Here is a 115343-nt window from a genome sequence, read left to right on the forward strand (position 1 = left end):
GTCGTGGTTGCCTTGCCCCTTGTGTGGGGTTGGGTGCTGCGGCCCACTTTTGTGCCCACGAGTAAACAACATTAACTAGCGTTTTAATGCGACATTTTTTGTTCGTTTGCTCATTCCTATGTGGCACGCTTCGTCGTCGCCGTTTTAATTGCTCGACTCAGTCGGCTGTATCTTGGAATTCATGCGAGTGGGAATCGTGACTGGAGCATCTCGGGGCATAGGCGCCGTCTTTGCCGATAAACTTGGGCAGCTACGTCCAGACCTAGATGAAATTTGGTGTGTTTCTCGTAGCTACAACGATGATTCTTCCGGTGAGGACGCTGAGTTCTCGCAGAGGCAAGGTCCTCGTCTTCGATATCTTTGTCTAGATCAGTCCGATGATGATTTTGGCGATAAACTCCGGAATCATGTTGACCGCCATCACGCGACGATAGTTTATTTAATCCTCAATGCCGCGTATGCGAATTATGGCGATGTTAAAACCCAGGATTTTTCGCAGGCTGATCAAATGATACAGACGAATATTCGCGGTACGGTCGCAGCGGTTTACTCGCTAAACGATTTATTCGAAAAGAACGGCCACATCATTTTCGTTTCATCGATCTCAGCTGTAGCACCAACTCCAGGGCTGGCGGTGTACACAGCATCGAAAGCGTTTATTCGGCACTGGGGTATCTGCCTTAGAGAGGAATTGAAACCTAATGGTGTAACTGTAACTATTTGCTACCCGGGAAAGGTTAAGACCAAGGCGCTACGGGACGTCGTGAAGCAGGCGAAGTCGGTGAAGTTGCGTCTCATGCCGGAGCAGAATCTCAATTATCTAGTGGAGCGCACGTTACGTGGAGCGGAGAGGGGTCGGGCGGAGGTAGCGCCCGGCCTATATGGCCTAGTGATGGCCCTATCCAAAACTGTGCCGAAACGTGTGGTGGCTCGATTCGCGCGGTTAGTTTGAGGCCGTCTAGATTCGCGGAATCAAACTTTCGTTTAACCCCCTGGGTTTAGTCTGTTTAGAAGCCAGTGTTATCTGAGTAGGCTACGAAGTATGCGTAAGTTATTCACAGCTGCTTCGGTGTATCTCGGTCTTGGTCTGTTTTCTGGCGTTTTCTATCGTGAATTTACCCGTGCGATGGATTTTGGGGATAAAACGCAGCTCAATACGCTGCACACGCATTTCCTTGTTCTTGGCATGATTTTCTTCTTGGTTGCGCTGGCATTGGATGGGCAATTCAATATTTCAGCTGTCAAGGGCTTTGATCGCTGGTTCATCGTTCAGAATGTCGGCATTGTTTGGACGATTGGCATGATGGTGGCTAACGGTATCGTGCACGTTGTTTCAGGCCCGGAGGCCTGGGGTGCGATGTACTCGGGAATTGCAGGGCTCGGCCACATTATCCTGACGGTCGGCTTTGTGTGGTTCTTTATGCTTCTCAATAAGGCGCTGAAGAATCGAGAACGCGAGGTTCGCAAGGCCAACGCGGCCGTATAAATTGCCAGCGGAAATGCGTGAGCCGGATAGCTGATTCAGCGTAGGCGATAAGGCGAAATAGAAACCCCGTGCAGAAACAATATCTGCACGGGGCGCTTTCATATAACGGCGACTACTCGTCTGCGATAGCGGCCAGGGGCGGTGTCTTCGCGGCCTTCTGACCAGGGCCGAGAGCAGCAATAATGCCCACAAGCGCAGACCCAAGCAGCATGAGAACAATCTGCAGCCACGGTACCGCGATAGTATTCAGGCCCTCATCCTTCAGCACGGTCAGCAGTGACCAACCGAGGAACAAGCCGAGGACAATACCTACAACCGCGCCGAAAATGGAGATTTCCACAGATTCCAGGCGAATCATCCGGCGAATCCCCGAGCGCTGCAGGCCGACGGCCCGAAGCATGCCAATCTCCTGGCGGCGCTCGACAACTGAGAGTGCGACAGTATTGATAATTCCCAGAATCGAAATGATGACCGCCAGTGCCAGCAGCGCGTACACGATTCCCAGCATGACATCGATAGAGGCATTCGCGAGGCCCGCAAACTCCTTAGCAGTCATCACCTGTACTACGAGGTAGTCCGCAACTGCGTCGCTAAGCTTTTGCTTCATTTCATCCATGGAGCCGCTGTCTGACGCGATGGAATCAGAAACATCGACGTAGGTCTGGAACGGCAACAGGTGGCTGCTTTTGACATATTTATGGGCGGCTTCGTCGGAGACAATAATCGACTGGCCGGGATCATTCGTGTCAGCAAAAATGCCGGTGACGGGGAGCCGTGTTATGCCGCCTTTGGAAACCACTGCGAGTTCAGTGCCAACGTTCCAACTATTCTTTTTCGCTGTTGATTCGCTGATGACAATTCCCGCATCCGACTCGGCCAGATCCAGGGAGCCCTGGATGGCGCGAGTGCCGTACCATTTGCCGACGTTGGAGTTGAAAACCGACGCATTACTAGATTCCGGTCCGACTTCAGTTTGTTCGCCGTCGGAAGCTATCATCGTGGCGGCTTCCTCAGGCGGGATCACCAGCAGCGCACCAATCGACAAAGTTGCGGTGTCGTCGACACCATCGATATCCTTCACTGCGTCCTCGACCCCAAGCGGCAGGGCCGAATGCGCGGTCAGAGGTGGCGAGAGTACGAAGTCAGCCGTCAGATTGGTCTCTGACCACTCATTGACCGCCTCCTTCATGGATACGCCGAACATGCCGATCACAGTCACCAGCGCAAGCCCGAGCGTCAGTGCAAACGATGTGGTTCCCGTTCTGCGCGGATTGCGGTGGGAGTTCGTCGCCGCAAGCTTGCCGACGGTTCCAAAAGGCGCACCTACGACGCGCCCCAGTCCTCCGATCAGAGGCATGGACAGCGCGGGGCCGACAAGCCAGACGGAGGCTACGGCCATCACTGCACCGACACCAACGAAGACGGCACGAATCTTGGTTTCTGCGTCGTTCCACTGCAATGCCCAGGCAATGATTGCGATCGCGGCGGACGCCAGCACAGTACCGGTCCACGTCCTAGCACTGAGGCTATTGCTGGTTGTTTGATCCCCAGAGCGCATGGCTTCTACAGGAGGGACCGCGCCAGCGCGGGCGGCCGGCGTCCAGGCGGCGATCATGGTGATGGCCACGCCGACAAGGAGAGGAACGATGACTGCCACCGGTTCGAATGTCAGGCCATCGCCGGGCATGGAGATACTCATGGCATCGAGAAGCATGAATAGCCCCTGGCTCAGCCCAAATCCCGTGATGACACCTAGTGCGGAACCGATGAGGCCAACAATGAATGCCTCCAAGAGGACGGACGCAGTGAGCTGTCGTCGTGAAGCACCGAGGGCGCGGAGGAGAGCGAATTCCTTCATGCGCTGAGTGACCAGCATGGTGAAAGTATTGGAGATGATGAAGATCCCGACCAGCAGCCCGATGAGCCCGAAAGCGATGAGGAAGTAGTTGACAAAGCTTAAGGCAGAGGAGACACGTTCGGAGGCCTCGTCGGCGAGCTTAGAGCCTGCCTCTACCTTGAGCTCGGGGAATGCTTCTGCGACATCACGGGTAAGCGTGGCAGCGTCAGTGGTGGAATCGGCGGCGAGGGTGAACATGTCCATATGGCTGTCCGCGCCGTAGAGCTCTCGCCACTGATTCTGGGTGAAAAAGACCGCGAGGTAGCCGGTTTCGTCGATGGAGGTATCGGCGATGCCGACGACCTTCACCGTCGCCCGCTCGAGACGGGTGGCCACCTTGATTTCAGCGCCGACGTGGAGGTTGCCGAGTTCGGCGGTAGTGGAGTTGACGACCACCTCACCTGGTGTTTCCGGCGCGTGCCCCTCGGTAACCGTGACCTTGTTGCCCACCGCTTCGGCCGCTGGATAGTAGGGAAGACCCATCGATGGCGAACCATTGGTTTGAATCGGCTTGCCGTCGGCTCCTGTGGCCGTAATGCTGTTGTTGGGATCGCCAATGTTGAGGGCTCGGACCCCGGGGAAGCTTTCGATTTTCTGCGCGGTTTCTTCGGTGAGAGCACCGGGATTGTCAGCTGGGGCCGTCACCACCACGTCGACACCGTCATAAGCGGTACTCATTGCGCCCTTAAAGGCCTTGTCCAGCGATGATGTGAACACAAATGCGCCGGTGATGAAGGCCGTGCCCAGCACGACCGAAATAATTGTGAGCACGAGGCGCAACTTGTGCGAGGTGATGTTGCGCCAGGCGACGCGGCTCAGCGTGGAAGACGATGATGCCATGGGGGGGAGATGACCTGCCTTCCTAAAGATTCTCAATATCTGCCATGCGCGCCAAGATATCGGCGGGCGTGGGATTGCGAAGCTCGTCAACCACGCGGCCATCCGCGAGGAACACAACACGGTCTGCGTAGGACGCGGCGGTGGCATCATGCGTCACAATGACGACGGTTTGGCCGATGTCATCAACCGCATCGCGGAGAATCGTCAATACCTCACGAGATGAGTTCGAGTCCAAGTTGCCCGTCGGCTCATCGCCAAAGATGATCTCCGGCCGGCTGACAATGGCACGCGCACAGGCGACACGCTGCTGCTGGCCACCAGACAGTTCCGAGGGGCGGTGCGTAAGCCGTTCTTTAAGCCCGAGGCGCGTGGTGATTTCCTCGAACCACTGCTTGTCCACCTTCCGACCAGCGATATTGATAGGCAGGGTGATGTTCTCTGCCGCCGTCAACGTCGGCACCAGGTTGAAGGACTGGAACACAAAGCCCAGGCGATCACGCCGCAGCGCCGTGATTTCCTTGTCCGACAGCTTCGACAGATCCGTCGTGCCGATGTACGCGCTTCCCGACGTCGCGGAGTCCAAACCGGCCATGCAGTGCATCAATGTCGACTTACCGGACCCGGACGGGCCCATAATCGCGGTGAACTCACCAGCGGCAAAAGAGATATCGACATGGTCCAGTGCAGTAACAGCGGCATTGCCGACACCGTACTTCTTGGTGAGCCTCTCAGCGTAGGCCGCCGCTGGTGGGGCGGAATGTTCCAAAGAAGATTCAGCGGATGATTTAGCGGATTGTTGTGCATGCTTGGCAGACATGGGGGAGGGGGTTCTCTTCTAATTAGATTTGATCAACGGCGAATTAATATCCGGCAGCGAAAGCGGATTGAAAACGCTGCGGCGGGAATGGAACGTTCGTTGTTCACCAGTCACGGGGTCAGCGAAACTCATTTCTACACAGACCAGGTGCAGGGGCTCCGAGGTATTCTCGGCCTCCAGCGGCAGAATCTCCGGGTAGTACTGGTCGCCCAGGATGGGAAAGCCCAGCTCACTCAAGTGCAGCCGCAGCTGATGAGTGCGTCCGGTGATGGGTTTCAATTGCCACAGCGCAACGCGACCACTGTCGGCAGCGAGGCCGTCGGCGTCCGAAGGCACGTCGACAAGCGAAATGTGCTCGATGATGGTGTGGGCGTTTGGCTCGCCCTCGAGAGTATAAGCCTGCATTTGGCCAGCAATCTTGTGCTGTCGCGTGCGCAACTCTAGCGGGGGCTCGGGCAGGGCTTCGCTGGTCGCGCCAGCGATGGGTGTGGGCGATGTCAGCGCGTGATAGCGCTTAGTGACTTCCCCAGATGCGAAAAGCCTCTGGTAGGCGCCACGAACTTCGCGCCGGGCGGTAAAGATGAGCAACCCCGACGTCAGTCTGTCGAGGCGATGCGCGGGAACCAACTCCGGATTTCCCAGCTCCCGCCGCAGGCGTACGACAGCGGTTTCCGTGATGTGTCGGCCGCGTGGCATCGTTGCCAAAAACGACGGCTTGTCGACGACCACAAGGTTGTCATCTTGAAAGACAATCGGCATCGGCCCCGCGATTGTGCGCTCCGGTGCCGGGGTGCGGTAAAACCACATTTCCGCGCCGGGCTTCACCATGTCATCCGGACTGTACGGCACTGAGTTGGCGCGAACGACGAGCCCATCTGCAAAGCGTTTAGTCACGGCCGCTTCATCATCGTCCGGGTGGCGGTGGGTTTGACCTGCGATAGCGCCTGTGAGCAGATCCCACGCACGGGTGGGGGCATCGCCACGACGCCCGGGAGCGGCGATGCGGGATGGGTTGAGCCCATTGCGAATGGGCAGTGGCATGCGACGCATACGGCTGACTTTAACAGGTGCCCCGGATTCATCTGGCGGGCAAGCGGAGCTGCTGTGGCAGAGCGGTGTTGGTATCGCCCCTAATGGCGTAGGTGGACAACATTCTGCCCTGTCGGTCGCAACATAATGGGGGTAGGGTGGAGGTGAAAGTAATAAAAAGGTTGGCTCGGAAGAGTTGACTAAATAGCAAAGCTTGTCCATTAAAATGGCGTCCAAGCAGGTGCGATAGGTGTAGCTGCGTTGCGGTCGGGCCGCGGAGAGCCAATTTTTATGGATCGCATAATAAGGAGGCAATCAATGCCAAGGCAGAACATCATTGTGTGCGCGGTCGATGGCTCGGAGGCATCCAAGACCGCCGTCAAGTGGGCCGCTAACACCGCAGTGAAGCGCGGTGAGCCGCTCCGTCTGGTCAGCAGCTACTCCATGCCGCAGTTCCTCTACGCAGAGGGCATGGTTCCGCCGCAGGAGCTTTACGACGATCTTGAGGCCGAGACCCTGGAGAAGATTAACGAGGCCAAGAAGATTGCCCTCGACTTCGCACCGTCGGTAGATGTCAGCCACCAGATTGAAGAGGGCAGCCCGATTGACATGCTGCTCGACCTGTCTGAGCAGGCAACCATGGTGGTTATGGGCTCTCGCGGCCTGGGCGGGCTCTCTGGCATGGTCATGGGTTCGGTTTCCGCCGCTGTTGTTTCCCACGCATCGTGCCCGGTTGTTGTTGTCCGCGAGGACAACCTGGTCACCGATGAGACCAAGTACGGCCCTGTCGTTGTCGGCGTCGATGGCTCCGACATTTCCGAGAAGGCAACCGAGTACGCATTCCGTGAGGCCGATGCTCGTGGTGCCGAACTGATTGCGGTTCACACCTGGATGGACATGCAGGTACAGGCTTCCTTGGCTGGCCTTTCTGCAGCTCAGAGCCAGTGGCAGGTTGTGGAAGAGGAGCAGAAGGCTCTGCTCGGCCACCGTCTGGAGAAGTACGCTAAGAAGTACCCGGAAGTGGCCATCAAGAAGGTTGTTACCCGCGACCGACCGGTTCGTGCTCTGGCTGATGCCTCGGAAGGCTCGCAGCTGCTGGTCGTCGGCAGCCACGGCCGCGGAGGTTTCAAGGGCATGCTGCTCGGCTCCACTTCGCGTGCACTCCTGCAGGCGGCTGCTTGCCCGATGATGGTCGTCCGCCCGGAGACTGACGCCTAAAGCGCCCTTCGAGGGGGCTGAGAAAAGACGCCGGCGGCGGTCGTCGAGGCGCTTTTAGCGCCGAGTGCAGAAACCGTTACCGAATATTTATAAGTAGAACCTAGCCGGTTTCCGACAGGCGTCGGGGGCCGGCTTTGGCTTATCCAAATGAGGGCTCTCGTCTGCATAAACCCCGTTTTCATGCAGAAAGTACAGATTTTATAAGAGTTTTCCTGTGGTTATCCGACTGTTATCTCGCTAGTTTCCCAGTGGCCGAAATGGCCTGATAGTGCTTGCAGTGTATGCAAGATTTCTCGGAAAGACTTATAGTTGAGTCAGAACGATTTCGGGAAAGGAATATCTATCATGAACGAGATTCTTCTTGCTGCCTCCTTTAGTCCCACGATGGGCTTCATCAGCTGGATTATCATCGGTGGTCTTGCCGGCTGGATCGGCTCTAAGATCATGAACACCGATGAACAGATGGGCGTCGTCCTGAATATCGTCGTTGGTATCGTCGGTGGTTTCTTGGGCGGTTGGCTGCTCACCCTGTTCGGCGTTGATGTCGCCGGTGGCGGAAAGTTCTTCAGCTTCCTCACCTGTCTGCTCGGCGCCGTGATCCTGTTGTGGATTGTCGGCCTGGTTCAAAAGCGCAAGTAAGCCAAGCAAAACAGCGCGACTATGCACGAAGCGTCGTAACGCTGCTATCTACTGGATAGTGAGCTAGAGCGCGGGGCATCTCATCAACATTGAGATGCCCTTTTTTGTTGTGCGGTTGTCGTGACGTTGGCGTTCTGCGATTGTCGTGACATCTGTTGGGGGCAGCAATCATCGCACGCTAAAGTAGGACTAGAGGCTGAAAGACTGACTAGTTTGTTCTTTTACAAAATCACAGTCGCAGATACGCCTACAATGGAATATCACAGACTATGAACGCCCTGTTCAGTGCTCTGAAAGCAATGGCGCTAACGCCGGTATTTGCGAGTAAGCAGCTGTTAGAACGAGGCGTGACTTTGGAAGGACGAGAGGTACTGCCGTGGCAGAAGCGACAACGGGCAAGGGCGCAAAAGGCGGCCGCGCTTCCTCTCGCCGTCGTAACCGCCCCAGTCCGCGGGAGCGCCTCCTGGCATCAGCGACAACTCTGTTTACAACGGAGGGCATCCGAGTCGTCGGCATTGACCGCATCCTGCGGGAAGCTGATGTGGCCAAAGCTAGCCTGTACTCGTTGTTTGGATCCAAGGACAAGCTAGTCATCGCATATCTGCAAGACCTTGACGCCAAATGGCGGGAGGCTTGGGAGCAGCGAGTGGCCTCTTTGGATACCCCGGCGGAGAAGATTCTCGCTTTCTTTGATCAGTGTATTGCGGAGCAGCCGGCAATCGACTTCCGTGGTTCACACTTCCAGAATGCGGCTAGTGAATATCCGCGGCCGGAAACGGAGTCGGAGCAGGACATCCGTCAGGCCGCAGCCGATCACCGTTCCTGGGTTTGGCAACAGCTACACACGCTGCTGACTGAAAATGAATCTAGTATGCCGTCCGCTCACGCAAATATGCTGTTGCTCTACCTCGACGGCGGCCTCGCGGGTGCCAAGATGTCCAAAGACCTGAACCCGCTGCAGATGGCGCGCGACCTGGCCCGTGACCTGGTTACGTAAATACTTAATTCTCGTTTTTAAACGCGCCCTAGTTCTCGCCTTTTACTCACGGGCTAATCTCGGAAGCGTTTCCAGTCCGACTCCTTTGCGCCGGTGGCTTTCTTAACCATATTCTTCGTATTCTGGCCGAGTAGCATTCCCAGGTTCTTTGCAATCAGAATTGGCTTCGGCCGCTTCTGTGCTTTTTGAGCCTTCTCGGCTTGTCGTTTCATGTCGTCCCGCACTTTAGCCAGGCCGGGAAGCGGCGGAACTATACCCGAGGAAATCTTCATATCCTGCGTCAGGGACGGCAAATTATCCTGAGCACCAGGCCGCATCTGGGTCACCATGTAGCGAACCTTCGCAATTTTCAAAGCCTGGGCATATTCTTCGTCCTGCTTCGCTTTACGACGGTCCCGCGATTCCTTCTCAATAGCGGCATATTCACTCTTATGCTGCTTTATCTTCCACGGAGCGAATGCGGATTTGATATAAAAGCGACGCTTGGCCTGCTTTAACTTCTTCTTTTCCTCTCGCTCCGATTCGTATTCACCCTTTTGGTGGTTTTGAAGAGTTCGGAAATCGTCCGTGAGCGGGTAGGTCTTTTCCACATAGCGAGTGAGAATAATATTTTGGGTCAGTGTCCAGAAGTTATTGGTGACCCAGTAGACAATTAGAGCCACAGGTGTTGGGCCAAAGAACCCCGCGAAGAGGATCATCAGCGGTGCGTAGATAAGCATTACGCGCATGAACTTGCTGAGGAATACACTGACGCTATTGGAATAGTCGAGAGTGCGCTGCAACCGGCGGTAGGAAATGACCAAGTTAAAACCGGTGAAAAAGGCCGCTGCCACGATGCCGATAATGCAGAAAGTTAACAGCGAATCATGATTGCCCCCGAGGATTTGCAGTTGCTCCGGGTCCATGCGCAGATATGCGGGTAGAGGCTGTCCCAAGAATGTCGCGCTCAGAAAGTCGGAGATCTCATCCTTAGAGATGAATCCGACATTATGAGACGCAGGCAGCCCAGGCCCCTCAGACGCCCGCAGCATGTGCCTCAGCATGCGAACAAGGCCCATAATCACGGGAATCTGGACGAAGAGGGGCGCCAGCATTACGGAGGTCTTAATCCCCTCTGCTTTGCGCATTTCCTTGCTGGCAAAGTTTACGTATTGTGGCGAGTTCGGCTCGATGCTCCTGCGGTAGCGCTCCTTGAGCATAAAAAGCTGCGGCCGTAGGTTGGCTGTCTTGCGCGCCGAGATAAATTGCTGGAACGCGAGAAACGCTAAAGCGCCACGCACCGTAAACACCAGCAGGAAGAGAGAAAGCGTCCAGGACAGAGAAGACGGCAGGTGAAACACTGAGGCCAGTAAAAGGTGCCACGCCTTAAGGACAAACGAGACCAGCCAAACGAATGGTTCCAAAATGACCACGGGCCGACTCCTCCATGTCAAGGATAAGAAAAGTAAGACAACCGGATGAGGCCGGTGTGCCAATTCCAGCCGCTATCCTAGCGACTCGAATTACCTGCCCCAACTTTAAAACAGGGCCCCGCTGTGGCGGGACCCTGTTTTAAAGATAGTAAAGCTGGGTGAAACCCAGTGGAAGGCAAACGGACCTGGGTGAGAACTAGTTAGCGCTCTCGTACTTTTCAATAATGTGCTTTGGCAGCGCACCACGGTCTGCAACATCCATGCCATTCTCTCGTGCCCACTGGCGAATCTTGCGATTGCGATCACGGGCCTCAGCGGCATTGGGATTAGCGGAAGAGCGCTTACGCGGAGCTACAACCGTGCTGTGATCAATGGAAGCTTTCGCAATATACGGTTCTAATACCTGCTCGAACTTCTCTGCATTTTCCTGAGAGAGGTCGAGAATGTAGTTCTTACCGCGGAAAGAGAAACGAACGACTTGGTGGTCTGCGGAATCAAGTGGAGTCCCATCGAGGTCGTCGATGTACTGAATTAGTTCGCGGCGTGCCATAGAATCCCTGCCTAAGCTTGGTGCTGAACTTGTAATAATGAAGAAGGCTTACGGTGAAACTTCAATACGGTGAAATTTCAAATTAATATCAAGCCCTATTTTCTTTCCCCCACAGTATAAGTGCAAAGAAATTTAATGTCTATTGACGATAATTTAGCTTGATTGTGCAACTTATATTGAATACATGGTTTGTTAATAATTCGATTAATTGTGCACAAGAACTTGGGGTAATAAAAAGACGGCCCTGCATGTTGTGCAGGGCCGTCGTGAACAGCAACTACGTCACTGAGGGCGCAATGCGGGGTGCGCACTCGGTAGTCGTCGTAAAGCGAAAGGACGAGAAGGCGCTTAAGCCTGGGTCATGCCCTGACCCGGCTTGCCGCGGTAGGTAGCGGCGACGAAAAGCGGCTGGTCCGGTTCTTCCTTGACCTCGACAAGGCGGTACTCAGAGGTAACGTCCTCGCGGCCGAAGTAGACGGCAGTGTAGCCGTGGCGGTCGAACTCGAGGTAGTTGACGTACGGGTTCGCAGCCTTGAGTCCAGCGGTAGCAGCCAAGGAAATCGGGTTGTCCTGAGGCAGCTTCACAATGTCATCGATATTCGGGGCGCTGACGGAAGTACAGACAATCTCAATAGCGGCAATGCCGGCACTCGGGTACTCGCCCGGAACCTTCGGTACGTTGCAGTTCCAAGAGGAGTGAATATCGCCGGTGAGGAAGACAACGTTGTCGTAGCCTTCCTTGCCCATAATGTCGATCAGCTTACGACGCTCAGCAGCGTAGCCATCCCACTGATCCAAGTTGTACGGCATGCCGTCCTGAGGCAAGCTCAGCAGCTCGGTGACAGCGCGGGTGGCCTCCGGATCCAGCGGCGGCACCAGCACCGGAGTGAACATGACGGAGTTGCCCACGACACGCCACTTTGCGCTCGAGGAACGCCACTGGCCGAGCAGGTAATTGAACTGCTCAGAGCCGAGCATGGAGCGGTTCTCATCATCGGTCTCGCCAGCGCGGATGAACTTCAGCTGCTGGTCGCGGTAGGTGCGCAGGTCCAGCATGGTCAGGTCGGCGAGATCGCCGAAACGGAAGCTGCGGTAGAGCTTTCCGCCCTGGGAGAACGGGACCGCGCGAACCGGCAGCCACTCCAGGTAAGCCTGGATAGCGGCGTCGCGGCGGGCAATGTAGTCGCCTTCGGTCTCCGGGTCGTGATTCTCAGCGCCACTGTGCCAATCATCGTTGGCGACCTCGTGGTCGTCCCAGGTCACAATCCACGGCTTTGCGCGGTGAGCTTCCTGCAGGTCCGCATCGGTACGGTAGGTGGCGTAGCGCAGGCGGTAGTCAGCGAGAGAAATGATCTCGTGAGCCGGCTTGTGGTCACGAACCGGGCCCTTGCCGGAGTAGCCACCGGCCTCGTACTCGTAGATGTAGTCACCGACACACATAATGATGTCGATGCGGTCATTTTCCGCCATGTCGCGGTAAGCGGAGAAGAAGCCACTTTCCCAGTTAGCGCAGGAAGTCAGCGCGATGCCCAGGTGATCTGGCGAGGAGTTCACCGGCGGCGCAGTGCGAGTCTGGCCAATCGGGGAAACCTGGCCCGCGTGATCACCAGCGGTGACGGTAAAGCGGTAGAAGTAGTAGGAATCAGCGGAGAGACCCTTGACATCGATCTTGACAGTGTTGTCAGCATCCGGGTCGGTGTTCAGGGCACCAGAGGCAACGATGTTGCCGAAGCCCTCATCAGAAGCGACTTCCCACTTCAGTGCAACAGGACGGCCCTGGTTTGCACCTGCGGTATCGCCTGGGTGTGAGGTCACACGAGTCCAGATAAGAACCGAGTCCGGCAGTGGGTCGCCAGAGGCCACGCCGTGTTGGAATACCTGAAAACCACCGGAACCGCCAGCATTAGCTGGGGACTGTGACTCAGGATTGGCCCCCGCACTGGTAGCGGTTGCCAGGCCGATGGCTCCGGCAGCAGCACCGGTAGCGCCGGCACGCAGTACGGCACGACGAGTAGGGGTGAATGGCTTTTGGGCTGTTGCGTCGCTGTACGAGACCGCACCGTTCAGATTCGAGGCTGCAGTCTGAGATTTATCTGAAGATGGCATAGCCCTCATTACAGTAGTTCTCAGTCCGTAGCGCCATTGGTGGGAAAAAATAGCCCGATACGGGGGTAATAAGAGCAAAAGCGCGACTGTTGCTGTTCAACAACAGTCGCGCTCAATTCGATGAATCTCGGCGAGTGGCCTCAACCTGAAGCGGCCGGGTTTACGCGCCCAGCTCCGAAATAATCTGGCGGTCCAGCGAATCCAGCTCCGCGGTAATGGAGTGGTGCGCGCGACGACGCTGCTCCGGGGTCATCTTCTCGGCAGTATTAATAGCATCAGTCATGACATCCAGACGCGAGTTGGCGTCCTTGATAAAACCATCGATGCCCTTGGCGCCCGACTTACGCAGCTCCGTCAGCGAACCGCGAGTAGCCTCAATGCGGGCCAGCAGCGGTGCACCGTGCCCCTGGTAACGAGCGGCATCATTAGCGGAAACACCGAACTTCTGCGCGGCCGACGAGTGTTCACGGCGCTGAATGGCAGTGATAGCGCGGTAGGCCAGCGGAACCAGCACCGGTACCAGCAGGCGCGCGCCACCGATCCACGACTTTGCCTTGTCCTTGTTGAAGCCCTGGCTGCGCTGCTGTGCCAGGATCTTCTCGGCCATCTTGGTCTGGTGACGCTGCTTGGCAGCCAGCGCCTTCTTCTCGTCCTTGGCACTTGCCTTGCGGATCTTCTCCGCGCGCTTCAGAGCACGGTTTTCCAGCTTGAGTTCCTTCTTACCGAGCTTTTCCTCAGAACGAACGCGGCCAGCGGCCTCCTTCAGCTCCAGCTTGTGCTGGTGCTTCTGGTCGCGCTTAGCGGCCTTGACCTCAGCCTTGTGTGCCTTGCGATTAAGTCGAGCTGCGTGGCGAGCCTCTTCCTTAGCCTTCGCCTTGGCAGCCTTCACCTGCTTGGCGGTTTCGCGCCGACGCTCACGGATGTCACCCAAGAAGCTCATTTTTTCCTTCGCCTAGTTGCTCGCAGATAGTCCCTCCGGAAAAGCGGGGCGGAAAACCCTTAAACCCCACCGCGCCGGAGTGCGCTTGCCAGATGCAGTGGCTGCATCACGATTCTTGCTATCCAAGCTTAACGTGAAACTTCCTACCGAGTGGCGATACGCTAATTCTCATTGTGACTGATTCATCCGTTTCGCGCCCGCTTCTCCACGCGAGCGACCTCATCGGCTGCCGCTACCGGCTGAGCCTCGACCTGCGCGAGGGGCGGCTAGTCGAACCTGCTTCTCACCACGAGCACCGCTTGCCGACGTCCATCGCGTCCATCCCCGGCCTGTACACAGTGGCCTCGGGGCCGGACGCTCACCTGGATACCCTTGAGACCATCGCCCGTGGAGAAAGCGTCATCGCCGGTGGCGTGCTCATGCATGAGCGCCCGATTCCCGGCGGGGTGTACTCGGGAATCGACGAGATTTGCCACCCTGATCTGTTGGTCAAGGTCGATGATTCACCGCAGACGACCTCACCGACGTACATGCCGGTCCTGGTTGTCACACGGCACCTGCTCTCTGCGCGCAAACAGGGCCGGCGGCGTAAGCCGTCGTCAAGCAATGCGGCGCGTGCGGCGGCGATGCAGGTGCGACTGCTGGGCGTTGACCGGCTCGGGCGTGATGGCGTGATGGGTCGGACCCTGCGTCAGGCGATGGTTGTCACGGATGAGTGGAAGCTACGGCATTACGGACCCGATGCTGTGAAGCTGGGGCAGGCGGCGGCGATGCTGCACCGGCTGGGCGTGTCCTGTGGTCTGGTGGGGGCGATTAGTGCCACCGGAATGAACCTGGATACACGGCATATCGTCATTGCTGATGAGGGCTCGCGCGTCGCCTCGTACCGGATGGCGTTGCGGGACGCGCGTGATGCCGTCGCTGCCACTCAGGGGCGACCGTCACGGTTTACGCCGGGCACCTGGCCGCTGGCGCCGCGGCGCATCCGGGAGTGCCGAACCTGCCATCACCACGACCGTTGCTTCGATGAGCTGACCGCAAGTGACGACATTTCCCTCCTTCTACCTGGGGATAAATCCATGCGGTTGCGCAGTGTGGGCATCGACACGGTCACGGCATTGGCGCAGGCGAGTACCAACACTCCGCACGTCAGCAAGGAGCAGGTGTGGATGGCGAGGGCGAGGCTTGCCGACGTCGACGCGCTCCGGGTAGCCGCCAAGACATCGGCCCCGCGTGGCGATGTCGAGATGGACATCGATATGGAGGCGTATCCCAACGATGGCGCCTACCTGTGGGGAACATGGGTGCCCGGGGAGGACTACCGTGGCTTCATCACCTGGGAGCCACCGGGGCCAGAGGGGCTCGGCGGCACGGCGGAGGCCAGGAACTTTGCGATTTTCTGGGATTACCTGATGCGACGTCGAAATGCGGCGCATGAACAAGGCAAGACCTTCCGCGCCTATTGCTGGGCGGCAGAGGGCGAGAACTATTGGCTACGTCAGAGCGCTACCCGGTTCGGCGGCCAGGAATTTGTGGTGCCCGCAGATTCGGCGGATTTGGCCACGGGCGATGTGGCTGGTTCCGGTTCCGAGGCAGCTGGCCCGACAAAGATTGTGCGGGTGCCGACCCGCGAAGAAGTGGACAAGTTCATTGCCTCGGAGGACTGGGTGGACATGCTGAAGGTTGCCCGTCGCCAGATCCTCTCCACCGTCGGCATGGGGCTGAAAGTCGTGGCCCCGTGGTCGGGCTTCCACTGGCGCGACGCCGATGTTGACGGCGAGGCATCGCTGGATCTGTATCGCATTGCGACGGCCACTGACCTCGACTTTGTCGCGGAACAGTCCTTTGAAAAGCTCACGCAAGCCGAGGCTCGCGCTATGCTACTGCGCTACAACGGCGATGACTGCCGGTCGGTAGCCCACGTCCGCGACTGGCTGGATTCACAGCGCGCGGCCGAGGACCTGCCGCATGGGGATGACCTGCCGGTTCCGTAGCGCGCTAACCACGCGTCCACGTGCCGCGCCGGGCGAACTTAGGGGAGACCTTCTTCATCGCAGCATTGCGAATGATGGCCGTGTTCTTGCGGGCTAACAGCAGCAACTGCTGTGTGCGCTCGGCACGGAATGTTGAGCGAGGGGAGCGGTGCACATCGCGGAAAAGCCGCTTCGTCGCCGCCAGCTGATCCGGCGAACGCGTCGCCAGCTGTGCCAACTTCTCCTTGGCCAGTTCAAGCGCAGCGTCCTCCGTGTCCACGGCCCACGTCGCCAGACCAATCTCAGTTGCTTCCTTGCCGTTAAGTTCTTCGCCAGACATAGTCAGCCAACGTGCAGTATCGGCGTTGACCTCGTCGAGAATGGTTCGCATACCGGACATATCCGGAATCAGCCCCCACTTCGCTTCGAGGATTGACCACTTGGCATCGCTCGTCGTAATGCGGAAATCAGCACCTAGCGCAATCTGTAGACCACCGCCGTAACAGTGCCCATGCACCGCCGCAATGACCGGCACCGGCAGGCGTCGCCAGTCCCAGCAGGCGCGCTGGAACAGGTTCGTGCCGTGGATATCGGGGACGAATGAGCGCAGAATGCGCGAGGGCTTCTTAAATGCCGACGCGAAATCGAGCCCAGCGCAAAACGATTTGCCCTCGCCACGTAGAATCACGCCGCGCAGATCACGGTCGGTTGCCAGTTTCCGGGCGACGGCGGACAGCTCGGTCAGCATCTCAAGTGTTAGACCGTTGAGTTTGTCTCCGCGGTCCAAACTGACGACAGCGATTTTCGCCGCCTCTGAATCAGCTACGGCGAGGTGTTCATAGGTGACGTTGACATTGTTGCTGGTGCTCATGGGCACTAACGCTAAACGACGGCTACGTGTGCCGCCCGGGAAATACCAAAAGTGGTCTCAAACAAGACACAAAAAACCGACCCGCTGAGGGTAAGCCCCGTCAGCGAGCCGGTAAGCCATCTTTAGCGCGCGGCAGGGACGCGTAAAAAGCCGCGCGCTGTTAGCTGAAATTACTTGGCAGCTGCGAACAGCTCTGCAGCGTAATCCCAGTTGAAGACGTTCCAGACAGCCTTGACGTAGTCAGCCTTGACGTTCTTGTACTGCAGGTAGAAAGCGTGCTCCCACATATCCAGCAGCAGAACCGGCTTCAGGTTGATGGACAGGTTGCCCTGCTGATCCGTCATCTGCTCAATAACCAGGCGCTCTGCAATGGTGTCGTAACCCAGAACAGCCCAGCCGGAGCCCTGCAGGCCCAGAGCAGCAGCGTTGAAGTGAGCCTGGAACTTCTCGAAAGAGCCGAAGTCGCGCTCGATAGCCTCAGCCAGCTCACCGGTCGGCTGGCCGCCACCGTTCGGGGACAGCAGCTTCCAGAACAGGGAGTGGTTGGTGTGGCCACCCAGGTTAAAGGCCAGGTCCTTGGACAGGCCGGTAACAGCTGCGAAGTCGCCGGACTCGCGAGCAGCAGCGAGCTTCTCCAGAGCAGCGTTGGCGCCGTTGACGTAATTAGCGTGGTGCTTGCTGTGGTGCAGCTCCATAATCTCGCCGGAGATGTGCGGCTCCAGAGCGTCGTAAGCGTAATCCAGCTCAGGAAGTTCGTACTTAGTCATTAGGAAAATTCCTCCTCAACACGTTTTTAGGTTGTGCCGTCGATGGTACTCAAGATGAGTGGATGCGCAACCATTTAAGCAATACAATTAATGCGAAATTCATAAAAAATGCTGTTCAGGGATATCTGTCACAAGTTTATGAACGCGGCGGCTGAGTGCGGCGAATCCACTTACTCACGCGCTTGAAGCGCATTCCGGCTGCGCCACCCAGGTCGTCGTCAAGCGGAATGTCGAGGATGGAAGCCCACGTTGGCAACATTTCTTCCTCGTACCGGTGGCCGTGACCACCGGGGACGGTGACGGAGGCGAGGCCGTCGATAAGCACCTGCCAGAAGGTGACGAACGGATGCCAGCGCATGGAGGGGAGAACATCGCGGCCGACGCGCTCTGCAAGCCAGTCGGGGCGGCGCCAGGCCAGTGGGTAATCCCACCAAACGATGGGGTCAGAGGCATGCTGCAGGAATGCGACGCGCGGGAATTCCCACGGCCCGAACTTGGTGCCATAGAAGGAGTGGTACAGCTCGTCGGGGCGCGTAGCGAAGCGGATGTTTCGCCCCTCGTCGATGACTGGAGCGATTTCCGGAGACCCCTTTGTCCGACGGTGCGTCAGCTCTTTCCACATCGCGGAGAACTGTGGTGCGCCCGTCCAGACAGCACCGTCGACGCGTGCGAGCATGTCAGCGGAATTCTCGAATGCGCCGAGACCGCCAAACCCGCCGAGGGATTCACCGGCGACGTAGACCTTTGGCCGGTCGTTCTCCGGCATCTTGTCGACTTCCTGCAACACCCGATGGATAAGGGTGTGGCCAGCCGCGATTGGGGTTTCGTGGTCCGTTAGCCATGCCACTGGGGAGGGGAGGTCAGAGTACTGCAGAGCGACAGTGGCGCAGTTGCCAAGGGTCAAGAACTCTGCAGCCTGCGCCGACCACGGTGGCACCCAACCGGTGCCGGTGGTGGTGAAGACAACCAGATGATCGCGCCGAAACGCGCCGGTGCGGTGCATCTCGCGGATGATGAGCTCCGCCTGTTCCCGCAGAGAACGACCTGGCACCTTGCCCGCATAAATGCGGATGGGTTCCTGCAGTTCGGAGAGCGGCTTGCCAGTGACCACCGCCAAATCTCGGGCACGGGGGCCTTCGGCGACGAAGACGCGCCCCTCGGCGCCGAGTGCGTACCACGGCTCCAAAGACCATGGACTCCCGGAACGTTCCGGCTCCCAGGGCTGCATGCGGCCTGGAACTACCAGGGTATTCAGGTATCGGGACTTCTTGGCGATGGACTCCAAAGTCCGACGGATAAGCAGTCGATCAATGCTGGCGGCCACGGCACCACCGACGATGGCACCGCTGAGAACCGGGGCGAGACCGCGCGGCAGCCAGGGGCGGAGGTTGTCCCGCAGTAAGTCATAGCCGCGATTGGCCAGCGCGGAGAGCCCCCGAGTGGTCAGGTAGAGACCACTGGCAATCATTGTGGAGGCGAACTGGCTGCGTGCGGATTCCTGCTCATCCTTGCCCACCAGGCGGCCAATTTCGCGCTGCTGGGAAATGGAGCGCAGCCACAGCGCCGCGGTGGTGGCCGTGGTGGCAACATGCCAGGTCACGGCCAGTGCGCGCTCGTGTCGAGGTGCCGGCGCAAAGCGGCTGAGCGGAGTGCTGGCCAGACGCCGCATCGTCGTGTTGTAGCCATAGCCGATAGCCACCCCGGTGACATGGCCCGCCAGCTGTGCCAGGAAGGTCACAGTAACGGTGGCGATCCGAGTACGCGGCATCAGCGAGGGGCTAAAGGCAGCCCATGACGCAATTTCTGCACCAATTAGACCGGGGTTGGAGGGAATGCCCGCTCGCAGTGCGCTGCGGATAGTGCCAGGGCCGGTACCTAGGAGACGTTCGCGAAAGACTTTGGTCGCCATCAGACTGCCGGTGCCGACTGCGCCCAGCGCTTTGGCCATGCCAGCTGTGCCAGCGACTCCTGTAATTCCCGTTCGCGCTGCTCGTGCAGCTCGCACTGTCCTGGTGGTTTCGATTGGCTGAGCTACAGGTGTGTTGCCCGTAGACGCAATCGAGGGCGCAATCGAAGTAAATGCGCGACGCAGGAATCCCATAACTCCCATCATGGCAAAATTTTTTCCACGGGGTTTATTCATCTCGCGCCAGTTTTCCGCACAAAGCGTAGCCTGTGGGGTGTCGCAACGTTTTCCGAATCGGTTGAGAAGGATCCGAGGGCTATGAAGCTATCCACAGGAAATAAGGTCGTGCTGATCGGCGCTGGCGACGTCGGCGTGGCATATGCGTACTCACTGGTCAACCAAGGCACTGTCGACCATTTGGCAATCATTGACATCGACGAAAAGAAGACGATGGGCAACGTCATGGACTTAAACCATGGCGTCGTGTGGGCGTCGTCGCGCACCAAAGTCACTCAGGGCACGTACGCCGACTGTGACGATGCCGCGCTGGTAGTCATCTGTGCAGGCGCAGCACAAAAGCCCGGCGAGACTCGCCTACAGCTGGTGGACAAGAACATGAAAATTATGAAGTCCATCGTCGATTCCGTCATGGCCAGCGGTTTTGATGGGCTCCTACTGATCGCCTCCAACCCCGTCGACGTACTCACATACGCCGCGTGGAAGTACTCCGGGCTGCCACACAACCGTGTCTTCGGCTCCGGCACCATCCTGGACACCGCACGTTTCCGTTACATGCTGGGTGAATACTACGATGTTTCCCCGATGAGCGTGCACGCATACATCATTGGTGAACACGGCGACTCCGAGCTGCCGGTGTTGTCCAGCGCCAACGTTGCAGGCGTCAGTCTGTCCAAGCGCCTCGCCGCCGACCCCGCGCTTCACGACGAGCTGGAGGACATCTTCATCCGAACCCGTGATGCCGCCTACGAGATTATCGATGCCAAGGGCTCCACTTCCTACGGAATCGGTATGGGGCTGGCCCGCATTACGCGCGCCATTTTCCAGAACCAAGAGGTAGCTCTGCCGGTCTCCGCATACTTGCAAGGTGAATACGGTCATGAGGACGTGTTCATCGGAACACCAGCCATTGTGAACCGTCGAGGAATTCGCCGCGTTATCGAGCTTGAGCTGGACGAATACGAAAAGAAGCAGCTGGACAAGTCCATTCAGACGCTCCGAGATGTGCAGGATCCATTCTGGAAGTAACTGCTGGTAGCGAGAGTAGATGTCTTCTCGACATGCGCTTTCGGCCGTCTCATTTGAGAATGAGAATGCCCACCTTCTATTGGCCCGCGTGGCCGACTCTGGCCAACGCTTCGTCTTCAACACAGGAGTGCCTTCTCTATGGCAGCGCAGAGCCCTCAAGACACAGCAACTGACAACACTGAAAGCGGCGCGGCCGTACCGCGTCTGGATGACCTCATCAGCAAGGTCACTGATCTGATCACAGAGTTGGACGACGTCTCGGTGGAGGCTTCTGCACTGCTCGCAGAGGTGCCGGAAGAGCGCCGTCGGCACGCGGAAAACCTGCTGCACTACGCACACCTGCGCACAATTGACATCCGTGAGCTGCAAAACAGCTTGCACGACCTCGGCGTGACCAGTCTGACCACGGTGGAGACTTTCACCCGGGGGCGCCTTGAGCTCGCTCTCAACGCGCTGTTGGCGCTGGCGGGGCGCACCTCAGACATCGATGTCGCCCGCATTATTGCCGACGATGAGCGCGCGGATATTGCCCTGGATAACAACGCCACCGAGCTGTTCGGTCAGGAGCGCGCGGATGTCACTTCGCACATTATGGTGACCCTGCCCGCCGAGGCCGCCGACGATGCAGAGTTGGTGGAGAGCTTCGCTGCCGCTGGCATGGATCTCGCTCGCATCAACTGCGCCCACGACGGACCTGAGCAGTGGAGCCGCATGATTGACAACGTCAATGCTGCAGCTGAGAAGGCCGGTCGCCGCATCTTCGTGTCCATGGATCTGGCTGGTCCGAAGCTGCGCACGGGCGATATCGAACCGGGGCCGCGTGTGGGGCGCGCCCGTGTTGTGCGTGACGACGCTGGCACGGTCATCTCCAAGTCCAAGATTTGGCTGACTCCGCGACTGGATGAGCACCCCAAGCCAGCTCCGAGCGATTTGCCGGGGCGTCCCGCACTGCCGTTGGAAGCAGATCAGGGGTGGTTGGAACAGCTGCAGCTTGACGATGTCATTACGCTGCATGACTCCCGCTCGGCGAAGCGTCACTTCACTGTTGTGCGCATCGACACCGACTCCGAGGGCGAGGTCGAGGCTGTCCTCGCCGAGGGCGAAAAGAACGCCTGGATTGCCGAGGGAACACACCTGCGCAGCAACTACGAGGTCACGCGCGCTGGTGGCGTGCCACCGACCGTGCAAAAGCTGCGCTTCCACACCGGTGATGAGTTTATTCTCACCAGCCGCGAGGAAATCACCACCATTCCACGCACTGACGATGAAATTCCACGCGTCTCCTGTTCGCTGCCGTCTGCCGTGGCGGCTCTGAAGCCGGGCAATCCGGTGCTTTTCGACGACGGTGCGCTCGGCGCTGAGGTGGTTGAGGTCTCCGAGACGTCGTCAAGCGAAGATAGTCACGTCGATGCCCGGCTGCGTGTCCTGCGTACGAAGCCGAATGGTCAGCCGCTGGCGGCGCATAAGGGCATCAATCTGCCGAACACCGACCTGCCACTCAATTCGCTTACCGACGAAGACATTGAGCACCTGCGCTTTGTGGTGGAGCATGCGGATATTGCTGCGGTGAGCTTTATTCGCACGCAGGGGGATGCTGAGTACGTTTACAAGGTGCTCGATGAGATTGCGGCGGAACATGAGGCTGCGGGCCGCGAGGACCTGGCGTCGAAGGCTCGGAACCTGGGTGTTGTGCTGAAGATTGAGACTATTCCGGCATTCCAGAATCTGCCGGGAATCATCATCGCCAGCATGAAGCGCGCCAAGTCCGGTCTGATGATTGCTCGTGGTGACCTGGCTGTGGAGCTGGGCTTCGACCGTATGGGTGAGGTCCCAGGCCAGATTCTGACGCTGGCGCAGGCAGCCGGTGTGCCGACCATTCTGGGTACTCAGGTGCTGGAGAACATGGCCAAGGCCGGCCTGCCGTCCCGCGCGGAGATTACCGATGCGGCCTTCGCCCTGCGTGCCGAGTGCGTGATGCTGAACAAGGGGCCGCACATTACCGAGGCCATCGCGATTTTGAACAACCTGGCCCGGAAGATGGGACGTTCGCAGCGTAAGAGCCGCATCATGCTGCGGAAGATTCGCAGCTGGTCGGACTAGTGGCTGGGGTAGGGGCCGGGCTAGTTTAGGTAGGTTAGGGGGAGCGCACTTAAAAACACCGTGGGAGAAAAGACTGCGGAAGAAGCCGGCCGCGCGTACGAGAGGAGCCCTGCGGAAAATGTCTAATGAACAGGCAGAAAACGCGGGGTGGGCTGTGCCGCCGCAGTCTCCAAAACAGCAGCCACAGCAGTCCCCACCTCAGGTGGTGCTGCCACCGCAGCAGAGCTGGCAGCCGACTGTCTCGGATTCGGCCATCACAGGTGCGACGCCGCGCTGGAAGGCCGATGAGATTGTTCGCAAGCGTGCGGACAGTGTCTTTCGATGGGCAATGAGCGGCGCTGGCGTATTCGCCGCATTTACCGTATTCATCTGGATGAGCATTCTGAGTCCAGGTCAGGATCTGGTGGTTTCCCTCCTCGGCGAACTGGGAGCATGGGCTTTCGGTCTCTGCGGAATGGTTTCCCTCATTGGGCTGGGTTTTTCGGTCTACAAGACCCTCCAGGTGCTGCGTGACCGCGCAACGTATGCCCGCCCACTGCTGTCGCGCACGGCAACGGATGTGCGCACGATGCACATGTGGCCAGTGCGCAACATCACGGGGCCCGTGGTCGCGTTGGCTGAAACAGGAGTCACTGCCGTAATGGGGCCAGGTCGCTTTATCTGGTATCTGGCCTGCGTTTTGTGGCCCCTTGCAACGGGTTGGTTTATCGCTGCCGACGTGTCCAGGACGTACTTCCAGGCCGGAATCATCACTGTTTTAGCTTGTGTGACAACTGCCCTTACGGCGCGGCTACTCCGCTACGTGTTGGCTCCCGAGGAAGTGCATCGCAACATTCCCGTTGGGGCAGGTCGCGAGCGCACCCAGCCCGGTTTTTGGTCCAAGGGCTTCATCCCCAGCGAAGCTACCGATGAACAGGGGGAGGCGGGCGCGTTGGCCGTCGACAAGCAGCTTTTCGAAGGAACGGCGAGCGAATTCGTCGACGATTTTTATAAGTAGCCCAGGCAGTCGCGAATTACGGACTGCGAATAGGTATTCTGTGGCCTTGTGGGAAAGAAATCTCGTAAGAAGAATAATCAGGCCCCGGAGGGCATGAGCCGCCGTCAGGCGAAGCTGGCAGCCCGCGCTGCTGAGCGTGCAGCGTTGCTGGGCAATCCGCGTCCGTTCAAGGACTTCGACGAAGAGGCTGACATCGTGGCTGTCCGCGAGTTCGCACCGGCTGTGGTCATTCCGGTCACGGTCGCTGACGCTGAGCGTGACATCAAGGTCTGCACCGTGCTGCCGGGTGGCGTAGCCGCACTGACGCGTGCCGCTGACCAGGGCAATGAGGCTTTCGTCGCGCTGCAGACGCAGGCTCGCACCAATGACGGCGCTGCGGATCTCTCCCGTGCGCTGGCGTGGGCTCGCGACGCAGAGTCGGGTCAGCAGCTCTCCGCCGCTACTGACGGCGAGGCTGCACCGCTTACCGACGTCCTGACCGCCGTGGATCTCGACAACATGGAGGTCCACCAGGACTTCGAGTGGTGGATTCCCAAGGGCATTGAACGCACCCCGATGATCGAGCAGAACCTGGCCGTGGCTAACGACGCGATTCTCCCGTCATACCGCCTGGACGCGAAGGTCGCTGGTGCTGTCTGGTGGATTGATCCGGGCGAGCGCGCTCACATCCGCTGGGTGCGCCGTGAAGATGAGAAGCCGCTGCTGGATGCCTTGGCACGCGTGCACGCTGCGGACAACCTCTCGCTGGGAGAGGGCACGAAGTTCGCCGGTGTCTTCCGTACCGATGGCGTGCTGGTGCCGGTCTGGGACCTGGATAACACCAAGCCGCACGACCACTGGATTGCTGCCGTGGAAGAGGCCGACAAGCGTATCGCTGAGGCGCTGGCCAGCGAAGAGCCGCTGACCGCCGAGGAGCGTAAGTCCCGTGAGACCATCGTGTCCCGTCAGGTGACCATTCGGAACTAGGTACCTAGACAGCCTGGCGGAACTGGTTTAAGAACTAACGCGTGTGGCTCAGCGAAAAACTGAGCCACACGCGTTAGTTGCCTCTAAGTTATCTGAAGCAGTTTTAGCTACTCTCTTGGCTATCTCAGCTCCGCAAAAAGTGTTGGCGCTTCGATTTCGTCCCAGAGCAGCACATTGCCCGCATAACCGGTATCCATGGCGCCTGAGGTGGGCACGGTAAGAGAATCGGAACCGAAGAGCATGCGCAACATCAGCCAGGTCAGATGCCAGACGTGGTCACCATCGCCGACGAGCACGGCCTTAGTGCCAGCATTGGCCAGGCGAATCCAGCGGTAGGGGTTGAGCCATACCGCAGGTGACTTCAGCCGTCCCATCAGCGCACTCATGAATTCACGCTGCCGCTCTACGCGGTCCAAGTCTCCCTGGGCGGTAGCACGCGTGCGCACGTAACCCAGGGCACTCGCGCCATCGAATTTCTGGCAACCGGCCTGAATATTCAGGCCTGCCAGCGGGTCGTCGATGGCTTCTTCAGGGCACATTTCGATGCCACCGACAGCGTCGACGACACCGGCGAAACCGCCAAAGCCAATTTCGGCGTAGTGGTCGATGTGAATTCCAGTGTTTTTCTCTACGGTGTCGATGAGCAACTGGGGGCCACCAAATGCGAATGCCGCATTGATCTTGTTTTTGTCATTGCCCGGGATATCCACGAAGGAGTCACGCGGGATACTGACCAACTTCGGCTTACCGAACACCGGAATGTGGGCAATCATGATGGTGTCTGTGCGCTGGCCGAAATCACCACTGCCCGTCGATAGCTTGGCGGCATCTTCCTCTGACAAGCCCGTACGAGAGTCCGAACCGACGAGCAACCAGTTGGAGGACATCGTATTGGCAGGGCGATTTGCCAGACCGGAGAACGCATCGACCCTGGTCAGGCGGATGTCGACAAGTGCCATTGTGACGACAAGGAAGATGACGAGAAGCAGGATGATGGATTTAAAGCGCAAGCGTGGCAGTCGCAAGCGTGGCATGCGGAACCCAGACCTGACGCCGGCGCCGCCACGACTGCCACGGCGTCCACCACGGCCAGAACTCGCTGCTTGTGGGGCACTGTAGTAGTCCTGTGACGAGCCGTGCGAGGAAGATTGGAAATCCGCATCCGGGTTATATCCGGGCGGGGGAAACCGCGGATCGCTGCCAGCGCGTCCGCTACCGGCCCGGTTCACCGGTGGACGGGACTCAATGCGCGTTTCGTTCAGTGGCGCCTGCCGACGTTCCGGTTGCGGCCTAGACCTGCGCGGAGGCATAGGCGCTGGGCGGGCTGCCCCTGCCCTAGATGGGCGGTCGGAACGGGGCGGGATGGGGCGTCGTGAAGCGCCACGCGAATCGGCCTCACGGGGGCCGGCATGCTTCGGCGACGCCTCGTCCACACGGCGGTAGATGGGGCGGCCATAGCGATCTTTAAGCGGCCTACCGTATCGGTCGCGGGCAATGCGCGAGTCGTCGAAGTTGCCTTCCATACCAATAAATAATAGGCAACGACAGTGGACTAAGAGAACCGAGACAGCAATACAAGTCTTGGTAGCGCTGGCGTTACCCTGCATGCGACGTGCTGAAAGGGGTTGGGAACGAAGAAGAATATGCTGGAAATATGTCCGCAATGAACCAGAACAACGAACGTGCACTCAACGAGTCGGATGTTTATGTCAAGAGCCGACATGGTGTTCCTAGGGACTTCTTCGCCTGTGAGGCGGCGGGGTTGGGTTGGCTGCGCGAGGGCGAACCTGACGGCGGTGCGCGCGTAGTGGATGTGCTGGGCGTGAGCGGGCATGCGCTGAAATTGCGTCGAATTGAGTCGACGGCGCCGAATCCACAGGCAGCGTACGAGTTCGGAAAATCGTTGGCCATTACCCACAATCTGGGCGCTGCTGGCTGGGGTGCCGGCCCCGATGGGTGGGAGGGGCACGGCTACTTCGGTCCACTGGATCAGCCCCTGCAGATGGACCTGACTCCACGGGAGAGCTTCGGTGAATACTGGGCGAAAGGGCGTCTGCTGCCCACACTGGGAAAGTTGGAAAGCTCCTACAATAACCGTCAGCTAGATATCTTTGACCAGCTCATTGACCGGCTCTTGGCTGGAGGTTTCGACAACGAGCCAGACGCTGCGCGTGTCCACGGTGACCTGTGGTGGGGAAACCTCATGTGGGATGCAGACGGCGCGATCTTGATTGACCCCGCAGCGCACGGCGGAGCCCGCGAGGAAGACCTGGCACTGCTGGCGCTATTCGGGGCAACGCACTTTGACGAGATCTTGCGAGGCTACGAATCCGTACATCCCCTGCCGGATTTCGCCGAGAGCTGCGAACTCCATCAGCTCTACGCCGTGCTTATGCACGCGGTGCTATTTGGTGGCGGATACGCCGGACAGGCAGCGGCAATGGCGGCGAAGTACGTGCGCTAGTTGGCGTTAGCAGCCTCCAGCACGCTAGCCATCTCCAGTAGCTCTGCCTCGCCGCAGCGCACCGCACCGATATTGACGCTGGTGGCGGGGAGCTTCGCATTGGGCGTGCTGCCGCTAGTTCCCGGCACAGCAATTGGCACGGACACGCTTGCCCACCCAGTCAGATTCCACAGCGACAACCACGGTGTCCACCGGGTTTGCTCGTCAAAGTCCTCCCACGGCGCCAACGCAGAGAAATGCCCAATACGCGGCGGATCAAACGCCAGCGTTGGCGTAATCACCGCATCGACTTCCCAACGTGACCGAATCGCGCCGGGCAGAGCCATCCGCTGCTGATGTGTCGCCGTCGCCTCCGCTGCGGAAATCTCCTGGCCACAGGCTCGAATCCACTGCACAATCTCGGAGTAGTCCGCGCGCGGCAATTTCGTGGCCATTCGCGTGATGGTCCGTCGAAAAATCTCGAACACGTCCGGACCTGCCGGATCATAGGGGCTGGGCACTTCCACCACGTCGTACCCGGCGTCGGCAAGACGGTCAGCCGCCGCCCACGCACCGTTTGCCCAGCGCTTATCGACGTCCACCTCAGCATGAAAAGGGCTGACAGTGACACCGATGCGAAGGGGGCGCTGGGAACGTCGGAAAACATGCGGGGTTGAGGAAAGTGGCACCCCGGCCAGCAGTGCTGCGTCATCGACTGTGCGAGTGAGGAAGGCGGGCGTGGAGAGATTTCCACCCGCAATATCATGTGCTGGCTTCAACCCAACGAGGCCACAGCAGGCGGCAGGCACGCGGATGGAACCGCCGCCGTCAGAGCCCAAAGCTGCGGGAACGACACCAGTCGCGACAGCCACCGCGCTGCCGCCCGAGGAACCACCGGGAGTGCGTGGCGTGGTATCCGGCTGATTGGACAGCTGATTGGGCGCGGCGAAGTAGGGGTTTTCCGGAGCCGTGTAGCCAATCGGCTCGGTGTAGGCCGTCATCCCGACCTCGGAGGTATGCGTCGTCGCCGTGAGGACCGCGCCGCGAGCCAGCAGTTTCGCCACGGGTTCCGAGGTTTCGGTGGCGGTGAAAGCCAAGTTGGTCGAGCCCATCGTGCATTCGACACCAGCGATGGTGAATAGGTCCTTGATTGCCACTGGCAGACCCAGGAGGTCACGCGGGAGACCGTGGCTAGCGCGCCGGGCGGGTTCGGATCCGGCAGTGAGGCTGCGCGCGCGGTCGACAGCGTGCTCGGCCAAGGACGTGGCAATACCGAAACGGGCGGGATAGGTCGCGGCGTCGTCGGCAAGCGTGGCGAATTCCGAAACGATTTCCGATACCGAGATTGCGCCACTGCGCACGGCTTCAGTGAGGGCGCGGGCGGGCATCTCGGAAGAAGAGGTCATGCAATAAGTGTAGAAGCCCTCTAATCTGAGCTTATGACGACGGTTACTTATTTGGGTCCTGCGGGCACATTCACCGAGCAGGCGCTGTGGGACATGGCGCGTGCCGGCGAGATTGATCCGGCAGGGGAATCCGCGGTCAATGCGGTGCCGGTGGATAGCCCCGCGGCTGCGCTTGGAGCCGTGCGACGAGGGGAAGCGGACTTTGCCTGCGTGGCTATCGAAAGCAGCGTGGACGGTCCCGTCACACCAACTTTTGATGCCCTCGCCGCTGGGCCAGAGCTGCAGGTTTTTCGCGAAACCGAGGTCGGGGTGGTGTTCTCTATCCTGGTCCGTCCCGGTACGACGGCGGAACAGGTGCGTACTTTTACGACACATCCCGTAGCGTATCCGCAGGTCAAACAGTGGGTGGACGCCAACCTTCCGGGCGTGGAAGTTCACCAGGCCAGCTCCAATGCGGCGGCGGCCCACCAGGTCGCCGAGGGCACGCACGACGCTTGCGCTGCCCCTGCCCGCGCGGGTGAACTGCTCGGACTTGATGCGCTGGCCACTGAAGTCGCCGACGTGCGCGGCGCCCGCACTCGTTTCCTGCTGGTGGGGCGCCCCGGCGTGCCGACGCCACGCACCGGCGCCGACCGCACCTCGGTCTCCTTCACGCTGCGGAACCAGCCCGGCACACTAATGCGTGCCATGAATGAGTTCGCAGTGCGACAGGTCAACCTCACCCGCATCGAGTCACGGCCGACACGCGAGCTCTTCGGCCTCTACCGCTTCTACATCGACTGCAACGGCCACGTTGATGATGCACAGGTTGCCGCGGCTCTCGCAGCACTGCACGAATACGCCGAAGACCTGCGCTATCTGGGATCTTGGCCGGTCGCTGAGGGCGGTCGCCGCAGCATTATGACGCCGCCACCGGACATTTCCCAGTCAATTGAGTGGGTCGACGCGCTTAAGGAAGGACGAAGGTAAAACATGACACCCGCCGCGCCCGAAAATCCAGTTGGACAGCTGCCTTTCCTCGATGACCGTCCAGACCGCCCTGAATCTGTCATGCCGGTTGATTCCCAGCGCATCATTTTCATCCGCCACGGGCAGACCACCGGCAACATCAACCGCCGTCTGGATACCGCATTGCCGGGCGCACCGCTCACCGACCTCGGTGTGAGGCAGGCGCGCAGTCTGGGACGTCTTTTGCTTCCCGACGTGCACAGAATCGGTGACATCGTCACATCCCATGCCCTGCGTGCCCGCCAGACTGGTGCAGGCGCGGTCGCGAGTTTGCACCACCTGGGAGAGACGTCTGTTCGCATCCGCCATGAGGGTGGCCTCCACGAGATTCAGGCCGGTGACCTGGAGGGGCGCAATGATCGCGATGCGCACATGGAGTACATGCGCGCCTTCTACCAGTGGCTCAATGGGGAGCTGGAGCACCGACTTCCCGGCGGTGAATCCGGTGCTGACGTGCTGAATCGCTACCTGCCGACGCTACAGCAGCTGCTGGAGCAGACAGGAGCGACAGGTGGTGAATCCAAGGAGTCCAAGGAGGACGGCAGCAAGGATGTCGTCATTGTCAGCCACGGCGCGGCTATTCGTCTGATTGGGCAGTATCTGACCGGGGCGGATCCGGAATACGCACTGCGACACCGCATTGCCAATACCGAGCGAATCGAGCTGGTTCCGAGCGCAGCGACCGTCGGCAAGCGTGCCGGCATTGAACCGGGCACGTGGGATGTGCGTCGCTGGGGCGACAGCGAGTTGCCTTAGACAGGCAGCTGGGCGGCGACTGTCACCGCTGGCCGTTATTGCTGGCCTTCCTGAATCTCGCGGCGCTTCTGAGCTGCCAGGCGTAGGCGTTCCGTGCGACGCTTGGATTCCTCTTCGTTGATTTCGTTGAGGAGCTCTTCTTCGTCATTGTTGATGTTCAAGGCGGCGCGTCCAATGAGGGCAACGGCCGCAGCGGCGACGAAGCCGAACCACGCGTTGTCGATATCGGTGAATAGCATCAGAACGATAGAGACACATACGATGATGCCTGCAGCAGAGTCAACAATGTTGAGCTGGCGGCCCTTTTTCATCAGAGTCTGCAGCTCTTGGTCGACACTTTGGTGCTGCGGTTTAGCCGGGGTGCCCTGTGAACTCTCGGGAGGTGACTCAGCGGGCAGGTCTGCGAAGAGTGTTTGTAGTTGGGAGCGGGTTTTAGCGACTGCGGCAGCTTCAGTGCGCTTGGAAAACTCATTGATATCCAAGTAGCCGTCAGCGAAATGATTGCCGAGACGCTCCATGGCAGCGTTGCGCTCCCTATCGCCGACCCTGATTTCTGGCTTCTCGCTCGAGTTGTCGCTCATGATTATTAAGGTTACAAGGAAGAAAGCTGCCGTGAAGAAGCCGAGAGGAACGAGACCTCGCAGGGCGGGACACACTTATCCGTAGCCGAGACGGTCCAGATCCTCCTCCTCGAGGCCGAAATAATGCCCGATTTCATGCAGGAGAGTGACCCGAATCTGCTCCACCAGCTCCTCTTCGGTGTGGCTGATGCGGCAGAGCATGTCGCGATACAAGCTGATTTGGTCAGGCGGACCCCAGTGGTTGTTAGAACGCTCGGTCAGAGGTATGCCCTCGTAGAGGCCCAGCAGTGTGGGTTCGTCGAGGTTATACGGGTGGACCTGGATGATGACCTGATCGAGCTGGTCGAGAAACTGCGTGGGGATGCGGTCGATGGCCTCATCGACAAGTGCATCGAACCGCTCCGGGCTAACGTCAACCATTTATGGTGCTGCCTCGCAATGTCCTCTTGTTTTACTGGCCGATTGTTCTACTGTTCGGCGGGAGCGACTGCGTTATCCGCAGCGCCTGCTCCTGCGCCAGGACCGTCGGCACCGACCTCACCGACGTCACCTGTGCCAGCGCCAGCGCCAGCGTCACCCTGCTCCTCCCGCAGCGGATTGCGCGGTGGCGGAGCTACGGGCGGCTGGCCGTCGATAGTGAAGGACTCGTTAGCGTGGCCGTTGAGAGTGGAGAACCCGCCCTGGCCATTGTCCTTAATCAACCAGCAGTTCACACTGCGCGAGCCGGCATTGAGCGACTCCTGCGACAGTGATGTCCAAAATGGCAGCAGCGTGGAGTTATACAGCGGGTCGTCACCGCCGAGGTAATTCTGCGCGAGAGTCACACACTGTTCCGCGAGCACATCATTTTGCTCCTGGTCAGTGGGGACGTTGTCACCGAAATGGTCGCGGAGATTGACAACTCCCGTCGACTCCATCAGGTGATCTTCCACGCACGGCACCTGGCGGATGGCGCCGTTTTCGTCCAATGTCACGCAGCGGCCGCCCTCGAACACGCGGGACTGGTCCTGCCCGGCCGCAGGACCGGACATGTGCGCCGTGTTGCCGTCTTCATCGACGACCTGGATACCGCACAGGAAGGTTCGATCACCCTTTTCCCACTGGCTAGGCGAAGGAATGATTGGCGCCGTGATAAATCGACCGTCCGGATCGTACTGGCCGCCCAGGTATTCAGTCACGGTGTTGCGACACACGCCATTTTGCAGAGCCACCAAATTGTCCGCTGTCGGGTAGTTGGCAGTTTTTGCGTATTGCCCCGGATGTTCCTCGTAGTCGGCGAGGTTCAGTTTCTTGGCGACCTCATAAGCGTGTGGCTGCTCACAGGGCACGACGCGGAAGTCAGAAACATTCAAATCTTCTGCCAGATTCCAGTCCAGACAGTTGCCCGCGGTTGCGCTGGTGAACGCCGTCGTCTCCTTGTCAACGATGGTCGTCGTTGTCGACGATGACGCGCTTGCCGACGAGCCCTTGCCCCCAAGTGGCCCACTCGGTGGCTCGATGACTCCCGCTTGCAGCGCGAATGCCATTCCCGCGGCGCCGACCAGCATTGCCGTCGACAAAGCGCGCATTCCCCAGCTTCCACGCGAGTTACGGGAAGCGTTGGCATCGTTGCTGGCTGCGGAGGATGCACCAGCGCTGGCATCTGCGCCAGTACCTGCACCGGAGTCAGTGTCTGTGGCGGCAGCGTGCTCGCGATTCTGGTTCATATTGTCATCAGCCATAGTGACCCCATTGTGCACCGCCAATGAGCCTGTGGACAAGGTAACGCTAAAAGCGACAACGCTGCCATGAGCGTTGATGCCGTTGCAGGGAGCTCAGTCATCGACGCTCTGCCCGAGTTTGCGGTCCAAATTTGCTCAAGAGCTTCAAGCACTACAATAGTCCGGTATTTGTTCGCTACCCGAGGACACGAGTCTTGACCTGGACTGCACTACTCAGCCTGCTGGGCGTCCACATTATTGGTATGGCCTCACCAGGGCCTGACGTCTTCTTAATCCTGCGCCTTGCCACCAAATCCCGAAAGCACGCCATCGCAGCGGTTGCGGGTATCAGTACTGGCGCCACTATCTGGATGACCCTCACAGTTTTTGGGTTCGCAGCTGTCATCACCGCCAATCCTTTGCTGATGGGCGTAATCCAGCTCGTTGGTGGCTGTTATCTCATTTACATGGGTATCAGTATGGCCAAGGCAGGCATCAATACCCTCCGCGAACTGCGCGCCGGTGCCGCACCAGCCTTGGGAAGTGAGGCGCTCCGGTCACCGAAGGCGACGTTCCGCCAGGGTTTTTTCACAAACATGTCGAACCCGAAGATTGTTCTCTTCCTCGCGGCAGTGCTTTCACAGTTCATTCCCGCAGGCGCATCCGTGGGGACGCTTGTGCTTTGTACGTTGGTGCTAATCGTCTCCCAAATCGCTTTCTTCCTATTTATCGCAATCGTGGTGTCGACGGATGCCGTCGTCAAGCGAATGGTGCTGGCAGGGCCGTGGATTGACACTGTCGCCGGCGTGATCTTCCTCGTCCTCGGCGCGCTGCTGGTCGCCTCAGGAGCGGAAGCGGCACTCTAGCAAGCCTTGTGCCTGCTTGCCGACGTAAACCAGGTACTCTAGGGGACGTGATTGATCTCAAATTTCTCCGCGAAAACCCTGAAGTAGCCCGCGAGTCCCAGCGCACCCGTGGTGAGGACCCGGCATTGGTCGATCAGCTGCTGGAAGCTGACGCTAAGCGCCGTGAGGTTATTGCCTCCACCGACGCGCTGCGTTCAGAGCAGAAGGGCTTCGGCAAGAAGATTGGTCAGGCGTCGAAGGAAGAGCGCCCGGCCATGCTGGAGAAGGCCAAGGAGCTTTCCGACGCCGTGAAGGCAGCCGAAGCGGAGCAGAAGGAAGCCGAGGCTGAGGTCGAGCGCCTGCAGTACCTGATTGGCAACATCGTTACGGGTGCGCCCGCCGGCGGCGAAGATGACTTTGTCGTGCTGGAGGAAATCGGTGAGATTCCACAGTTCGACTTTGAGCCCAAAGATCACCTGGACCTCGGTGAGTCGCTGGGTCTTATTGATATGGAGCGTGGCGTCAAGGTCTCCGGTTCCCGCTTCTACTTCCTGACCGGTTACGGTGCCATGCTGCAGTTGGCCATGATGAACCTGGCTGCTCAGAAGGCAACTCAGAATGGCTTCCAGCTGATGGTGCCGCCGGTGCTGGTTCGTCCGGAGACCATGTCGGGTACTGGCTTCCTCGGTGCGCACTCCGATGAGATCTACTACCTGCAGGAAGATGACCTCTACCTGGTCGGTACCTCGGAAGTCGCGCTGGCCGGCTACCACTCCAACGAGATTATTGACCTGTCGGAGGGGCCGCGTCGCTACGCTGGTTGGTCTTCCTGTTTCCGTCGTGAAGCGGGCTCTTACGGCAAGGACACCCGCGGTATCCTGCGTGTGCACCAGTTCGACAAGCTGGAGATGTTCTCCTACTGTCCGCCGGAGCAGGCGGAGGCAGAGCACCAGAAGCTGCTGAACATGGAGCGCGAGATGCTGGCCGCGGTCGATGTTCCGTACCGCATCATCGATGTTGCTGGTGGCGACCTGGGTGCATCCGCTTCCCGCAAGTTCGATACCGAGGCGTGGGTGCCGACGCAGAACACTTACCGCGAGTTGACCTCGACTTCGAACTGCACGACTTTCCAGGCTCGTCGTTTGAAGACCCGCTACCGCGATGCCGATGGCAAGTCACAGTACTGCGCCACCCTAAATGGCACGCTGGCCACGACGCGTTGGCTGGTCGCCATTCTGGAAAACCACCAGCAGGCCGATGGTTCTGTGGTGATTCCGGAGGCGCTGCGTCCGTTCATGATGGGCAAGGAAGTTCTCGAGCCGGTTAAGCGAGCCGGTTAAGCAGGTGCGGCCCCGCCCCAGTTCATCCGCGACTTCACGACACCTATGTCACCTCATGCCACCTCCACAGCTGGCACGAGGTGACATAGGTGTCGTGAAGTGGCTTTTTTCAGGCGTGACTTGTTTAGCTGCGCTAAAAAATTAATTGGGGGATTGAGAAGGTAAAAACACCAGGAAGGTTGAGAGTAGAAACACAACCGAAAACACAACTGAACCAGGGGGATAGCCTCACTCGAGGTGGTAGAGGTTGTGTACAACATTCGGGATTACAGCAATTTTGCTGATGTGTCTTTCACCTGCTGATGTATCCTGCACCGTGATTTAAGCTGCTCCAGCTTTCTTCCACGCAGCCTTCAGCCCAGCTCGGAGGGGCAGGACGAGGCAGGCAGACGAAGCCGCGACCGATGCCACGGCAACACCAGCTTGGACTAATGCCGGATTGGTCTTGGAGTTTTCTTCCGTGAGGACTCCGATCAGCTGAGATGGTGCAATTGTGCTTGCGAGCGCGCCTAGGGACGCAACACGCAGAGTATCTTCGCGGTCATCTGCCTTGAGCAGCGAAGCAGCTGAAAATCCAGCTCCGACCGTAGAAACCACGAAGGGAAGAAGCAGAGTTTCCTTCGGTGCTGTCTTCTGAACTGCCTCGCCGTTTAGCTTCCATTTCGTGTGGACTTCTGCAGGCAACTGCTTCCAGGACATAGCCAGTGCGACGCCGTGCGCAACCGTCACGGCCGCGGGGAGAAGAGCGGTCGCCTGCAGTGCGCGAGCTGGAATTTCAGAGATAACCTCACCGTCAATATCGTCCGGTCGGACAATTCCCAGCTTGGTGGCTACTGCAGCCCAATTGATAGACCAGCCAAAACCCAACAGGTGAGGTTGGAGGATTCGTGGGTCGTCCATGTTCCACAGGGAAGCGCGACCGCTTTTGGTAAATACCCGAAGCGGTTTGGAGAGGTACCTGCGAAAGGTGCTTGGTTCACCAACTTGTTCGGCTACGCAATTTGCGTAGTCGGTTGCCGTTCCCAGCTCTTCGGTCAGGTCCGCGTGGACGTCGTTAAGCTCTTGCAGAAGACTCTCCTGCTCGGCGATGATCGCCTTGCGTTGTGCGTGCGATATGCCGATTTCGCGCAGTTTGCGGTCAATGGCAGTGAGGTAGGTGTTCATTGGGGCTCCTCGGAAAATAGTGCGGTCATGTCGGCGGATAGGTCGATGAAGTCCTGATGCAGTTGCGTGAGTGTTTGCTTTCCTTTGGCTGTCAGTGAGTAGTACTTGCGCGGCGGCCCTTTGGGGGATTCCTCCCAGCGATTGCTAATCAAGCCGTTGGTGGTCAGCCGCGAGAGTAGGGGGTAGACGGTTCCCGCGGGCGCGCTGAGGTGGGGGTAGGCGTTGAGCTTTGCGACGAGTGCCGCGCCATAGAGCTCTTCGCGAGAAATCAGCTTGAGAATGGCGAGCTCAAGTACCCCTTTCTTCAGTTGTGTCTGTGGACGTTTGGGCATAGCGTTGTGCTTTCTTTCCGGCGGTAGAAGGAAGTTGTTTGAGCATAATGCTTTTCATACCTAGTACCTTGTAATGCCAACTATACTCCCGGTAGTTTGTATTGCCAAGTACTGAACGCCTATACAGCTGGCAGAGAACAGGGCAAAGAAAATGGGGGCAATTGTCAGAAGACAATCGCCCCCATTCCACCGGGTTAGCTCTATGAAGAACTCGTAACTGTTAGGAAGCAGCTCGGTTCCTATTTAGCGTTCAATTAGATGCGCGCATCAAGCCAGGCAATAGCCGTCGCAATGGCCTCATGCTGTGCCGGCTCATTGAAGGTCTCGTGGAACTGGCCTTCGAACTCGATCAGCTGCTTGTCGGTGGACGAGATACCGTTGTACCAGTCACGCGAGAAGAACGGCGGCACAATCTCATCCTGGCCACCCATCATGACCAGGGTCGGCTCAACGAAGTCGACGGAGTTGGTGCCGTTGTAGGTAGCGGCAAACGCCATCTGCTGTCCCATGCCGAGCGAAAGCTTGGAGTTGTTGTACGGATCAGTGCCGTATTCATCACGCACTGCCTGGGAAGAAGAGGTTTTCGCACCCAGCGGGTTGCCAACCTGAATCAGGTCAGTGCCCGGCAGCGATGGGACGCGCATCTCGGCACGGTTCGGTACTTCCTTGAGCATGCGCGTGTTGAAAGTAGTCATGTCCTGGAACGGCAGACGCTGGTAAATCGTCGGCTGTGCTTCGCGCTGGACATCGGTCATGGCTTCTGGGGTGATGGTTTCGCCCTTGTCTGTGCCGCCGTAGGGGTTGAACAGAGCGCCACCGCCGTTGGCGACGATGCCGTCGACACTGCCCGGGTACTTGATGCCGTGGAAGTCCACAGCAAGACCGCCCATGGAGTGGCCGAGCAGGAAGGTCTTCGTGCTCGGGTTCTCCGCCTTGGCCTTCTCTACAAGCATGTGCAGGTCATCGACAAGCGAGTGGAAATCATCGATGTGGCCACGAGCAACTGGAGTGCCTTCAACCTGACCCGTGTGGCCGTGACCGCGGTGATCGAGGCGGTAGACGTTGTAGCCGGCGTTCAGAAGCTTGCCGGTTACCCACTCGTAGCGACCCAGGTGCTCTGCAGCGCCATGCACGACGACGACAGTGGCCTTGGCGTTCGGAATGGTGTTGGACTTCCAGTAAATCTGGGTGCCCTTGCCATCCTGTGAGGTCATGTAGCCGTCGGTGACCGTCACGTGGCGTCCGTCAACTGTAGTGGTCGGCGCCGGGGTAGTTGGCAGTTCGACCATTGCAGTGGACTGCGGGTCAGGGGTTGGCTCCAGCGGGTTCTTGATGAAGTCCGTTGGGGCTGCTGATGCTGCCGGGGTGGCCAGTGCCAAAGTCAGGGCGGTGGTCACACTCGCAGTGAAAATCGATGCGCGACGCATGATTGCTCTTTTCTATTTTCAATCGAGGAGTGGATGGTAGTGATAATAATTTTATTATAACAAACAAGCCCTGAATTTATAATAAAAATGGCTCGGAAAACCGAATCGGTTTTCCGAGCCATTTTTAGGCTCTTACGAGGGCTTATTCAGGCTTCGGTGCCTCCTCAGCATCGGTATCCTCGACCCAGCCGTAGGTGCGTTCAACGGCACGGTTCCACTGGTGGAACAGGCGATCGCGCTCTTCGGCCTCCATCTTCGGACGCCACTTCTTGTCAATCGTGATGTGGGCCTTGACCTCATCCAAGCTCGACCAGAAGCCAACGCCCAGACCTGCACCATATGCAGCGCCGAGAGCAGTGGTTTCAATGTTGTTCGGGCGCGTGACAGTGACATCTAGGATGTCGGACTGGAACTGCATGAGGAACTCGTTCATGGTCATGCCGCCATCAACGCTCAGCGTCGTGATGTCCGTGCCGGATTCTGCGACCATGGCATCGAGAACCTCACGGGTCTGGTACGCAGCAGCCTCCAGCACAGCGCGGGAGATGTGGTTGCGGTTAACGAAGCGAGTCAGGCCGACGATGACGCCACGGGCGTCCGGCTGCCAACGAGGAGCGAAGAGACCGGAGAATGCCGGCACGATGTACACGCCACCGTTGTCCTTGACACTCTTTGCTTTGTTCTCGATGGAAGCGGCATTTGGAATCATTTGCAGCTCGTCACGCAGCCACTGAACAAGTGCGCCGCCCATGGAGACAGAGCCTTCGAGAGCGTAGACCGGCTTCTCACCCTCGACCTGGTAGCAGACGGTGGAGATGAGGCCGTGCTCGGACCACTTCGGGTTCTCGCCGGTATTCATCAGCATGAACAGGCCAGTGCCGTAGGTGTTCTTGGTGTCGCCCTCGCCGAAGCAGCCCTGGCCGAACATGGCGGCCTGCTGGTCGCCGAGAATACCTGTAATGGGCAGGCCGGACAGCGCATCGCGGGCGCGAACGCGGCCGAAGTCGCCTACCGACGGGCGGATGTCCGGCAGCATCGACATTGGAATGCCAATCTCACGGCAAATGTCCTCATCCCACTCGAGGGTCTTGAGGTCCATCAGGAGAGTACGGGATGCGTTAGTGACGTCCGTTGCGTGAACTGCAGATTCGCCGTTGTCGCCCTCTGCGCCGCCGGTGAGATTCCACAGCAGCCAGGTGTCGATAGTGCCGAAGAGTAGGTCGCCAGCCTCAGCCTTTTCGCGAGCGCCCTCGACGTTGTCGAGAATCCAGCGTACCTTTGGTCCAGCCGGGTAGGAGTTGATACGCAGGCCCGTGGTCTCACGCCAGCGGTCCGCGCCTTCATCCCCCATGAGCTCCTTACAGATGGTGTTCGTGCGGGTGTCCTGCCAGACGATGGCGTTGTAGACCGGTTCACCAGTGTTCTTGTCCCAGACGACAGTGGTTTCGCGCTGGTTGGTGATACCGATTGCCTCAATGTCCTGGGAGGAGATGTCGCCATCAGCGAGAGCTTCACTGACTACGCGACGGGTGTTGGTCCAAATTTCCTGGGCATCGTGCTCGACCCAGCCCTCTTCCGGGAAGATCTGCTTGTGCTCCATCTGGGCGACAGTGACGATCTCTGCGTCATGGTTGAAGATGATGCAGCGGGTGGAAGTAGTTCCCTGGTCAATGGCGAGGACATATTTGCTGTGCATCATGGGGGATACTCCTAGCGAAATTGTGTGTAAATGTGAGTTTTCGGACTTGCGCTATTTTATTGTGCGATTACTCTCATATTCCCGTTATCCGATGGCAAAGGCAAGAGCGCCTGCAGCCACGGCTGCCAGCATCGGTGCGACAATCGGAACCCATGCATAGGCCCAGTTCGCATCGCCCTTGCCCTTAATCGGGAGCACGAAAGCGTAGGCCAAACGCGGGCCGAGGTCACGAACAGGGTTGATGGCGTATCCGGTCGGGGAACCAAGGGAAAGACCAATCGACACAATGATGAACGAGACACCGAAGTAGGTCAGCGGGCCAAGTTCGCCGCCGGCTGGGCCGAACAGGATGAATGCGAGCAGAACGAAGGTCGCGATGAACTCGGTGACGGCATTCCAAAAGTTATTTGGGTGAACCGGCGCGGTGAAGAAGTTGCCGCCAGTTTCGGCATTCGCATTGGTTGGGTTGCCGTTTTCGTCGACACCATTGGCGTCGAACAGCTGCTTAAAAGCGGCCCATGCCAGGATTGCACCTACGAATGCGCCCAACAGCTGACCTGCAACATAGTACGGAACCAGGTCCCATCCCAGGCTGCCCTTGATGGCCAGGGCAACGGTTACCGCAGGGTTCAAGTGCCCACCGGATACGTCGGCAATAGATGCACCAGCGAAAACAGCCATACCCCAGCCGAAGGCAATGCCCAACCAGCCTGCATTTGCAGCGCGGGTTGTCCGGAGGTTGATAGAAGCACAGACTCCGTTACCGAGGAGGATTAGAATGGCGGTTCCGAAAAACTCCCAGAGGAATGCCTGGGATCCTGTGATTGTCTCCATGAGATGTAGAAACTCTCTGTGAGTCGTGACCGGGCGAGGTCACGATGAATCTTGCAACGTAAATTCTTTGGGTATAAGAAATGCCGGCGAGAACTGATTCTTTTCGCCGGCACTTTTATTTCGAGCCCATTAGCCCCTTGAAGTGCGAAGCCGTTTTCCCAAGAGGGAAAGCTATTTCGTTGTGGCTACAGCGTTGGTGGCCATCTAAGAACTAGCTCGTACGGCCACCGGGGGGGAGGGGAGGGGGCAAACTAGCGGTCGAGGCTGACATCGACGTCCGCGCGAGTCTCCACTGCATGAGCAGCAATCTCGTTAGCGGCCTTGTCAGTCAGCTCACGTTCAGCTGCCAGAGTTGCTTCGACACGCTCGATGAAGACCTTAATCTCCTTCTCCATCGTGTCCTTGTCCCAACCCAGAGCTGGGGCAACCAGTTCAGCGGTGGCCCGGGCGCTGTCGACACCGCGGTGTGCGTACTCCATGGAGACACGCAGGCGGCGCTCCAGGATGTCGTCGAGGTGCATTGCGCCTTCGTGAGTCACGGCGTAGAGAACCTCAGCGCGCATGTACTGCTCAGCAGCCTCCAGCGGCTCGAGCAGGGACTTGTCCTCGGCTGTCGGAGCCAGAACCTCGTAGATGAGGGAGCCGTAACGGTTGAGCAGGTGCTCGACCTGCTTCTCGGTGATACCGAACTGCTTGGCCAGGGCTGGCTTCTGGTTGTTCAGTGCGTGGTAGCCGTCAGCGCCGAGCAGCGGGACATCTGCAGTGACGGACTCCGGTACCTTGCGGGGGACGTCCTGGACTGCAGCGTCGATGGTGTCAGCACCGATGACGCGGTAGGTGGTGTACTTACCGCCTGCGACGGAAACCATGCCCGGGGCAACGTGGGCAACAGCGTGGTTGCGGGAGAGGTTGGTGGTGGAGTCAGAGTCGCCTTCCACCAGTGGCCGCAGACCCGAGTAGACACCGACGATGTCGTCGTAAGTAATTGGACGGCGAACCTTGGCGTTGACGTGATCGAGGATGTAGTCGATGTCAGCGCGGGTAGCTGCCGGGTTGGCCAAATTCATGGTCCAGTCGGTGTCGGTGGTACCGATAATCCAGTATTCACCCCACGGGATAACGAACAGGACGGACTTCTCGGTCACGAAGGTCATTGCCACCGAGCCCTCAAGAGCGGACTTCGGAATAACAATGTGGACACCCTTGGAGGTGTGGACGCGGAACTTGCCCGTGACGCCAGCCAGCTTCTCAATCTCATCGGACCAAATACCGGTGGCATTGACGAAAACGCTGCCGCGGATGGTGGTGGTGGCGCCGGTGTCGGTGTCAAGGAGCTTCGCGCCGACGATGCGCTCGCCTTCCTTCACGAAGTCGACAACCTGAGTGGAGGTGCGGACATCAGCGCCGAAGTGAGCAGCGGTGCGCAGGACAGTCATGGTGTGACGGGCATCGTCAACCAGGGTGTCGTAGTAGCGAACGCCGCCAACCACGGCATCTTCCTTCAGGCCCGGAGCCTGCTTCAGGGTTCCCTTGCGGGAGTAGTGCTTCTGCATTGGAACCTGCTTGGCGCCACCCATGACGTCGTAAAGGAAGAAGCCCGATGCCATGAACGGGCGCTCCCACACGCGGTGGGTCAGCGGGAAGACGAAGCGCAGTGGCTTAACCAGGTGCGGTGCCAGGTGCGACATGGACAGTTCGCGCTCGCGCAGGGATTCAGCTACCAGGCGGAAGTCCAACATCTGCAGGTAGCGCAGACCGCCGTGGAACATCTTGGAGGAGCGGCTGGAGGTACCGCCTGCGAAGTCACGAGTTTCAATGACCGCAGTCTTCAAACCACGGGTTGCGGCATCGAGTGCAGCGCCAGCGCCTACAGAACCGCCGCCGATAATGACGACGTCGTATTGCTCGGTACCGAATTTCTCCCAGGTCTTTTCATGCTGTTCCTTATTTAGAACTGCAGATGGGGCGAGAGATGAAGAGGACGACATTTTCCAATCCTTCCCGGTGGGGGCGTTGATTTTTCGTCGAAGAGAATTTCTCGGCTCACGGCTCAGGGTACCAAAAATCGGCTTACTTGTAAGCGGTAACTTACGGTTACGTAGATATAAACAATGGGTCAAAAAGCCAAGAAAACCCGCCCCAAAATGTTGTCTGGTTTTCCGCAGGTAGATAGGTATGTTAATAGAGGTTTACTACTTTTGGAATGAATGCCCACCAGCGGAGCGCACCCCATAACGGGGGTGGTAAAAGCGACTATGGGGTGTACCGGGACTGTATGACAGGTGCGCAGTACGCGCAAGGGGGATGTACCTGGTTTTTACACATAGATCTGGGCCTGTAACGACATTTATTCATGGGTCTCAGATACCAGTACATATCGCCCCGCTAAGGGGTGCGAAAGATTGTAGAGTAAAGGCCATGTTCAAGGATCCTGTGTACTTAACGATTATCGGATTGGCGCGCACCGTCTTCTTTGCCCAAGGTTTGAAGTTCACCGTTAAGGGCTGGGAAAACGTGCCGAAAGACTCTGGCGCCGTTCTCGTTACTAACCACACCGGATACATGGACTTCACCTATGTCGGTCTTCCATTCCGCAAGCATCGTCGTTTTGTCCGTTTTATGGCGAAGAAGGAAGTTTTCGACCATTCGATTGCAGGCCCAATCATGCGTGCTTGTAAGCACATTCCGGTCGACCGCACCGACGGCTCCAAGTCTTTCGAAGAGGCCTGCGCAAAGCTGGAAAACGACGAGTTGGTAGGCATCTTCCCGGAGTCGACTATCTCGCGCAGCTTTGAAGTCAAGAATCTGAAGTCGGGTGCGGTGCGTATGGCGCAGCGCACCGGCAAGCCCATCATCCCAGTGCTGATTGTGGGATCCCAGCGCGTGTGGACGAAGGGGCACCCCAAGCATCTCGGTCGCAGTAATACTCCGATTCATATTACGGTTTTGCCGCCGTGGACCCCGGAGGGCGATCCGGCAGAGGCCACCGAAAAGCTACACGAAATCATGGATCAGGGTGTCCGTCAGCTCTGGGACGAGTACGCAGCTGAAGAAGGTCCGCTGCCGAAGGGCGCCTACTGGGTACCGGCTCGCCTTGGCGGCGGCGCACCGACTTTCGAAGAGGCCCAGGCAGAGGACCTGAAAGTCGAAGAAGAGCGTCAGCGTATCCGTCATTTGCGCGGTGACCTGGCCGCATTCAAGGAAAAGCTAGCCGAGTCGGCACGTGAATTTGGCGATAGTGCGCGTGAGTTCGGCGATCAGACCAGGCAGCAGTTCCTCGATGCCTCGCAAACGATGAGCGCGGAGTCTGCTCGCCGAAGGGAACAGACGACCGCCTTGTTGGCGCAGTTCCGTCAGTCTGTGGAACAGATGGCTGATGATGTTGTCGCCGGTGCTAAGGAGAGCAAGGAGTCCGTGCGTACGGCCACGGATTCGATGCGCGTGACCTTCCGCGAAGCGTACGTGCAACTAGAGAAGGCCTCCGCCTCCGGTGTCGAACAGACGCAGCAGACCGTTTACCGTCTTATCGGCCAGTCGATGATGATCCGCGACAAGCTTCCACAGCGCTTGAACAGGCTCATCACCGCTCAGCCGGAGACGTTCATCTTCGATTACCCCGCATCGCTTGCCGACGACGCGGGCAATATCAGCGAAGAAAACATGAAGGCCTTGCAGCAGCTCGGCGATGCCGGAGCCACAATCGTTGTTCTGCACGAACCGGGAGATAAGCCGAATCTATCGGCTTTGGAGTCGGTTGACCTGCAGGTCGTGGAACTCCCGGAGGGCGCCAGCAAACTGGACGTCACAAATGCGGTGGTTAGCACGCTGCGCAAGCAGGCTCGCAAGGAAGAAACCGCGATTCTTTTTGCCGGTCGCTCGAACTTTGAGGAAGCCACACAGCGTGTCGGCATGCCGGTAGTTATGGCCGATGCGGACTGGTCCCTGCTGAAGAACGCGGATTGGGTAATCGACACGGTCGAGCATGGGGGAGTAGCCGCAACGCTGCAGTTGTTGCACGACCGGTTCTGCGATGACGGTGAAGATGACAACAGTGAGGACGGCAAGTAGTTCGAAGTGACCGAGAGACTACATCCACTACTCGTAGCTTCGGATATTGACGGGACGTTCATCGACTCGCGGGAGCGGGTAACTCCCCGCCTGCGACAGGCCGTCACGCGAATGCTACGCCGCGGAACCCCGTTGGTGCTGGCCACGGGAAGGCCGGCTCGGTGGTTGCAACCAGTGCTCGAGCAGCTGCCGGTTCAGCCGTTGTGCGTGTGTGCCAATGGCGCCGTGATTTACGACTCCGGCCGTGATGAAGTGGTTGCCGCCAACACACTGAAGCCGGAGACGCTGCGATACGTCGTCAAGCATGCGCGCGAAGCGGCGCGATCCATCGGTGGAATCGGCATTGCGGCAGAGCGCGCTGGGACGTCGGCGAATGATGCCATCGATGAGCTTTTTGTGGTGGCGCCGTCCTATGACCATGCGTGGGAATCGGATGAGCACGGTGAGCTTGCTGAAGAGGCCGTGTTGTCAGAACCCGCGACGAAACTCTTGCTGCGAAACTCAGATGTGAACAGTGCCCAGCTATATGAGCTGGTCACTCCCGCAATTGACGCGAGCTTGGCGCACGTGACCTACTCCATGCCGGACGGGCTGTTGGAGGTGTCCGCGCCGGGCGTGACTAAGCGCGCCGGGCTGGAATACGTGTCTGAACTGGTCGGAGCGACCGCGAAAGATGTGGTCTGCTTCGGTGACATGCCGAACGATATCGAGATGCTGTCGTGGGCGGGCACGGGTGTGGCCATGGGCAATGCGGCTGACAACGTCAAGGAGATTGCAGACGAAATCACCGCCACCAATGATGATGACGGTGTTGCTCGTGTGCTGGAGCGCTGGTTCTAGCTAGCCTCGAGGGTTTCCTCGCGCCAGCTAGCTCACCCAGAGCTCGACAGCGTTTACTTCAGCTCGGTCTTGACTTCGCCGGTGGTGCGGTCGAAGGTGATTGAACCGTTCTGGAACTCAGCGCGCTCGATGTTTCCATCGACCACCTGGGTCTTCGTCGGAGCGCCCAGCTTGCCGACCTCGAAGCCCTGGCGGGCCCACTCATCAGCAATCTTGCCCCAGATAGCGTGAGCGCCGGTGGTGTCGGAGTCGGTGATTACGCCGTTAGAGAACTTCACGTAGCGCAGGGCATCGGCCTGGCCAGCATTGTTCGCCACGGTAGAACCGCTCTGGATACCGGACATTGCGTAACCGAGAACGGAGCCCATTTCCTCGGAAACTTGGCGCCATTCGGCAGCCAGGTCGTTCTGCTCATTGATAGTGATGATCTGGTCAATCAGGACCGGCAGGTCAGCAATCGATGGGCCGTTTTCGATGGAGCGTCCAACGGCACCCAGAATCGCATCGGCGGTCTGTCCGAGCCCCGGTGCGCCGAGCATGCCCAGCGCCGAGGCCAGCATCGAACGTGCGCCCGAGACTGTCTCCAGAGCCTGTGCCTTCTGCTGCTCGTCGGATGCGCTCGGCGAGGAGGAGTTGCTCTGCTCGCTTGCCGACGGTGCGGAGGAGTCAGCCGTAGCAGTGTCACTGGTGTTCGTGGCGTCGGTTGGCTCCGAGGTATCCGAAGTGCCCGAGGTGGTCGAGTCGGAGCTCGACGTTGTCGACGAAGTGGTGCTCGATGCGCTCGAGGACTTCTCGGAGGACGAGGTCGTGGACGTACCCGTCGATGCCGAGGTGGTCGAAGTGGTCGAGGTCGACGTGCTCGACTCGGTCGATTCGCTCGACTGCGAGTCTGTGTCCTCGGCGGTCTTATCGTCCTTTTCATCCTGCGGAACGAGGAGATCAATCAAGCCGTCAGGGCCCTCATTATCAATCTTTCCGCTGGTGAGAGAGTTGTACTTCTTCTCGGCAATCGAGCGGATCTTGCTCATCTGGGCGTAGCCAGCATCACCTGGGCAGGTGGTGTTACCAACGTCGCGGTGCGCGAAGATTGTCGGCAGAGTGACCTGCTGGCCGTATCCATACTTGGCGTAGCTGGTGCCACCCGAGGTCATCTGGATCTGGCCGGTCGGCTTAATGCCGGCGACCTTCAGGCGCCAACCAATCATATTGCCCACCGAGTTCAGTGCAGCCTCACTGGGAGCAACCGAAGAGTAGTTACCCATCATGGAGATTCCGAAAGTACCGGTGTTGAAGCCACCTGCGTGTGCGCCCTGGACATTCTTATCCAGCCCACCGTAGCGGCCCTCGTAGATGTTGCCGTACTTGTCGACAAGGGCGTTGTATCCGATGTCGCACCAGCCCAGAGTCTGTGCGTGGTACTGGTAAATGCCGCGGACGATACCAGCGGACTGGCTCTCGGTGTAGTTGTTTGAACCAGCGGTGTGGTGCACGGTGGCACCGACAAGCTTGCTGTCGTAGTCCGCGCCCTTACAGCGGTTATTCTCGTTGGCGCCCCAGCCGGCACGGGTAATGACCTTCGGCATGCCCGTGACATTCTTGGCATCCACAATTGGGTCGATGCCGGATGCAGCAGCCTGGCCGTCGATTAGCACTGCGTCGACCTGGTCGATCGGCAGTTCATCGGCGACCGGCTCGATGTCCGTCCACTTCACTGGGAGGTTCGGCGAGTCCAGATTTGCAGCGTCGTTAGCGTTCGGAGCAGTCGGGTCATCGAGTGCGTCCCCAGGAGCTGCATCCGGAGTCTGCTGGTAGTCGGAAGCGGCCTCGGCGACATCCTTGGCCGCATCCGTAGCGGAATCCTTTGCATCCTCCACGGCCTTCTTGGCGCCCTCGGCATTAATCTCGTCGAGGTTGAGCTTGGACAAATCCAGCTTCTCAGCGCCCTTGATGTCCTTCAGATCCACGCCGGAACCCGGACCGAAGATGTTAAGTCCGTGGGTGGAAACCTGAACGCGCTTGGTTGGCTCGATGTAGATGAGCTCCGTTCCGTTCAGGCCGTTGCCATTGCCTTCAGCGGGGTAGTCCGGGTCAACGCTGAACCAGTCGGACCAGGAGCCGTCTGCTCGCTCGGCGCGGACGAAGCTGGCGATATCAGGGTCACCGGCCCACGTCAGCGCAAACTGGGAAAACTCAGTATCGGAGGTAATTTCCTTGACGACACCGCGGTTGGGATGAGCCTCGTCGGCAAGCGACTGCGTTGCGATTGCCGCGTCTTCGACGAGGACAGAGGCGCTGTCTGCAAGCGACTTGCTCTGGACAACCGCGTCGATGGGGCCGGCGCCGTTTTCCTCGATGAGGTCATAAGCGGCACCTGCGCCGATAACGGCAACGGGTGTCAGGGCAAGGGTCGCCACGGCAGCGAGTACCAAGGATTGCTTGGCACCTGCGCGGCGATTGATGCGGCGGCGACTAAACACGGTAATAACTCCTGGGTGATTGCGAAGATCTGGTGCTACACCACAAATGTGATGTGGTTATGCCTGTTGTGGATAAGCGGGGAACTTAGTTCTGAGGTGCGAACCAGGCCTGCGTAGCTTCGGCAGGGTGCGCTGGCAGGGAATCAGTTAGAAACTCACCGAGAACCTCGCCTGGCGTGGGCGTTTCCACGTTTCCGAGGGAACCGCCGTTGTCGCCCGACTCGCCGGTGCCCGGAATCGGCGGAATGCTGGCGGCCTCTCCGTCCTGGTTGTTCGGATCCGTCGAGCGGCCGGCGATATCCGCTCCACCGGCACCATCAAACTTGGCTTTGGCTGCAGCGCGGATGGCATCCATCTGCTGGTAGCCGAAGGTGCCCGGGCAGGAGGTGTAGCCGGTGTCGCGGTGACCGAAGATGGCCGGGAGGTTCACGGTCTGGCCGGAGCTGTAGCGTGCCTTCGAGTAGCCGGCGCTGGTCAGTGCGGCGGTGGACATCGGATCGACGCCACCGACCTTCATGCGCCAGCCGACCATCTCGCCGAGTGCGGTGACGGCCGCATCCGGAATCTCCAGCTGGTCGTGGTTGCCCATCACCGAGATACCGAAGGTGCCGTTGTTGAAGCCACCTGCGTGTGCGCCCTCGATGTTCTTGTCCAGGCCGCCGTAGCGGCCCTCGTAGATGTTGCCGTACTTATCGACCAGCGCGTTGTAGCCAATATCGCCCCAGCCCAGCGTATTTGCGTGGTAGGCATAAATGCCACGGACAATGGCTGGTCCCTGGGACTCTGAGTAGTTATTGGAACCCGCGGTGTGGTGGATGCACGCGCCCTTGAAAGTGCTGTAGGAGCTCGAACCGCTGCGGATGGACTCATCTGCGCCCCACGCTGCACGGCTGATTACATTTGGCGCGCCGGCAATCGACGACTCGTACGCAACTGGCTGAATAACCTCGCCGACCTGCTCTACGCCGTCGATGAAAACTGCCTGGACAGCGTTGAGGGACAATGCGGCCGTAGCGCTGACGAGGTCCTGCAGGGAATCGCCGATAGTGGCGGGGTCAAGGTTGTCGATACCAATGATGTTGCGGGGATCCAGGCCTTCGAGGAGGTTCAGGCCGACAGTCGACACCTGCACGCGACGGGTGGGCTCAACGAACAGCAGCTCGGTGCCGGACTGCCCGGAGTTATTCATCGGACCGTGTGAATCAGCGTGGAACCACGGGCCAAAGCTGCCGTCTTCGCGCTCGGCGCGAACGTAGAGCTGCAGATTGTCATCGCCCGGCCAGGTCAGGGCGAACTGGGAGAACGGTTCGTCGCGGGTGATGTCCTTCACGAATCCGCGAAGCGGGTGCAGGGCATCGGTAATGGCATGCGTGCCGACGGCTGCGTCGTCAATCATCATCGTGACAGCGTCAACCAGCGGCGATGTTGAGATCTTGGCCGCGATGGGGCCTACGCCTGGGCTTTCAACCAGGGTAGGGGCCTGGCGAATGCCCCATGTTGCTAGTGGAGCTGCGGCAGTAGTAGCTGCCAGTCCATAGAGGAAGGTGCGACGGCCCATCGACGGGGCATTGATGCGACGGCGAGTTGGCACGGTAAAAGCTCCAAAAAAATGGGGTACAGGGTTATCGACCCGAGGCCTACCCCGGGGTCGAAGGGAAGGAAAGTTGCAAAGCAACAGAAAATTCTGAGGAGGATGTTACCAGTGTGACTAAAAAAATCTAGTGAGACATCTGTGTTTCCTCGTTAATTTTGGGAAAATTATCAAATAATGTGACCAAACGAACGTTGGGCTGGGCTCACGTGGACGTCGTAAAGCCCGCGTGTACACCCGCAAACCGGATGGAAATGCAATAGGTTTTAAGGCGTGAGTAGCGAAAAGAACACCACTGCCAATGAATTTGCTCCGAAGTCCCTACAGGACATCAAGGACAACACCTACGACCTCATCGTGGTCGGTTCGGGTTTCTTCGGTTTGACCGTTGCTGAGCGGACCGCCACTGAGCTGGGTAAGCGCGTGCTCGTTGTCGAACGCCGCAACCACATCGGCGGCAACGCCTACTCGGAGGCAGAGCCGGAGACTGGCATCGAGGTGCACAAGTACGGTGCGCACCTGTTCCATACCTCTAATAAGAGGGTGTGGGACTACGTCAACCAGTTCACTGACTTCACCGACTACCAGCACCGCGTGTTCGCTATGTACAAGGGCACCGCATACCAGTTCCCGATGGGGCTGGGGCTGATCAACCAGTTCTTCGGCAAGTACTACAGCCCGGACGAGGCTCGTCAGCTGATTAAGGACCAGACCGATGGCCTGGATCCACGTGACGCGAAGAACCTTGAGGAAAAGGCAATCTCCCTGATTGGTCGCCCGCTGTACGAGGCATTTGTCAAGCACTACACCGCCAAGCAGTGGCAGACCGACCCGAAGAACCTGCCGGCCGGCAACATCACCCGCCTGCCAGTTCGCTACACCTTTAATAACCGCTACTTCAACGACACCTACGAAGGTCTGCCTGTCGACGGCTACACCGCCTGGCTGGAAAACATGGTGACCTCCGACAAGATTGACGTCGTTGTTGACGCCGACTGGTTTGAGGTGCGCGACGAACTGCGCGCTGTCTCCCCGGACGCCCCGGTCGTCTACACCGGCCCGCTGGACCGCTACTTCGACTACGCAGAGGGCAAGCTGGGTTGGCGCACGCTGGACTTCGAGATGGAGGTTGTTAACACCGGCGATTTCCAGGGCACTCCAGTGATGAACTACAACGACGCGGATGTGCCGTACACCCGTATCCACGAGTTCCGCCACTTCCACCCGGAGCGCGATTACGTCAAGGACAAGACAGTAATTGTTAAGGAATACTCCCGCTTCGCCGACGATGGCGACGAGGTGTACTACCCGATCAACACTCCGGAAGACCGCGAGATGCTGGAGGCCTACCGCAAGCTCGCTGCAGCAGAAGCGCAGGAGAACAAGGTTCTCTTCGGTGGTCGTCTGGGCACCTACCAGTACCTGGACATGCACATGGCAATCGGTTCTGCACTGTCGATGTTCGACAACAAGATTGCGCCGTTCTTCAACGACGGCGAAGCAATCGAGCAGGAGCGCGGGCACTAATTTGCCGCTTCCGGCTCCCGCGCTAGTATTGCGCGAGTGTCGCGTGAGAAAAGCCAAACCGAAGTTCCCCACCAGGGGCCATTGCTGCAGCGTGTGAACAAGTTTCTCACCCTGCCGGTGGCGCCTGTCATTCTGGTTCTTATCGGTTCTCTTGGTACCCAGGCTGCAGCCGTGCTGGTCACTGGCATGCTTTCCACGGTCGGCGCGCCGGGCATATCAGGCCTGCGCATGACCGCCGCCGCCATCATTATGGTGGTTCTGTTCCGGCCAAAACTGTCCGGAATGACCCGCGCCCGCGCCATCAACATCGTGGTCTACGGCATCGCCATGGGCATGATGAGCATGATGGTGTACGCAGCCATCGCGCGCCTCCCGCAGGGCGTCGCCGTCACCATCGACTTCCTCGGCCCCTGCGTCGTGTCTTTCCTGGGGCTGAAAATGTGGCGCTCCCGCCTGTGGGCCATCGTCGCTTTCATCGGCGTTGCCCTGATCGCCCAGCCCTCCAATGACCTTGACATTATCGGCATTGGTTACGCCGCAATCGGCGCAATCTTCTTCGGCGCTTACACGCTCTTCTCCGCCCGAATGGGCAGCACCGAGGGCGGCGGCATGCCCGACCTGGCGCTGTCAGTGGTCGTCGCAGCAATCGTGCTCGCGCCATTTTCTGTTTCCGCTGCACCGCTTGTCGACGGTTCGATGTGGGCCACAATCGTTATTTCCGGGTTTATTGGCGCTGTTATTCCCTACGTGATGGACACCATCGCTGCGGGGATTGTCTCAGCGGCGGTCGTCGGCACGCTCTTTGCACTGGACCCGGTCATCGGTGCAATCCTGGGCTGGGCGTTTTCCGGTGACCGAGTGACCTGGTCTATGGCGCTGGGCATCGTGCTGATCGCGGCGGCTGGCGCGATTATTACCTGGCGCGGGGCGCGGGAGTCGCGCGAGCTTGCGCAGTAGAAACGCGAATACCGGAACCCGCCGAAAGGTGGGGTTTCGACGTGTTCTGCTGGAAAACGACAGTGAATGCGGGTAAGTTTGTCGAAGACTTACTGTTTCTTAAGGTAATTCCCTGAAGAGGAAACACGCCTGATAGCTCCCACCGGCCGTGGGGAATCGCACATTGTGAGGAGAATGCACACGTGAAAATCACCTCTACTTTCCGTGGTTGGCGCCGAAAGGTTGCAGTCGTTGCGTCCGCAGTAGCTGTGGCTGCGTCTGCATTGACCATGGCGCCGGCAGCGAGCGCGGCGGGTGACCGAGGCTCGCTGCGCCCGGGTTGTGAGTGGGATTCGTACCGGTACTTCACCCAGAAGTGCCAGGTTTATTCGCCGGCCATGGATCGTAATATTCCGGTTCAGATTGTGGCCTCGGCCAATGGCGGTAACAAGGCTCTCTACCTGCTAGATGGCCTGCGTAGCCCGGCTGATGCCTCAGACTGGGTGGAGCACGGTAACGCCCCACGTACTTTTGAGGGATCCAACGTCAACCTGGTTATTCCAGGTGGTGGCGGCGGTAGCTTCTACACCGACTGGAAGCGTCCGTCGGTTAGTGTGCACGGTCCGTTTGTAAACATGTGGGAGACTTTCCTGACTCAGGAACTGCCGGTTTACCTTGAGCGTGAGTTCGGCATTTCTCGCACTGGTAACTCCATTGCAGGTCTGTCCATGGGCGCATCTGCTGCACTGTCGCTGGCATACAACCACCGAGACCAGTTCGGTCAGGCTCTTGCCTTCTCCGGTTACCTGCACACCACTGCGCCGGGTATGACCACTGCAATTGAGGCTGCTCAGTTGTCGGCTGGCTACAGCTCCTTCGACATGTGGGGTGCGCCTATGTCAGCGGAGCGTGTCCGCAATGATCCGTACCTGAACGTCGAGAAGATGAAGGGGCTGGATCTGGTTATTACCTCGGCAAATGGTGTTCCGGATGAGGTTCGTGACCCGAAGAACCTCTACCGTGTTGTTCCGAAGGCCGGTGGCGTTGCGCTGGAGTCGCTGTCCCGCTTGTCAACCCGCGAGTTTGAGTTGCGTGCTCGTACCTCCGGTTTGGATGCCACCTTTGAATACGAGCCGACCGGTATCCACGATTGGCCGACCTGGGATCGCAACCTCCAGAACTCCAAAGCCCGCATCGAAGGTTTCCTCGGAGCTTAAAACTAGAACCTGAACGAAAAGTCCCTATGCGCAGCAGATAGTCCGCAGCGCGTAGGGGCTTTTACATTCTGGCCTGTCGCTAGCGTGGCAACAAGAGGCAATCCGCCACGGGCACTAGGATGCTATGAGATAGAAACGTCGGTAACTTATCGGCGGCTACACCCCCGGTAGACCTTTCGGAAAGTGGTTGATACGTCTCATGGCATCACAGCCTGAACAAAAGCGGACACATACCCCGACAACGTCGTCAAGCCTTGCCGTTGAACGCCTGCAGCGGATTCTGCTGCCAAAATTGGGTGAGCCGCGTGATGTCCGCTCGCTCTACTTGGTTGAGCCGGAGACTAATGCCGGTCGTGTGCAAGCGCATTCGCGCACGTCAGCCACCATTCCGGCGGGTGATGAAGTTAGTTTTGAAACCTATTTCAATGCGTTTCCGGCCAGCTACTGGCGCCGGTGGACGAATCTGGACAATGTTGTCCTGCGCCTGGAGCTGTCCGGTACCGCGCGCGTGGACATCTACCGTTCGAAGATTGACGGTGCGCGTATCGCCGTGACCGGCGAAGTTGTCGGTGACCTGGGCGCTGCTGCTGAAGGCGCAGAAGCCAAGGTGGACGGCAAGGATGTGCATGTTTGCGAAATCCCAGTACCGCTGACGCAATTTGAAGACGGCGGCTGGATTTGGTTCGACCTCACCTGTGAGACGGACGTGGTAATCCACTCCGCAGGTTGGTACTCCGATATTGAGGCGCCGAGCCAGACGTACCCGGACGGCACGGAGCACCCGGCGCCGGAGGGGCGCGTCACTATCGGTATCCCGACGTTCAATCGCCCGACCGATGCAGTTGCTGCTCTTGAGGCGCTGTCCTCGGATCCTGAAGTCGATGCCATTATCGACGCTGTTTTGATGCCTGACCAGGGCACCAAGCATCCGGCAGACGAGCCGGGCTTCGATGCTGTCGCCGAGCACTTCGGTGACCGCCTGCGTATCTTCCCGCAGGGAAATCTCGGTGGTTCTGGCGGGTACTCCCGCATTATGTACGAGGCCCTGGGGGGTCCGGATTCGGATTCGAAGCGTGCGACCGATAGCCCGTTCATCCTCTACATGGATGACGACATCGCCATCGAACCGGATTCTATTCTGCGCGCGGTCGCTGTTGGCCGGTTCGCGAAGTCCCCGATGCTGGTTGGCGGTCAGATGCTGAACCTGCAGGAGCGCAGCCACTTGCACTCGATGGGTGAAGTCATCGGCCGCCATGACTTCATGTGGACCTCCGCGCCACACGTCCACTATGACCACGACTTTTATGCGCACCCGCTGCGCGATCGCGGGGAGCACGGCACTAACGCAACCGGTGAGGTTGTTGATTCGAAGGACCTTCACCGTCGCATCGATGTTGAGTTCAACGGCTGGTGGATGTGCCTGATTCCGCGCGTCGCTGCTGAGACAATCGGTCAGCCGCTGCCTCTGTTTATTAAGTGGGACGATGCCGAATACGGCCTGCGCGCAGGCAGGGCAGGCTTCCCGACGGCCACGTGGCCGGGCGTTGCAATTTGGCATATGGCCTGGTCGGATAAGGACGATGCGATTGATTGGCAGGCGTACTTCCACCTGCGCAACCGCTTGATTGTCGCGGCTCTTCAGCACGAGGGCGATGCTGCCGGCATCGTGCGTTCCATGCGCAAGGCCACGTTCAAGCACCTCCTGTGCCTGGAGTACTCCACTGTTGCCATCCAAAACGAAGCCATGAAGGACTTCCTGGCAGGTCCGGAGCATCTGTTCGACATTCTCGAATCTTCGCTGCCGCGCATCAATGCCCTGCGCAAGAGCTTCCCCGACGCGGTCGTGCTGCCGAGTGCAGGTGATCTGCCAAAGCCCTCCGGTATTCCGGGGGTTCCGACAAAGGATGTCGGTGGTCGTCTGGGCAAGCTGAAGAAGGTCGGTTGGCTGGCCAAGGGGCTGCTGCACAGCGTGCGCCCGGAAAACTCCGAGCACCACGAGGTGCCGCAGGCGAACCTGGCGCCGCTAGAGGCTCGTTGGTTCTCCCTGTCTCGCTTGGACGGTGCCACAGTTACTACCGCTGACGGCCGTGGCGTGGTGTATCGCCAGCGTGACCGCGACAAGGCTAAGGCTCTGCTGGAAGAATCCTGGGAGCTGCAAAAGCAGGTTGGGGAACGGTTTGAGCAAATGCAGGCACGCTACCGCGCAGCCTATGACGATCTGACCAGTAGGAAGGCCTGGGCGAATGTCTTCGAAAATTAAAGGCGATCCGTTCGGCGAGTCCGACGTTCTCGTTAATATTCAGCACACGCTTAACGACGTTCCGGGGGTGCTGCCCACCGCGCGTGCCATGAGCTATTTCGGTGAGCACGCCCTCGGATGGATGGGGCTCGCTGCTCTCGGGGCGGCGGTGGATAAGGAGCGACGCATTGGCTGGGCAAAGGTCGGTGTGGCCGCTTTTACCTCGCATGCGGCATCAGTGGTGCTTAAGCGCATTGTCCGTCGCCCGCGTCCCCATGATCGTCGTATAGCAATCGGCGTTGGTACGCCAAGCAAGCTGAGTTTCCCGTCCTCGCACGCGACGTCGACGACGGCGGCGCTGGTGGGGATTGCAAAGTTGGGTTACCCGGCAGCACCGGCCGTGGGCGTGCCGGCGATTATGCTCTCCCGCCTGGTGCTGGGAGTTCATTACCCAACCGATGTCGCTCTCGGAGCAGCGCTGGGTACAGCCACTGCTCTTGCGGTGGACAAGATAGGTGATAAGGTCATCGAGCCGAAAAAGGCGCAGCATAACCAGGGTGGACAGCCCTCCATTGCGGAAAGGAATGCACAGTGACACAGGCGGAGAACGACAACTTGGCCAATGTGTCGGCCAACCAGCTGCGAGCTTCTCAATCAAGGATTGGGTCCGAGCCGCACACTTCCGGTATCGATGAGCCTGCGCACCCGCAGGGGCATCCGCCGAAGAATTTGCTGGACGGCATGATCAAGGCGCTTCGCCCGAAGCAGTGGGTGAAGAATGTCCTGGTCATTGCGGCTCCACTGGCAGCCGGCAACGAGATCATGGACTCGGGACGTTCAATCGGTACGCTGACCGTCGACATCCTGGTGGCGTTTGTGGCCTTCTGTTTGGCCGCATCGTCGATTTACTTGATTAATGATGCCCGCGATGTCGAAGCTGACCGCGCGCACCCAACCAAGCGCTTCCGCCCAATTGCCGCTGGCGTACTGCCGGTGAGCATGGCGTACATTATGGCGGTCGCACTGATTATTGGTTCGATTGCGGTGTCCTGGTTCGCCTCTGAGGGGCCAGGGCTAGCAATTGTTGTGGCTGTATACATTGCGCTGCAGCTCGGTTACTGCTTTGGCCTGAAGCATCAGCCGGTGATTGATATTGCGCTGGTGTCCTCGGGTTTCATGCTGCGTGCAATGGCCGGCGGTGTTGCTGCCAACATCAACCTGTCCCAGTGGTTCTTGCTGGTTGCGGCCTTTGGTTCGCTGTTCATGGCAGCCGGTAAGCGTTACGCTGAGCTGCTGTTGGCGGAGCGCACAGGTAAGAAGATTCGTAAGTCGTTGCAGGGTTACACCGCGACTTACCTGCGCTTTGTGTGGACCCTCGCTGCGACCGCCGTGGTGCTGAGCTACGCGCTGTGGGGCTTTGAGATGGGCCGCGCGCCGGGCACTTCATCGACTTCGGCTATTTGGTACGAGATCTCGATGGTTCCATTCACTGTGGCCATCCTGCGCTTCGCCGCCGACGTTGACCGTGGTGATGCGGGAAGCCCGGATGAGATTGCGCTCAAGGACCGACCGCTGCAGGCACTGGCCGTCCTGTGGCTGCTGTCCATTGCCATCGCTGTCTACGCTGTCCCGACTCTGGGGTAGTTCCCAGTTCTTATCCCTTTAAGCGAACTGCGATTTCCGTCGGGTTCTCGTCGGGTTCTAGTCGGGTTCGGTTGGTAGCTGAAAGCCCATGCACCGAGGGGTGCATGGGCTTTTTTGTGCCTAGCTAATACTTACGTTGTGTTTGGGGTTCTTGTAGGCGTGTTTTAGGTTTCTCAGTCAGTCCTACGGATTAGTCGGGGCGGAATTACAATTTTGTAATTCCATGCTGGTAAACATTGTTTCTCCTTGTGGTGGATAGTTTTGAGGGGAAATGTGAGAAATATTACGGAATGATTACGATTTAAACTTGGATGTAGGGAAACGATTGAGTATCGTTACATACTCGAGATTCTTTTGTGGGGTCTCCAGTTGTCGCGTCACAACTGGAAGCAGAAAAGCGAAAGCTCGCGTAAGCGACTGCCTCCGAAAAGTCTGGCGCGGAGGTAAGTCCGAAAGTAAAGAGGAGAACGATGAGCTTTACTGCAGTGAGTCGTAACTTCACGGTGAAGGTCGTAGCTGCCCTTGTGGCTGTTGCAATGGTGTTTGGTGGCATCATGCTCGCATCCGCGAAGGATGCGAGTGCTGATCCAAACCGTGATCGACTGCGTCCAGGCTGTGAGTGGGATCCATACAACTGGTGGGTTCAGTACTGCCAGGTCTTCTCGCCGGCTATGAACCGCAATATTCCGGTTCAGATTAAGGCGGCTACTGGTGGCGGCGATGCGTCCCTGTACATGCTCGACGGTCTGTGGGGCTTTAATAAGGGCGCGTCCGGTTGGATTTGGTCGGGTCACATTGCTCAGACCTTCGCCAATGACAACATCACTCTGGTTGCGCCGGCTGCTGGCGATGGCTCCTTCTACACCGACTGGAATACCCCGGCTGTGACTGCTGAGGGTCCGAAGATCCAGAAGTGGGAGACCTTCCTGACTCAGGAGCTGCCGGTCTATCTGCAGCGTGAGTTTGGTGTCAACCCGAACCGCAACGCAATCGCTGGTTTGTCCATGGGTGCGGCTGCGGCGGTTTCTTTGGCAGCCCGCCACCGTGACCAGTTCAAGCATGTTACTTCGCTGTCCGGTTACTACCAGATGTCGAACGAGGTAGTTGCTACGGGTACCACTGCAATGGTGGCTAGCACTGGTGTAGTGAATCCGACTGGCATGTGGGGTCTTCCGGTTCCGGCTTCGGCGGAACGCCAGGCCCATGACCCTTCGATGCTGCTCGACCAGCTCAAGGGGCTGCCGATGTATGTTTCCTCCGCCCAGGGTGTTCAGAGCCTGTGGAGTGATCCGGAGGTTTTGAACCGTCCGGTGCCGCAGCTCCCTGACACCGTCTGGCGTGCCGTGATGGAGTCCGTATCCCGCGCTTCGACGCAGCGCTTTGAGCAGGATGCTCGCGCTGCCGGCCTCAATGCGCAGTTTGTCTACAGCCCGAACGGTATCCACTCGTGGGAGCTGTGGGGCCGTGATGCCGCGCTTGCTCGCCCGCACATTCTTCGGGCGCTGGGCCTTTAGGTCGATAGTTATTTCAGGGCGCTCTGGCGCGCTGACCTAGCGCTGGTGCTGGATGGCTTCTTAAAGGGGCTAGCTTCTTAAGACGTCTCAATTTTGAAGAAAGACCAATCCTTTTGTTGGGATTGGTCTTTTTTCTGTGTCGAGTCCGGGTTTGGATGCTGAGCGGAAGGTGTGGGTAACGGCCTACAGAGGGGCGCAAAGAGTTGCGCTGTCAAAGCTTGAATTCAGTTCCTTTTGCGTGTGTCTCCACGGTTTTTACCCGTAAGAGGGTAAACATGAGAGTCGAACCTTAAAGTAAAGGGTGAAGCTATTCAGGTAGCTATACCGTTTGTTTCGCAGAACGTGTGTGAGATTCTTCGTGCAGCGGCACGCCGGAGGAGGGGAACCTTCGGATACGTTGCTGGTCACCACGTAATTCTGCGAAGCCGAACGGTAAACGCATAGCTCTAGCGCCGCGTGATGCTATCTGCAGGTGCCTAACCGGCGCCGGTGCAACACTCAACGTCTCAAATAATTTCAACCAGCGACTTTGTAAAGGGAAGCCCTCTTATGCGCGTAACCGCTAGATTCCTCCGTGGTGGCCTCGGCAACAGCCGGAAGTCATCGCGGGCGTTGACCGCACTTTTGGCACTACCGTTGACTCTCGCTCTCGGTGCCCCTGCTGCAGTGGCGGCTCCCGAGCCAGCTCAGCCAGGTCTGCCTAGCTACGAGGAACTTCAGGCCGTTCAGGGGCAGTTGGCTCAATCTGAAGACCTGGGAGACCTTGCTAAGGCCGCTGAAGCAGCGCAAGCTGCTGGTGCGCAGCTACCTGGCCTGGGTATGCCGAAGCCGATGCCAGGGCCGGAGCGTACGCCATTTAAAGTCGATACTCCCGCAGTGGCGAACCTGCCCAGCGGAGTCAGCGTAGACAAGGTCGAGTGGTACACAGATCACCACGTCATTGCGCACATTCGCTCGGCTGCCATGCCGGAGAAGCCAATTCAGGTTGAGATTTTGCTGCCGCGCGATTGGTACCGCGACAAGGAGCGCACATTCCCGAGCGTCTATCACCTTGACGGTATGGCATCGTTTGATGACTACTCCGGTTGGATTCGCGCTACCAATATCGAGCGCTTCTACGAGGACAAGAATGTCCTGGTGGTTATGCCCGCCGGCGGTACATCGTCCTTCTACTCTGACTGGGATCAGCCGGATAACGGTCAGAACTACAAGTGGGAGAGCTTCATTACTAAGGAGCTCGTGCCGGTTATCACCAACGGCTTCCGCGGCAACGATGAACGCGGCATTATCGGTATCTCCATGGGAGCTACCGGTGCTTACAACGTTGCAGCACACTCTCCGGAGCTGTGGAAGTTTGCCGGTAGCCTCTCTGGTTACCTGGATATGACTTCGCCGGGCATGCCGCAGGCAATCTCTCTGGCGATGAAGAACACCGGTGGCTATGACGCGACGAAGATGTGGGGCCCGCTCGGTTCGCAGCGTTGGAAGGACAATGATCCGAAGCTGAACATCGACAAGCTCAAGGGCATGTCGCTGTACATCTCGGCGGGTAACGGCAACACCGGTGAGTGGGACGTGCCGTCGCAGATCGATCCGACGAAGCCGGACAATCCGACCGGTTACGCATTGGAAGTGCTTTCCCGCATGACCAGTGAGACCTTCATCCGAAATGCTCGCGAAAAGGGCGTCGAGCCGGTTGTGAACTTCCGGAGCTCGGGTACTCACACCTGGCCGTACTGGCAATTCGAGGTCAGTCAGGCCTGGCCAACGCTGGCCGATGCACTGCAGTTGCCGGAGTCCGATCGTGGCGCTGTCTGCCGCGTAGGTGGCGAGATTGAGAAGGCCGTTGCATCTCTGCCGGGAATTGGCACCTGCCTGTCGGATGAGTATGGTGTCGCCAAGAATGGCGTGGCTCAGGACTTTACCGGCGGTACCGCCTACTGGCACCCGGATTCCGGGGCACATGTGGTCTGGGGGCGCATCGGTTCGCGTTACAACGAGCTCGGTGGTCCGTCCTCGCCGCTCGGCTACCCAGTGACCAACGAACTGGCTACGCCGGATGGCTCGGGACGCTTCGTTCACTTCGAAAAGGGTTCGATTTACTGGACTCCGGAAGGCGGAGCCCACGAAGTCACCGGCGACATTATGAACGTCTGGGGCAAGGCCGGCTTCGAGACCGGTCCGCTGGGCTACCCAGTCGCCAACCACCGCGATATTCCGGGCGGTGTCGCCCAGGACTTCCAGGGTGGCACCATCGTCAAGATCGGCGGCGAAGAACCTCGCATCGTGCGTGGTGAAATCGGCCGTGTCTACAAGGAGCTCGGTGGCGCTGAGTCCGATCTGGGTCTGCCTGTCGACGGCGACGAGGTCAAGCTCGCCCGCGGCGCTTTCCAGCGCTTCGAACACGGTGCCATTTACTGGACTCCGGAAACTGGTGCACAGCCGGTGCGCTCCAACGACATCACTGACCACTGGGGCAGCACTGGCTACGAAAATGGCCCGTTCGGCTACCCGGTCGGCCCACTGCAGCCAGTCAAGGCCGGCGGTCTTGAGCAGCAGTTCGAGGGTGGCTGGATTCGTCAGCTCAACGGCAAGATTGTCGAAGAGCGCAATAAGCCAGAAGCGCCGGCCCCAGCCGCCGACAACGGTGATGACAAGTAAGCCAACCAAAGCAGGGCACTGAATAAGGGATAGACAAATGTCCATGAACAAGTCCTTCCGGACACTGGCTACAACCACAGCTGTTGCGCTGCTGACCTTCGGAGTGGCCGCCTGTGGCAGTTCCACAGTGGAATCTTCGGAGGTCACCTCGTCGACGACTACGAAGACCTCCACGACGTCGTCAAGCACGAAGACTTCTGCGCCGAAGTCGAGCGAAAAGTCTGCGCCGGAGATCACAGATCCCCAAGCTAAGCGCGTGGACGAAGCGCCCGATGGGCAGATGAAGCTCAGCGAGGCGGACGATTCATACCTCGGAGCGCTGGAAAAAGCGGGAATCGATGTTGATGGGGTGGAGGATCAGCTCATCGGCACAGGTCGCGCGGCATGCGCGGACGCACCGGAGGAGGAGCGTGAAGTCATCGCGCTGGCGATTGCCGGGCAGCTGGTCGCCCAGGGGCGCTCACAGGAAAGCGCCGAAGAAGTGGCGAAGACTATTGCAAGCTCCGCTAAAAAGGCGTATTGCTAGCACTCATGCGTAAAGTGCTGACAATTCTGGCGGTCATTGTGCTGGTGGCCGCTATTGGCTTCGGCGTAGTGCAATGGCTTAACGACGACCAAGGCGGTCAAACCCCACCGACCCCCGGTGACGATGGCGGGGTTCTGGCCGAACAACCCGAGTGGTGCCCGGCGGTAGAAGTTATCGCCGTGCCCGGAACTGCGGAATCGCGTGCTGACGATGATCCGATGGCCCCGACCGCGAACCCGCATTCGCTGCTGCTTGGCCTGACGAACTCGATCTCAGGGTCCTACTCGGAGGGTGATGTCAAGGTCTGGACTACGCCGTACCCGGCACAGATCAAGACGCATCAGCTGCCCGACCAACTCACTTACGATGATTCGCAGGCAGTCGGGCGCGATGTCACCGCTAAGGAAATGGCTGACTTGCACGGGCAGTGTTCACTGACGGACTTCGTCCTGATGGGCTTCTCCCAGGGTGCGGCTATTGCAGGTGACTTGGCCTCTGACATCGGCAATGGTCGCGGTGTCGTTCCGGCCGAGCGCATCGCGGGCGTGGCTCTGTTGGGCGACCCGCGGCGTGACCCCAATCAGGGCGTGAACCAGGGCGTTCCGCTGGCTGGTGTGGGTGTCGAGCTGTCGTTGCAGCCGCTTGGCGGCATTGTGCAGGCTGTGGTTCCGGGCGCAACGATGCGCGGTCCACGAGACGGCTTTGGGCCTCTTAATGACAAGGTCCAGAATGTCTGCGTGCCATCGGATTCCTTCTGTGATGTTCCTCCGGCAGTGGCTGATGCGATTGCGCGAGCGCAGGAGATGATTGCCGGCGCAGGAGCGCATGCGACCTACGCCACGAATGACGTAGCAATCCCGGGTACGACTCCGCTGGCCTGGACTGAGGGCTGGACTCGCGAACTGATTGAACAATCGCTGGCGCGACGGTAGAGGCAGCTCAAAAATGTGCGAGACGAGCCCGACCTCGACGGGTACTTGCTGTTAGAATCTTGCTCAAGAACTGGTGTTTAACGTTTCAAAACAACAGGTTCGCTAAAGTTTCGAAAGAAATTGACAAAAATTGCAGGAAGCAGTCTGACAGAACCGGTTATTATCGCCCAAGGAACTGCTGTTCATGACCGGATAATCTAGTCGAAAAGGTAGGGTGCAATGACGAATCCGATAAACCCATATGGAGATTTCGACGAAGACGGTATGCCGAGGTCCCGGGGAAAGTTCGCCGACAGCTCGGGTGCTTACAGCTCCGGTATGCCGTACTCGGATCCATACCCACAGCAGCAGCCGAACATGGGGCAGGGCTATCAGGACCCGAGCCAGCACAATTTCCACAACGGGTACTCGAACCCGTATCAGAGTGGTTACCCAAACCAGCAGGCGCCGGCGTATTCCGCTGGCTTCGGTGGCCCGAACCCGCACCAGGGCTACGGGGGCGCAGGTGCTCCTGTCTCGGATAAGTCCAAGATTGCAGCGGCTCTGCTTGCCTTCTTCCTGGGTACCCTCGGTGTTCACAACTTCTACCTGGGGCACAACTCGCGTGGTGCTATTCAACTAGCACTGACGGTATTCGGCTGGATTACGGCTATCCTTCTGGTCGGATTCTTCCTAATCATCGGCGTCAGCATTTGGGCATTTATCGAGTTCATTTTGATTCTCGTCGGTAGTGGCTCCTACGCCTATGACGCTAATGGGCGCCGCCTGCAATCGTAGGAGCCTCGTCCGAAGCCGCTAGTTCCTGAACCCGTGCACCGGGGCGGGGATGTAGCCGCCACGGGCAATGAACTCGGCATTGCCCTTGGCATTGACATCAATGACCGGCGCGTAGCCGAGCAGGCCACCGAAGTTCACCTCATCGCCCGGCTTGGTACCCGGCACCGGAATGAGGCGGGCTGCGGTGGTCTTGTGGTTCATCACACCGATGGCGGCCTCGTCGGCAATCATGCCGGAAATCGTGGTCGCAGGCGTGTCGCCGGGAATCGCGATCATGTCGAAGCCCACCGAGCAAATAGAGGTCATCGCCTCCAGCTTGTCCATGCTGATCGACCCCGCGCGCACAGCATCAATCATGCCCTTGTCCTCAGAGACCGGAATGAACGACCCGGACAGTCCACCGACGCGTGAACACGCCATCAGGCCGCCTTTCTTGACGGCGTCGTTAAGCAGTGCCAGCGCGGCAGTGGTGCCGTGCGTGCCGACCTGCTCCAACCCCATGTGCTCGAGAATATGAGCGACGGAGTCGCCCATCTCGGCGGTCGGCGCGAGCGAGAGATCCACGATGCCAAAAGGCACGCCCAGGCGCTCCGACGCCATCGTGCCGACCAGCTGACCCGTGCGTGTGATCTTGAACGCTGCCTTCTTGATCTCCTCGGCGACTTCGTTAAAGCTGGCGCCATGCAGATCGCCGAGCGCGCGATCGACCACGCCCGGCCCCGAAACGCCGACAGACACGACGCAATCTGGCTCCCCGACACCGTGGAACGCGCCGGCCATGAAGGGGTTGTCGCCCACCGCATTGGCGAAAACCACCAGTTTTGCGCAGGCAATCGAGCTGCGGTCGGCGGTCTGCGCCGCAGCTTCCTTCACCACTTCGCCCATGCGTCGCACTGCATCCATGTTGATGCCCGCGCGTGACGACGCTACGTTGACCGAACTGCACACCAATTCGGTCTCGCTAAGAGCGTGGGGAATGGAGTCGATGAGCCACTTCTCGCTGGTGGTCGCGCCCTTTTCGACGAGCGCCGAGTAGCCGCCGAGGAAGTTCACGCCAGAATCGCGGGCGGCCCGGTCGAGCGCCTTGGCAACCACTGTGGGATCGCCTTCGCAACCGGCCGTGATGAGGGAAACTGGTGTGACGGAGATGCGCTTATTGACGATCGGAATGCCCAGCTCCGCCTCGATACCCTCGCAGACCTCCACGAGGCGAGCGGCCTGCCTGGTTACGCGGTCATACACCGCCTGTGCGGTGGCTTCCATTTCAGAGCGAGAGCACTCGAGCAGGGAAATGCCCATGGTGACCGTCCGGATATCCAGACGGTACTTCTCGATCATGTCAATAGTGTCGAGGAACTTAGATTGCGCGAAGTTGAAATCCATCCTGGTCGCGCCCTTTAAATCTCGTTGACGGCGTTGAACAGCGCCTCAGACTGGATTCGAATGACAAGCCCCTCCCGCTTGCCGACGGAATCCATGTAACCCTGCAGCGTGCTGATAGGGGTGGCCTTCTCGTTGAACTCCACCCGCAGGATCATGGTGAACCATTTATCCATGAGGGTCTGGGAAACATCGACGATGTTGACGTCCTGCTCCGCCAGAGCAGTGGTGACGGCGGCGATGATGCCGGTGTGATCCTCGCCGGTGACGGTAATGATGGCAAACATGGCCTCAATTTTAGCCGGTGGGGAGGTGGGGAAAATCTGTGGATGGCGGTTGTGCTGGTGGCGAGTTTGTGGCGAAGCATGTTCAGGGCCGCCCAAAAACACTTCACGACACCTATGTCACCTCGTGTCATCTGTGGAGGCGGCATGAGGTGACATAGGTGTCGTGAAGTGAGGAGGAGGGGAGGGGCGTGAGCGTGGGCTGTGCCAGAGCGGGGGCAAGCCTTACGGAGCCAGCCCTATCGGACGTCGACGAACTCCTTGACAATCCACTTGCGCAGGGCGAGCAGAATCAAGCCCAAGACAACCGAGGCGATACCCAGGGTGATGAAGAAGGTGTTCTCAGCAGCGGCATCCTCATAGTTGTAGAAGCCGGCCAGGGTGCCTGCCAGTGAAGTACCCATAGCGACTGCCATCAGCCAGACGGCCATCATGCGCGACGGGAATGCTGCCGGAGCGACCTTGGTAGCAAGGGCGTTGCCGACTGGGCTCAGCATGAGCTCACCCATGGTGAACAGGAAGAGAATCCAGATAATCGCATACAGCGGAGTGGAGTTCTCACCGCCACCGGAGAATGGGATGAAGAAGAACAGCGAGATACCGATGATGATGTTGGCGACACCGAACTTCACTGGGGTGGACCACTGGCGGTCACCAAGCTTGGACCAGGCGGCTGCAAAGACCATCGAGAAGGCGATGATGAAGATCGGGTTGATCGAGTTAATCCAGGCCGGGGACATTTCCCAACCGAAGATCTCGCGGTCGAGGCGGATGTCCGAGTAGATGGCCAGCACCGTGAACTGCTGCTGGAAGATACCGAAGAACAGCACGCCTGAGACGAACATCGGGATGAAGCCGACCAGACGAGTCTTCTCCGATTTCGTCGTAAGTGGCGAGGAGTACATCTGCCACCACAGCACCACAGCGGCAATCAGTGCAATCACTGTGACCACAGTGGAAAGAGTAGTGACCGGAACAATTCCGGTGGAAACCAGCGTAACCGAGACAACAGTGATGACCACTGCGATACCAATCCATACCGGGTACTGCTTCTTCGGCAGCGGGTTCGGAATCTCATGGCCAGCCTCGGCGATGGTGGACTTGCGCATCAGGATGTACTGAACCAGGCCGGCAGCCATACCGATAGCGGCAAGGCCGAAGCCCCAGTGGAAGCCCTTCATGCCCCAAATCCAGCCGGTGAGCAGTGGGCCGAACAGGGCGCCGATATTGACGCCCATGTAAAAGATGGAGAAGCCGGCATCACGACGCGGGTCGTCCTTGGCGTAGAGCTGACCCAGCACGACCTGTGCGTTGGTCTTCACGCCGCCGGAGCCAATCGCGATGGAGACAAGGCCAATAGCCAGGCCAATCACGCCGGGGATGAATGCCAAGGAGATGTGGCCAATCATGACCAGGATGGCGGAGTAGAACAGTGTCCGCTCCGAGCCAAGGATACGGTCGGCAACCAGAGAGGCAACGAGTGCGGCCATGTAGACAAGACCGCCGTAAGCACCGACGATGGAGGTAGCAGCACCCTTGTCCAGGCCGAGACCGCCCTGAGTGGTCTCGTAGTACATGTAGAAAGCCAGGATGGCCTGCATGCCGTAGAAGCTGAAGCGCTCCCACATTTCGATGCCGAAGAGATTGGCGAGACCCCACGGTTGGCCCATGAAGGTGCGGTCTTCGCTGGACCCTGCGGGGTTATGAGTTCGTTGGGTCTCAGCAGTTGGTTGATTGCCGAGAGCCTCGTCTGAAGATTTGTCCATTCTTCAATTATCGAGGCGGAGTGCAAAAATTAAAAACCAGATTTAGTCAGTGAACTAAATCGAAGGGTTAGGAACGGGGCCAAAGGCTTAGTCCAGAGACTTACGAGCAACCGCATTCGACGCTGCTCGCCAACCCAGCAGCAGCAAGGCGCTCATGACTGAGGCAACCAGAATGAAGGACCAGTGCGGGACTGCCGAATTGCGGGTGGCCCACACAGCTAGGCCGACGACGACAGTGCCGAGCCACACAATTGCGCCTGAACTCACTGCACGCGGGTTCGGCTCGTTCTTAATCAGCGCGGTGCCCAGGAGGACACCGAATGCGAACGGCCACCAGGTATCGAGGATATTGATGAAGGTAAAAGAATCCTCGGGAGTGTTGTGAGCCAGGCGCGCTAACACGGCGAAAATAAAGATGGCGAGGATGTCAATCAAGAACGTCGATACGCGTGTGTTCATGCTTCTTAGTCTAGCGACCCCTCAGATTGGTGGGGGACCAGCGACCAGCGGCGAGGAAGCCATTAGCGGTCAGCGACTGGCTGATGCTCGGGCTGATCCTTGTGGTCGAAGCCGAGGGCGTAGATAATCCAGCCCACAATTGCCACCAGGACGAAGGAAACGATGCGGTAGACCAGCACCGCTGCAAAGGCCTCGGCGCCGGTGGTGCCGCCTGCGATGAGAGCCGCGGTCAAAGCGGCCTCGACAGTGCCGATGCCGCCCGGTGTGGCCTGGATGAAACCAGCGAGCTTGCCGGTTACGAAGGCCAGCAGCACCTTCGTAGCGGAGATGTCATCGACACCAACGGCACGGATGGCGGCGTAGAGACAGACAATTTCCGCGACCCAGTTGATAAAGGACCAGGTGAAGGAAAGAGCCAAAGTTTGCACGGGCAACTTCACGCTGGTCAGCTGTTTGACGGACTCTTCAAGTCGGTCGACATCGGTGTCCGCGGGCTTCTTTCGAATCTTGTTAAAGACACGCAGACACCACGCGCCTGTCTTGTTGAGAAAAGCCGGGTTCTGCGAAATCCGCCACAGCAAAATGGTGGCTAGTAAAACCGCAATTGCCATAGCGATGAGCACCGCGGTCGTGCCACCCTGTCCGACGAAGAAGAGGCTGCCAAGCCCCAGAAATGCCAGACCTAAAAACGACAACGCGCCCGAAAAAAGCACGAACCAGCTGACAAGGACCGCGGATGCGCCCCACTGCATCATGCGCTTAATCTGTAGCGCCGTGGAGAATGCAGCACCACCGGGAACGGTGACCGCCCACGCGTTGGATGCGAGGGTTAGCGCATTGGTGCTACGGCGAGTGGCTGCTTTTACGCCTCCAGCTCGCAACAGCAGACGCATCACTTCCGCCATCGCGTAGAGCGAAAAAGCCACGGAAAAAATAGCGATGAACAGCCACTTAGCGTCGACATCCGCAAGGATTTGGAGCCCCTGGACGACGCTGTCCCAGTTTCTTACCGTCAGGACGACACCGGCAATCACGAGGGCCACGAGGATTATCGATCGTAGCCAGCTCGAATTGCCGGTTTTGAGGACTTTTTTAAGTCGTGACATAAATAAGAAGCCTGTTCGTCTTCCTGTTCGTCTCCCTAGACGTCGCCGCAGTGGTCTCCCTAGTCGTCGTTCTTGCCGTCGCGCTCCTTGAGCAACGAAGTGAGCGGACGGAACGGCTGCAGCCACGCACCGCCATCAGGCAGGCGGTCGAGATCGATACGCGGTAGCGGCTCGCGGAAGACGCCCTTGATTTCCTCCAGGTCAACGAAGCGAATCGCATCGGAGGCCAGCGCCCAGGAAGCGTGCTCGTGAAAACCGATGACGGTTACCCGAATCCCCTCGGATGCGAGCTTTTCCAGCAGCTCCTGGAAATTCTGGCCATCGGCGGACGCAACGACGACACTGCGCAACACGCCCTCGTCGTAACGCCGTTGGATGTGCGCAATCATGTCCGGGTCAACGTCGGTGTCCTCTTCGATCTTCGGCTTTGCGAAGACCGCGAAACCGACATTGCGCAGAGCCTCGACCCAGGGGCGGACAATCTCCGCTGAGCCCGGGTTGACGTTGGTGAACACCGTGGCCTCGGGGAGGACATCGGAACCGATTTTGTGGGATACGCGCTCGGCTTCGTCGATAAGCCATTTGCCCACGGCGTCGAAGCGCGGGCGGTGCGCGGCGGTCGGGCGGGAGCCCAAAATGGCGCCGAGACCCATGTCCAAGTTCGGCGCGTCCCACACGAGCAGCGCGGTGGGGTGCGTCTCGGTGGTGTTGTAGCTGGCAGAGGTGTTCTGGGTAGTGCTCATGTTCCTATGCCTCTTTCTTGCGCCAGATGAACTCGTGGATGTCGTGGTCGAGGTTCAGGCCGCGGGCTTCGAACTTGGTCGTCGGTCGGTCGAGAAGCATGGGGGATTCCGGCCATGGCCAGGCGATGGGCTCGAGCGTCGGCTCGACCTCGCGGAGTTCCTCAATCCATTCCGCGTAGTCCGCGTGGTCGGTGGCAGCGTGGAAAATGCCGCCGGGCTTCAGACGCGAAGAAATCAGGCGCAACGTGCCGGACTGCACAATGCGGCGCTTGTGATGGCGTGCCTTCGGCCACGGGTCCGGGAAGAACAGGCGCACGCCGGCCAGCGACTCCGGCTCGATCATGCGCTGCAAAACCTCGACGCCGTCGCCGCGGACCATGCGGATGTTCGACACCTCATTGCGCACGGTGGCAGAGAGCAGTTTCGCCAGGCCAGGGCGGTAAAGTTCAACTGCGATGATGTTGTGGTCCGGTTCTTGCGGAGCCATAGCCACGGTGGATGTGCCGGTGCCGCAGCCAATCTCGACGATGGTCGGGCCCTTGCGGCCGAACCATTCCTCCACGTCAATGACTTCGTCGGAGAGGACCTTGCCGTAAGTGTCCCAGTTGTCTTCCCAGATTTTTTCCTGGTTGGGGGTCAAAGTGCCGCGGCGGAAGGACAGATTGCCGATGCGCGGGTAGTCAAGACCGTCGTCGAATTGGGTCTTTTCCGGACGACCTGCAGGCAATTCGCCCTTCTTCGGCTGGCGCTCATGCGGCTGTTCCGCCTGCTCGTCTCCGCGAGTTGGCAATGGTTCAGATTCCTGCGAAACCGCAGGCTGTTCGATATTTTCAGAAAAATCAGAAGTAGTCACGTTCCCTATTGTCCACGACATTGGCCAACTATCCAATCATTGCCCCTAGGATTTTTGTTGTTGTCCTGGCGGTTTCACTTCGGTTGACGATGCCGCGTCGTCCCGAACTGGCGGCATGGCGGGACAAGTTGTTTTGTCGACTTGCCGAATCCGCGGTCCGCTGTAGGCTGAACGCGAAGCCGCGCTTATTCGTTGGTTGAAGCCGTGCTTGGGGTCTGCCTAGCGCAGTGTTTCAGGGCGCGGATTCTGGCCTACGGGCCGTATGGGGGTTACGCAGGTTTTTAACTAAACTGCGCAGGGGATTTATGGGAGGGGACTAGGCCGAATGGACCTTATTTCCGCAAGTGACGTCACGGAAACAACACAGCCGTCAACAGGATCTACATCGTCGTTGCGCGCCGCTGTGGTGGACTGGCTGTCAGCACGGCAGGTCGCGCACTCGGACACCACACACACGAGCGGTGCGGAGGTGTGCGTCGCCAAGGCGCTTGAGCGTGAGAAACGGCCATCGATAATCTGCGCGCGATTGCGCAGGGGCGTGCGCGAAACCGCTGTGCGCGAGGCATTTTCGCAATGTCACGCGGAGCTGGCCGACAAGCTGTCCGTCCCTGTCGCGCTGGTCATCGAGCAACAACCGATTCGCCATTCGCTTGCCGACGAGTATTGCGACATCACCACAAACGAGACAGCTGAACACACCTTTTTGTTCAGCTCCGCGTTGCGGAAGATTGCTGAACGCCACGGGGCGAAAGGCGGATCACGCAATGATGACGGGCTACTCGCAGTGCAGTTGACTGAGATTGCGGCGGCCTTTCCCGCGGCTAGAGACAGCCTGGAGGAGCTGTTATGGCAGCACCGGACGTAGTTGAGCCACTCCCGGTCTCGGCCGAGGGGCCGGAGCAGCCACCGCTTCTTGTCACCAAAGCCGGGGACGCAGCGGACCGCGCGGACTTCTCGCAGATTGTTGATACTGCGACTCCGCCACGTCGCCTGGAGTTTGTGGATAAACGCAGCGCCGTCGTGCTCTATGTTGCAGACAGCGAGGTGCAGCCCACGCGGGAGTGCGTCAGCACGGTTGCAGCCATTAGCCAAGCCACCGGCCGTGTTGCAGTTGGCCTGATTGGCAATGGTGAGTATGCCGAGGCCTGGCGTCAGGAAATCGACAGCACAATCCCAATGGGAGCGCTGGACGAGAGGATGGCCAGAACCCTGGTTCTGCTGGCAGAAGGCCCGCCCAGAAACCCGGGGGAAACACTGAGTGCGCGCCGGGCTCGAAATGTGCGAGCTCAGCTGACACAGGAGCGATCGCGCGGAGCCGGGGCGGCGGCGCGATTGCAGCGGAAGATGCAGTTGGCAGCTGAGAGTGCGGTGCGGGATGCACTCCAGGAAGTGGCTGACGGCCCCGCAGGTGATCAGGCGGATCTTCAGGGGCGTGCCGAGGTCGCAGCGACGCGGCTGCAACAGCGGTGTGGCGACGAATTGGGCCTTCGTGTGGAAATCTCAGTGCCCGCTCCAGCAAGCCCAGCTCACCCCAGTTATGCCATGGACGCTCTGGTGGCGGTGGCATCGCTTGGCGTGGCGGTCGGCGCAGTGCGGATCGTCCACGGATTGCTGATGTGGATTGGGGTGCCGACGCCTGCGGCGCAGCTGGTCGCACTTGCAATAGGCCTCGGTGTTGCGGTGGCGGCGGTGGGTGCAACGATTCGTCGTAACGCACGCCAACGCACCGCGCAGTGGCGGGCAAATTATCTTGCCCATCTGCGGCGAAAATGGACACAGTCCGTGGAGATGACGGTGCGCGAAGCCATTGGTGCGCGGGGTCCGGGATGGCGAATAGAGCAGCTGGCGGAGTACACCGGAACGCCTGCACGATAGCTGTGACAGCGAAGAGAAATAGGGGGATATCACGATGGATGAGTTTTCTTTACTGCAGTACTTTTCCGATCAACCCGCGTCCGATGGCGGGGTGGAGGCGCGTTCGCCCGCTACGCCGTGTGGTTTGGAGGCAGCGACACCGATTGATGGGCAGTCGGTGGACGTTGGTGGCGCCGGGCTGGTTGTGGAGGTCGATGGGCAGCTCTACGACCTCGGCGACGACGAGGGGTCAATTACGCTTGCCGACGATTCCGGGTTGTCAATCTATTCAGATCTGGACGGTGACGGCACGGTGGATCACGTTACGACGGTCCGTTTTGACGGCACTTGGGAGTCTTGGAGCAGTGATGATGTGAGGGCTGCTGACGCGATGGGCGAAGCAGCAGTGAAACCGGCATCAGCCGCGGGGAAGTGGGATGCGTACTCATGGGAGCAATCCGCTCGGGGCAGCTGGGACTAACGACTTTGGAACCACGGTGCGCGGGGGTACCCGTGTCTCGGTTGCTTACAAATGGGGGTAACTGCACCCGAAGGGTTAATGGTTGTAAATTTATGTGGTGAGGCTGGCCTTATTCACTGGTTATGGCCGTAAATGAACAGGTCGCAAGAATGGGGCGGGGAAAATTATTTGTTGTAAAGCTGTGATGTAACGGCTTACAAATGCGGGAACAAGCCGATTGTCGATGTGGGGCCCGGCAACTTTCGGTATCCCCCGGTAGCCTTAAATTAAGACGCGAATCAATGAGTCAGGAGAACTGATGTCCGCACCTTCTATTCCTGGTCTCGAGGGCCAGGCCCCGACCGAGAACGCCGAACTGCTGCGCTGGATTGCTGAGGTCGTAGAACTGACCCAGCCAGACAAGGTTGTCTTTGCTGATGGCTCGGAAGAAGAGTGGAACCGCCTTACCCAGGACCTGGTTGATAAGGGAACTCTTATCAAGCTGAATGAGGAAAAGCGCCCGAACTCTTTCCTTGCCCGCTCTAACCCGAAGGACGTTGCTCGTGTGGAGTCCCGCACGTTCATCGCTTCTGAAAAGGAAGAGGACGCTGGCCCGACCAACAACTGGGCGGATCCGGTCGAGCTGAAGAAGGAAATGACCGAGCACTACCGCGGTTCCATGAAGGGCCGCACCATGTTCGTCGTTCCGTTCTGCATGGGTCCGATCACCGACCCGGAGCCGAAGCTGGGTGTTCAGCTGACCGACTCGGAGTACGTGGTTCTCTCTATGCGAATCATGACCCGCATGGGTCAGGATGCCCTGGACAAGATTGGCCCGGACGGAGACTTCGTCCACGCTCTGCACTCCGTTGGCGCTCCGCTGGAGGAGGGCCAGGAGGACGTTGCATGGCCGTGCAACGATGAGAAGTACATCACCCAGTTCCCGGAGACCAAGGAGATTTGGTCCTACGGTTCCGGCTACGGCGGAAACGCCATCCTGGCCAAGAAGTGCTACGCACTGCGTATCGCTTCGGTCATGGCCAAGGAAGAGAGCTGGATGGCTGAGCACATGCTCATCCTGAAGCTCACTAATCCGGAGGGCAAGGCCTACCACATCGCCGCTGCATTCCCGTCTGCATGTGGTAAGACCAACCTGGCTATGCTGACTCCGACCATCGAGGGCTGGAAGGCCGAGGTCGTCGGCGACGACATTGCATGGCTGAAGTTCGGTGAGGACGGTCGCCTGTACGCTGTTAACCCGGAGAACGGCTTCTTCGGTGTTGCACCGGGCACCAACTACTCCTCCAACCCGAACGCCATGAAGACCATGGAGGCCGGTAACACCCTGTTCACCAACGTCGCGCTGACCGACGATGGTGACGTCTGGTGGGAAGGCATGGAAGGCAAGCCGGAGCACCTCATTGACTGGAAGGGCAATGACTGGACTCCGGATTCCGACGAGCTGTCCTCGCACCCGAACTCCCGTTACTGCACCCCGATTTCGCAGTGCCCGGTCGCCGCACCGGAGTACGACGATCCGCAGGGTGTCCCGATCGACGCCATCCTGTTCGGTGGTCGCCGCCCGGACACTGTGCCGCTGGTGACCCAGGCACTGTCCTGGAACCACGCAACCTTCATCGGTGCAACCCTGGCTTCCGGCCAGACCGCTGCTTCCGCTGAGGCCAAGGTCGGTTCCCTGCGCCATGACCCGATGGCAATGCTGCCGTTCATTGGCTACAACGTCGGTGACTACCTGCAGCACTGGATTGACATGGGTGTCAAGGGCGGCGACAAGATGCCAGAGGTCTTCCTGGTCAACTGGTTCCGCCGCGGCGAAGACGGCCGCTTCCTGTGGCCGGGCTTCGGTGACAACTCTCGCGTTCTCAAGTGGATCATCGACCGCATTGAGGGCCGTGTTGGCGCCAAGGAGACCGTTGTTGGTCACACCGCTAAGGCAGAGGACCTGGACCTGACTGGCCTGGACATCGACTTTGAAGATGTCAAGGAAGCCCTGAAGGCACCGGCTGCTAAGTGGCAGGGTGACCTGCCGGACAACGAGGAGTGGCTGAAGTTCCTCGGCGACCGCGTTCCGCAGGAAGTCTGGGACGAGTTCGAGGCTCTGAAGGCTCGTATCGAGAAGAGCCTGCAGGACTAAGATCTTGCTAGCTAGCCTTGCTAAAAGCTAGAACATAGAACCACCCCCTTGTTGCCCGAAGTGGCTGGCAAGGGGGTGGTTTGTGCAGTACAACGATGAAGGGTGACACGCAATGCAATTAACGCTTTTCTCTGATTTGAGCCTGCGTGTCATCACTTTGATGGCGATGGGGGAGCCGGGACGGAAGTACACCGCTGCTGAGGTGGCGGAGTCTCTCAATGCGTCTCGCGCGCATGTTTCCAAGGTCGTCTCACGACTTGTGGAGCTCGGCTTCTTGGAGGCGGTCAAGGGGCGCAATGGTGGCATCTATCTGCGCGAGTCGGCTACGGAAAAATCCGTCGGCAAGCTGCTGCGCACTCTGGAAAACAACGAGGTCGTCGATTGTGTCGGCACTGACTGCCCATTACTGCCGACGTGCCTGTTGCGTGGCAAGTTAGCGGCTGCGCAGGAGGCGTTCTTCGCCGCACTGGATCCGGTGTTGATTGCTGATCTCATTCCGCCCAAATCGGCTAATGGTGTGGATGTCAATCGCCCCGAGGGAGACGGTCCGCAGGGGAGTACCCAGCTCAATATTCGTCCGGTTTAGGTGCAGAGCTGAAGGTCTGACCGCGGGTTGAAAAAGCTAAAAATGGTGCTGTCGAAGTTTTCTGGTGAAGTTTTCGACATTGCCATTTGTGCAGTTCAAGACGGGTAAAACTCAACCACAAAGAGTAGTTATGGACCCCATTGGGCAATAATACGCAAACAGAATGCGCAATATGGTGTTATTGTGAAGTCATGCCAAACCTGAATGTTAACAAGAACGGCCTGACTCCAGAGCAGGCTGAAATCGTCACTCAAACCCTGCCCGTCGTCGGTGCCAACATCGAGAAAATCACGCCGAACTTCTACAACCGGATGTTCGCTGCTCACCCGGAGCTCATTGCCGATACCTTCAACCGCGGCAACCAGAAGCAAGGTGCTCAGCAGAAGGCGCTGGCGGCATCCGTCGCTACCTTCGCAGCTACCCTGGTCGACCCAGATGCTCCCGCCCCGGAAGAACTGCTTTCCCGCATCGGCCACAAGCACATCTCCGTTGGCATCAAGCCGGAGCAGTACCCAATCGTACACAAGCACCTCTTCGATGCCATCGAGGAAATCCTCACCCCAGAGGTCTTTCAGGGGGCTGTCCGCGACGCATGGGATGCCGTCTACCTGGAGATGCAGCGCGTTCTCATCAACTTCGAGAAGGGGCTCTATGACGACCTCGGTGTCGAAGCAGGAGATGTCTTCCGCGCCGCTCATGTCGTCTCCCGTGAAGAGCGCGGTGATGACGTCGCAGTGTTCTCCGTCAAGCTTGACGACGAAACCCCCGTTTCCTACCTCCCGGGACAGTACATCTCTGTGCGTCAGACCATGCCGGACGGCGCCGGCCAGCTACGGCAATACTCTCTGGTCGGCGGCGAGGAAGGTGTTCTGACCTTCGCGGTTCGTCGTGTCGATGCCTCTGAGGACCTGCCGGCTGGCGAAGTTTCCACACAGCTGTGGGAAAAGGTGCAGCCGGGCGATGCCATCGAGATCTCTCTGCCGGCAGGTGACCTGGTGTTGGACACCAAATCAAACGACCCGGTGGTGCTTATTTCCGCAGGTATTGGTGCCACTCCCATGATCGGCATGTTGGATGCCCTGGTGGCTGGCGACTCTAAGCGAGATGTTGTCGTCCTCCACGCGGACCGTGCAGAAACCGCAGATGCCCTGCGCGCAGAGCGTGACAATGCTGTCGCCGCTCTGACCAATGCTCGCCAGCAGGTGTGGTACGAGCCGGATTTGATGAATCTGGCGGATGCGGAGCTGCCGGAGGGCGCTCAGTTCTACCTCTGTGGTGGCAACGGCTTCCTGCAGGCCATTCGCCAGCAGCTCGCCGATCGCGGTGTTGCTCGCGATAACGTTCACTTCGAGCTGTTCAGCCCGAACGATTGGCTGCTAGACGCTTAACGCCACAACCGCGCCGTCGCCATAAAAGTCGTCGTCACAAATAAAGCCAAATGACCAGCCGCGATATATGTCCGGGGCTGGTCATTTTGCAGTTTGTAGCATCGGCGGCTTCGTATTACTCGGCCAAGCCGGAAAGCTCCGCAACAACATCCGCCGCATATTGATTCGTGCACTGCGCAAACGCAATACCTGCCCACAAATTGAGATACTCGGGATCGACGGCCTTATTCGCCGCGCCGCGAAGCGGTGTGGTCAAGTAGTGCAGTTGCGGGTAAAGCTCCGGCGCGACCCTAGAAAACTCCCGGGTAAACGTGTTCTCGATGGCACGCGCTGGCTTGCCGGAAAAAGCATGAGTCAAAACGGTGTCACGCCCCACCAAATCACGCAGTGCCCGTCGGTGCGTCTCCTTCGTACCCGCCTCCGCGGTGGTGAGGAACCGTGTGCCAGCTTGCACAGCCACCGCGCCGGCTTCCACAAGCTTGACGACGTCCTCTCGGTTACCCACCCCACCAGCGGCGATGATGGGAACATTGGTAACTGCACATGCTTCGGTGACTGCTTGGGCGAGCTCTTCCACAGAGGCCCCAATGCTGTCGGACGAATCCTTCCCCTTCACAAATGCGCGGTGCCCACCCGCAGCTAGTCCCTGCAGGACAATGCGATCAGCGCCAGCCTTCGCCGCCGCCTGTACACCCTCAATTGAGGTCGCATTCAAAATCACTTTGCGGCCTGATTCCTTTACCCGAGCAATGACCTCGTTATCTGGGTAGCCAAAGGTAAAGGAGACGAACTTCAGGGCATCGGGATTGGGCAGAAAGTCATCAGCGAGAATTGCCTCGACTTTCGCCGAGAAGTAGTCATCTGACCAGGTCGGAGTGTCAGGCAAGTCGATGTCGAAGTGGGCAGCGGCCGGCGCCAGACGATTACGAAAAGCGGTCCACTGAGCAAGTTCCTCCTCTGAGGTTCCGATACCGGCGTCAGCAGTGTTGGGGCAGAAGAGGTTGATGCCGAAACCTTTGCCGTCGTCAAGCAGTGCGCACGTCTTCCGTGCTTGTTCAGTGAGCTTTTCGACAGTGAGATATCCGGCGGCAAGGGTGCCAACCCCGCCAGCATTGGAAACGGCAGCGACGAGTTCGGGCGTGGATGGGCCACCGGCCATCGGCGCCAAAATGATTGATGAGCGTCGGAGGTTTTCGAGTGTCTGCGAGGTTGTACTGCTCATAGGGGCGAGAGTAACACTAAGGCCGGATTCCCCCGCGTGGGAGAACCCGGCCAATGCCGACGAACGACGTTGCGCAATAGACGCCGCGCTACCGCCTCAAGAACTCAAGAACTACTTGGTGCTCTCCGGCGGATCCAGCGGCATACCCTGGCCAGCGCGGTAGAACGGAATGTCCTGCGGTGCCAGCGGGGTCTTGCCGGCGATGAGGTCAGCGGCCTTTTCGGCAATCATCATAGTCGGTGCGTAGATATTGCCGTTGGTGATGCCCGGCATGACCGAAGCGTCAACCACGTAGAGGCCCTCGGTGCCGTGGACCTGCATGGTCTCCGGATCGACCACGGCCATCTCGTCGGAGGCCGGGCCCATCTTGCAGGTGCAGGATGGGTGCAGTGCGGTCTCGGCATCCTTGCGGACCCACTCGAGGATTTCCTCGTCGGTCTGCACATCTGCACCCGGGGAAATCTCGCCGTCGGTGTACTCCTTCATTGCCGGAGTGTCCAGCAGCTTACGGGAGACCTTCACAGCCTCGACCCATTCACGGCGGTCCTGATCAGTGGACAGGTAGTTGAACAGGATCGACGGCTTGACCTTGATGTCCGAGGAGGTGATGTGGACATGGCCACGGGCATCCGAGTACATCGGACCAACGTGGAACTGGAAACCGTGCGGGCTATCGATCTTCGTGCCGTCGTAACGCATGGCCAGCGGCAGGAAGTGGAACATCAGGTTCGGGTAGGGCTCGTTGTCGTTGGAGCGCGCGAAACCGCCACCCTCGAAGTGCGACGTTGCCACCGGGCCCTTGTGGGTGAGCATCCACCACAGACCGATGAACGGCCAACGCCACTTCTCCAGGTACGGCTGTGAAGACACCGGCTGGGTGGCGTTGTACTGAATGTAGACCTCCAGGTGGTCCTGCAGGTTTTCGCCGACACCAGGCAGGTGCTTGACGACGTTCACTCCGGCGGCATTCAGAATCTTCTCATCGCCAACGCCGGAGACCTCGAGCAGCTGCGGAGAGTTGAAAGCGCCACCGCAGAGGATGACCTTGTCTGCTCGCACCTGGTGTGTACGACCCTTCCAGGTGTACTCGATGCCGACGGCCTTGGTTCCCTCGAAGAGGATGCGGGTGGCTTCTGCGCGGGTGCGAAGCTCCAGGTTTGGACGCTGCAGGGCTGGGTGCAGGTATGCGCGGGCAGCGGAGAGGCGACGGCCCTTGTCGATGTTCGCGTCGAAGGGACCGAAGCCCTCCTGGCGGTAGCCGTTGACGTCCGGCGTGTAGTTGTAGCCGGCCTGCTGAACAGACCTGAAGAAGGCCTTGAACAGCGGAGAATCGGCCGGACCGCGCTTCATGCGCAGCGGCCCGTCGTGGCCACGGCGCGGGTCGTCCTTGTCGGAGCCGAGCGCATTTTCCATGCGCTTGAAGTAAGGCAGAACGTGGTTCCAGCCCCAGTTCTCCAGCCCCTTGGTGTCGCCCCACTTGTCGTAGTCCATGGGGTTACCGCGCTGGTAGATCTGGCCGTTGATGGAGGAGGAACCGCCGACGACCTTGCCGCGGGCGTGGTAGATACGGCGACCGTTCATCTCCGGTTCCGGCTCGGATTCGTACTTCCAGTCGTAGTACTTGTTACCGATTGGGAAGGAGAACGCCGAAGGCATGTGAATGTAGAGGTCCCAGAGGGAGTCCATGCGGCCGGCCTCGAGTACGAGCACCTGCTGAGTGTGGTCTGCGGACAGCCGGTTAGCCAGCACAGAGCCGGCAGAGCCCGCGCCAACGATGACGACGTCGCGGTGTTCGACTGTGGTGTTGCCATTCTTTTTACCGAAGTTGAAGACAGCCGGGAAAGCTCCCATGTTCTGGTGTACCTCCGTAGGTTGTTTGCCGATGTAAATCGGAATGGGTTTCAAGGACTGCGATAAGCCTCGAGTCGTATTTAAAGTCTGGCCCTATATATTGGTATTAGAATAAATGGCCGGAGGCGTATCTCAAGTCCCCTTCACCTATATAGAATGACACACAATTGTCATTCAGTTCCAGTTAGAACGATTTTAAATACTTTGAAAACTAGGTATATTTGCAGGTGGGGAGGGTAATGCTGGGAGAGAAAAATCCTTTGTGGCCGCCTTTTACGGTTTGAAGGATTATGCAAACTAGGTATGCTGAATTAGTTCCCGAATCTGAAGGATTTTCCTATGTCTGATACTCCGCCAACAGAGAATGAGGCGGAGGGGAAGTCATTATCGCCACAAGAACTGCAGCGATCAATGCCTGCCCCTTCGCAACAATCGCAAACGAGTGCAACTTCTGAACCTGAGGTCAACTGGCCCGTATTTATTATTTCAGGCGTTGGCATTCTCGCCATTGCCCTGTGGGCTATTTTTGCCCCGGACAACGCGGCGGACACCCTCGCTGGCATTGTCGCCTGGGTATCAAAGAACTTCGGCTGGTTCTATATCGTGACCGCGACGGTGGCAGTGCTCTTCATGCTCTACATCGCCATCTCGCGAACGGGGCAGATTAAGCTCGGCCCCGATCACGCCAAACCTCAGTTCGGCCTGTTTTCTTGGGCCTCTATGCTCTTTGCCGCAGGTATCGGCATTGACTTGCTCTTCTTCTCGGTAGCAGAGCCGGTGGCACAGTACTATGGCCCGCCGACCGGAGATGCGGAGACCATCGAAGCCGCGCGTCAGGCAGTCGTCTTTACGCTCTTCCACTACGGCGTGACCGGTTGGGCGCTCTACGCGCTGATGGGCATGGCCTTCGGCTACTTTGCTTACCGCTTGAACATGCCACTGACCATTCGCTCGGCGCTCTACCCAATCATTGGCAAGCGCATCCACGGCCCCGCTGGTGAAGCGGTCGAAATCGCAGCGATGCTCGGTACCGTTTTCGGTGTCGCAACTTCGCTGGGTATCGGCGTCGTCCAGCTGAATTACGGTCTGCGCGTGCTGTTCGGGGTGGAGGAGAGTACGTCCTGGCAGATTGCTCTAATCGTGGTGGCTGTAGCGGTGGCTATCGCCTCCGCAGTTTCCGGTGTTGACAAGGGAATTCGTCGTCTCTCGGAGCTCAACGTTGGCCTGGCCATCTGCTTGATGCTCTACATCCTGGTCACTGGCCGCACCGCGTTCCTGTTTGACGCCCTGGTGATGAACGTCGGTGAGTACGTCTCCAAGTTCCCGTCCATGACTATGGATACCTACGCCTTCTCGGGCGCACAGGAATGGCTGAACGCCTGGACTCTGTTCTTCTGGGCTTGGTGGGTGGCCTGGGCTCCATTCGTCGGTTTGTTCCTGGCTCGCATTTCCCGTGGCCGTAGTCTGCGTCAGTTTGTCGTCGGCACGCTGACCATTCCATTCCTCTTCGTTCTGATGTGGGTATCGGTGTTCGGTAACTCGGCTCTGGACCTGGTTATCGGTGGCGATTCGGAGTTTGGGCAGACTGCATTGGATTACCCGGAGCGCGCCTTCTACCTTCTGCTAGAGCAGTACCCGGCACCGATGTTGGTGGCGGCAGTCGCCTCCCTGATCGGTCTGCTGCTCTACATCACCTCGGCTGACTCGGCAGCACTGGTGATGAGTAACTTCACTTCGAAGATCACCGACACACAGCAGGACGGTAAGAAGTGGACCCGTATTTTCTGGGCTGTCGTGGTCGGTGTGCTGACCATCGCGATGCTCTACGTCGGCGGTATTCCGACACTGCAGTCCGCGACGATTGTGATGGGCCTGCCGTTCGCCTTTGTCATCTATCTGGTGATGTATGGCCTCTTTAAGTCGCTGCGACTGGAGCTGCTGCAACAGGATTCGACACGTCGAGCCCTCCATGGGGCGATGTCGGGCCGCGCCGTAGATGGCGAACAGGGCGACTGGCGTAAGCGACTTGCCCGCTCCATGTCCTTCCCGGGCAAGAAGCCAGTCATGCGCTACCTCGACCGAGTGGTACAGCCCGCGCTTGAACAGGTGGCAGAAGCTATCAGGGATCGTGGCGGCGAAGTGACGCTGCACCGTGAACCAGCAGAAGAAGTTGGCATCGACCAGATTGACCTGCAGGTCGGTTTCGGCGAGGAGATGAGCTTCCGCTACCAGGTCTATCCGGTTGAACACTTGACGCCGTCTTTCGCTGGCCTGGTACACCTGGACAGTGATGCTGATATTTACTACTACCGTCTCGAGGTCTTCACGCTTACCGGCTCGCTCGGCTACGACGTCTATGGCTACACCCAAGAGCAGCTGATTTCCGACGTCCTCGACCTCTACGAACGGCACTTGGAGTTCCTGCATATGCAGTCTGATCTCCCGGGCACCTCAGATCTGTCCGATAATGCCGAACCTGTCCGCGAATGGTCTGATGACTACGCCAAGGAGGATTCCTAAATGACCTTTAAGCCTTCCACTACTGATAAGGCTCTCGCACCCGAGACCGCCAAATCTCACGAAGGGGCCGCCACGCTGTTTATCAACGGCACCTGGTCCGCTGCAGCCGCTGGCAACACTCGCACCATCGAGTGCCCGGCCGACGGCTCTTTCATCGCCGAGGTCGCAGAAGCAGACGCAACCGACACCGAGCGTGCCATCGCCGCCGCCGACGCTGCTTTCCGACGTACCGGAGAAGGTTCCTGGGCATCCTGGAGCACAGCTGAGCGCAGCAAGTTGGTACTCGATATCGGTGCTGCCATCAGGCAGCGCAAGGACGAATTTGCCTGGGCAGAGGCTATGGATACCGGCAAGCGCCTGCCTGAGGCGGCAGCCGATATGGATGACATCATCGCCTGCTTTGAGTACTTCGGGAAGCTCGCGGGCAATGATGCCGGTCGTCTCGTGGATGCGGATGACCCGTCCGTCGTCGCGCGTATTGTGCGTGAGCCCGTCGGTGTCTGTGGTCTGATTACGCCGTGGAACTACCCACTGCTGCAGACCGCATGGAAGGTCGCACCGGCGCTGGCCACGGGCAATACCTTTGTGCTCAAGCCGGCGGAGCTGACTCCGCACACAGCAATTCTGCTCATGCACGTCATCGATGATCTGGGTGTTCCGGCGGGCGTTGCCAACCTCATTACCGGAGCCGGTGCCGAAGCGGGCGCACCGCTGTCCTCGCATCCGAAGGTGGACATGGTCTCCTTCACTGGCGGTCTTGTCACTGGCAAGATTATTGCTGGTGAAGCGGCTAAGTCTGTGAAGAAGGTCGCGCTTGAGCTCGGCGGCAAGAACCCGAACATCATCTTCGCCGACGCCGATTACGAAGCCGCTTTGGACAATGCCCTCAATGCTGCGTTCCTGCACTCCGGTCAGGTGTGCTCGGCGGGCGCTCGCTTGATTGTGGAGGAGTCCATCGCCGAGAAGTTTGTCGACGATCTGGTCGAGCGCGCCGGACACATCCAGCTCGGCGGTCCGCTCGACGAGAAGGCCGAGACCGGTGCGCTGATTTCGAAGCAGCACCTGGATAAGGTCGCGGCATACGTCGATCGAGCTCGTGAGCAGGGCGCACGCGTGCGCGTAGGCGGCGAGATTGCCACGGGCACCACCGCCGATGGTTCCGCCTCGCTTGCCGACGGCTACTTCTACCTCCCAACCGTGATTGACCAGGTCACCCGCGAAATGGACTGCGTTCACGACGAAGCCTTTGGACCGGTGGTGACGGTGGAGACCTTCACCACGGTTGACGAGGCCATCGAGATCGGCAACGACACCGAATACGGCCTGGCCGGTGCGGTGTGGTCATCCAACCGCGAGGTGTCTGAGCGCGTTTCCCGCGAGCTGCGTCACGGTACCGTCTGGATCAACGACTTTGGCCCCTACCTGCCACAGGCCGAGTGGGGTGGCTTTGGTCAGTCCGGTATTGGCCGTGAGCTGGGCCCGACCGGCCTGGAGGAGTACACCGAAGCCAAGCTGGTCTACGAGAACACAGCACCGGCGGTTACCGGTTGGTTCGAGGATCGTCGTTAAATAACTCGGCACAAGCCCGAGCAATAATACGGGAAAACGACCCATCGGCCGTTATACTCACCGATTGAAAAAATCGACTCTGCGCACAACTGCGATAAAGGTTTGCAGTTGTGCGCGTTGTGTTTTCTAAAGGACATCTGCCGTGAACGCTACTACCCGCTCCGACAATGCCAGTTCTAGTACCGCCAGTGGGCCAGATACTGCCTGCGCCGATACTGCCAGCACCGCCGCGACCTTCACCCGCTTCACCTGGCGCCAGCATGTCATCGCCTGGGCTGTGCATGCCTTCACGCTGACCGGTTTGGTGTGGGCAACGCTGGCTGCGGTCGCACTGCTGGAGGGCAGCCCACATTGGATGTGGCTCTGGCTGGGCATTGCCCTCGTCGTCGATGGTGTCGACGGCAATATGGCGCGTAAGCATCACATCAAGGAAGTCGTCCCGTGGTTTAACGGCGCAGTGGTGGACAACATCGTCGACTATCTCACCTGGACCGCCATACCCGCGGCTTTCATGGTTATGTATCTGCCACTGGGGCCACGGCCGTTGGCGATTGCCCTGATTATTTTGGTCCTGGTGTCGTCGATGTTCTGCTATGCCAACGAAGCCGCCAAGTCCGGCGACTACTACTTCGTTGGTTTCCCTGCCGCGTGGAACATCGTGGCAGTCTTGCTGTGGGTATGGAACGCGCCCATGGCGGTGTGCATCGCTGCCATTTTTATCTTCAGCGCAATGACGCTGGTGCCGCTGCACTACACGCATCCATTCCGCGTGGAACGCGGCCGGATTGCCAACATTGCCGCAACGTTCATCTGGATTGTCTCGACCGGCATGCTTATCGCAAGTGAGACGATGGCAGCGTCGTTAAGCAAGGCGTCTATCCACGGGCTTGTGGCTGTCAACGTTGCCGCCGGTGCCTGGCTGATTATTGGCGGCGTGCGGCGCTCGCTTAGCGGTCGCTAGCGGCAGTTGGTGGGTGGTTGGCGCAGGATTGCGGAGATGGCGCGGTCGCGCAGCCAGCGGACGTATTCGACGGCGCAGGCTGCGACAATTAACGCGATGACAAAGATGGTGACCCACATCGGATAATCGCGCCCATTGGCCCAGAAGTAGACGTAAGGCGAGACGAAAGTCACTAGGGTGATCAGGAGCCCCAGCATTCTTCGGCCGAATGAGCGGCCGGTGATCATCTCGACAATTCCCCAGGTGTAGGGGATAGCGGTAATGATGTCGATGCTCCACAGCACCCAGACATTGCCGTGGAATCCGGGGACGAAAACCACAGGTAGCGCGCGGAGCGAAGAGTAGACCATCACCACCAGGTAGGCCAACACTTTCGGGTTGTAGAGCAGGCGCCACACGGGGTTGCGCTCGATGAGTTTGGTCCCGACTTTGCGTAGTGCATGCAGATCCTTTTGCTGCATGACCAGCGTATTTGTTCCCTCCAGCAGGTAAGCGAGCAGTTTTTGCTGCTCGAGACTGCCGTGTGCCCAGGCCTGCACCAGCTCGCTTGGCGAGATAGCGATGGGCACCAGTGGTTCTCCGCGCTGTTTCAGCGCAGTGGGAAGCTCGAGGGTACTGCCATCGAGCTTATCGACGGCCAGTTCCGGGCCCACCACATGAACGATGTCGCCGCCGAGGATGTTTTGTACCTTCTTCACATCACTTTCGGGCAGCGAGCTGAACCAGAGTAGCTGCCGGGAGGAAATCGCCATTCGCAAGGCGGTGCCCAGAGCTTCTGCCGCGTCATCGATGGCGTAAAAGTCCTGCGTGTTGGTGTGGGCGAGTGAACGCAAGCTGTCGATTGTCACGACATTTTTGGCATTGAGCTCGTTGAGGCGGGCCACGCCGGAAATATCGATGACCGCCTGAGGGTCAAGGGCGAAAGCATGGGTAAAAGGAAGGTCGAGTATCGAGCGCATCGCAAGGAGCCGCTGGTGTCGCTGGTGTCCAACCAGGGCTGAATTCTGTGCGCTCATAGTGTTTTAGCTTGCCACAACTTGCGCTTCTCACCAGCAACTATACGGTTCGGTCTGTCTATTGGCAGGTGTTCTACCCTGTGAAAACTTCATTAAGTTGGACTTTTTTCGCTGTGTAGAGTAGCTTCTAATCCACTAATAGACAGGTCTGTTCATTATGGCTTTGATGGCGGACTGGCTCATAAATTTAGGAGAAACACTCTCATGCTCATTTCAGGACTAGCGCTGGGTGCCGTGCTCGGCTTTGTTATGCAGCGAGGACGCTTCTGCGTCACCGGCTTCTTGCGCGACATCTTCACTCAGCGCAGCTGGCGCGGCTTTGTCGCCCTGCTGATTGTTATTTCCGTCCACGCCATCGGCCTGGCCGCACTGACCAGCGCCGGCGTGATTACTCCCGAATACAACGAGCTGGCACCGCTGGCCGTTATTGTCGGTGGCGTTATCTTCGGACTGGGTATCGTCCTGGCCGGTGGCTGCGCCTCGGGTACCTGGTACCGCTCCGGTGAGGGCCTGATCGGCTCCTGGATCGCACTGGTCTTTTACGCCCTATCCGCTGCTGCCATGAAGACTGGCTTCCTCAACGGCCTGCAGGATTCCCTGAAGGACCGCACCGTCGGCCTGACCAGCATCCACGCCTCTCTGGGCATTAGCATCTGGCCACTGGTCATCGCGCTGAGCGCCGTCACGGCATACTTCGCTGTCCGCTTCCTGCGCGAAGAATTCTCCGGCCCGCGCCCGGCCACTCTGGCGCCGCGCAAGACCGGCCTGGCACACATCCTGGCCGAAAAGCCCTGGCATGTTTACGCCACCGCTGTTGCCGTTGGTGTGCTCGGCGTTATCGCATGGCCGCTGTCCGCTGCCACCGGCCGCAACGACGGCCTCGGCATCACGACTCCGTCCTCCAACCTTGCCAACTACGTTGTCACTGGTGACACTGAGCGTTTCGACTGGGGCGTCCTCCTCGTCCTCGGCATCCTCGTTGGCTCCTTCATCGCGGCTAAGGCCTCCGGTGAATTCCGCCTCCGCGTCCCGGACGCAACCCAGGGCGCACGCTCGGTCGTCGGCGGCATCTGCATGGGCGTCGGCGCTGCGTGGGCCGGCGGCTGCACCGTCGGTAACGGCATGGTCCAGACCTCGCTGTTCAGCTACCAGGGTTGGCTCGCACTGGCGTCCATCGCCGCAGGTGTCGCTATCGCCGCAAAGCTCTGGCTGAAGCCGTCCGCACCTTCGCTTAACGACGTCCCGAGCACCCCTTCCACCACCAACGACACAGCGGTATCGGCAACTGCTCCGGTCACTTCGACTGCTACTTCGCCTGTGTCCCTGCCGGGTAGCGAAGGTGCCGGTGCCGCTGGCACCGAGGCCTCCCCGCTGGCGGGTGCCTTTACTGTCGCGCCGGTAGCGTTGCTCGACCGGAGCGTCGTCAAGCAGGAAGACGGCAAGCTCACGCCACTGGGCGATGGGCGTTACGAGCTCGACACCGTCGGCGCGGTGTGCCCATTCCCGCTGATCGAGGCCAAGGACGCGATCAACAAGATTGAGGTCGGCGAGGAGCTGGTGATCCCATTCGACTGCACCCAGGCCACGGATGCGATTCCGCGCTGGGCTGCGAAGGATGGCCACGAGGTCACCAACTTTGAGCAGACCGGTGAAGCTGGCTGGACGATTTCCGTCCGCCGCGGGAAGTAAGGCATGGTGACGGCGGGGGAGCGTTGTTAGGGTGAGGGCATAGATTGATTGACATCAACAACAAAGGAGCTCAACCATGGCAAAGAATATTCGACCACTAGATGCTCTCGTAGCCGCGGGTGCCGCCAGCGTCCTTGTGCTGGCCGGTTGCTCCTCCGATGATTCGGCTAGTACTGAGGCAAGCAGCACTGTTAGCGAAACCAGCTCTTCCGTGTCGGCCACCAGCTCTGAGGGGCATGACGACATGGATGATATGGACGATGCCGATGAGCATGGCGGTCATGGTGACCAGGGTGATGACGCGATGGCCGGCCATGACCATCCGGCCGATGGTGGTCCGGCTCCAGAGGGAATGATTGCGGCGGACAACGCGAAGTTCCCGGTCGGCAGTGAAGTGCAGGTTCTCGCCGATCACATGCCGGGCATGAAGGGTGCAGAAGGCAAGGTTGTTGGTGTTTTCACCACCACAACCTACTCCGTTTCCTACACCCCGACCGATGGCAGTGAGCCGGTGAAGGACCACCGCTGGGTCGTTCATGAGGAGCTGGAGAACCCAGGCGAAGCACCGCTTGCCGACGGCTCCGAGATCACCATCAACGCCGAGCATATGGCGGGCATGAAGGGGGCCAAGGGCACTGTTGACTACTCCACCCAGGAGCCGGTGTACATGGTCGATATTGACGATGATGGCATGACCATGAAGAACCACAAGTGGGTTACTGAAAGCGAGCTTGCTCCGGAGGACTAGCAGGCTGTCTGGACGGTCTTTCCGGATAGCTTTCTCTCTTCTCTCGCTCAATCCGCTCCGACTCAAAATCGCCCAGCCACTTCACGACACCTATGTCACCTCATGCCACCTCCACAGCTGGTACGAGGTGACGCCTGTGTCGTGAAGTGGCCCAGAAGGGGGGCGGAGCGAAGTGCCCTGGGGAAACAGGCCACCGCCCAGCTACAGATCCAAATCCAACGACGCACCAGGGATGGCGTCCAGCAGCCGCTGGGTGTATTCCTTCTCCGGGTGATCGAAGAGATCGTCGGTCGGACGGTGTTCAACCATCTTGCCGTGCTCCATCACGATGACCTCATCAGCCACCTGCCGCACCACAGCGAGGTCGTGCGTAATAAACAGGTAGGCCAAATCCATCTCTTCCTGCAGCTCGGCGAGTAGTTCGAGCACCTGAGCCTGCACCACCACGTCGAGTGCTGACACCGCCTCGTCACAGACCACAACCTCAGGGTTCAGGGCCAGTGCACGCGCAATCGCCACACGCTGACGCTGACCACCCGACAGCTCACCGGGGAAGCGGCGCCCCATTTCCGCGGGAAGAGCGACGCGGTCGAGAAGCTCGAATACGCGCTGCTCACGCTCCTTCTTGGTGCCAATCTTGTGAATCCGCAGCGGCTCCTCGATGGAGGAATGCACCGTGCGCATCGGGTCCAGCGTCGCATACGGGTTCTGGAAAATCGGCTGAATGCGACGCCGCAGCTCCAGCTCCTCTTTACGATTCCGGCCCTGGACGCGTTTGCCGTCGAAAAGCACTTCGCCTTCGGTCGGATCGAGCAGCCCCAGCGCCATGTTGGCGACAGTGGACTTGCCCGAACCGGATTCGCCCACGATTCCGATGGTGCGACCGCGACGCAGCGTAAAGCTGATGTCATCGACGGCGCGGAAGGAATCCTTGCGCCACGGACGGTCGCCGCGGATGGCGAAGTCGCGCACCAAGTTCTTCGCGACCAGAATCTCCTTCTGGTCCGCATCCGATGTCGTCGGCGCCGCCACCACGCGATCACCGCGCCGGGCAGCCAGCGATGGAGCCGCCGCGATTAGCTGCTTGGTGTATGGATGCTGCGGGCGGGTGAGAACTTGCAGGGCAGGGCCGGTCTCCACGACACGTCCTGCTTGCATAACGACGAGTCGGTCAGCGCGCTCGGCAGCCAAACCGAGGTCATGGGTAATAAGCACCACGGACGTGCCGAGTTCGCTAGTGAGCTTGTCGAGGTGGTCGAGGATCTTCTTCGCCACGGTCACGTCGAGAGCGGAAGTGGGCTCATCGGCAATCAGCAGCTTTGGGTGCGCGGCCAAGCCCATCGCGATAAGCGCGCGCTGGCGCATACCACCGGAGAACTCGTGCGGGTACTGGTCGATACGCTTTTTAGCGTTCGGCAGGCCAGCCTGTTCCAGCAGCTCAATCGCCTTTTTGTGGGCCTCGGAGCCAGTGGCGATGTTGTTGGCGCGCAGCGCCTCCTTAATCTGGGAACCGACGGTCCACACTGGATTGAGATTGGTCATCGGATCCTGGGGGACCAGGCCGATGCCGTTGCCGCGGATGCTAACAAACTCGCGGTCGGTCAGGTGTGTGATGTCACGGCCATCGAAGGTGATGGTGCCACCGGTGACTTCACCATCACCGGGCAGCAGCCCCAGCGCGGCGTGGACAGTGGTGGACTTACCCGAGCCGGACTCGCCGACAATGGCGACCGTCTCACCGGGGAAAACCTCAAGGTCGACGTCATGCACGACATCGGTCAACGATTTACTGCGGCGGCCGGACGCTGTGGTCGTCGGAAAGCCAATGCAGACATCCTTCAAGGTGAGAATGGGCGCTGCGGAAGTATTGGTGTCGGTGCTCATCGACGACGCTCCTTCGGGTCGAGAGAATCCTTCAAAGCGTCACCCATGAGGATGAAGCCGAGAACGGTAATCGCCAGGGCGAGTGCTGGCCAGAACAGGTTGGACGGGGCCTGGCGGAGCACCTGCTGTGCGACAGAGATGTCGTTGCCCCAGGAAACGGTGGTCGTCGGCAGGCCAATGCCCAGGTAGGACAGCGTGGCCTCGGCGACGATGTAAATACCCAGCGAGGTCGTGGCCATGACGATGACAGGGGCGAGGCAGTTCGGCAGCACATGGCGGAAGAGAATGCCAGTGCTGGACAGACCGAGCGCCTTGGAGGCGGTGACGTATTCCTCGTTCTTCACCGAGATCACCGAGGAACGCACCACGCGCGCCATCTGCGGCCAGCCGAAAGCAGCGAGCACGAAGACCACGGACCAGATGGTGCGTTCGGTAAACAGCTGCATCAGCACGATGCCGGCGAGAATCAGGGGGATGGCAAAGAACATGTCCGTGATGCGGGAGAGCACCGCGTCGACCCAACCGCCGAGATAGCCAGCGATGGCACCGAGGATGATGCCCACCACGGTCACGGCCAGGGTGACGCCGATGCCGACGATGACCGAGGCGCGGGCACCGTAGATGACACGGGCGTAGACGTCGTAGCCCTGCTGAGTGAAGCCCATCGGGTGGCCGTCGCGGGCCGGGGCCAGCGAGTCACGCAGGTTTGCCGCCGTCGGATCCACAGAGGTGAACAGTGACGGGAACGCGGCCACTGCGATGGAGAGCAAAATAATGAATGCGGAAACCCAGAACAGTGGGCGGTAACGCAGGTTCTGCCAGGCCGAACCCCAGAGCCCCAGTGGTGGGGTATCCGGCAACTGCTTGTGGTCGGGGTTCGTCGCCGGGTTTGGTGCCTGTGCGGCGTTGGCCTGGGTGGTGCCGGACTGTGCGGTGCCGGTATGCGCGGCGTTGGACTGCTTTTCTGGCTGAGTCGAATCTAACTGCGTCGAATCTGGCTTAGGCATAACGAATCCTCGGATCCAGGACTGCGTAGAGCAAGTCGATGAGCAAGTTGGCGAACATGTAAATAACCACCAGGATGGTCACGATGCTGACCACGGTGGGAGCTTCACCAATCTGGACGGCGTGGAAGATCAGGCCACCGATACCTGGCACGTTGAAGATGCCCTCGGTGACAATTGCGCCGCCCATCAGAGCCGCGAGATCAGCGCCGATGAAGGTCACAACGGGAATTAGCGAGTTGCGCAAGATGTGGCGACGGGTGACTTCAGAGGTTGGCAAGCCCTTGGCGCGGGCAGTGCGTACGAAGTCAGCATGGCGTGCCGACGAGACCTCGGAGCGCGTCAGTCGCAGAACATAAGCAACCGAGACGAGACCCAGCACGAATGCCGGAAGTAGTAGGGAGGTAAAGGAGGCATCGCTACCAACGGTGGGGGAGACGATCTCCCAGCGCACACCGAAGAGGTAGCGGGCCACGAAGCCGAGCACGAAGGTCGGAGTTGCGATAACCAGCAGGGACATCACCAGAACGGTGGAGTCGAAGAAGCCGCCCTTGCGCATACCGGCAATAACGCCGAGGCCAATACCGAAAATGGCCTCAATGGCAACGGCCATCAGCGCCAGGCGAATCGTAATAGGGAAAGCCAGCGCGATTTCCTCGCCGACCGAGCGGCCGGAGAAGGTCTCGCCCATATCCAGGGTGAACAGGCCCTTGAGGTACTCCCAGTACTGGACGAGGAAAGGCTCATCCAGGTGGTAGTGGGCGCGTAGCGCTGCAACCTGCTCCGGTGGCAGCTGCTTATCGCCAGCCAGTGCGGCAATGGGGTCGCCTGGCATGGCGAAGACCATTGCATAAATCAGCAGTGTGGCACCGAAGAATACCGGCACCATCTGCAGGAGTCTCTTTCCGATATACCAACCCATGGTGCTAGTCCTTCTCAATCATTGGGTAGTCCAAGATGCCGTCCCACATCACTACGGCATTGCGCAGCTTCGGGTTCCACGCCACCGAAGCATTGGGGTACCACAGCGGAATCGCTGGCAGGTCCTCCATCAGCACAGACTGAGCCTTGACATAAATCGGCTTGGCATCTTCTGCGCTCTTTGCCGAGGCAGCCTCCTGAATCAGCTTGTCGAACTCCGGATTGGAGTAGTGGTAGTCATTCGAGGAGCCACCAGTGACGAACTGCGGAAGCATGTAGTTGGCCACAGATGGGTAGTCAGCTGCCCAACCAGTGCGGTAGCCGCTGGTGATGGTCTCGTTGGAGATTTCATCGCGCAGCTGCTTGAACGTCGGGTAGGCCTTGCCGTGGGAATCGATGCCGAGGGTCTCGCCAATCATGTTGGTCACCGCTTCGACCCACTGCTGGTGTCCGCCGTCGGCGTTGTAGGCAATGTCGAACGAGCCGGTAAACGGCGCAATTTTGTTGGCTTCGGCCCACAGTTGACGGGCCTTCTTCGGGTTGTATTCCAGGACCTCTTGGCCAGGTACGTTCGGATCAAGGTCGCCGAGCGTCAACGAGCTGAACTCGCGCGCCGGGGTGCGGGTGTCGAAGAAAATCTTCTCAGTGATTAGTTTCCGGTCAATCGCCATAGAAATCGCTTGACGACGAAGCTTGCCCTCTTCACCCGAAAAACCTGGCAGATTTCGCGGAATTGCGAAGTACTGCGAAGACGAGGTCGGGACATTTGCGCTGGAGTCGGGGAAGTCGGTTTGGAAGCTGGCGAGAGCCGTTGGTGGAATTGTGCGTGGCAGCGTGTCCAGGCGGCCGGCCTGGAGGTCTGCATATGCGGTGTCCACGTCCGAGTAGAAGCGGTATACCAGGCCGTTGTTACGGGCCTTGTGCTCACCGGCGAAGTCATCATTGCGAACCACAGTTAGCTGGTTGTTGTGCAGCCAAGCGCGGCCTTCGGCCATCTTGTACGGTCCATTGCCGATTGGGTGTTCACCGAAAGCCTTCTTGTCTTCGAACGCGGCCTTCGGCAGCGGCATAAACGCGACATAGCCGAGGCTGAGCGGGAAGGAAGAATCTGGGTTGGTCAGATCCACGGTGAACCTCAGGTCATCGACCTTTTTCAGGCCGGAGAGTGTTTTCTCCGTGGCCTTTTCTCCCGAAACAGCATCAAAACCCTGCACGTTGGCGAAGAAGGACTGCTGCTTCTGCAGGTTCGGGCCGTAGGCAGCGTAATTCCAGGCATCGATGTAGCTCTGCGCGGTGACTGGTTCGCCGTTGTGGAAGGTCCAGCCCGGTTTTAGCGTGATGTCGAAATGGGTCGAGTCCTCGTTGGGCTTAATTTCTGCCGCATGGTCCAGGATCATCGAGCCGTCGGTGTCGTAGCGCACCAGACCTGAGTAGAGCATGCGGAGGATATCGCCACCACCGGTTTCATTGGTGTCAGTGGTGTACAGCGGCGACTGTGGTTCGGAGTTCTGGACCACAATGAACCCCGCGCCGACCTGTTGCTGGTCAGTGCTGCAGGCAGCGAGCGCGCTTCCTGGCAAGGCGATTACCAGCAAAGCCGCCAGGATCTGGCGGACATGCAGCGTGAACTTTCCTTTTCCGCTGAGCGTTGTTGCGTGCAGTTTTGTGGCACGGGACTTCTCTCGCTGTCGGAGCTTCCGCCGGAGTTTCTGCCGGGTGTGGAAGGGGCCGGAGGCAACGGGTCTATGCATCGCGAGCCTTTCTAGATTCTGCCAGATAGGCGATATGAATTTGGTGATCGGCTCACTCCAAATGACTTAGATACCCACCTCCCACCTGCATAGGCAATGGTGGTGGTGACAACTTGGGTGTGGTGGGCTCTAAGGTTTGGATACGACCGTTCAATACAGTCTCTAACCATACAAGTCCAAAAAACATATGAGTATTAATCAGGCGAACCATCCCTTATTTGACGGTGTCTTTTACCCTCGATTGGGGAGTTAATCCTGTGCAGTGGTGCAACGTTGTAACATCCTGGCACCCCCGCAGGGGTTGGGGCTGCTGAATTTCTGGCTGTCCCACCGCCGGGCTCCTGTCCGGCCCCATCCGCGACTTCACGACACAGGTGTCACCTCGTGCCACCTCCACAGCTGGCACGAGGTGACACCTGTGTCGTGAAGTGGGCTTTGGAAGAGGAAGTGGACTTTGGAGGAGGCGGAGAGGCAGCGCATTAAGTCCCACAGTACGAGTGGAAAGCACCCAACTCCCGCGGTGCCGGCTCCGTGAACCCCGCAGGGACGTCTTGCGACTCAAAGGGGTTGGTTACCGCCTCCAGCAGGTGCCGGTAGTCGGTCAGATCCCCCGCCCCTGCCGCCGCTAACGCTTCCGTGACCAGGTAGTTTCGCGGAATATACAGCGGATTCGTTTCCTCCATAAGTGCCAGGGCCGTCGTCTGGTCGATTCCCAGCTCCTCCCGCGTCCGCTGCCACAACTGCCTCCACTCAGTCGCGGCAGCGGGGAACGCAGGATCATCAGACAGTCTGGTCAGCGCGGTCAGCGCAGTGAAATCCTGCCCATCATCGCTGGCAAGAACCTCAATCAGCGCCCGATGAGCATTCGTGTGGTCGAGCCCAAACTTCGCCAGCAACGCCTGCCACTGCTGTACCAAGGGGGTGGCCAGCGGGTCGTCGTAAAGCGAGGGGAGAATCCCCAACTTGGGCAGCCACCTGCGGCTGAGCGCATCGGTGAACTCGTCGGCGAATTCTCCCAGGATGTCGCGGGCGCGTGTGAGGGCATCCTCCGGGGTGCCTGCGAAATGCGGTAGCAAAGTCTCCGCGAGCTTCGACATGTTCCACCCCGCGATTGTTGGCTGCGCGCCGAACGCGTATCGACCGCCGCGATCAATGCTGCTAAACACCGCCCGCGGATCGTGCGCATCCAGAAACGCACACGGCCCAAAGTCGATGGTCTCGCCCGCGATGCTGGCATTGTCGGTGTTCATCACGCCGTGGACAAATCCACAGGCCAGCCACGCCGCAACGAGATTAGCTTGCCGCTTGACGACGTCCCGGAGAACCGACTCCGCCGAACCCTCGTAGCCATGCCGCTGCGCGGCGAACTCGATGAGCCGATCCATGATTCCGGTGTCCGTTCCGGAGCGAGCGACCAGCTCGAACGTGCCAACTCGCAGGTGGCTGGATGCTACGCGCACGACGATGCCACCCGGTTGAAGTTCGGTGGTGGGGTCGGTGTTGTCGAATGGGGTTTGCGAGCCGCGGTAAATCTCTTCGCCGGTTTTGATGACCGCCAGCGCGCGGGTGGTGGGGATGCCGAGCGCATACATGGCTTCGCTGATGAGGTACTCCCGCAGCGCGGAGGTCAGCGTGGCTTTGCCGTCACCGCCACGGGAAAAGGGCGTGGGGCCGGTGCCTTTCGCCTGAATCTCGTAGGACTGGGTGTTGTCGCTGTGGGTTGTCTCTTTGGGGCAGTCGGGCTGGTTAGGCGGACAGTGCAGCCCAGTCAGCCCCGGTTCAGCCTCAACTGTGGCAAGCAAGAGCGCGCGACCATCACCGAGTAGGCCTGCGAAGTTGCCGAACTGGTGGCCGGCATAGGCCGTGGCCATCGGGGTTGTGTATGCGCCGAGTGGGGTATCGGTTTCCTGGCCGACTCCGTGATCGGCGCCGCGGCCAGTGAGGAACTTCAGGCCAGCGTCTGACCGGAGCCACTGTGGGGAGAGACCGAGTTGGGTCGCGAGCTCGTCGTTAAGCATGACCAGCTGCGGTGATGGGGCGGCGAATCCCTCCTGGGAGATAGCGAGTTCAGGCAGTGCGGTGGGAAGATCAGCGACATTTCGAGCCATGTGCGCAGTTTAACGGGTAGGCCGAATTGGGGTTGGCGCGCTGGTGCGTTCAGCGGTGCTACGCGCGTAGAGGTGATCTCGAAGGCGAAAAACCCCGGTTACTGGAACAATTCCAGCAACCGGGGTGCGCTCGGGGTAGCCTTACTTCTTCAGGGACTCCGGAGCGTTGAAGCGCTCACCGTGCTTAGCGGCCAGCTCTTCGGCGCGCTCGACGAAGCCCGCGACGCCGCGGCGCTCCGGGTGAGCTGCGGCCGGGTCGACAACAGTGGCGCCGTCGTAGTTCTTAATGAACTGGCGAGTACCACCGGTCCAGGCCGGGTAGCCGATACCGAAGATGGAGCCGATGTTGCCGTCGGCGTCGTGAAGCAGAACGCCCTCGTCGACGCACTTCTGAGTCTCGATGGCCTCGATGAAGAGCATGCGGTCAACCAGCTCCTGCAGGTCGGTGTCCTCCGGAGCGATCGGGGTGATGTTCAGCTCTTCGCGGAGCTCGTTGAACAGGCCCGGCCAGAGACCGGAGCGCTTGCCGTCGACGTACTCGTAAAAGCCCTTGCCCTCGAGCTTGCCCGGGCGCTCGAACTTGTGCAGCATGGCCTCGACCAGAGCCGGTACGCCGCCCTCGTCCAGGGTCTGGCCTGCAGCCTCGGCGGCAGCGCGGGTCTCGCCAGCGATCTTCTCCATGAGTTTGAGGTTCAGCTCGTCGGCAAGCTGGAGCTGCGGTGCCGGGTAACCAGCCTGGCGACCAGCGGCCTCGATGATGGCCGGGTCGTAGCCCTCAGCGACCATGCGCAGGGCCTCGTTGATGACGGTGCCGATGACGCGGGAGGTGTAGAAACCGCGGGAGTCGGTGACAACAATCGGGATCTTGCGGATTGCAACAGCGAAGTCCAGCGAAGCGGCGAGGATTGCCGGGTCGGTGTTGTCGCCGGAGATGATCTCAATCAGCTGCATCTTGTCCACCGGGGAGAAGAAGTGCAGGCCGATGAAGTCCTTCTCACGCTTGACGTGGGAAGCCAGCTCGGTAATCGGCAGGGTGGAGGTGTTGGAGCCCAGGATGCAGGTCTCCGGAACTGCGGCCTCGATCTCGGCGTGAACCTTGTGCTTGAGGTCGGTGTTCTCGAAGACGGCCTCAATGACCAGGTCGACGTCGGCCAGGTCGTCGTAGGACTCGGTCGGCTTGATGCGGTTCAGCAGTGCTGCGGACTTCTCCTCAGTGGTGCGACCGCGCTTGAGAGCCTTCGCCTCCAGGCCCTCGGAGTAGGACTTGCCGCGCTCGGCGTTCTCCAGGGAAATGTCCTTCAGGACAACTTCCATGCCAGCCTTTGCACACACGTAGGCGATACCTGCGCCCATCATGCCGGCGCCAACAACGGCCACCTTCTTAAACTCACGCTTCGGGTACGGGGTGCCGTCAGCCTGCAGCGGACGGGAGCCGCCGCCCTGAGCGTGGTTGAGGTCGAAGAAGAACGCCTGCATCATGTTCTTCGACTGGGTACCGGTGACCAGTTCGGTGAAGTAGCGGGACTCGATACGCAGTGCGGTGTCGATGTCGACCTGAGAGCCCTCGATGGCAGCCTGCATCGCAAGGCGCGGAGCCTTCATCGGGGAGCCCTTGAGCTGCTTGGTCAGGTTTGCCGGGAAGGACGGCAGGTTCATTGCGAACTTAGGAGTCTTCGGGTCACCGCCTGGGATCTTGAAGCCCTTCTCATCCCACGGCTGTGCGGCCTTGGCGTCTTCGCTGGTCAGCCATGCGCGGGCGGTGTCGATGAGCTGCTCCGGAGCAACAACCTCGTCAACGAGGCCAGCTGCGAGGGCCTTGCCCGGGTTCATCTGAGCGCCGGTCAGAATGACCTTCATCAGCGCGTCCTGAATGCCCAGCATGCGCACGACGCGGGAAACGCCGCCGCCACCCGGCAGCAGGCCGAGGGTGACCTCTGGCAGGCCAATCTTGGAACCGCGGACATCGGCAGCAACGCGGTGGTTAGCAGCCAGCGCGACCTCGAGGCCGCCGCCCAGTGCTGCGCCATTGATGGCAGCAACAATCGGCACCGGGAGCTTCTCCAGGCGACGCAGGGAGGCCTTCATGTCCTCGACCATGCCGAACATGTCAGCTGCATCGTCTTCAGTGGCCTTGGACATCTGCTTGATGTCGCCGCCTGCGAAGAAGGTCTTCTTCGCAGAGGTGATGATGATGCCCTTGATGGAGGTCTCAGAGCCGTCGCCAATTTCGTTTTCCAGGCGCTCCACGGTGGCGCAGATGTCGTCCTGGAAGGTCTTGTTCATGGTGTTGACCGGCGCATTCGGGTCATCCATGGTGAGGGTGACGATTCCGGCGTCGTCCTGATCCCACCGGAACATGTTATCTGTGCTCATAAATCAGTCAGTCCTTTGTGGTTATCGCGGTGTGACCGCGGTAATTGTCGCTGTGAGTTTCGTTCCGGTTTGCTTTAGACGCGCTCGATGATGGTTGCAACACCCATGCCGCCAGCCACGCAGAGCGAGATGAGGGCGTAACGGCCACCGGTGCGGTGCAGCTCGTCGATTGCGGCGCCGGTGATCATGGCACCGGTTGCACCCAGCGGGTGACCCATGGCCATTGCGCCACCGTTGATGTTGAGCTTGTCGTAGTCGATGCCCAGGTTCTGCTGAGCATGCTTGACGACGGCGGCAAACGCCTCGTTGATTTCCCACACGTCGATATCGTCGACCGTCAGGTTGGCCTTGGCCAGAGCCTCGCGAACAGCCGGCTCGATACCGGTGAGCATGATGGTCGGCTCGACACCATTAACGGCGGTGGCGACAACGCGTGCGCGTGGCGTCAGACCCATGTCTGCGCCGGCCTTCTCAGAACCAACCAGAGTCAGTGCAGCGCCGTCGACGATGCCGGAGGAGTTACCTGCGTGGTGGACATGGTTGATGCGCTCAAGCTGCGGGTACTTCTTCAGTGCAACTGCGTCGAAGCCACCCTGCTCGCCCATCATGGTGAAGGCTGCGCGCAGGCCGGCCAGGGACTCTGCGGAGACACCTTCGCGGATGGTCTCATCGCGGTCGAGGATGGTCAGGCCGTTAGCGTCCTTGACTGGGACGACGGAGCGGTCGAAGCGGCCCTCAGACCAAGCCTTTGCGGCACGGGCGTGGGAGAGTGCTGCCATTTCGTCGAGGGACTCGCGGTCAAAGCCGTCGAGCGATGCAATCAGGTCAGCGGAGATACCCTGCGGGACGAAGTCAGTTGCGAACGAGACCTGTGCATCCATTGCCATTGCGCCACCGTCGGACATCATTGGCACGCGGGACATGGACTCCACGCCACCGGCGAGAACGAGCTCGTCCATGCCGGAGCGGACCTTCTGAGCAGCCAAGTTGATGGCGGAGAGGCCGGAAGCGCAGAAGCGGTTGATCTGGACACCGCCGGTGCGGTACGGCAGGCCTGCGGTGAGTGCTGCGGTGCGGGCAATGTCCGCACCCTGGTCGCCGACCGGGCTGACGCAGCCAACGATGAGGTCGCTGATGCGTTCTTCATCCAGCTCCGGGAAGCGGTTGCGAATTTCGTCGATGAGGCCGACGAGAAGTGATACCGGGCGTACCTCGTGGAGGGAGCCGTCCTTCTTGCCCTTGCCGCGCGGGGTGCGAATTGCCTCGTAGATGAAGGCTTCGCCGCCCGGCTGAATGGTGGCGGAAGTCATGTGTTTTTACCTCACAGATTCGTCGTAAAGTGTCGTGCGTCACTCTATAACGAATGGCGGATTGCCGGGGGTGATTTGAGGGGTGCTGGGGAGAAAGTTGACTCGCCGTAGTCTCTCACCTGGGGGTATGGGAGAAACCGGGGGTAATTACATAAGTAGTTTTAAACACAGCTTCGCGGAAGCGAGGCGGTAACGGTCTGCCATGTGAAGGCCCAATCGTTACGCCCGCCCGCAACCATCAAGCCGCCTCTCCATCATCCTCCGCGAACCCCAAGTTCCGATAGCGCTCGACAAAGGCCTGGATGCGCTGCAGCACCCGTGTCTTGACCTTTTCACGCTCATTACCTGGGGTAAACCGCGACATTGGCGGAAGAATTCGAACAATTCCGGTGCCAAGCGTGCTGACAATGCCGGTGGTCAGCGCCTCTTCAATAAAAGATTGCGCCGTGGGCATCCGCAGCTTCTCTTCAGTGATAATCGCATTGAGCTCTGCCGTGCGTTTGGTTCTGATGAATTCCTCCCACTGCTCGTCAACAGGCTGTGTCAGGCTCACTGTGTTGACGAACTCTTCAATCAGATCGCGCTTGTTCCGCAGCGATGGGCTGGAGTTTGCAGCACGGGAAATCTGAGCACGAATTTCTTCGCTTTCGTCGCTGCCGTGGGTTTCACGGTATTGCTCGACGAGCATGAGAATGTAGTCGACGTTGATCTCGACCTGCTTAATCAGCTCCATCTCGAAGACCACATCGTCGTTAATGGATTCCCGGTCCCCGTCGCTTTCAGTACGGAATTCCGCGAACAGGTCGAGGTAGATACTGCGGTAGTCCTGCTCCTGGCGAGGCGTCAACAGCGCGTCATCAGCGAATTGGTCGAAGGAAGTCAGGATGTTTTGGACACGCAGAATCGCGCCGAAAAGCTTGATGAACTCCTTCTTCGCCTTCTCGCCAACAATGACCTTATCCAGCGGGTATTCCTGGAGCAGTCGCTTCACTAGCTTGGCATATTCGGCAAAGTACTCAGCGTAGGGCTTAAGCAGTACCACGCTTTGCGCCTTGGTATCGCCGAAGAGCCGCAGTGCCTGATTTGTGGCGTCTTCAAGGTCTCGGAAGCAGACAATGTTGCCGTACGTCTTGACGGAATTGAGGATTCGGTTGGTACGCGAGAATGCCTGAATCAACCCGTGGTATTTCAGATTCTTGTCCACGAACAGCGTGTTCAAGGTAGTGGCGTCGAATCCGGTGAGGAACATGTTGACCACGATGGTCATATCGACTTCCCTGTTCTTCATTCGCAGGGAGAGGTCTTTGTAGTAGTTCTGGAATTTCTCGGCTGAGGTGTCGTAGTTGGTCTTGAAATATCCGTTGTAGTCGGCAATCGCCGCTTCCAGGTAATCGCGCGCAACCTTGGGTAGCTGCTCGGGCTCCATGCCCTCTTCAAGGAGCAGGCCTGTCTCGTCGGCCACAGCAGTAGCTGCCGGATCGCTCTTCGTTTCGCTTGACGACGGAAGCGTCGGTGACTCATCCTTTTCGGCCTCATTTGGCGCGAATGAGTAAATCATGGCAATCTTCAGGCGCTCTGCTTCTGGCAGTGACGCTTGCGCTTCTTTGAAGAGGTTGTAGTAGGTGTAGGCAGCATCGACAGAAGCGGTGGCGAAGATAGCGTTGAAGCCACGAACTCGTTGCTCTTTCTTGATTTCCTTGATTCGACCGCGGTGTCGGGCCTTTGCTGAGGCGGATACGTTTTCGACAACACGGTGTTCGTAGAAGGATTCCCGCTTCGTCTTCTGGGCGAAGTGCTCGAGCGTGTAGGCAACGACGTTTTTCAAGCGTGGCTCCGCCAGGAGTGCGCCTTCGGTGTCGATGCCTGTGACTTCCTTGTCCTTAACGTTGCCAACCGAGATGGTGTTGACGTAGTCAATCCGGAAGGGCAGGACATTCTTATCAGTGATGGCGTCAACGATGGTGTAGGCGTGGAGTCGTTTGCCGAACGCCTGCTCGGTGGTTTTGAGGTTGGCCTTGGTGCCGCTGGTGGAGTTGTCGGCGAAGATGGGCGTTCCGGTGAAACCGAAGAGGTTGTATTTCTTGAACGCCTTCGTGATGGCAGTGTGCATGTCACCGAATTGGGAGCGGTGGCATTCGTCGAAGATGATGACCACGTGCTTGCTGTAGACATCGTGGTGTTTGTTGCCTGCGATGAAGTTCGACAGCTTCTGAATTGTGGTGATGATGATGGCCGCATCGTCGTCTTCCAGCTGCTTCTTCAGCACGGCGGTCGAGGTGTTGGAGTTCGCAGCACCCTTTTGGAAGCGGTCGTATTCACGCATGGTCTGGTAGTCGAGGTCCTTGCGGTCGACGACAAAAAGGACCTTATCTACATGCGAAAGTTTGCTAGCCAGCTGTGCTGCCTTGAATGAGGTGAGGGTTTTCCCCGAACCGGTCGTGTGCCAGATGTAGCCGCCGGCCTCCGTGGTGCCAAGGCGTTCACGATAGTTATTGGAAATCTCAATTCGTTGCAGAATCTTCTCAGCAGCGACAATCTGGTACGGGCGCATCACCAGTAGTTCTTCCGCGGCGGTGAAGACGCAGAACTTAGTCAGAATATTGAGAAGCGAGTGCTTGGACAGGAATGTCTTAGTGAAGCCAACAAGATCCCGGATGGGTTGGTTGTTTGCGTCAGCCCACCACGATGTGAATTCAAAGCTCTTAGCACCGCGTGCTGGGCGGCCTTTTCCTCCCGTTTCCTTGATGTGCAGTTCACGGGTGGTGTTGGAGTAGTACTTGGTCAGCGTGCCGTTACTGATGACAAACAGCTGCACATAATCGAACAAACCGTCGCCAGACCAGAAAGAGTCACGCTGGTAGCGCCTGATCTGGTTAAAGGCTTCACGCAGCTCTACGCCACGACGCTTGAGTTCGATATGCACCATGGGAAGGCCATTGACCAGGATGGTGACGTCGTAACGATTGGAGTGTTTCGCACCGCTTTCGCCCTTTTCCACCTCGTACTGGTTAATGACCTGCAGCCGGTTGTTATGGATATTTGCTTTATCCAGCAGTCGGATGTTTTTGCTTGTGCCGTCGTCACGCGTAAGAACCTGAATGTGGTCTTCGTGGATGCGACGGGTCTTTTCCTTGATTCCGTCGTTGGCGCTGGTGATGCAGGTGCGATAGAACCGTTCCCATTCCGCGTCGCTGAAGGTGACGTGGTTGAGGGTTTCTAGTTGGCGGCGAAGGTTGGCAACGAGATCTGCTTCGCTGTGGATAGGCAGGTAGTCGTAGGCCTGCGACTGGAGGATGTCGATGAGTTCTTGCTCCAGTTGCGCCTCAGTTTGGTAGTCCTCCGAGGTGCGCTCCTCGGCCTGGTACTCCGCGACGACGGTACTCTCCTCACCGACAGCAATCGGGTCGTACTTGGTTACTCGTCGCTTGCCGACGCCGTCCTGGTTCATGCTGCCAATTCCTTAAAAGTCAGTAGTTGATCCCGGTAGTACTCGTACTGCTTCCGGCGAGCTTCAATCTCGGCAGGCAGGCCGGAGGTGAGGTCGTTCACGAGTGCATCGAACTTGTCGAGAATATTCACGATGCGCTGCTGTTCTTCGAGGAGAGGAAAAGATATTTCGGTTCTTAGGAGACGGTTGTTATATAAACGGCGAATTGTACCTCCGTCTGTTTTCCAATCAATAGTCTTATACCAATGTTTTAAGTAAGAATTAAGCACTAAGGATTCATTGTTATCAATCCATACAATATTTGAATCCTGATAGTATGCGTCCTCTCCTAAGTATTCAACAGTTCTTCCGATGGTTCCAGAAGCGGAAATTAAAATTGATCCAGGTTTTGGGAAAGGGTGTTTGCTTTTATATTCTTCGAATATTTCCCGAGAAATGAAGGAGTCTGGAGTTGTTCCAAAAGTGCCGATTTTGTAAAAAGGGATATCGCCATTCGGGGTAGTTTGAGACTTGAGTATGCGTTTGCACATGCATACATTGCCGATTTCTCTCAATGTTACTCGCCGGACTCCTCTCTCTCTCTCGGTAAACGTCAGCAGTTGGTCACGATAAAACTCATACTGCTTTCTCCTCGCTTCCAGCTCCGCTTCCAGCTCCGCTTCCAGCGATTGGAAGGTGTCGAGGATTCTTACAATTTCTTGTTGAACTCGAAAGGGTGGTTGTGGCACTCGGTAATCAAGAATCTTTTTCTTGTTTCCACGTGGCATTTTTCCGCCTGTGGCATGAGAATTATTAAAGTTAAAAAACTTGTCACTGGAGAGTACGTAAAAGAGGAATTCTGGCATTAGGGATTTAGAAGAGCTGTCCGAAATTCTTATTGCAAGCACATCGCCACTGCAACCTCCACTATTGCTGGATAGCCAGATCTTCTTTAAGTATGGCCTAATATTTCCGAGTAGAATGTCGCCAATTTTGTAAGCCGTAACTTTACTAGTGTTCGGGCCTCTAGTTGTCTTTATTTTTCCTCGTTTGTTTTGAAGTAGGTTTTCGACGCCCACGAAGTTATCGGCAGTAAGTACCGAAGCATCAACCTTTTCTTTCACATAGTGGGCTACCTCGCCCAGCGGCTTGTACTCCACACCATTCGGGCAGAGTTCCTCGATGAGCTTTTCGATCTGGTTCACTTCTGCTCCTTCGGTGGTTGCTGAATCTGTTTCTGAACTGCAGTGATTTCCTTGAGATAATCCCGTTCCACGCCACTGGGTTGGGTATCCATCACAGTTTTGTACTTCTCGTATTCCTCATGGGCCTTCTGTACAGCTTGGCGGTGGGAAACCGTTCCTTCTCCCTCCAAAGACTTGCCACCCATGGCCGCAATCATTGTGGTGAGGTGATCCATCCAGTCCGCCATATACGTTGGCTGGTGCATCTGCGCACGGAATTCTGCCGCATCGAAGTAGGCAGAAACCAAGGTATTCAGGCGTTTTAGTTCGTCCTCGGCAAGGTAGTTTTTGGCAATCTCCACCTCGGCCTTGGTGATGCGCTCGCCCTTCCAATTCGTCAACCCCATGTTTGGCTTTGTGGCATCCGAACGCTCGTAAACCACCTCGGCTGCCGTGTGGCCGTGAGCACCAAAATGAAGCTTATTCTGGACTGTCGCAAAGAACTTCTTACTCACAGCGGCCCGCGGGTCGTAATCCACGCTGGTGGCATACAAGTCTAGAACCTGACGATGAATGACCTTCTCGCTAGAGCGAATGTCACGAATACGCTCCAGCAATTCACGCCAGTACGTTCCGCCTCCGCCCTCTTTCAGCCGCTCATCGTCCATGGCGAAGCCCTTAATCAGGTATTCGCGCAAAACCCCTAGTGCCCACTGTCGGAACTGAGTACCCCGAAAGGACCTCACTCGGTAGCCCACGGAGATAATCACGTCGAGGTTGTAGTGCTCCCGCTCGCGCGAAACTTCCCTTGAACCTTCGAGTTGAACTGTTCGGAATTTCCGAACAGTTGCCTCTGACCTGGGAAGCTCACCTTCCGCAAACACATTCCTAATATGTTCGGAGACGTTCGCCTTTGACGATTGAAACAGCTCCACCATCTGGGCCTGAGTGAGCCACACGGTTTCGTCGACAAGCCGTACCTCAATGCGAGTAGCGCCGTCGTCCGTGCGGAACATCACCAGCTCGCCCGCAGACGCCATGCTCATGTCGCCGTTCGTGTCAGACATCGGTGCGGGTTCCCTCAAGATCTGCCACAATCTCATCGATGGCCTCGCGCAGCTGACGCTGGCGCTCCACGATGCCAACAATCTGCTTATTCAGCTCCACGATGTCAATGACCTCGCGGGTGTCCTCCGGCTCGACATAGGAGGAAACCGCGATGTTGTAGTCGTTTTCTGCAATCTCCTCAGCGGGCACCAGCTTGGTGAAATACTCCACATCCTCGCGGGCAGTGAAGGAATCCAGAATCTTCTTCTGATTCTTCTCATTTAGTCGGTTCTTGTTGCCACTTCGCTCAAACTCTGCGGAGGCATCGATGAAGAGAACCGAATTGTCCTTTTTCGACTTCTTCAACACGATGATGCAGGTCGCGATGGTAGTGCCGAAGAAAAGATCCGGCGGCAACTGGATAACCGTATCCACATAGTTGTTATCCACCAGGTACTTGCGGATTTTCTTCTCCGCGCCGCCACGGTAAAGCACACCGGGGAACTCAACAATTGCGGCAGTGCCGTTCGTCGCAAGCCACGAGAGAATATGCATCGTAAAAGCCAAATCGGCCTTCGATTTCGGGGCCAGGACGCCCGCCGGTGCGTAGCGTGGATCGTTAATCAGCAGAGGATTGTTGTCGCCCTCCCACTTGATGGAGTAGGGCGGGTTGGACACGATTGCCTCAAACGGCTGGTTATCCCAGTGTGCAGGTTCGGTGAGGGTATTGCCCAGCGCAATGTCGAAATTATCGAAGTTCACATCGTGCAGGAACATGTTGATGCGTGCCAAGTTATACGTGGTCAGGTTGATTTCCTGGCCGTAGTAGCCCTCGCGGACACCGCCTTCGCCAAGCACCTTCTTGAATTTCAACAGCAGCGAACCAGAGCCGACAGCTGGGTCGTACACCCTGTTCACGCTCTTCTTTCCCACCACGGTAATCCGGGTCAGCAGCTCAGAGACTTCCTGCGGCGTGTAGTACTCGCCTCCGGACTTGCCTGCCTGAGAGGCGTACATACCCATCAAGTACTCGTAGGCATCACCGAATAGGTCGATGGAGTTGTCATCGGCTTTAACGGTGAGAGGCATATTGCCGATGTGCCTCATCAGATCGTAAATCTTGTTATTGCGTTCGATGACCGAGTTGCCAAGCTTGTTGCTGTCTAGGTTGATGTCGTCGAAAAGCCCTTGAAGATCGCTTTCGCTAGCGGTGCCTTTTGCAGATGCTTCGATATTTTTGAATACCTGCTGCAGTCGTTCATTGAGGTTCTCGCGGTAGTGCTCGTCAGCCGCCTGCTTGCAGACGTTGGTAAACAACTCAGAGGGCACAATGAAGTAGCCCTTTTCCTCGACAATGCTGGCCCGGCCCCACTCGGCATCCTCGTCAGAAAGGGAAGCGTAGTCCGCGTCCTCATTTCCAGCGGCACGTTCGCCGTCATCGATGTACTCGGTGAGCTTCTCCGAGATAAAGCGGTAGAACATCATGCCGAGCACATAAGACTTAAAATCCCAACCATCCACGCTGCCACGCAAGTCGTTGGCGATGTTCCAAATAGTCCTGTGCAGCTGTGCCCGGTCTGCGTCACTCATAGTGAAAATCCCCGCTCAATCAGTAAAAATGCTTGAGTTTCCAGTCTAGTGGCAGACGATACGAAGTCAGGGGAGCACGCTCCGGGAGAAACTGACCCCCTACCGCTTCCGCAGCACCAACACCAGGTTCGACACCGCGAACTCGCGCAGCACCGGCACGTGCACCATCCACCAGGCCCACCACGGGTGGTAGCGCGGGAAAGCGGCCAGCAGCTCGCAGTCGCCGGCCTCCGCGGCAGCGCGCGCCCACTTCAATCCTTCACCGCAACCGACCTTGAACAGGGACTCGCCAAAATAGTTCTTCGGTCGCTTGCCGTGCTTCTTCTCATACATGCGCCGCGCGCGGTCGCCACCCAGGTAATGCGTCATCCTCATCTCGTGGCCGCCGAACGGGCCGTACCAAATGGTGTACGAGTAAACGACCAGTCCGCCCGGCTTGGTTACACGCAGCATTTCCTCGCCCATCGTCCATGGCTCGGGCACGTGCTCGGCGACATTCGACGAGTACGTCAGGTCAAACGCGTCATCGCGAAACGGCAGTTCCAGCCCCGATCCGCGTACCGACGACTCCAGCTTGATACCCGCCGCCGCCATCTCGCCCACATCGGGTTCGCAGGTGTAATATTCCACGCCACGCTGGGCAAATGCTCGGCCAAAGTACCCAGGGCCGCCGCCGACATCAAGGATGCGCTTGCCACGCAGTGCGGTATTCGTCGTAACGCTTGACGACGTGCCCCCTGTGTCCGTCGACCCCGCCGCACCATCCGCCCCAGCTGCGATGCCTTCCAACAGGCCGATGGTGTCCTCGGCCAGGTGCCCGTAGAAGATATCGGGATCGGTTTGCTCGTATTTGAAGTCGTTGAGCAGCCCGAATGAGCGCGACAGCGTAGCAAAGCTGCGTAGCTCTTTCAGAGCGGGCGGGACGATAAAAGCGGGAAAGCGAAAGCTGGTCACGTCAAACAATCTAATGGACTGGTTGGGTTTGGGAGTATGGATTTGAGCTAAAGCGGCAACGAAAGCCGCGCCGAGCGTTAGGCTCATATTGTTATGAAAATCTTACTGTTGTGTTGGCGCGACACTGGTCATCCCGAAGGTGGAGGTAGTGAGCGCTATTTGGAGCGCGTCGCAGGTTACCTTGCCGACCAAGGTCACACCGTGGTGTTCCGCACGGCCAACTACCCAGACGCACCAGCCCTTTCGCGTCGTGATGGCGTGACTTTCTCCCGCGCTGGTGGAAACTTCTCCGTCTACGTGCGCTCCTGGACCGCGATGCTGGGTGCGCGACTTGGTGTGGGGCCAATTGCCAAGGCACTCGGCGGCAAGCCGGATGTCGTGGTCGACACCCAAAACGGTGTCCCCTTCTTCGCGCGGATTTTCTCCGGCGCACCGACGGTGCTGCTAACACATCACTGCCACCGCGAACAGTGGCCAGTGGCAGGGCCGATTATTAGCAAGCTGGGGTGGTTCATCGAGTCGCGTCTGTCGCCGATGATTCACCGCCGCTGCCGCTACATCACCGTTTCCGAGCCAAGTGCCGCTGAACTGGAAGAACTCGGAGTGTCGCCGGGGCGCATCGCGGTGATTCGCAATGGTGTGGACCCGATTCCGGAGGAGTTGCAGTCGACCGAAATCATGGCGGACCTATCCGAGTGCGACGGTCCAGCACCGCATTTAGTGACGCTGTCGCGATTGGTTCCGCATAAGCAGATTGAGCACGCCATCGATGTGCTCGCAGATCTTGTGCAGGATCGTCCAGGTGCGATTCTCGATGTTATTGGCTCGGGGTGGTGGCACGACAATCTCGTGGAATATGCCCGTGACAAGGGGGTTTCGGATCACGTGGTCTTCCACGGGCAGGTCACAGAGGCAGATAAACACCGCATCCTCTCCAAGGCGTGTCTGCATCTGATGCCTTCCCGCAAGGAGGGCTGGGGGCTCGCCGTCATCGAATCGGCGCAGCACGGCGTGCCGACGGTCGGTTACCGTTCCTCGGCGGGATTGCGCGACTCGGTCAACGACGGTGAAACTGGCCTGCTGGCCAGCGATGAAGCTGACCTAATTACCAAGACACGACAGATTCTCGATAACGGCGAACTGCATCGCGCAATGTCCAAGGCCTGCGTCGCCCGTGCCGCGGAATTTGGCTGGGACAAGACCGGTGAGGCAGTTCTGAATGTCTTGGAAAACCCAACACTGGATAAGTTGCTACCTGCGGCGGGGCAGTAGCGCTTCCATTACTCCAGTCAGTAGCCCCGCCAGCAGCCCAGCGAGTAGGCAAAGAGTCCAGATTCCAAAGGCTGTCCACGCAGCTGCATAGGCCCCCTGGCTTGGTTGTGTGGCCGGCTCGATAACGCCGGGGACATGGTATAGCTGCAGGTCAGGTGTTTCATAGACGGGGTCTAACGCTGCCACAATGTCAGCGGAGTCGCCGAAGTTGCCGGGCGAATTCTCCACTAGGACCCAGCCAACGCCTTGGTCTCGAAGACTCTGGAGCGCAGACTCAAGCTCCTCGTGTCTCTTCGCACCACCGAGCAGCGTGCGCTCAACGGTTGTGGCTCCCTCGCCAGACACCGACTGCCCAGAGACAATCAGTTCGCCAGAGCTCACCACCGGAGCGGGCAAAATCTTCGTAGCCGGGTCGAGGACAGGACGCCCATTAATAATGCGGTAAGAACCGGCAGGTAGAACCGCAACGCGATCGTCGTCAAGCGCGACCACGCCGGAAACCGCCGACCAGCCCTCCCATGACGGAATGGGGCGAAGTGGAGCGACATCGGCGGGCAGCGTGGGGACAGCGGCGATGATGATGAGCGCGCTGACGCCAGTAGCCAACCACTGGCCGATATTGGCGGTGGCCCCGCGAGCGCGGCGTGCCAGGTATTCCGCACCGCTTGCGGCGAGGATGACATAGGCGGGGACGGCGAGCGCGATCCACTTTTGCGTATCACGAAGCAGGCCCGCGCCCGGGATGTGCTCCAGCGCCCAACCCATCATCAAAATGCCCGGCGTTGTTGCGGCGAGAGCGACGAGCATGATGGCCGTGGCGCCAGTGATAATCAGCCCCCGCCAGCGCTCTTGCGAATGCCAGGCACGACGGAATCCCAGACCCATAAGCACCAGGAGTGCCAGCACCATAATCGCCGAAAAACCAACCTCGCGCGTCAGTGGCACAGCCTGCTTATTCCAGATGCCACCCAATCCCAACAGGCTGCCGAGCGTGCCGACGTGTGCCTCTGCTCTGGCCGCAAATGCGGCAGCGCCAGCCGCATCAGAGGACCCAGCTGCACTCGGGTTCAGCAAAGATGCCACTAGCCACGGTGAACTGACCGCCACTGTTGTGGCCGCAATCCAAGCGCGGTCGCGGTTATTGCGGGCGGCAGCAATGCCGGTGATACCAGCTAAAAGGGCACCGGTCGGTGTGAGGCCCGCAGCGGCAATGGCGCTGGTGCGCCACAAAGCACTACCCATCTGTGTTGCCAGAACAACTGCCGGAAGTAACAATACGGCGATGACCAGTGACCACTGTCCCTGGAGTAAGCGCTCGACCACGAACGGGTTCCAGAGCAGCATCGTCGGTGCGATCAGCTGACTGGCCAAGCTCGGAGTCATGGGGATAAGGCCGGCACTGGATGCGCTACTGGCGCCAGAGCCGCGGCGAGTGAACCTGCGGGCGAGCTCAGCAGCTGCAAGACCACCAATCAAACAGGCGCCGACCATGGCGAAGCGCACCCAATGGCTGGCATCCACAAAGTATCCCAGTGCCCACAGTGCGGTGTCCTGAGGAACAGCTCGTGCCGCAGCGGGGCCGAGCCCCAGGGCCGCGTCGGTAAGCGGTGGGTGATTAGGGATGACCATGTCGCGCAGCAGGAAAATCGGCGCCCCAAAGCGACCATCAGCCGGGGCCTTGAGGGGCGCAAAGAGAGGCCAGCACACGGCAGCGGTCAGTAAGAGAATCCACGACAACACAAAAACCCAGGCGACTCGCTCCGAATGAGAGCGAGCCGACTGGGTCAGAGTAGTGCGGAAACGTTGTGTCACGTGCCCTATATTAAATTATTTTTCGCTTTCCTCAGTGAAACTTAGGGTAAGCGAGAGCATGAGGCATCTTAAGGGCCTCGTGGCTTGGTCTCTTAGGCAGACTTGCTGCGAATGCGGAAGCCAATCACGATGAGAACCAGGCCGAGGATACCGAGGATCCACGGTGCGACAGTGCCACCGATAGTCAGCGACTTACGTGCTTCCTTAGCGCGGTCCATCTGACGGCCCTTGGAGCCTTCGTCCCACTGAGCGGTGTACTTCATCGCGGTACGGTTCTGCTCCTTGGCTTCCTTCTCACGGCCAGCCTTGGAAGCAATTTCTTCCGCTTCCTTGTCGTCCTTGGCGTAGAACATGAACATCTCTTCAGTACCGTTGACAATCACGCCAGAAGTCGGCTCGACGCGGACAGTACGGACGTTGGTGTAGTAACGATCCAACTCGACGTCGTCGTCACCCTCCAGGCCCCACTTGTGAGCCGGGAAGCTCAGGCGCATGGAAGCCAGCGAGGACTTGTCAGCCTCGGTGAGCTTGCGGCCGTCACGAGTGAAGTGCTCGGTCAGGGACTCGTAGAGGTTCTGCGGCGGAATGGTCATGGAGTACTTGTAGACCTTGACGCCATCCTGAGTTTCCTCACCGACGAAGTCAATCTCGAAGTTACGCATCGCCTGGACGTCGTAGTATGGGTAGGACTTCTTCTCAGCACCAAACGGGAACTGGTACTGGATGCCCGGACGGGTGAACGTCGGCGGCTTGGTGTCCGAACCACCCTGCGGTGCGTTAATAGCAACGCTGGAGATCGGGTCATCTACCGGGTACGCAGTGCTGCGGTCGACGGTGATGCGGTCGAGGGTCGCATTGATGAGATTCTTCGGTTCTTCGCGGTCATCGCGCAGCAGAGTGGTACCGACCTGGAGAGTTGCGATCTTGTCGTCAGCCGGCTCCTCGATCTCAACGTGGCGCTTCGACTGCATCGGAGTCTTGTCGTTGATGAAGCAGTGGACCGGGAGGTCGCGCTTCTCTTCGTCCGTCTCTGCCTTGCAACGCGGGTCATTCTTGCGGTTTGGCGTTGGCTCATTCTTGCCCAGCTGGCTGGAGTCCAACAGAGTGCCGTCGCGCACCTCCGTGATGGTGTCGCTCACAGTGTCAAGTGGGATGACCCGGAGGCGAGGCACCAGGAAGGTTGGCAGAAGGACGGCAATGACAATCAATGCAGCACCGATGATAATCAGTGCATGTCCGAGAGTTCTCTTCATCAGCGGATAGTCCTTTAACTGTACGTAACTTTCTGCTGCAAAACCTAGCAGGAAGTTAGGAGTTATGTGGTGTGTTTTTAAAAAATAACTTGTCGGGAAAACAAAAGAGTTTTGGAAAAACCGGCCTGAACAGGACTTATTTCATAATAAAATACAAGTGATTTTACTCATTCCGGTATCCGTGTAAGAAAGTACTATGACGTCCAAGGCATATGCGGCAGCGCCAAACGCTGGGCAAGACACAGTGTCGAGCTCTGTGCCGAACTCTACGCCGAACACTGCATCCAGCTCGGGATCCAACACTGCATCGAGCTCTGCCACCACATTCCGCCCAGGCTTCCTGCCTTCGCTGGAGGGCCTGCGAGCTGTGGCTTCGATGGGCATCATCGGCACGCACGTCGCATTCCAGACCGGGCATGATGTGGGAGCCCTGTGGGAGCGCATCCTCGGCCGCTTCGACTTCTTCGTGGCCGTATTCTTCGTGCTGTCCGGATTCCTGTTGTGGCGTTCTCACCGCTCGGGTTACGGCGGAATTCCCCGTCGTAAAGCATTGTCCGATGCCGACGGCGGACGGAAGAAGAGCTGGGCGAAGTACTACAAGAAGCGCGTCGCGCGCATTATGCCCGCGTACTGGGTGCTAGTGCTTATTGTGCTCATCGCACTGCCGGTGGGGCGCGGCGCGGATCTCAAGATTTGGCTAACAAATCTGACGCTGACACAGGTGTATTTCTCCGGCTCGCTGCACGGTGGGTTGACGCACCTGTGGTCGTTGTCGGTGGAGGTCGCGTTCTACATCTCGCTGCCGCTGTTTGCCATTGGGCTTAGCCGGTTGGACCCGCATCGCCAGCAGGGGTGGCGCATAGTGGCGATTTCCCTGCTCGCGATCTTGAGCTTCGGCTGGCCCTACCTGCCACTGCCGTACCCAGAAGGCGTTAACCCACATATTCAGCCGATTGCCTACTTTTCCTGGTTCGCAGCTGGCATGATTCTTGCCGAGCTGGAATCGCTCCAGGGCGTCGATACCGATGCCGCCCGCGCGAAGGTGGAGACCATGCAGCGCTGGGCACGCCGCCGTTCGCTGTGGCTGGCAATCGCCGTTGGTGCGCTGGTTCTGGCTTCCTACCTGGGGCCCGAAGGGCTAGTCGAGCTCACCAACTGGGAATTCACCCGCCGCCTGCTGTGCGGTCTGGTCTTCGGTGCCGCCATCATCGGCCCCTGGACGATAGCGCCGGAGTCTCGCTTCCTCGAACACCCCATCATGCAGGCGCTAGGGCGCTGGTCGTACGGTATCTTCCTCTGGCATGTGGCGATGCTCTCCATTGCATTCCCGCTGCTTGGCGTGAAGCTGTTCACCGGACATCTGCTCAGTGTCACCATTGTCACGGTCGCACTGTCGATTCCGGTGGCCGCCGCCTCCTACGCGCTCGTCGAGGAACCTGCCCGCCGCTTCTTCGCACGCGTCTGGGTCAACCGCTAACGGCTTTTAATCAGCGGTGTTGTCGGTGTCGTCATCAGCACCGCCACCGGAAAGCATCGAGCAGCACGCCACGATCGTCAGCGCCGCCGTCAGCAGTAACTGAAGCGGCCAGCCGGCACCGGCGTAGTCATCCTTTGGCCATGGGTTCGCCGCCAGCACCAAGCCCGCAATCGACATCATCGCAGCAAGCGCCACAATTAGTGCATTTCGCACGTTCAGCCATGGTTTGACGACGTCCCCACGCTTCCGTGCCCAGAAAACCGCACCAAGGGTAGCGGCAACCACCACGAGGGCAACGACCACGCCAGGCCAGCTGGATACCAGGGTCACTGTCGCGGCAGCCGCAATGCCAATAGCCGCCCGCGGCAAGTCATTGCCCAGCGAAGATGCGGGAATCGGGGTGGTGAGAGCGAATCGTCGCCAAGCGAAAGCCAGCCCCACAGCGACCAGTGCGTACACAGCTGCGAGTGCGCCGCCTGCGAGGATTCCAGTACGCCAGGTCTGCTGCGGTGGATAGGTCAGCTCGACTGCACCACCAATTCCAGCCGGAATCGTCCAACCCTGCTGCCAACCAGAGACCGTTACCGGCTTCATGGGGGCACCTCCGACACGAAGCTCGTGGCCAGCATTGACAGAGATTGGCAACCACACGATGCGATCGTGGTCGGCAGCGTCAATAGGATTGTTCAGGTCGATTGGCGTGGCTTTCTGCTGCTCAGCTGACGGTGCGAAGTAGTCAGTCGAGGTGAGCGATACCCAATCGGACTTGGCATCGATGCGCCATGGCCCCGGCGAGAGCTCAATCTCTTCACCACAGGTCAGCCCGCGGTGATCAGAACCGTCACCGCGCTGGAGGCTGGCCCACGGGTCTCCGATGCTGCTGCGGCAGGTATCAGCATCGACCTTCACCTTTACCGGCTTCGGAACGGTGAACAGGCGCACCAGCGTGCCCTCGTGAATCTCCTGGCCAAAGACCCAACGCTGAGCCAGCGACGAGGAATTCGGTACCACCGGGACACGAACCGGCGTGAGGTCCTCCGCTATATCCTCGGCGGAAAGTTCCGCCTCTTCATCGGAATCGGGGTTGCTGGATTCGAATGCGTCGAAGCCGGTATCCCGCTTTGGAATCACCAGTCCTAGCTCGGAGATAGCAAAGCCCACAGGAGCAATCTTTGCTGTGATGAGCACAGATGTGGTCTTGCCGCCGGGCAGCGGAATGCGGGTCGTCTCACCCGGGACCAACTGTACGGAGCTGGAAGCTGTATCGGTCTGGATGCGCAGTTGCGCCGGAACGCGAGCACCGGTCAGGCTGAGCACTGCGTTATCGGTCGGTTCCTTCCACGACAGCTTGACCCACTCAGCCTGACTCTTGCCTGCCAGGGGTTCCCACCAGGTGGAGGTGTCGCCGTCGAGCATTGCGTTGACCGAGTGGTCAGCCGATGCACCACCGACGTTGTATGGCTCAGAGGCCGACGATGAAACCTCAATTGTGGCGCGACCCGTTGCTGTCTGGGTTAGCGGCAGTCCCGCGACGGGGTAGTCCGGAACGAGGTTGCGGACATATGAGTCCTCGTCTTCGGCCAGGATTGCCGACTCCGCTCCGACGACTTCACCATAGTTGCGGCCGCGGCGTGCGGGAGTGTCGGTGACAGTGCCGGCGTTCTTACCGGACAGGATGCGCACCGGGGCATCGGAATCGACCTCATCAAGCCGCGGGAGCACTTCAGGACCACCGGCGACCAGCGGCACCTGTGTAGTGTCCACCAACCGCGGCGAAAGGGCGTGATTGCGCAGCTCCTTCGGGCCCGCGCCCCAAATCTGGATAGCGGTATGGCCGTCCTCGTCCGTGAACTCCGCCACCTTTTCCATGGTCGGGGAGTCCTGCAGCGTGGAGGTGATGGCGCGCAGCGAATCGCCCCTCGAGGTAACTCTCAAGTCGTGGCGGACCAGCACATAGCCGATGCCATTGTTGCGCAGGGTGGCATCCAGTGCCGGTACCTCGCGGCCCCGAGTCAGCGAATCGCGCAGACCATCGAGGCCGCGAATCGCCTCTGGGGGCACTAGTGGCACGGTATCGCGGACGGCCCAAGGCACGTCGGCAAGCG

89 protein-coding genes (1 of these 89 running past the window's edge) are annotated in these 115343 nt (G+C 58.9%); 41 read left to right on the top strand and 48 right to left on the bottom strand.

The features are described from left to right. The first annotated feature begins 196 nt into the window (after positions 1–196). Entirely contained in the window at positions 197–952 is a 756-nt protein-coding gene (locus tag HMPREF3053_RS00020; RefSeq protein ID WP_168162083.1) for an SDR family NAD(P)-dependent oxidoreductase, read from the top strand. A 90-nt stretch (positions 953–1042) separates the two neighbouring features. Then, a complete protein-coding gene (locus tag HMPREF3053_RS00025) occupies positions 1043–1486 on the top strand; it encodes a DUF2871 domain-containing protein (RefSeq protein WP_069359716.1) in 444 nt (147 codons plus the stop codon). 112 nt (positions 1487–1598) lie between these two features. Here HMPREF3053_RS00025 and HMPREF3053_RS00030 read toward each other — a convergent pair whose 3' ends face one another. The 3 genes from HMPREF3053_RS00030 to HMPREF3053_RS00040 are packed head-to-tail and all read right to left on the bottom strand — an operon-like array spanning position 1599 to position 6090. Next, entirely contained in the window at positions 1599–4223 is a 2625-nt protein-coding gene (locus HMPREF3053_RS00030; protein WP_070767075.1) for an ABC transporter permease, read from the bottom strand. Between the two features lie 22 nt (positions 4224–4245). Then, positions 4246–5040 (bottom strand): ABC transporter ATP-binding protein, encoded by a 795-nt coding sequence (locus HMPREF3053_RS00035; protein ID WP_016421690.1) that lies wholly within the window; start codon positions 5038–5040, stop codon positions 4246–4248. An 18-nt stretch (positions 5041–5058) separates the two neighbouring features. Continuing rightward, complete coding sequence (locus tag HMPREF3053_RS00040; protein ID WP_070767076.1) at positions 5059–6090, bottom strand: pseudouridine synthase; 1032 nt, start codon at positions 6088–6090, stop codon at positions 5059–5061. Between the two features lie 297 nt (positions 6091–6387). Here HMPREF3053_RS00040 and HMPREF3053_RS00045 point away from each other — a divergent pair, with 297 nt between their 5' ends. The 3 genes from HMPREF3053_RS00045 (at position 6388) to HMPREF3053_RS00055 (ending at position 8923) form a co-directional block, all read left to right on the top strand. Continuing rightward, complete coding sequence (locus HMPREF3053_RS00045) at positions 6388–7287, top strand: universal stress protein (protein WP_005510554.1); 900 nt, start codon at positions 6388–6390, stop codon at positions 7285–7287. A 345-nt stretch (positions 7288–7632) separates the two neighbouring features. Next, positions 7633–7926, top strand: coding sequence for a GlsB/YeaQ/YmgE family stress response membrane protein (locus tag HMPREF3053_RS00050; protein ID WP_049171710.1), 294 nt, complete (start codon positions 7633–7635; stop codon positions 7924–7926). 376 nt (positions 7927–8302) lie between these two features. Beyond that, positions 8303–8923: a TetR/AcrR family transcriptional regulator gene (locus HMPREF3053_RS00055; protein ID WP_048731284.1), complete on the top strand. Its 621-nt coding sequence runs from the start codon at positions 8303–8305 to the stop codon at positions 8921–8923. A 53-nt stretch (positions 8924–8976) separates the two neighbouring features. On the opposite strand, the gene yidC is transcribed toward HMPREF3053_RS00055, so the two are convergent. The 4 genes from yidC to HMPREF3053_RS00075 all read right to left on the bottom strand — a co-directional run bounded on the left by yidC (position 8977) and on the right by HMPREF3053_RS00075 (position 13931). Then, positions 8977–10335: a membrane protein insertase YidC gene (yidC, locus tag HMPREF3053_RS00060; RefSeq protein WP_070767077.1), complete on the bottom strand. Its 1359-nt coding sequence runs from the start codon at positions 10333–10335 to the stop codon at positions 8977–8979. Between the two features lie 196 nt (positions 10336–10531). Beyond that, the gene (locus HMPREF3053_RS00065) at positions 10532–10885 is read right to left on the bottom strand and encodes a histone-like nucleoid-structuring protein Lsr2 (protein ID WP_069359719.1); all 354 of its coding nucleotides are present in this window, start codon (positions 10883–10885) and stop codon (positions 10532–10534) included. Between the two features lie 348 nt (positions 10886–11233). Next, positions 11234–12991: an alkaline phosphatase D family protein gene (locus HMPREF3053_RS00070; protein WP_246819350.1), complete on the bottom strand. Its 1758-nt coding sequence runs from the start codon at positions 12989–12991 to the stop codon at positions 11234–11236. 160 nt (positions 12992–13151) lie between these two features. Then, a complete protein-coding gene (locus HMPREF3053_RS00075) occupies positions 13152–13931 on the bottom strand; it encodes a DUF6474 family protein (RefSeq protein ID WP_070602295.1) in 780 nt (259 codons plus the stop codon). Positions 13932–14104: 173 nt separating this feature from the next. On the opposite strand from HMPREF3053_RS00075, the gene HMPREF3053_RS00080 reads away from it, so the two are divergent. After that, positions 14105–15925: a ribonuclease H-like domain-containing protein gene (locus tag HMPREF3053_RS00080; RefSeq protein WP_070767078.1), complete on the top strand. Its 1821-nt coding sequence runs from the start codon at positions 14105–14107 to the stop codon at positions 15923–15925. A 4-nt stretch (positions 15926–15929) separates the two neighbouring features. Here the strand turns inward: HMPREF3053_RS00080 and HMPREF3053_RS00085 are convergent, their stop codons facing one another. The 3 genes from HMPREF3053_RS00085 to HMPREF3053_RS00095 form a co-directional block, all read right to left on the bottom strand. Next, the gene (locus HMPREF3053_RS00085; RefSeq protein ID WP_070767079.1) at positions 15930–16775 is read right to left on the bottom strand and encodes a crotonase/enoyl-CoA hydratase family protein; all 846 of its coding nucleotides are present in this window, start codon (positions 16773–16775) and stop codon (positions 15930–15932) included. Between the two features lie 170 nt (positions 16776–16945). Beyond that, positions 16946–17542: a superoxide dismutase gene (locus HMPREF3053_RS00090; protein WP_005510435.1), complete on the bottom strand. Its 597-nt coding sequence runs from the start codon at positions 17540–17542 to the stop codon at positions 16946–16948. Between the two features lie 136 nt (positions 17543–17678). Continuing rightward, entirely contained in the window at positions 17679–19655 is a 1977-nt protein-coding gene (locus HMPREF3053_RS00095; RefSeq protein WP_049193127.1) for an alpha/beta-hydrolase family protein, read from the bottom strand. Positions 19656–19766: 111 nt separating this feature from the next. Between HMPREF3053_RS00095 and HMPREF3053_RS00100 the strand changes: the two genes are divergently transcribed. The 4 genes from HMPREF3053_RS00100 (at position 19767) to HMPREF3053_RS00115 (ending at position 24777) form a co-directional block, all read left to right on the top strand. Then, positions 19767–20714, top strand: a complete 948-nt coding sequence (locus tag HMPREF3053_RS00100) for an L-lactate dehydrogenase (protein ID WP_016421677.1) — start codon at positions 19767–19769, stop codon at positions 20712–20714. A 138-nt stretch (positions 20715–20852) separates the two neighbouring features. Continuing rightward, complete coding sequence (locus HMPREF3053_RS00105) at positions 20853–22814, top strand: pyruvate kinase (RefSeq protein ID WP_049171694.1); 1962 nt, start codon at positions 20853–20855, stop codon at positions 22812–22814. 118 nt (positions 22815–22932) lie between these two features. Continuing rightward, complete coding sequence (locus HMPREF3053_RS00110; protein WP_049190927.1) at positions 22933–23811, top strand: hypothetical protein; 879 nt, start codon at positions 22933–22935, stop codon at positions 23809–23811. Between the two features lie 48 nt (positions 23812–23859). Then, complete coding sequence (locus HMPREF3053_RS00115; RefSeq protein ID WP_016421674.1) at positions 23860–24777, top strand: DUF5926 family protein; 918 nt, start codon at positions 23860–23862, stop codon at positions 24775–24777. Between the two features lie 119 nt (positions 24778–24896). Here HMPREF3053_RS00115 and HMPREF3053_RS00120 read toward each other — a convergent pair whose 3' ends face one another. Continuing rightward, positions 24897–26300: an LCP family protein gene (locus tag HMPREF3053_RS00120; RefSeq protein WP_371449874.1), complete on the bottom strand. Its 1404-nt coding sequence runs from the start codon at positions 26298–26300 to the stop codon at positions 24897–24899. A 131-nt stretch (positions 26301–26431) separates the two neighbouring features. On the opposite strand from HMPREF3053_RS00120, the gene HMPREF3053_RS00125 reads away from it, so the two are divergent. Further along, a complete protein-coding gene (locus tag HMPREF3053_RS00125; protein WP_070767081.1) occupies positions 26432–27241 on the top strand; it encodes a fructosamine kinase family protein in 810 nt (269 codons plus the stop codon). Here HMPREF3053_RS00125 and HMPREF3053_RS00130 read toward each other — a convergent pair. Beyond that, positions 27238–28626 carry an amidase gene (locus HMPREF3053_RS00130; protein ID WP_070767082.1) on the bottom strand — a complete coding sequence of 463 codons (1389 nt, stop codon included), beginning with the start codon at positions 28624–28626 and terminating at the stop codon, positions 27238–27240. The two genes, HMPREF3053_RS00125 and HMPREF3053_RS00130, sit on opposite strands and share 4 nt — an antisense overlap. A gap of 33 nt (positions 28627–28659) precedes the next feature. Between HMPREF3053_RS00130 and pheA the strand changes: the two genes are divergently transcribed. Together pheA and HMPREF3053_RS00140 are read left to right on the top strand one after the other, a co-directional pair. Further along, complete coding sequence (gene pheA, locus HMPREF3053_RS00135; protein ID WP_048731254.1) at positions 28660–29595, top strand: prephenate dehydratase; 936 nt, start codon at positions 28660–28662, stop codon at positions 29593–29595. A 3-nt stretch (positions 29596–29598) separates the two neighbouring features. Next, positions 29599–30390, top strand: coding sequence for a histidine phosphatase family protein (locus HMPREF3053_RS00140; protein WP_070767083.1), 792 nt, complete (start codon positions 29599–29601; stop codon positions 30388–30390). 35 nt (positions 30391–30425) lie between these two features. Here HMPREF3053_RS00140 and HMPREF3053_RS00145 read toward each other — a convergent pair whose 3' ends face one another. The 3 genes from HMPREF3053_RS00145 to HMPREF3053_RS00155 all read right to left on the bottom strand — a co-directional run bounded on the left by HMPREF3053_RS00145 (position 30426) and on the right by HMPREF3053_RS00155 (position 32692). Beyond that, a complete protein-coding gene (locus HMPREF3053_RS00145; RefSeq protein ID WP_065419891.1) occupies positions 30426–30971 on the bottom strand; it encodes a DUF1707 SHOCT-like domain-containing protein in 546 nt (181 codons plus the stop codon). Positions 30972–31046: 75 nt separating this feature from the next. Then, complete coding sequence (locus tag HMPREF3053_RS00150; protein ID WP_016421667.1) at positions 31047–31391, bottom strand: metallopeptidase family protein; 345 nt, start codon at positions 31389–31391, stop codon at positions 31047–31049. A gap of 47 nt (positions 31392–31438) precedes the next feature. Then, the gene (locus HMPREF3053_RS00155; RefSeq protein WP_246819351.1) at positions 31439–32692 is read right to left on the bottom strand and encodes a septum formation family protein; all 1254 of its coding nucleotides are present in this window, start codon (positions 32690–32692) and stop codon (positions 31439–31441) included. A 194-nt stretch (positions 32693–32886) separates the two neighbouring features. Between HMPREF3053_RS00155 and HMPREF3053_RS00160 the strand changes: the two genes are divergently transcribed. Together HMPREF3053_RS00160 and serS are read left to right on the top strand one after the other, a co-directional pair. Then, the gene (locus HMPREF3053_RS00160) at positions 32887–33537 is read left to right on the top strand and encodes a LysE family translocator (RefSeq protein ID WP_016421665.1); all 651 of its coding nucleotides are present in this window, start codon (positions 32887–32889) and stop codon (positions 33535–33537) included. A 47-nt stretch (positions 33538–33584) separates the two neighbouring features. Further along, positions 33585–34856 carry a serine--tRNA ligase gene (gene serS / locus HMPREF3053_RS00165; protein WP_070767085.1) on the top strand — a complete coding sequence of 424 codons (1272 nt, stop codon included), beginning with the start codon at positions 33585–33587 and terminating at the stop codon, positions 34854–34856. Positions 34857–35177: 321 nt separating this feature from the next. Here the strand turns inward: serS and HMPREF3053_RS00170 are convergent, their stop codons facing one another. From HMPREF3053_RS00170 to HMPREF3053_RS00195, 6 genes are all read right to left on the bottom strand, one after another. Continuing rightward, positions 35178–36020, bottom strand: coding sequence for a DUF5808 domain-containing protein (locus HMPREF3053_RS00170; protein ID WP_070767086.1), 843 nt, complete (start codon positions 36018–36020; stop codon positions 35178–35180). Beyond that, positions 36017–36352, bottom strand: a complete 336-nt coding sequence (locus HMPREF3053_RS00175) for a PadR family transcriptional regulator (protein WP_049190945.1) — start codon at positions 36350–36352, stop codon at positions 36017–36019. The genes HMPREF3053_RS00170 and HMPREF3053_RS00175 overlap by 4 nt, the downstream gene beginning before the upstream one ends. Before the next feature lie 254 nt (positions 36353–36606). Then, positions 36607–37779, bottom strand: a complete 1173-nt coding sequence (locus HMPREF3053_RS00180; RefSeq protein WP_070767087.1) for an alpha/beta hydrolase — start codon at positions 37777–37779, stop codon at positions 36607–36609. Between the two features lie 142 nt (positions 37780–37921). After that, a complete protein-coding gene (glpK, locus tag HMPREF3053_RS00185; RefSeq protein ID WP_070437295.1) occupies positions 37922–39478 on the bottom strand; it encodes a glycerol kinase GlpK in 1557 nt (518 codons plus the stop codon). Between the two features lie 84 nt (positions 39479–39562). Continuing rightward, positions 39563–40312, bottom strand: coding sequence for an MIP/aquaporin family protein (locus HMPREF3053_RS00190; RefSeq protein WP_187401458.1), 750 nt, complete (start codon positions 40310–40312; stop codon positions 39563–39565). A 251-nt stretch (positions 40313–40563) separates the two neighbouring features. Continuing rightward, positions 40564–42300 (bottom strand): glycerol-3-phosphate dehydrogenase/oxidase, encoded by a 1737-nt coding sequence (locus HMPREF3053_RS00195; RefSeq protein ID WP_016421655.1) that lies wholly within the window; start codon positions 42298–42300, stop codon positions 40564–40566. Positions 42301–42730: 430 nt separating this feature from the next. Between HMPREF3053_RS00195 and HMPREF3053_RS00200 the strand changes: the two genes are divergently transcribed. Further along, the gene (locus HMPREF3053_RS00200) at positions 42731–44380 is read left to right on the top strand and encodes a 1-acyl-sn-glycerol-3-phosphate acyltransferase (RefSeq protein WP_049171833.1); all 1650 of its coding nucleotides are present in this window, start codon (positions 42731–42733) and stop codon (positions 44378–44380) included. A gap of 6 nt (positions 44381–44386) precedes the next feature. Continuing rightward, on the top strand, positions 44387–45220 hold the full coding sequence (locus HMPREF3053_RS00205; protein ID WP_016421653.1) for a Cof-type HAD-IIB family hydrolase: 834 nt from the start codon (positions 44387–44389) through the stop codon (positions 45218–45220). A 53-nt stretch (positions 45221–45273) separates the two neighbouring features. On the opposite strand, the gene HMPREF3053_RS00210 is transcribed toward HMPREF3053_RS00205, so the two are convergent. Beyond that, on the bottom strand, positions 45274–47697 hold the full coding sequence (locus HMPREF3053_RS00210) for an N-acetylmuramoyl-L-alanine amidase (protein WP_070767088.1): 2424 nt from the start codon (positions 47695–47697) through the stop codon (positions 45274–45276). An 85-nt stretch (positions 47698–47782) separates the two neighbouring features. Further along, entirely contained in the window at positions 47783–49288 is a 1506-nt protein-coding gene (locus HMPREF3053_RS00215; protein ID WP_070767089.1) for an N-acetylmuramoyl-L-alanine amidase, read from the bottom strand. Positions 49289–49618: 330 nt separating this feature from the next. Here HMPREF3053_RS00215 and glf point away from each other — a divergent pair, with 330 nt between their 5' ends. The 11 genes from glf to HMPREF3053_RS00270 all read left to right on the top strand — a co-directional run bounded on the left by glf (position 49619) and on the right by HMPREF3053_RS00270 (position 63261). Then, positions 49619–50815 carry a UDP-galactopyranose mutase gene (gene glf, locus HMPREF3053_RS00220; protein WP_042388989.1) on the top strand — a complete coding sequence of 399 codons (1197 nt, stop codon included), beginning with the start codon at positions 49619–49621 and terminating at the stop codon, positions 50813–50815. Between the two features lie 36 nt (positions 50816–50851). Beyond that, complete coding sequence (locus tag HMPREF3053_RS00225) at positions 50852–51772, top strand: EamA family transporter (protein ID WP_240593257.1); 921 nt, start codon at positions 50852–50854, stop codon at positions 51770–51772. 182 nt (positions 51773–51954) lie between these two features. After that, complete coding sequence (locus HMPREF3053_RS00230) at positions 51955–52968, top strand: alpha/beta hydrolase (protein ID WP_070767090.1); 1014 nt, start codon at positions 51955–51957, stop codon at positions 52966–52968. Positions 52969–53167: 199 nt separating this feature from the next. Beyond that, positions 53168–55228, top strand: a complete 2061-nt coding sequence (locus HMPREF3053_RS00235) for a glycosyltransferase (RefSeq protein WP_070767091.1) — start codon at positions 53168–53170, stop codon at positions 55226–55228. Continuing rightward, positions 55212–55802: a phosphatase PAP2 family protein gene (locus HMPREF3053_RS00240; RefSeq protein WP_049171825.1), complete on the top strand. Its 591-nt coding sequence runs from the start codon at positions 55212–55214 to the stop codon at positions 55800–55802. Before HMPREF3053_RS00235 ends, HMPREF3053_RS00240 begins: the two co-directional genes overlap by 17 nt. 44 nt (positions 55803–55846) lie before the next feature. Further along, a complete protein-coding gene (locus HMPREF3053_RS00245; RefSeq protein WP_070767124.1) occupies positions 55847–56851 on the top strand; it encodes a decaprenyl-phosphate phosphoribosyltransferase in 1005 nt (334 codons plus the stop codon). Between the two features lie 470 nt (positions 56852–57321). Next, the gene (locus tag HMPREF3053_RS00250; protein WP_049193152.1) at positions 57322–58365 is read left to right on the top strand and encodes an alpha/beta hydrolase; all 1044 of its coding nucleotides are present in this window, start codon (positions 57322–57324) and stop codon (positions 58363–58365) included. Between the two features lie 549 nt (positions 58366–58914). Then, positions 58915–61026: an alpha/beta hydrolase-fold protein gene (locus HMPREF3053_RS00255; RefSeq protein ID WP_049193154.1), complete on the top strand. Its 2112-nt coding sequence runs from the start codon at positions 58915–58917 to the stop codon at positions 61024–61026. 37 nt (positions 61027–61063) lie between these two features. Beyond that, positions 61064–61552 (top strand): DUF732 domain-containing protein, encoded by a 489-nt coding sequence (locus HMPREF3053_RS00260; RefSeq protein WP_016421642.1) that lies wholly within the window; start codon positions 61064–61066, stop codon positions 61550–61552. 5 nt (positions 61553–61557) lie between these two features. Further along, a complete protein-coding gene (locus HMPREF3053_RS00265) occupies positions 61558–62484 on the top strand; it encodes a cutinase family protein (protein WP_070767092.1) in 927 nt (308 codons plus the stop codon). Between the two features lie 219 nt (positions 62485–62703). Then, a complete protein-coding gene (locus tag HMPREF3053_RS00270; protein ID WP_070429906.1) occupies positions 62704–63261 on the top strand; it encodes a TM2 domain-containing protein in 558 nt (185 codons plus the stop codon). Positions 63262–63279: 18 nt separating this feature from the next. On the opposite strand, the gene HMPREF3053_RS00275 is transcribed toward HMPREF3053_RS00270, so the two are convergent. From HMPREF3053_RS00275 to trmB, 7 genes are all read right to left on the bottom strand, one after another. Further along, entirely contained in the window at positions 63280–64644 is a 1365-nt protein-coding gene (locus HMPREF3053_RS00275; RefSeq protein WP_070767093.1) for a PFL family protein, read from the bottom strand. 14 nt (positions 64645–64658) lie between these two features. Then, positions 64659–64928: an ACT domain-containing protein gene (locus tag HMPREF3053_RS00280; RefSeq protein WP_016421638.1), complete on the bottom strand. Its 270-nt coding sequence runs from the start codon at positions 64926–64928 to the stop codon at positions 64659–64661. Between the two features lie 236 nt (positions 64929–65164). After that, the gene (locus tag HMPREF3053_RS00285) at positions 65165–66691 is read right to left on the bottom strand and encodes a peptide MFS transporter (protein ID WP_070767094.1); all 1527 of its coding nucleotides are present in this window, start codon (positions 66689–66691) and stop codon (positions 65165–65167) included. A gap of 87 nt (positions 66692–66778) precedes the next feature. Continuing rightward, positions 66779–67150 (bottom strand): DUF3054 domain-containing protein, encoded by a 372-nt coding sequence (locus HMPREF3053_RS00290; RefSeq protein ID WP_049171813.1) that lies wholly within the window; start codon positions 67148–67150, stop codon positions 66779–66781. A gap of 62 nt (positions 67151–67212) precedes the next feature. Continuing rightward, positions 67213–68256, bottom strand: a complete 1044-nt coding sequence (locus HMPREF3053_RS00295) for a lysylphosphatidylglycerol synthase transmembrane domain-containing protein (RefSeq protein WP_049193158.1) — start codon at positions 68254–68256, stop codon at positions 67213–67215. Positions 68257–68315: 59 nt separating this feature from the next. Continuing rightward, positions 68316–68999: an NYN domain-containing protein gene (locus HMPREF3053_RS00300; protein ID WP_005510460.1), complete on the bottom strand. Its 684-nt coding sequence runs from the start codon at positions 68997–68999 to the stop codon at positions 68316–68318. 4 nt (positions 69000–69003) lie between these two features. Then, positions 69004–69852, bottom strand: coding sequence for a tRNA (guanosine(46)-N7)-methyltransferase TrmB (gene trmB, locus HMPREF3053_RS00305; RefSeq protein WP_224784017.1), 849 nt, complete (start codon positions 69850–69852; stop codon positions 69004–69006). A gap of 325 nt (positions 69853–70177) precedes the next feature. Between trmB and HMPREF3053_RS00310 the strand changes: the two genes are divergently transcribed. From HMPREF3053_RS00310 to HMPREF3053_RS00335, 6 genes are all read left to right on the top strand, one after another. Beyond that, positions 70178–70717 carry a hypothetical protein gene (locus tag HMPREF3053_RS00310; protein WP_070546516.1) on the top strand — a complete coding sequence of 180 codons (540 nt, stop codon included), beginning with the start codon at positions 70178–70180 and terminating at the stop codon, positions 70715–70717. Then, positions 70699–71727, top strand: a complete 1029-nt coding sequence (locus HMPREF3053_RS00315) for a hypothetical protein (protein WP_070767095.1) — start codon at positions 70699–70701, stop codon at positions 71725–71727. The genes HMPREF3053_RS00310 and HMPREF3053_RS00315 overlap by 19 nt, the downstream gene beginning before the upstream one ends. A 34-nt stretch (positions 71728–71761) precedes the next feature. Continuing rightward, positions 71762–72187, top strand: a complete 426-nt coding sequence (locus HMPREF3053_RS00320; RefSeq protein ID WP_016421630.1) for a DUF6802 family protein — start codon at positions 71762–71764, stop codon at positions 72185–72187. 298 nt (positions 72188–72485) lie between these two features. Beyond that, positions 72486–74321 (top strand): phosphoenolpyruvate carboxykinase (GTP), encoded by a 1836-nt coding sequence (locus HMPREF3053_RS00325; protein ID WP_070600983.1) that lies wholly within the window; start codon positions 72486–72488, stop codon positions 74319–74321. A gap of 112 nt (positions 74322–74433) precedes the next feature. Then, entirely contained in the window at positions 74434–74907 is a 474-nt protein-coding gene (locus HMPREF3053_RS00330; RefSeq protein WP_070767096.1) for an RrF2 family transcriptional regulator, read from the top strand. 191 nt (positions 74908–75098) lie between these two features. After that, positions 75099–76295, top strand: coding sequence for a globin domain-containing protein (locus tag HMPREF3053_RS00335; RefSeq protein WP_070767097.1), 1197 nt, complete (start codon positions 75099–75101; stop codon positions 76293–76295). 115 nt (positions 76296–76410) lie between these two features. Here HMPREF3053_RS00335 and HMPREF3053_RS00340 read toward each other — a convergent pair whose 3' ends face one another. Together HMPREF3053_RS00340 and betA are read right to left on the bottom strand one after the other, a co-directional pair. Continuing rightward, a complete protein-coding gene (locus HMPREF3053_RS00340) occupies positions 76411–77517 on the bottom strand; it encodes an NAD(P)H-dependent flavin oxidoreductase (protein ID WP_065421657.1) in 1107 nt (368 codons plus the stop codon). Positions 77518–77628: 111 nt separating this feature from the next. After that, on the bottom strand, positions 77629–79368 hold the full coding sequence (gene betA / locus HMPREF3053_RS00345; RefSeq protein ID WP_070767098.1) for a choline dehydrogenase: 1740 nt from the start codon (positions 79366–79368) through the stop codon (positions 77629–77631). Between the two features lie 339 nt (positions 79369–79707). Between betA and betT the strand changes: the two genes are divergently transcribed. The 3 genes from betT to HMPREF3053_RS00360 all read left to right on the top strand — a co-directional run bounded on the left by betT (position 79708) and on the right by HMPREF3053_RS00360 (position 84418). Further along, positions 79708–81888 carry a choline BCCT transporter BetT gene (gene betT, locus HMPREF3053_RS00350; protein WP_070767099.1) on the top strand — a complete coding sequence of 727 codons (2181 nt, stop codon included), beginning with the start codon at positions 79708–79710 and terminating at the stop codon, positions 81886–81888. Next, positions 81889–83457 (top strand): aldehyde dehydrogenase family protein, encoded by a 1569-nt coding sequence (locus tag HMPREF3053_RS00355; RefSeq protein WP_070595681.1) that lies wholly within the window; start codon positions 81889–81891, stop codon positions 83455–83457. It begins immediately after the preceding gene. A gap of 142 nt (positions 83458–83599) precedes the next feature. Next, on the top strand, positions 83600–84418 hold the full coding sequence (locus HMPREF3053_RS00360) for a CDP-alcohol phosphatidyltransferase family protein (RefSeq protein WP_080971496.1): 819 nt from the start codon (positions 83600–83602) through the stop codon (positions 84416–84418). Here HMPREF3053_RS00360 and HMPREF3053_RS00365 read toward each other — a convergent pair. Then, positions 84415–85434 (bottom strand): hypothetical protein, encoded by a 1020-nt coding sequence (locus tag HMPREF3053_RS00365; RefSeq protein WP_070652725.1) that lies wholly within the window; start codon positions 85432–85434, stop codon positions 84415–84417. The genes HMPREF3053_RS00360 and HMPREF3053_RS00365 overlap by 4 nt on opposite strands. Positions 85435–85638: 204 nt before the next feature. Here HMPREF3053_RS00365 and HMPREF3053_RS00370 point away from each other — a divergent pair, with 204 nt between their 5' ends. Continuing rightward, the gene (locus tag HMPREF3053_RS00370; RefSeq protein ID WP_070767100.1) at positions 85639–87123 is read left to right on the top strand and encodes a YeeE/YedE thiosulfate transporter family protein; all 1485 of its coding nucleotides are present in this window, start codon (positions 85639–85641) and stop codon (positions 87121–87123) included. A 76-nt stretch (positions 87124–87199) separates the two neighbouring features. Next, positions 87200–87871: a YdhK family protein gene (locus tag HMPREF3053_RS00375; protein WP_210400029.1), complete on the top strand. Its 672-nt coding sequence runs from the start codon at positions 87200–87202 to the stop codon at positions 87869–87871. A 201-nt stretch (positions 87872–88072) separates the two neighbouring features. On the opposite strand, the gene HMPREF3053_RS00380 is transcribed toward HMPREF3053_RS00375, so the two are convergent. The 12 genes from HMPREF3053_RS00380 to HMPREF3053_RS00435 all read right to left on the bottom strand — a co-directional run bounded on the left by HMPREF3053_RS00380 (position 88073) and on the right by HMPREF3053_RS00435 (position 107424). After that, positions 88073–89755 carry a dipeptide ABC transporter ATP-binding protein gene (locus HMPREF3053_RS00380; protein ID WP_049171783.1) on the bottom strand — a complete coding sequence of 561 codons (1683 nt, stop codon included), beginning with the start codon at positions 89753–89755 and terminating at the stop codon, positions 88073–88075. After that, complete coding sequence (locus HMPREF3053_RS00385) at positions 89752–90762, bottom strand: ABC transporter permease (RefSeq protein WP_070429422.1); 1011 nt, start codon at positions 90760–90762, stop codon at positions 89752–89754. Before HMPREF3053_RS00385 ends, HMPREF3053_RS00380 begins: the two co-directional genes overlap by 4 nt. Next, positions 90755–91681: an ABC transporter permease gene (locus HMPREF3053_RS00390; protein ID WP_016421610.1), complete on the bottom strand. Its 927-nt coding sequence runs from the start codon at positions 91679–91681 to the stop codon at positions 90755–90757. Before HMPREF3053_RS00390 ends, HMPREF3053_RS00385 begins: the two co-directional genes overlap by 8 nt. A 4-nt stretch (positions 91682–91685) precedes the next feature. Beyond that, positions 91686–93431: a peptide ABC transporter substrate-binding protein gene (locus HMPREF3053_RS00395; protein WP_070767101.1), complete on the bottom strand. Its 1746-nt coding sequence runs from the start codon at positions 93429–93431 to the stop codon at positions 91686–91688. Positions 93432–93910: 479 nt separating this feature from the next. Then, positions 93911–95539, bottom strand: a complete 1629-nt coding sequence (locus tag HMPREF3053_RS00400; RefSeq protein ID WP_070767102.1) for a protein adenylyltransferase SelO family protein — start codon at positions 95537–95539, stop codon at positions 93911–93913. Between the two features lie 141 nt (positions 95540–95680). After that, a complete protein-coding gene (locus HMPREF3053_RS00405) occupies positions 95681–97912 on the bottom strand; it encodes a 3-hydroxyacyl-CoA dehydrogenase NAD-binding domain-containing protein (protein WP_049193177.1) in 2232 nt (743 codons plus the stop codon). Between the two features lie 74 nt (positions 97913–97986). Further along, positions 97987–99222 (bottom strand): acetyl-CoA C-acetyltransferase, encoded by a 1236-nt coding sequence (locus tag HMPREF3053_RS00410; protein WP_070767103.1) that lies wholly within the window; start codon positions 99220–99222, stop codon positions 97987–97989. A gap of 238 nt (positions 99223–99460) precedes the next feature. After that, positions 99461–102670, bottom strand: coding sequence for a type I restriction endonuclease subunit R (locus HMPREF3053_RS00415; RefSeq protein WP_070767104.1), 3210 nt, complete (start codon positions 102668–102670; stop codon positions 99461–99463). Beyond that, positions 102667–103854 carry a restriction endonuclease subunit S gene (locus tag HMPREF3053_RS00420; protein ID WP_070767105.1) on the bottom strand — a complete coding sequence of 396 codons (1188 nt, stop codon included), beginning with the start codon at positions 103852–103854 and terminating at the stop codon, positions 102667–102669. The genes HMPREF3053_RS00415 and HMPREF3053_RS00420 overlap by 4 nt, the downstream gene beginning before the upstream one ends. Next, the gene (locus tag HMPREF3053_RS00425) at positions 103851–104900 is read right to left on the bottom strand and encodes a virulence RhuM family protein (protein WP_070767106.1); all 1050 of its coding nucleotides are present in this window, start codon (positions 104898–104900) and stop codon (positions 103851–103853) included. Before HMPREF3053_RS00425 ends, HMPREF3053_RS00420 begins: the two co-directional genes overlap by 4 nt. After that, entirely contained in the window at positions 104893–106470 is a 1578-nt protein-coding gene (locus tag HMPREF3053_RS00430; RefSeq protein ID WP_049191026.1) for a type I restriction-modification system subunit M, read from the bottom strand. Before HMPREF3053_RS00430 ends, HMPREF3053_RS00425 begins: the two co-directional genes overlap by 8 nt. A 99-nt stretch (positions 106471–106569) precedes the next feature. Then, on the bottom strand, positions 106570–107424 hold the full coding sequence (locus HMPREF3053_RS00435; protein ID WP_141758926.1) for a class I SAM-dependent methyltransferase: 855 nt from the start codon (positions 107422–107424) through the stop codon (positions 106570–106572). A 93-nt stretch (positions 107425–107517) separates the two neighbouring features. Between HMPREF3053_RS00435 and HMPREF3053_RS00440 the strand changes: the two genes are divergently transcribed. Continuing rightward, a complete protein-coding gene (locus HMPREF3053_RS00440) occupies positions 107518–108696 on the top strand; it encodes a glycosyltransferase family 4 protein (RefSeq protein ID WP_070767107.1) in 1179 nt (392 codons plus the stop codon). Here the strand turns inward: HMPREF3053_RS00440 and HMPREF3053_RS00445 are convergent. Continuing rightward, positions 108676–110508, bottom strand: coding sequence for an MmpA family trehalose lipid delivery protein (locus HMPREF3053_RS00445; protein WP_070767108.1), 1833 nt, complete (start codon positions 110506–110508; stop codon positions 108676–108678). The two genes, HMPREF3053_RS00440 and HMPREF3053_RS00445, sit on opposite strands and share 21 nt — an antisense overlap. 92 nt (positions 110509–110600) lie before the next feature. Beyond that, the gene (locus HMPREF3053_RS00450) at positions 110601–111761 is read right to left on the bottom strand and encodes a cell envelope lipid trafficking protein PgfA (RefSeq protein WP_070601003.1); all 1161 of its coding nucleotides are present in this window, start codon (positions 111759–111761) and stop codon (positions 110601–110603) included. 196 nt (positions 111762–111957) lie between these two features. On the opposite strand from HMPREF3053_RS00450, the gene HMPREF3053_RS00455 reads away from it, so the two are divergent. Further along, entirely contained in the window at positions 111958–113238 is a 1281-nt protein-coding gene (locus HMPREF3053_RS00455) for an acyltransferase family protein (protein ID WP_049193188.1), read from the top strand. A gap of 6 nt (positions 113239–113244) precedes the next feature. Here HMPREF3053_RS00455 and HMPREF3053_RS00460 read toward each other — a convergent pair whose 3' ends face one another. Beyond that, a protein-coding gene (locus tag HMPREF3053_RS00460) for an alpha-(1->3)-arabinofuranosyltransferase domain-containing protein (RefSeq protein ID WP_070767109.1) crosses the window boundary here: on the bottom strand, positions 113245–115343 show its 3' portion. Its footprint extends 1504 nt past the window's final position; the window shows 2099 of its 3603 coding nt (coding positions 1505–3603); its start codon lies beyond the right edge, outside the window — the gene reads right to left on this strand; it ends in the stop codon at positions 113245–113247.

This window comes from Corynebacterium sp. HMSC064E07, from assembly GCF_001815745.1.
GTDB lineage: Bacteria > Actinomycetota > Actinomycetes > Mycobacteriales > Mycobacteriaceae > Corynebacterium > Corynebacterium jeikeium_D.

Excerpts from the sequence above, each read along its gene's own strand:
- HMPREF3053_RS00260 (WP_016421642.1), top strand. The coding sequence starts at position 61,064 with ATGTCCATGAACAAGTCCTTCCGGACACTGGCTACAACCACAGCTGTT.
- HMPREF3053_RS00140 (WP_070767083.1), top strand. The coding sequence starts at position 29,599 with ATGACACCCGCCGCGCCCGAAAATCCAGTTGGACAGCTGCCTTTCCTC.
- HMPREF3053_RS00320 (WP_016421630.1), top strand. The coding sequence starts at position 71,762 with ATGGATGAGTTTTCTTTACTGCAGTACTTTTCCGATCAACCCGCGTCC.
- HMPREF3053_RS00110 (WP_049190927.1), top strand. The coding sequence starts at position 22,933 with ATGTCTAATGAACAGGCAGAAAACGCGGGGTGGGCTGTGCCGCCGCAG.
- HMPREF3053_RS00330 (WP_070767096.1), top strand. The coding sequence starts at position 74,434 with ATGCAATTAACGCTTTTCTCTGATTTGAGCCTGCGTGTCATCACTTTG.
- HMPREF3053_RS00405 (WP_049193177.1), bottom strand. The coding sequence starts at position 97,912 with ATGAGCACAGATAACATGTTCCGGTGGGATCAGGACGACGCCGGAATC.
- HMPREF3053_RS00035 (WP_016421690.1), bottom strand. The coding sequence starts at position 5,040 with ATGTCTGCCAAGCATGCACAACAATCCGCTAAATCATCCGCTGAATCT.
- HMPREF3053_RS00250 (WP_049193152.1), top strand. The coding sequence starts at position 57,322 with ATGAGCTTTACTGCAGTGAGTCGTAACTTCACGGTGAAGGTCGTAGCT.
- HMPREF3053_RS00155 (WP_246819351.1), bottom strand. The coding sequence starts at position 32,692 with ATGGCTGATGACAATATGAACCAGAATCGCGAGCACGCTGCCGCCACA.
- HMPREF3053_RS00175 (WP_049190945.1), bottom strand. The coding sequence starts at position 36,352 with ATGCCCAAACGTCCACAGACACAACTGAAGAAAGGGGTACTTGAGCTC.
- HMPREF3053_RS00040 (WP_070767076.1), bottom strand. The coding sequence starts at position 6,090 with ATGCGTCGCATGCCACTGCCCATTCGCAATGGGCTCAACCCATCCCGC.
- HMPREF3053_RS00370 (WP_070767100.1), top strand. The coding sequence starts at position 85,639 with ATGCTCATTTCAGGACTAGCGCTGGGTGCCGTGCTCGGCTTTGTTATG.
- HMPREF3053_RS00190 (WP_187401458.1), bottom strand. The coding sequence starts at position 40,312 with ATGGAGACAATCACAGGATCCCAGGCATTCCTCTGGGAGTTTTTCGGA.
- HMPREF3053_RS00150 (WP_016421667.1), bottom strand. The coding sequence starts at position 31,391 with ATGGTTGACGTTAGCCCGGAGCGGTTCGATGCACTTGTCGATGAGGCC.
- HMPREF3053_RS00410 (WP_070767103.1), bottom strand. The coding sequence starts at position 99,222 with ATGACTTCCGCCACCATTCAGCCGGGCGGCGAAGCCTTCATCTACGAG.
- HMPREF3053_RS00340 (WP_065421657.1), bottom strand. The coding sequence starts at position 77,517 with ATGAGCAGTACAACCTCGCAGACACTCGAAAACCTCCGACGCTCATCA.
- HMPREF3053_RS00355 (WP_070595681.1), top strand. The coding sequence starts at position 81,889 with ATGACCTTTAAGCCTTCCACTACTGATAAGGCTCTCGCACCCGAGACC.
- HMPREF3053_RS00440 (WP_070767107.1), top strand. The coding sequence starts at position 107,518 with ATGAAAATCTTACTGTTGTGTTGGCGCGACACTGGTCATCCCGAAGGT.
- HMPREF3053_RS00270 (WP_070429906.1), top strand. The coding sequence starts at position 62,704 with ATGACGAATCCGATAAACCCATATGGAGATTTCGACGAAGACGGTATG.
- HMPREF3053_RS00380 (WP_049171783.1), bottom strand. The coding sequence starts at position 89,755 with ATGAGCACCGACACCAATACTTCCGCAGCGCCCATTCTCACCTTGAAG.
- HMPREF3053_RS00195 (WP_016421655.1), bottom strand. The coding sequence starts at position 42,300 with ATGTCGTCCTCTTCATCTCTCGCCCCATCTGCAGTTCTAAATAAGGAA.
- HMPREF3053_RS00170 (WP_070767086.1), bottom strand. The coding sequence starts at position 36,020 with ATGAACACCTACCTCACTGCCATTGACCGCAAACTGCGCGAAATCGGC.
- HMPREF3053_RS00335 (WP_070767097.1), top strand. The coding sequence starts at position 75,099 with ATGCCAAACCTGAATGTTAACAAGAACGGCCTGACTCCAGAGCAGGCT.
- HMPREF3053_RS00430 (WP_049191026.1), bottom strand. The coding sequence starts at position 106,470 with ATGAGTGACGCAGACCGGGCACAGCTGCACAGGACTATTTGGAACATC.
- HMPREF3053_RS00265 (WP_070767092.1), top strand. The coding sequence starts at position 61,558 with ATGCGTAAAGTGCTGACAATTCTGGCGGTCATTGTGCTGGTGGCCGCT.
- HMPREF3053_RS00105 (WP_049171694.1), top strand. The coding sequence starts at position 20,853 with ATGGCAGCGCAGAGCCCTCAAGACACAGCAACTGACAACACTGAAAGC.
- HMPREF3053_RS00030 (WP_070767075.1), bottom strand. The coding sequence starts at position 4,223 with ATGGCATCATCGTCTTCCACGCTGAGCCGCGTCGCCTGGCGCAACATC.
- HMPREF3053_RS00300 (WP_005510460.1), bottom strand. The coding sequence starts at position 68,999 with ATGAGCACTACCCAGAACACCTCTGCCAGCTACAACACCACCGAGACG.
- HMPREF3053_RS00425 (WP_070767106.1), bottom strand. The coding sequence starts at position 104,900 with ATGTCTGACACGAACGGCGACATGAGCATGGCGTCTGCGGGCGAGCTG.
- betT (WP_070767099.1), top strand. The coding sequence starts at position 79,708 with ATGTCTGATACTCCGCCAACAGAGAATGAGGCGGAGGGGAAGTCATTA.
- HMPREF3053_RS00095 (WP_049193127.1), bottom strand. The coding sequence starts at position 19,655 with ATGATGGGAGTTATGGGATTCCTGCGTCGCGCATTTACTTCGATTGCG.
- HMPREF3053_RS00280 (WP_016421638.1), bottom strand. The coding sequence starts at position 64,928 with ATGTTTGCCATCATTACCGTCACCGGCGAGGATCACACCGGCATCATC.
- HMPREF3053_RS00295 (WP_049193158.1), bottom strand. The coding sequence starts at position 68,256 with ATGTCACGACTTAAAAAAGTCCTCAAAACCGGCAATTCGAGCTGGCTA.
- HMPREF3053_RS00065 (WP_069359719.1), bottom strand. The coding sequence starts at position 10,885 with ATGGCACGCCGCGAACTAATTCAGTACATCGACGACCTCGATGGGACT.
- HMPREF3053_RS00125 (WP_070767081.1), top strand. The coding sequence starts at position 26,432 with ATGTCCGCAATGAACCAGAACAACGAACGTGCACTCAACGAGTCGGAT.
- HMPREF3053_RS00285 (WP_070767094.1), bottom strand. The coding sequence starts at position 66,691 with ATGGACAAATCTTCAGACGAGGCTCTCGGCAATCAACCAACTGCTGAG.
- HMPREF3053_RS00395 (WP_070767101.1), bottom strand. The coding sequence starts at position 93,431 with ATGCATAGACCCGTTGCCTCCGGCCCCTTCCACACCCGGCAGAAACTC.
- HMPREF3053_RS00075 (WP_070602295.1), bottom strand. The coding sequence starts at position 13,931 with ATGAGCTTCTTGGGTGACATCCGTGAGCGTCGGCGCGAAACCGCCAAG.
- HMPREF3053_RS00240 (WP_049171825.1), top strand. The coding sequence starts at position 55,212 with ATGTCTTCGAAAATTAAAGGCGATCCGTTCGGCGAGTCCGACGTTCTC.
- HMPREF3053_RS00235 (WP_070767091.1), top strand. The coding sequence starts at position 53,168 with ATGGCATCACAGCCTGAACAAAAGCGGACACATACCCCGACAACGTCG.
- HMPREF3053_RS00145 (WP_065419891.1), bottom strand. The coding sequence starts at position 30,971 with ATGAGCGACAACTCGAGCGAGAAGCCAGAAATCAGGGTCGGCGATAGG.
- HMPREF3053_RS00130 (WP_070767082.1), bottom strand. The coding sequence starts at position 28,626 with ATGACCTCTTCTTCCGAGATGCCCGCCCGCGCCCTCACTGAAGCCGTG.
- HMPREF3053_RS00100 (WP_016421677.1), top strand. The coding sequence starts at position 19,767 with ATGAAGCTATCCACAGGAAATAAGGTCGTGCTGATCGGCGCTGGCGAC.
- HMPREF3053_RS00325 (WP_070600983.1), top strand. The coding sequence starts at position 72,486 with ATGTCCGCACCTTCTATTCCTGGTCTCGAGGGCCAGGCCCCGACCGAG.
- betA (WP_070767098.1), bottom strand. The coding sequence starts at position 79,368 with ATGGGAGCTTTCCCGGCTGTCTTCAACTTCGGTAAAAAGAATGGCAAC.
- HMPREF3053_RS00255 (WP_049193154.1), top strand. The coding sequence starts at position 58,915 with ATGCGCGTAACCGCTAGATTCCTCCGTGGTGGCCTCGGCAACAGCCGG.
- HMPREF3053_RS00310 (WP_070546516.1), top strand. The coding sequence starts at position 70,178 with ATGGACCTTATTTCCGCAAGTGACGTCACGGAAACAACACAGCCGTCA.
- HMPREF3053_RS00120 (WP_371449874.1), bottom strand. The coding sequence starts at position 26,300 with ATGGAAGGCAACTTCGACGACTCGCGCATTGCCCGCGACCGATACGGT.
- HMPREF3053_RS00315 (WP_070767095.1), top strand. The coding sequence starts at position 70,699 with ATGGCAGCACCGGACGTAGTTGAGCCACTCCCGGTCTCGGCCGAGGGG.
- HMPREF3053_RS00200 (WP_049171833.1), top strand. The coding sequence starts at position 42,731 with ATGTTCAAGGATCCTGTGTACTTAACGATTATCGGATTGGCGCGCACC.
- HMPREF3053_RS00390 (WP_016421610.1), bottom strand. The coding sequence starts at position 91,681 with ATGGGTTGGTATATCGGAAAGAGACTCCTGCAGATGGTGCCGGTATTC.
- HMPREF3053_RS00455 (WP_049193188.1), top strand. The coding sequence starts at position 111,958 with ATGACGTCCAAGGCATATGCGGCAGCGCCAAACGCTGGGCAAGACACA.
- HMPREF3053_RS00385 (WP_070429422.1), bottom strand. The coding sequence starts at position 90,762 with ATGCCTAAGCCAGATTCGACGCAGTTAGATTCGACTCAGCCAGAAAAG.
- HMPREF3053_RS00375 (WP_210400029.1), top strand. The coding sequence starts at position 87,200 with ATGGCAAAGAATATTCGACCACTAGATGCTCTCGTAGCCGCGGGTGCC.
- HMPREF3053_RS00450 (WP_070601003.1), bottom strand. The coding sequence starts at position 111,761 with ATGAAGAGAACTCTCGGACATGCACTGATTATCATCGGTGCTGCATTG.
- HMPREF3053_RS00025 (WP_069359716.1), top strand. The coding sequence starts at position 1,043 with ATGCGTAAGTTATTCACAGCTGCTTCGGTGTATCTCGGTCTTGGTCTG.
- HMPREF3053_RS00090 (WP_005510435.1), bottom strand. The coding sequence starts at position 17,542 with ATGACTAAGTACGAACTTCCTGAGCTGGATTACGCTTACGACGCTCTG.
- HMPREF3053_RS00085 (WP_070767079.1), bottom strand. The coding sequence starts at position 16,775 with ATGAGCACCAGCAACAATGTCAACGTCACCTATGAACACCTCGCCGTA.
- HMPREF3053_RS00290 (WP_049171813.1), bottom strand. The coding sequence starts at position 67,150 with ATGAACACACGCGTATCGACGTTCTTGATTGACATCCTCGCCATCTTT.
- glpK (WP_070437295.1), bottom strand. The coding sequence starts at position 39,478 with ATGATGCACAGCAAATATGTCCTCGCCATTGACCAGGGAACTACTTCC.
- HMPREF3053_RS00415 (WP_070767104.1), bottom strand. The coding sequence starts at position 102,670 with ATGAACCAGGACGGCGTCGGCAAGCGACGAGTAACCAAGTACGACCCG.
- HMPREF3053_RS00400 (WP_070767102.1), bottom strand. The coding sequence starts at position 95,539 with ATGGCTCGAAATGTCGCTGATCTTCCCACCGCACTGCCTGAACTCGCT.
- HMPREF3053_RS00365 (WP_070652725.1), bottom strand. The coding sequence starts at position 85,434 with ATGAGCGCACAGAATTCAGCCCTGGTTGGACACCAGCGACACCAGCGG.
- pheA (WP_048731254.1), top strand. The coding sequence starts at position 28,660 with ATGACGACGGTTACTTATTTGGGTCCTGCGGGCACATTCACCGAGCAG.
- HMPREF3053_RS00050 (WP_049171710.1), top strand. The coding sequence starts at position 7,633 with ATGAACGAGATTCTTCTTGCTGCCTCCTTTAGTCCCACGATGGGCTTC.
- HMPREF3053_RS00275 (WP_070767093.1), bottom strand. The coding sequence starts at position 64,644 with ATGGATTTCAACTTCGCGCAATCTAAGTTCCTCGACACTATTGACATG.
- HMPREF3053_RS00070 (WP_246819350.1), bottom strand. The coding sequence starts at position 12,991 with ATGCCATCTTCAGATAAATCTCAGACTGCAGCCTCGAATCTGAACGGT.
- HMPREF3053_RS00180 (WP_070767087.1), bottom strand. The coding sequence starts at position 37,779 with ATGCGTCGCGCATCGATTTTCACTGCGAGTGTGACCACCGCCCTGACT.
- HMPREF3053_RS00045 (WP_005510554.1), top strand. The coding sequence starts at position 6,388 with ATGCCAAGGCAGAACATCATTGTGTGCGCGGTCGATGGCTCGGAGGCA.